107 protein-coding genes (2 of these 107 cut by a window edge) are annotated in these 115343 nt (G+C 45.6%); 49 read left to right on the plus strand and 58 right to left on the minus strand.

Annotation, left to right across the window (positions count from 1 at the left end; all coding sequences use genetic code 11):
• The 5 genes in view from K339_RS0112815 to frr are tightly spaced (at most 46 nt apart) and all read left to right on the plus strand, a layout consistent with a single transcriptional unit that may run on beyond the window.
• Window positions 1-1249 carry the 3' portion of an alpha/beta hydrolase family protein gene (locus tag K339_RS0112815; protein WP_028523937.1) on the plus strand. 20 nt of this gene lie to the left of the window's left edge, so only the last 1249 of its 1269 coding nucleotides appear in the window; its start codon lies off the left edge, out of view; its stop codon occupies window positions 1247-1249.
• Between the two features lie 46 nt (window positions 1250-1295).
• Complete coding sequence (locus K339_RS0112820; RefSeq protein WP_028523938.1) at window positions 1296-2198, plus strand: DMT family transporter; 903 nt, start codon at window positions 1296-1298, stop codon at window positions 2196-2198.
• Between the two features lie 37 nt (window positions 2199-2235).
• Window positions 2236-2736 carry an acyl-CoA carboxylase biotin carboxyl carrier protein subunit gene (locus tag K339_RS0112825; protein ID WP_028523939.1) on the plus strand — a complete coding sequence of 167 codons (501 nt, stop codon included), beginning with the start codon at window positions 2236-2238 and terminating at the stop codon, window positions 2734-2736.
• Window positions 2737-2753: 17 nt separating this feature from the next.
• Window positions 2754-3473, plus strand: a complete 720-nt coding sequence (gene pyrH / locus K339_RS0112830; RefSeq protein WP_028523940.1) for a UMP kinase — start codon at window positions 2754-2756, stop codon at window positions 3471-3473.
• A gap of 41 nt (window positions 3474-3514) precedes the next feature.
• Window positions 3515-4075: a ribosome recycling factor gene (frr, locus tag K339_RS0112835; protein ID WP_028523941.1), complete on the plus strand. Its 561-nt coding sequence runs from the start codon at window positions 3515-3517 to the stop codon at window positions 4073-4075.
• Window positions 4076-4129: 54 nt separating this feature from the next.
• Here the strand turns inward: frr and K339_RS0112840 are convergent, their stop codons facing one another.
• The 3 genes from K339_RS0112840 to K339_RS0112850 form a co-directional block, all read right to left on the minus strand.
• Complete coding sequence (locus tag K339_RS0112840; RefSeq protein WP_028523942.1) at window positions 4130-4426, minus strand: rhodanese-like domain-containing protein; 297 nt, start codon at window positions 4424-4426, stop codon at window positions 4130-4132.
• A 13-nt stretch (window positions 4427-4439) separates the two neighbouring features.
• Window positions 4440-6269, minus strand: coding sequence for a T9SS type A sorting domain-containing protein (locus tag K339_RS0112845; protein ID WP_037300273.1), 1830 nt, complete (start codon window positions 6267-6269; stop codon window positions 4440-4442).
• Between the two features lie 70 nt (window positions 6270-6339).
• The gene (locus tag K339_RS0112850; RefSeq protein ID WP_028523944.1) at window positions 6340-7134 is read right to left on the minus strand and encodes a PASTA domain-containing protein; all 795 of its coding nucleotides are present in this window, start codon (window positions 7132-7134) and stop codon (window positions 6340-6342) included.
• A gap of 199 nt (window positions 7135-7333) precedes the next feature.
• Between K339_RS0112850 and K339_RS0112855 the strand changes: the two genes are divergently transcribed.
• The 3 genes from K339_RS0112855 (at window position 7334) to K339_RS33575 (ending at window position 10107) form a co-directional block, all read left to right on the plus strand.
• Window positions 7334-8581, plus strand: a complete 1248-nt coding sequence (locus K339_RS0112855) for an ABC transporter permease (RefSeq protein WP_028523945.1) — start codon at window positions 7334-7336, stop codon at window positions 8579-8581.
• A 63-nt stretch (window positions 8582-8644) separates the two neighbouring features.
• Entirely contained in the window at window positions 8645-9091 is a 447-nt protein-coding gene (locus tag K339_RS0112860) for a DMT family transporter (RefSeq protein ID WP_028523946.1), read from the plus strand.
• 2 nt (window positions 9092-9093) lie between these two features.
• Window positions 9094-10107, plus strand: coding sequence for a DNA cytosine methyltransferase (locus K339_RS33575; protein WP_084332201.1), 1014 nt, complete (start codon window positions 9094-9096; stop codon window positions 10105-10107).
• Here the strand turns inward: K339_RS33575 and K339_RS0112870 are convergent.
• Window positions 10104-11633 (minus strand): hypothetical protein, encoded by a 1530-nt coding sequence (locus K339_RS0112870; protein WP_037300276.1) that lies wholly within the window; start codon window positions 11631-11633, stop codon window positions 10104-10106. The two genes, K339_RS33575 and K339_RS0112870, sit on opposite strands and share 4 nt — an antisense overlap.
• A gap of 147 nt (window positions 11634-11780) precedes the next feature.
• Here K339_RS0112870 and argS point away from each other — a divergent pair, with 147 nt between their 5' ends.
• Window positions 11781-13559, plus strand: a complete 1779-nt coding sequence (gene argS, locus K339_RS0112875) for an arginine--tRNA ligase (protein ID WP_028523948.1) — start codon at window positions 11781-11783, stop codon at window positions 13557-13559.
• Window positions 13560-13613: 54 nt separating this feature from the next.
• Here argS and K339_RS33580 read toward each other — a convergent pair whose 3' ends face one another.
• From K339_RS33580 to K339_RS0112895, 4 genes are all read right to left on the minus strand, one after another.
• Window positions 13614-14189: a Uma2 family endonuclease gene (locus K339_RS33580; protein ID WP_064750980.1), complete on the minus strand. Its 576-nt coding sequence runs from the start codon at window positions 14187-14189 to the stop codon at window positions 13614-13616.
• A gap of 388 nt (window positions 14190-14577) precedes the next feature.
• Window positions 14578-15714, minus strand: a complete 1137-nt coding sequence (locus tag K339_RS0112885) for an aspartate aminotransferase family protein (protein ID WP_028523950.1) — start codon at window positions 15712-15714, stop codon at window positions 14578-14580.
• A gap of 199 nt (window positions 15715-15913) precedes the next feature.
• Entirely contained in the window at window positions 15914-16984 is a 1071-nt protein-coding gene (locus K339_RS0112890; protein ID WP_037300279.1) for a PDDEXK nuclease domain-containing protein, read from the minus strand.
• Window positions 16985-17041: 57 nt separating this feature from the next.
• On the minus strand, window positions 17042-17560 hold the full coding sequence (locus K339_RS0112895) for a Riean_0653 family protein (protein ID WP_157607579.1): 519 nt from the start codon (window positions 17558-17560) through the stop codon (window positions 17042-17044).
• Between the two features lie 188 nt (window positions 17561-17748).
• Here K339_RS0112895 and K339_RS0112900 point away from each other — a divergent pair, with 188 nt between their 5' ends.
• Together K339_RS0112900 and K339_RS0112905 are read left to right on the plus strand one after the other, a co-directional pair.
• Entirely contained in the window at window positions 17749-18102 is a 354-nt protein-coding gene (locus K339_RS0112900; RefSeq protein WP_028523953.1) for a hypothetical protein, read from the plus strand.
• Window positions 18103-18105: 3 nt separating this feature from the next.
• The gene (locus tag K339_RS0112905) at window positions 18106-18426 is read left to right on the plus strand and encodes a hypothetical protein (RefSeq protein WP_157607580.1); all 321 of its coding nucleotides are present in this window, start codon (window positions 18106-18108) and stop codon (window positions 18424-18426) included.
• Window positions 18427-18456: 30 nt separating this feature from the next.
• Here the strand turns inward: K339_RS0112905 and K339_RS0112910 are convergent, their stop codons facing one another.
• The 6 genes from K339_RS0112910 to K339_RS0112935 form a co-directional block, all read right to left on the minus strand.
• Window positions 18457-19830, minus strand: a complete 1374-nt coding sequence (locus K339_RS0112910; RefSeq protein WP_028523955.1) for an alkaline phosphatase family protein — start codon at window positions 19828-19830, stop codon at window positions 18457-18459.
• A complete protein-coding gene (gene eboE, locus K339_RS0112915; RefSeq protein ID WP_028523956.1) occupies window positions 19827-21023 on the minus strand; it encodes a metabolite traffic protein EboE in 1197 nt (398 codons plus the stop codon). Before eboE ends, K339_RS0112910 begins: the two co-directional genes overlap by 4 nt.
• Before the next feature lie 99 nt (window positions 21024-21122).
• The gene (locus K339_RS0112920) at window positions 21123-22289 is read right to left on the minus strand and encodes a 3-dehydroquinate synthase (protein ID WP_028523957.1); all 1167 of its coding nucleotides are present in this window, start codon (window positions 22287-22289) and stop codon (window positions 21123-21125) included.
• 15 nt (window positions 22290-22304) lie between these two features.
• Window positions 22305-23252, minus strand: a complete 948-nt coding sequence (gene eboC, locus K339_RS0112925) for a UbiA-like protein EboC (RefSeq protein ID WP_374754628.1) — start codon at window positions 23250-23252, stop codon at window positions 22305-22307.
• A complete protein-coding gene (locus K339_RS0112930) occupies window positions 23182-24204 on the minus strand; it encodes a TatD family hydrolase (RefSeq protein ID WP_028523959.1) in 1023 nt (340 codons plus the stop codon). Before K339_RS0112930 ends, eboC begins: the two co-directional genes overlap by 71 nt.
• On the minus strand, window positions 24188-25066 hold the full coding sequence (locus tag K339_RS0112935) for an EboA domain-containing protein (RefSeq protein ID WP_051397990.1): 879 nt from the start codon (window positions 25064-25066) through the stop codon (window positions 24188-24190). The genes K339_RS0112930 and K339_RS0112935 overlap by 17 nt, the downstream gene beginning before the upstream one ends.
• Before the next feature lie 256 nt (window positions 25067-25322).
• Here K339_RS0112935 and moaC point away from each other — a divergent pair, with 256 nt between their 5' ends.
• Together moaC and K339_RS0112945 are read left to right on the plus strand one after the other, a co-directional pair.
• Window positions 25323-25793 (plus strand): cyclic pyranopterin monophosphate synthase MoaC, encoded by a 471-nt coding sequence (gene moaC / locus K339_RS0112940; protein WP_028523961.1) that lies wholly within the window; start codon window positions 25323-25325, stop codon window positions 25791-25793.
• A gap of 44 nt (window positions 25794-25837) precedes the next feature.
• The gene (locus K339_RS0112945) at window positions 25838-26029 is read left to right on the plus strand and encodes a DUF433 domain-containing protein (protein WP_028523962.1); all 192 of its coding nucleotides are present in this window, start codon (window positions 25838-25840) and stop codon (window positions 26027-26029) included.
• 42 nt (window positions 26030-26071) lie between these two features.
• Here the strand turns inward: K339_RS0112945 and K339_RS0112950 are convergent, their stop codons facing one another.
• From K339_RS0112950 to K339_RS0112980, 7 genes are all read right to left on the minus strand, one after another.
• Complete coding sequence (locus K339_RS0112950) at window positions 26072-27271, minus strand: redoxin domain-containing protein (protein ID WP_028523963.1); 1200 nt, start codon at window positions 27269-27271, stop codon at window positions 26072-26074.
• Window positions 27272-27356: 85 nt separating this feature from the next.
• On the minus strand, window positions 27357-28370 hold the full coding sequence (locus K339_RS0112955; protein ID WP_157607581.1) for a hypothetical protein: 1014 nt from the start codon (window positions 28368-28370) through the stop codon (window positions 27357-27359).
• 55 nt (window positions 28371-28425) lie between these two features.
• Complete coding sequence (locus K339_RS0112960; RefSeq protein WP_028523965.1) at window positions 28426-29328, minus strand: HEAT repeat domain-containing protein; 903 nt, start codon at window positions 29326-29328, stop codon at window positions 28426-28428.
• A 234-nt stretch (window positions 29329-29562) separates the two neighbouring features.
• Window positions 29563-30081: an RNA polymerase sigma factor gene (locus K339_RS0112965; protein WP_028523966.1), complete on the minus strand. Its 519-nt coding sequence runs from the start codon at window positions 30079-30081 to the stop codon at window positions 29563-29565.
• Between the two features lie 159 nt (window positions 30082-30240).
• Window positions 30241-31188, minus strand: coding sequence for an N-acetylornithine carbamoyltransferase (locus K339_RS0112970; RefSeq protein ID WP_028523967.1), 948 nt, complete (start codon window positions 31186-31188; stop codon window positions 30241-30243).
• 354 nt (window positions 31189-31542) lie between these two features.
• On the minus strand, window positions 31543-32097 hold the full coding sequence (locus tag K339_RS0112975) for a glutathione peroxidase (RefSeq protein WP_229598737.1): 555 nt from the start codon (window positions 32095-32097) through the stop codon (window positions 31543-31545).
• Window positions 32098-32222: 125 nt separating this feature from the next.
• Window positions 32223-33125, minus strand: a complete 903-nt coding sequence (locus K339_RS0112980; protein ID WP_028523969.1) for a hypothetical protein — start codon at window positions 33123-33125, stop codon at window positions 32223-32225.
• Window positions 33126-33239: 114 nt separating this feature from the next.
• Here K339_RS0112980 and K339_RS0112985 point away from each other — a divergent pair, with 114 nt between their 5' ends.
• The 3 genes from K339_RS0112985 (at window position 33240) to K339_RS0112995 (ending at window position 36179) form a co-directional block, all read left to right on the plus strand.
• Window positions 33240-34511 carry a M16 family metallopeptidase gene (locus K339_RS0112985; RefSeq protein ID WP_028523970.1) on the plus strand — a complete coding sequence of 424 codons (1272 nt, stop codon included), beginning with the start codon at window positions 33240-33242 and terminating at the stop codon, window positions 34509-34511.
• A gap of 36 nt (window positions 34512-34547) precedes the next feature.
• A complete protein-coding gene (locus tag K339_RS33585; protein WP_084332202.1) occupies window positions 34548-35402 on the plus strand; it encodes an FKBP-type peptidyl-prolyl cis-trans isomerase in 855 nt (284 codons plus the stop codon).
• A 159-nt stretch (window positions 35403-35561) separates the two neighbouring features.
• The gene (locus K339_RS0112995) at window positions 35562-36179 is read left to right on the plus strand and encodes a hypothetical protein (RefSeq protein WP_157607584.1); all 618 of its coding nucleotides are present in this window, start codon (window positions 35562-35564) and stop codon (window positions 36177-36179) included.
• A 62-nt stretch (window positions 36180-36241) separates the two neighbouring features.
• Here K339_RS0112995 and lhgD read toward each other — a convergent pair whose 3' ends face one another.
• On the minus strand, window positions 36242-37438 hold the full coding sequence (gene lhgD / locus K339_RS0113000; RefSeq protein WP_028523972.1) for an L-2-hydroxyglutarate dehydrogenase: 1197 nt from the start codon (window positions 37436-37438) through the stop codon (window positions 36242-36244).
• Between the two features lie 64 nt (window positions 37439-37502).
• Here lhgD and K339_RS0113005 point away from each other — a divergent pair, with 64 nt between their 5' ends.
• Both K339_RS0113005 and K339_RS0113010 read left to right on the plus strand, forming a co-directional pair.
• On the plus strand, window positions 37503-38057 hold the full coding sequence (locus tag K339_RS0113005) for an acyltransferase (protein ID WP_028523973.1): 555 nt from the start codon (window positions 37503-37505) through the stop codon (window positions 38055-38057).
• Between the two features lie 123 nt (window positions 38058-38180).
• Window positions 38181-40523 (plus strand): glycosyl hydrolase family 28 protein, encoded by a 2343-nt coding sequence (locus tag K339_RS0113010; protein ID WP_037300282.1) that lies wholly within the window; start codon window positions 38181-38183, stop codon window positions 40521-40523.
• A gap of 108 nt (window positions 40524-40631) precedes the next feature.
• Here K339_RS0113010 and K339_RS0113015 read toward each other — a convergent pair whose 3' ends face one another.
• From K339_RS0113015 to K339_RS0113030, 4 genes are all read right to left on the minus strand, one after another.
• The gene (locus tag K339_RS0113015) at window positions 40632-42158 is read right to left on the minus strand and encodes a M20/M25/M40 family metallo-hydrolase (protein WP_028523975.1); all 1527 of its coding nucleotides are present in this window, start codon (window positions 42156-42158) and stop codon (window positions 40632-40634) included.
• Between the two features lie 44 nt (window positions 42159-42202).
• A complete protein-coding gene (locus tag K339_RS0113020) occupies window positions 42203-44176 on the minus strand; it encodes a S9 family peptidase (protein ID WP_028523976.1) in 1974 nt (657 codons plus the stop codon).
• Between the two features lie 104 nt (window positions 44177-44280).
• Window positions 44281-45510 carry a carboxypeptidase-like regulatory domain-containing protein gene (locus K339_RS0113025; protein ID WP_028523977.1) on the minus strand — a complete coding sequence of 410 codons (1230 nt, stop codon included), beginning with the start codon at window positions 45508-45510 and terminating at the stop codon, window positions 44281-44283.
• Window positions 45511-45549: 39 nt separating this feature from the next.
• Window positions 45550-46137 (minus strand): thymidine kinase, encoded by a 588-nt coding sequence (locus tag K339_RS0113030; protein WP_028523978.1) that lies wholly within the window; start codon window positions 46135-46137, stop codon window positions 45550-45552.
• A gap of 93 nt (window positions 46138-46230) precedes the next feature.
• Between K339_RS0113030 and K339_RS0113035 the strand changes: the two genes are divergently transcribed.
• Both K339_RS0113035 and K339_RS0113040 read left to right on the plus strand, forming a co-directional pair.
• Window positions 46231-47421 carry a DUF8457 domain-containing protein gene (locus K339_RS0113035; RefSeq protein ID WP_028523979.1) on the plus strand — a complete coding sequence of 397 codons (1191 nt, stop codon included), beginning with the start codon at window positions 46231-46233 and terminating at the stop codon, window positions 47419-47421.
• 64 nt (window positions 47422-47485) lie between these two features.
• Window positions 47486-48112 (plus strand): ABC transporter ATP-binding protein, encoded by a 627-nt coding sequence (locus K339_RS0113040; protein WP_028523980.1) that lies wholly within the window; start codon window positions 47486-47488, stop codon window positions 48110-48112.
• Window positions 48113-48413: 301 nt separating this feature from the next.
• On the opposite strand, the gene K339_RS0113045 is transcribed toward K339_RS0113040, so the two are convergent.
• A complete protein-coding gene (locus K339_RS0113045) occupies window positions 48414-49460 on the minus strand; it encodes a PorP/SprF family type IX secretion system membrane protein (protein ID WP_028523981.1) in 1047 nt (348 codons plus the stop codon).
• 191 nt (window positions 49461-49651) lie between these two features.
• Between K339_RS0113045 and K339_RS0113050 the strand changes: the two genes are divergently transcribed.
• From K339_RS0113050 to K339_RS0113070, 5 genes are all read left to right on the plus strand, one after another.
• Window positions 49652-51754 carry an outer membrane protein assembly factor BamB family protein gene (locus K339_RS0113050; protein ID WP_028523982.1) on the plus strand — a complete coding sequence of 701 codons (2103 nt, stop codon included), beginning with the start codon at window positions 49652-49654 and terminating at the stop codon, window positions 51752-51754.
• 34 nt (window positions 51755-51788) lie between these two features.
• Entirely contained in the window at window positions 51789-53216 is a 1428-nt protein-coding gene (rpoN, locus tag K339_RS0113055; protein ID WP_028523983.1) for an RNA polymerase factor sigma-54, read from the plus strand.
• A 75-nt stretch (window positions 53217-53291) separates the two neighbouring features.
• Complete coding sequence (locus K339_RS0113060) at window positions 53292-53594, plus strand: Dabb family protein (protein WP_028523984.1); 303 nt, start codon at window positions 53292-53294, stop codon at window positions 53592-53594.
• Complete coding sequence (locus tag K339_RS35945) at window positions 53575-54465, plus strand: AraC family transcriptional regulator (protein ID WP_084332203.1); 891 nt, start codon at window positions 53575-53577, stop codon at window positions 54463-54465. The genes K339_RS0113060 and K339_RS35945 overlap by 20 nt, the downstream gene beginning before the upstream one ends.
• A 114-nt stretch (window positions 54466-54579) precedes the next feature.
• A complete protein-coding gene (locus K339_RS0113070) occupies window positions 54580-55533 on the plus strand; it encodes a VOC family protein (protein ID WP_028523985.1) in 954 nt (317 codons plus the stop codon).
• 4 nt (window positions 55534-55537) lie between these two features.
• Here the strand turns inward: K339_RS0113070 and K339_RS0113075 are convergent, their stop codons facing one another.
• Entirely contained in the window at window positions 55538-56668 is a 1131-nt protein-coding gene (locus tag K339_RS0113075) for a trypsin-like peptidase domain-containing protein (RefSeq protein WP_028523986.1), read from the minus strand.
• Window positions 56669-56935: 267 nt separating this feature from the next.
• On the opposite strand from K339_RS0113075, the gene K339_RS0113080 reads away from it, so the two are divergent.
• A complete protein-coding gene (locus K339_RS0113080) occupies window positions 56936-57796 on the plus strand; it encodes an inositol oxygenase family protein (protein ID WP_028523987.1) in 861 nt (286 codons plus the stop codon).
• Between the two features lie 50 nt (window positions 57797-57846).
• Here the strand turns inward: K339_RS0113080 and K339_RS0113085 are convergent, their stop codons facing one another.
• Window positions 57847-59595 carry a hypothetical protein gene (locus K339_RS0113085; RefSeq protein WP_028523988.1) on the minus strand — a complete coding sequence of 583 codons (1749 nt, stop codon included), beginning with the start codon at window positions 59593-59595 and terminating at the stop codon, window positions 57847-57849.
• Between the two features lie 57 nt (window positions 59596-59652).
• Complete coding sequence (locus tag K339_RS0113090; protein WP_028523989.1) at window positions 59653-60609, minus strand: bifunctional helix-turn-helix transcriptional regulator/GNAT family N-acetyltransferase; 957 nt, start codon at window positions 60607-60609, stop codon at window positions 59653-59655.
• Between the two features lie 210 nt (window positions 60610-60819).
• On the opposite strand from K339_RS0113090, the gene K339_RS0113100 reads away from it, so the two are divergent.
• From K339_RS0113100 to K339_RS0113110, 3 genes are all read left to right on the plus strand, one after another.
• On the plus strand, window positions 60820-61797 hold the full coding sequence (locus K339_RS0113100) for a VOC family protein (protein ID WP_028523991.1): 978 nt from the start codon (window positions 60820-60822) through the stop codon (window positions 61795-61797).
• Between the two features lie 94 nt (window positions 61798-61891).
• Window positions 61892-62518, plus strand: coding sequence for an alpha/beta hydrolase (locus tag K339_RS0113105; protein ID WP_028523992.1), 627 nt, complete (start codon window positions 61892-61894; stop codon window positions 62516-62518).
• Complete coding sequence (locus tag K339_RS0113110) at window positions 62515-63393, plus strand: pirin family protein (protein ID WP_037300290.1); 879 nt, start codon at window positions 62515-62517, stop codon at window positions 63391-63393. Before K339_RS0113105 ends, K339_RS0113110 begins: the two co-directional genes overlap by 4 nt.
• Window positions 63394-63496: 103 nt before the next feature.
• Here the strand turns inward: K339_RS0113110 and K339_RS0113115 are convergent, their stop codons facing one another.
• The gene (locus tag K339_RS0113115) at window positions 63497-64744 is read right to left on the minus strand and encodes an RNA polymerase sigma factor (protein ID WP_028523994.1); all 1248 of its coding nucleotides are present in this window, start codon (window positions 64742-64744) and stop codon (window positions 63497-63499) included.
• A gap of 7 nt (window positions 64745-64751) precedes the next feature.
• Entirely contained in the window at window positions 64752-65105 is a 354-nt protein-coding gene (locus K339_RS0113120) for a YciI family protein (RefSeq protein ID WP_028523995.1), read from the minus strand.
• Between the two features lie 192 nt (window positions 65106-65297).
• Here K339_RS0113120 and K339_RS0113125 point away from each other — a divergent pair, with 192 nt between their 5' ends.
• From K339_RS0113125 to K339_RS0113145, 5 genes are all read left to right on the plus strand, one after another.
• Window positions 65298-65816 (plus strand): YdeI/OmpD-associated family protein, encoded by a 519-nt coding sequence (locus K339_RS0113125; RefSeq protein ID WP_028523996.1) that lies wholly within the window; start codon window positions 65298-65300, stop codon window positions 65814-65816.
• Window positions 65817-65890: 74 nt separating this feature from the next.
• Entirely contained in the window at window positions 65891-66232 is a 342-nt protein-coding gene (locus K339_RS0113130) for an MmcQ/YjbR family DNA-binding protein (RefSeq protein WP_028523997.1), read from the plus strand.
• Window positions 66233-66253: 21 nt separating this feature from the next.
• Window positions 66254-66778 (plus strand): dihydrofolate reductase family protein, encoded by a 525-nt coding sequence (locus K339_RS0113135; RefSeq protein ID WP_028523998.1) that lies wholly within the window; start codon window positions 66254-66256, stop codon window positions 66776-66778.
• A 65-nt stretch (window positions 66779-66843) separates the two neighbouring features.
• Window positions 66844-68034, plus strand: coding sequence for a cytochrome-c peroxidase (locus tag K339_RS0113140; protein WP_028523999.1), 1191 nt, complete (start codon window positions 66844-66846; stop codon window positions 68032-68034).
• A 43-nt stretch (window positions 68035-68077) separates the two neighbouring features.
• On the plus strand, window positions 68078-69169 hold the full coding sequence (locus tag K339_RS0113145; RefSeq protein ID WP_028524000.1) for an acyltransferase family protein: 1092 nt from the start codon (window positions 68078-68080) through the stop codon (window positions 69167-69169).
• Window positions 69170-69214: 45 nt separating this feature from the next.
• On the opposite strand, the gene K339_RS0113150 is transcribed toward K339_RS0113145, so the two are convergent.
• The 4 genes from K339_RS0113150 to K339_RS0113170 form a co-directional block, all read right to left on the minus strand.
• Window positions 69215-69868, minus strand: coding sequence for a hypothetical protein (locus tag K339_RS0113150; protein WP_157607586.1), 654 nt, complete (start codon window positions 69866-69868; stop codon window positions 69215-69217).
• Window positions 69869-69990: 122 nt separating this feature from the next.
• The gene (locus tag K339_RS0113155; protein WP_028524002.1) at window positions 69991-73746 is read right to left on the minus strand and encodes a PVC-type heme-binding CxxCH protein; all 3756 of its coding nucleotides are present in this window, start codon (window positions 73744-73746) and stop codon (window positions 69991-69993) included.
• A gap of 413 nt (window positions 73747-74159) precedes the next feature.
• Window positions 74160-75281: a Gfo/Idh/MocA family protein gene (locus tag K339_RS0113165; protein ID WP_028524004.1), complete on the minus strand. Its 1122-nt coding sequence runs from the start codon at window positions 75279-75281 to the stop codon at window positions 74160-74162.
• 59 nt (window positions 75282-75340) lie between these two features.
• A complete protein-coding gene (locus tag K339_RS0113170; RefSeq protein ID WP_028524005.1) occupies window positions 75341-76171 on the minus strand; it encodes a sugar phosphate isomerase/epimerase family protein in 831 nt (276 codons plus the stop codon).
• A 187-nt stretch (window positions 76172-76358) separates the two neighbouring features.
• Between K339_RS0113170 and K339_RS0113180 the strand changes: the two genes are divergently transcribed.
• The 3 genes from K339_RS0113180 (at window position 76359) to K339_RS0113190 (ending at window position 79593) form a co-directional block, all read left to right on the plus strand.
• Complete coding sequence (locus tag K339_RS0113180) at window positions 76359-78269, plus strand: AAA domain-containing protein (RefSeq protein ID WP_028524006.1); 1911 nt, start codon at window positions 76359-76361, stop codon at window positions 78267-78269.
• Window positions 78270-78352: 83 nt separating this feature from the next.
• Window positions 78353-79228, plus strand: a complete 876-nt coding sequence (locus K339_RS0113185) for an AraC family transcriptional regulator (RefSeq protein ID WP_028524007.1) — start codon at window positions 78353-78355, stop codon at window positions 79226-79228.
• 11 nt (window positions 79229-79239) lie between these two features.
• Entirely contained in the window at window positions 79240-79593 is a 354-nt protein-coding gene (locus tag K339_RS0113190; RefSeq protein WP_028524008.1) for a YraN family protein, read from the plus strand.
• Here the strand turns inward: K339_RS0113190 and K339_RS0113195 are convergent.
• Genes K339_RS0113195 through K339_RS0113210 form a run of 4 tightly spaced genes read right to left on the minus strand, consistent with a single transcriptional unit; the run spans window position 79587 to window position 83647 of the window.
• On the minus strand, window positions 79587-80009 hold the full coding sequence (locus tag K339_RS0113195; protein WP_028524009.1) for a barstar family protein: 423 nt from the start codon (window positions 80007-80009) through the stop codon (window positions 79587-79589). The genes K339_RS0113190 and K339_RS0113195 overlap by 7 nt on opposite strands.
• A 2-nt stretch (window positions 80010-80011) precedes the next feature.
• The gene (locus K339_RS33595) at window positions 80012-80923 is read right to left on the minus strand and encodes a hypothetical protein (protein WP_037300295.1); all 912 of its coding nucleotides are present in this window, start codon (window positions 80921-80923) and stop codon (window positions 80012-80014) included.
• A gap of 55 nt (window positions 80924-80978) precedes the next feature.
• A complete protein-coding gene (locus tag K339_RS0113205; protein ID WP_028524010.1) occupies window positions 80979-82196 on the minus strand; it encodes an NADP-dependent isocitrate dehydrogenase in 1218 nt (405 codons plus the stop codon).
• A 56-nt stretch (window positions 82197-82252) separates the two neighbouring features.
• Window positions 82253-83647, minus strand: coding sequence for a hypothetical protein (locus tag K339_RS0113210; protein ID WP_157607587.1), 1395 nt, complete (start codon window positions 83645-83647; stop codon window positions 82253-82255).
• Window positions 83648-83756: 109 nt separating this feature from the next.
• Here K339_RS0113210 and K339_RS33600 point away from each other — a divergent pair, with 109 nt between their 5' ends.
• Window positions 83757-83966 carry a hypothetical protein gene (locus K339_RS33600; RefSeq protein WP_037300299.1) on the plus strand — a complete coding sequence of 70 codons (210 nt, stop codon included), beginning with the start codon at window positions 83757-83759 and terminating at the stop codon, window positions 83964-83966.
• 44 nt (window positions 83967-84010) lie between these two features.
• Entirely contained in the window at window positions 84011-84790 is a 780-nt protein-coding gene (locus K339_RS0113220; RefSeq protein WP_028524012.1) for a TIGR00266 family protein, read from the plus strand.
• Between the two features lie 52 nt (window positions 84791-84842).
• On the opposite strand, the gene K339_RS0113225 is transcribed toward K339_RS0113220, so the two are convergent.
• Window positions 84843-87020: a M28 family peptidase gene (locus K339_RS0113225; protein WP_028524013.1), complete on the minus strand. Its 2178-nt coding sequence runs from the start codon at window positions 87018-87020 to the stop codon at window positions 84843-84845.
• 166 nt (window positions 87021-87186) lie between these two features.
• Between K339_RS0113225 and K339_RS0113230 the strand changes: the two genes are divergently transcribed.
• From K339_RS0113230 to K339_RS0113240, 3 genes are all read left to right on the plus strand, one after another.
• Complete coding sequence (locus K339_RS0113230) at window positions 87187-87636, plus strand: hypothetical protein (RefSeq protein ID WP_028524014.1); 450 nt, start codon at window positions 87187-87189, stop codon at window positions 87634-87636.
• 227 nt (window positions 87637-87863) lie between these two features.
• On the plus strand, window positions 87864-90728 hold the full coding sequence (locus K339_RS0113235; protein WP_028524015.1) for an outer membrane beta-barrel protein: 2865 nt from the start codon (window positions 87864-87866) through the stop codon (window positions 90726-90728).
• Window positions 90729-90770: 42 nt separating this feature from the next.
• Entirely contained in the window at window positions 90771-91523 is a 753-nt protein-coding gene (locus K339_RS0113240; protein WP_028524016.1) for a GLPGLI family protein, read from the plus strand.
• Window positions 91524-91809: 286 nt separating this feature from the next.
• On the opposite strand, the gene K339_RS0113245 is transcribed toward K339_RS0113240, so the two are convergent.
• The 6 genes from K339_RS0113245 to K339_RS0113270 form a co-directional block, all read right to left on the minus strand.
• Complete coding sequence (locus K339_RS0113245) at window positions 91810-92493, minus strand: OmpH/Skp family outer membrane protein (protein ID WP_028524017.1); 684 nt, start codon at window positions 92491-92493, stop codon at window positions 91810-91812.
• Between the two features lie 6 nt (window positions 92494-92499).
• On the minus strand, window positions 92500-93126 hold the full coding sequence (locus tag K339_RS0113250) for an OmpH/Skp family outer membrane protein (protein WP_028524018.1): 627 nt from the start codon (window positions 93124-93126) through the stop codon (window positions 92500-92502).
• 68 nt (window positions 93127-93194) lie between these two features.
• Window positions 93195-95837, minus strand: a complete 2643-nt coding sequence (bamA, locus tag K339_RS0113255) for an outer membrane protein assembly factor BamA (protein ID WP_051397993.1) — start codon at window positions 95835-95837, stop codon at window positions 93195-93197.
• Between the two features lie 47 nt (window positions 95838-95884).
• On the minus strand, window positions 95885-96634 hold the full coding sequence (gene uppS / locus K339_RS0113260; RefSeq protein WP_028524020.1) for an undecaprenyl pyrophosphate synthase: 750 nt from the start codon (window positions 96632-96634) through the stop codon (window positions 95885-95887).
• Between the two features lie 67 nt (window positions 96635-96701).
• Window positions 96702-98087, minus strand: a complete 1386-nt coding sequence (locus K339_RS0113265) for an MATE family efflux transporter (RefSeq protein WP_028524021.1) — start codon at window positions 98085-98087, stop codon at window positions 96702-96704.
• A gap of 6 nt (window positions 98088-98093) precedes the next feature.
• The gene (locus K339_RS0113270; protein ID WP_028524022.1) at window positions 98094-99002 is read right to left on the minus strand and encodes a WD40 repeat domain-containing protein; all 909 of its coding nucleotides are present in this window, start codon (window positions 99000-99002) and stop codon (window positions 98094-98096) included.
• Window positions 99003-99075: 73 nt separating this feature from the next.
• On the opposite strand from K339_RS0113270, the gene K339_RS33605 reads away from it, so the two are divergent.
• A complete protein-coding gene (locus K339_RS33605) occupies window positions 99076-99717 on the plus strand; it encodes a 4'-phosphopantetheinyl transferase family protein (RefSeq protein ID WP_051397994.1) in 642 nt (213 codons plus the stop codon).
• A 12-nt stretch (window positions 99718-99729) separates the two neighbouring features.
• On the opposite strand, the gene K339_RS0113280 is transcribed toward K339_RS33605, so the two are convergent.
• Window positions 99730-100578 carry a transglutaminase-like domain-containing protein gene (locus K339_RS0113280; protein WP_028524023.1) on the minus strand — a complete coding sequence of 283 codons (849 nt, stop codon included), beginning with the start codon at window positions 100576-100578 and terminating at the stop codon, window positions 99730-99732.
• Between the two features lie 93 nt (window positions 100579-100671).
• Between K339_RS0113280 and galE the strand changes: the two genes are divergently transcribed.
• A complete protein-coding gene (gene galE, locus K339_RS0113285; RefSeq protein ID WP_028524024.1) occupies window positions 100672-101688 on the plus strand; it encodes a UDP-glucose 4-epimerase GalE in 1017 nt (338 codons plus the stop codon).
• Between the two features lie 36 nt (window positions 101689-101724).
• Window positions 101725-102816, plus strand: a complete 1092-nt coding sequence (gene rfbB / locus K339_RS0113290; protein ID WP_051397995.1) for a dTDP-glucose 4,6-dehydratase — start codon at window positions 101725-101727, stop codon at window positions 102814-102816.
• Between the two features lie 41 nt (window positions 102817-102857).
• Here the strand turns inward: rfbB and K339_RS0113295 are convergent, their stop codons facing one another.
• Window positions 102858-103727 carry a YitT family protein gene (locus tag K339_RS0113295; RefSeq protein ID WP_051397996.1) on the minus strand — a complete coding sequence of 290 codons (870 nt, stop codon included), beginning with the start codon at window positions 103725-103727 and terminating at the stop codon, window positions 102858-102860.
• Between the two features lie 145 nt (window positions 103728-103872).
• On the opposite strand from K339_RS0113295, the gene K339_RS0113300 reads away from it, so the two are divergent.
• Window positions 103873-104457 carry a 1-acyl-sn-glycerol-3-phosphate acyltransferase gene (locus K339_RS0113300; protein WP_028524027.1) on the plus strand — a complete coding sequence of 195 codons (585 nt, stop codon included), beginning with the start codon at window positions 103873-103875 and terminating at the stop codon, window positions 104455-104457.
• A 74-nt stretch (window positions 104458-104531) separates the two neighbouring features.
• Here the strand turns inward: K339_RS0113300 and wecB are convergent, their stop codons facing one another.
• Window positions 104532-105650, minus strand: coding sequence for a non-hydrolyzing UDP-N-acetylglucosamine 2-epimerase (gene wecB, locus K339_RS0113305; RefSeq protein WP_037300304.1), 1119 nt, complete (start codon window positions 105648-105650; stop codon window positions 104532-104534).
• Window positions 105647-105982: an arsenate reductase gene (locus K339_RS0113310; RefSeq protein ID WP_028524029.1), complete on the minus strand. Its 336-nt coding sequence runs from the start codon at window positions 105980-105982 to the stop codon at window positions 105647-105649. Before K339_RS0113310 ends, wecB begins: the two co-directional genes overlap by 4 nt.
• 66 nt (window positions 105983-106048) lie before the next feature.
• On the opposite strand from K339_RS0113310, the gene K339_RS0113315 reads away from it, so the two are divergent.
• Window positions 106049-106504 (plus strand): SRPBCC family protein, encoded by a 456-nt coding sequence (locus tag K339_RS0113315; RefSeq protein ID WP_028524030.1) that lies wholly within the window; start codon window positions 106049-106051, stop codon window positions 106502-106504.
• On the opposite strand, the gene K339_RS0113320 is transcribed toward K339_RS0113315, so the two are convergent.
• A complete protein-coding gene (locus tag K339_RS0113320; protein WP_028524031.1) occupies window positions 106484-107230 on the minus strand; it encodes an ABC transporter ATP-binding protein in 747 nt (248 codons plus the stop codon). The genes K339_RS0113315 and K339_RS0113320 overlap by 21 nt on opposite strands.
• Before the next feature lie 17 nt (window positions 107231-107247).
• Window positions 107248-108150, minus strand: coding sequence for a twin-arginine translocase subunit TatC (gene tatC / locus K339_RS0113325; protein ID WP_028524032.1), 903 nt, complete (start codon window positions 108148-108150; stop codon window positions 107248-107250).
• Between the two features lie 191 nt (window positions 108151-108341).
• Here tatC and K339_RS0113330 point away from each other — a divergent pair, with 191 nt between their 5' ends.
• Window positions 108342-108767, plus strand: a complete 426-nt coding sequence (locus tag K339_RS0113330) for a hypothetical protein (protein ID WP_028524033.1) — start codon at window positions 108342-108344, stop codon at window positions 108765-108767.
• A complete protein-coding gene (locus K339_RS0113335; protein ID WP_028524034.1) occupies window positions 108733-109494 on the plus strand; it encodes a phosphoglycerol geranylgeranyltransferase in 762 nt (253 codons plus the stop codon). The genes K339_RS0113330 and K339_RS0113335 overlap by 35 nt, the downstream gene beginning before the upstream one ends.
• A 79-nt stretch (window positions 109495-109573) precedes the next feature.
• Here K339_RS0113335 and K339_RS0113340 read toward each other — a convergent pair whose 3' ends face one another.
• The 5 genes from K339_RS0113340 to K339_RS0113360 form a co-directional block, all read right to left on the minus strand.
• Complete coding sequence (locus K339_RS0113340; protein ID WP_028524035.1) at window positions 109574-110737, minus strand: aldose epimerase family protein; 1164 nt, start codon at window positions 110735-110737, stop codon at window positions 109574-109576.
• 156 nt (window positions 110738-110893) lie between these two features.
• The gene (locus tag K339_RS0113345; protein WP_037300308.1) at window positions 110894-111598 is read right to left on the minus strand and encodes an L-ribulose-5-phosphate 4-epimerase; all 705 of its coding nucleotides are present in this window, start codon (window positions 111596-111598) and stop codon (window positions 110894-110896) included.
• Window positions 111599-111630: 32 nt separating this feature from the next.
• A complete protein-coding gene (gene araA, locus K339_RS0113350) occupies window positions 111631-113115 on the minus strand; it encodes an L-arabinose isomerase (protein ID WP_028524037.1) in 1485 nt (494 codons plus the stop codon).
• Between the two features lies 1 nt (window position 113116).
• Window positions 113117-114295: an ATP-binding protein gene (locus tag K339_RS0113355; protein ID WP_028524038.1), complete on the minus strand. Its 1179-nt coding sequence runs from the start codon at window positions 114293-114295 to the stop codon at window positions 113117-113119.
• Between the two features lie 54 nt (window positions 114296-114349).
• Window positions 114350-115343, minus strand: partial view of a ribulokinase gene (locus K339_RS0113360; protein ID WP_028524039.1) — the 3' portion only. The gene runs 653 nt beyond the window's last position; 994 of the gene's 1647 nt are visible here — the last part of the coding sequence; its start codon lies off the right edge, out of view; it ends in the stop codon at window positions 114350-114352.

Here is a 115343-nt window from a genome sequence, read left to right on the forward strand (position 1 = left end):
CTTGGTGCTTGGGTTGGCAGTGGGGAAGGTAGTTGCGCAAAAAATCCCCGTCAATTACGACGAAAGTCAAATGCCAACTTACACGTTACCCAATCCATTGAAACTTTCCAATGGGAAACCCGTGACGTCCGTTTCGGTATGGGAAAAAACACGTCGCCCCGAATTGCTCAAGCTGTTTGCGGAAGAAGTCTATGGAGTGAATCCTTTCCCAAATACAATCAAAAGTACGGTGGAGGTCAAAACCATAAACGAAAATGCGTTGGGCGGAAAAGCTATTTCCAAACAAATTACCCTACGTTTTCCAACCATTTCGCCTACTGCGGCGCTGAATGTTTTGTTGTATTTGCCCAAAAATGTAAAGAAAGCACCAGCGTTTGTCAGCCTCAATTTTACGGGGAATCACAGCACTACCCACGAAAAAGATATTTTAGTCACCGAAAATTGGGTAAACGCAGGGTTTGATAAAAGCTTTGTCAATAACCGTGCGACCGACGCCTCACGCGGCATTGCCGAGCGGCGTTGGCCCTACGAAGCGATTATTGCCCGTGGTTATGCGGTGGCTACGGCCTATTATGGTGACTTAGAACCTGACCACGCCGAAGGGTGGAAAACAGGAATTCGAGCGGTGTTGACGCCTGAGCAGCGCGAAAAATGGAGCGCGCTGGGTGTATGGGCGTGGAGTATGAGCCGCATGGTCGATTACTTGATTGAAAACGAGGGGCAAATAGATGCCAAAAAAATCATTGGCGTTGGGCATTCGCGCATCGGAAAAGCGACTTTGTGGGCGGGAGCGGAAGACCCACGTTTTGCGGTGGTGATTTCCAACGATTCGGGCGAAGGGGGAGCGGCATTGTCTCGTCGATGGATAGGCGAGACCGTCGAACATCTTAACACGCAATTTCCCCATTGGTTTTGCGCCAATTACAGAAAATACAACAAAGCGGTGCAGGAAATGCCCGTTGACCAACACGAATTGTTGAGTTTGATTGCTCCCCGACCGCTCTACGTCGCAAGTGCGTCAAAAGATGCCTGGGCCGACCCGAAAGGAGAGTTTTTGAGCGCCGTAGAAGCAGGAAAAGTGTATCAATTGTACAAAAAAACGGGTACGGGCACGTCCGAAATGCCTGCGGTAAATACGCCTGTTGGTCAAACAATCGGTTATCATTTGCGCGACGGAGGCCACGATATTTTGTTGTACGACTGGGAACAATACATGAACTTTATCGACAAGCACATTAAAATCCAATAAACCCACTATTTTTGCAAAATAAAAAATCAACTAAGCTAAGTTTGTCGTGGACGATTCTTCTAAAAATCCTTTGCAAGCGTGGATTTTACTGATTCTGGTAGCCCTCACGTGGGGGACGTCCTTCATTTTAATTAAAAAGAGCTTAGGAACGTTTAGTGTTACGGAAGTGGCAGCGGGGCGATTGTTTTTAGCTTCGCTTTTTTTTGTGCCTATCATGCTCAAAACCCGTAACCAAATTCCACTCGACCGTTTTCCGTTTCTATTGGTATCAGCATTGATGGGTTACGTGATTCCTGCGTTTTTGTTTGCCAAAGCAGGAACGCGCCTCAATAGCTCGTTGTCGGGAATGCTCAATTCACTCAGCCCACTTTGTACGCTGGTGTTAGGCGTCTTATTTTTTGCCCAACCGCGCCGCCCCATGCAAATCGCGGGAATTGTGCTGGGGCTAATGGGGTCATTGTTGCTAATTTTATCCAATCTGACGGGCACTATCAACATCGCAGACCCTTACGCGTTCCTGATTTTGAGTGCTACGCTGATGTATGGCGTCAATATCAACACCATTGCGTTTCGGTTGAGCCACTTACCTGCTTTGACCATGACGGCTTGGACGTTTGTGTTTATCGGCCCTATTTCATTGATTGCACTGTTTACCACTGATTTTTTTACCAAAGTAACAGCGCCCGAAAACCTGCAGCCTTCGTTGTATTTGCTGGCGTTGGGGGTAATAGGTTCAGGATTGGCGTCAGTGTTGTTTAATCGGGTGGTTCAATTGGCTTCGGGACTGTTTGCATCGTCGGTGACGTACTTGATTCCGATTGTAGCGATTGGCTGGGGAATTATGGATGGCGAGCGAATTAGCTTTCAACAATACCTGGGAATGGGGGTAATTTTAACGGGTATTTATTTAGTAAATCGCCGAGTGAAATCCTCGGCAGTAGAGTCGTAGGCACATTCATCTCACAATTTATAAACTACCTAGTACCATGTTAAAAGTTATCATCAACGAACAACAAGCTTTTGAAGTAGAAACAAAAAACGAAACCACAACGCTAAATGGGCAACCGTTTGCGTGGGATTTGGTGGCGTTAGACAATGGTCATTTTCATATCATCAAAGACGACCGCTCGTTTAATGCCGAAGTAGTAGAAGCCAACTACGCCGATAAGAGTTTTAAAATAAAGGTAAACGAAACCATTTATAACGTAGCTGCCAAAGACCGTTTTGATCTTTTGCTGGAACAAATGGGGATAAACAACAGCACCAAAAACAAAGTAAATAACCTCAAAGCGCCGATGCCAGGGCTGATTTGGGACATCAAAGTGCAGGTAGGAGATGTCGTAAAAGCAGGCGATGTGGTGTTGGTATTGGTCGCAATGAAAATGGAAAACGCCCTCAAATCCTCAGGCGATGGCGTGGTAAAAAACATTAAAGTCAACAAAGGCGATAGCGTTGACAAAAACCAAGTACTTATAGAGTTTGAATAAACCGATTTCATCATATTATGCAACAACCTAAATACAAACGTATTCTCCTAAAACTCAGTGGTGAAGCCCTCAGTGGCCCCGATAAAAAACAAGTCATCGACTTTGACGTTCTACAGCAGTTTGCCCAAGAAGTAAAAACAGTGGTTGATGCAGGCGTTCAAGTTGCGATTGTGATTGGAGGAGGAAATATTTTTCGCGGTGCTTCGGTCGAAAAATCGGGCATTGACCGTGTGCAAGGAGATTACATGGGGATGCTTGCAACCGTCATCAATAGCATGGCGATTCAGAGTTCGCTCGAAAAACATGGCATGTACACCCGTTTGATGTCGGCCATTAAAATGGAACAAGTGGCCGAGCCGATGATTCGCCGCCGGGCAGTACGTCACCTTGAGAAAGGACGGGTGGTGATTTTTGGTGCAGGAACGGGTAACCCTTACTTTACAACTGACTCGGCAGGGGCGCTTCGGGCGATTGAAATCAACGCTGATGCCGTATTGAAGGGAACTCGGGTAGATGGTATTTACACGGCAGATCCTGAAAAAGATCCAACAGCGACGCGCTACGAAAAAATTACGTACGATCAAGCCTTGACAGAAAACCTAAAAATTATGGATTTGACGGCTTTTGCGCTTTGTAAAGAAAACAACTTGCCAATCATTGTTTTTGACATGAATAAGCCTGGAAATCTCTTGAGATTGGTCAATGGTGATTCTGTCGGGACGCTGGTATCGAATTAACTTTAGAGCATAATTATCAATAGAATAACGTAAATCAACCAATGGAAGAAATCGAATTGTATCTCGACGATGCGAAAGATACGATGGACAGAGCCATCAAGCACTTGACGATCGAGTTGTCGAAAATTCGTGCGGGGAAAGCTTCCCCTAACATGCTAGACGGAATCCAAGTAGAATACTACGGAGTGATGTCGCCTATCCAAAACGTGGCTTCGATAACCACCCCCGACGCACGTACGATTGCGATAAAGCCTTTCGAGAAAAAGATAATTGGAGAAATTGAGAAAGCGATTCGTAATAGTTCGCTTGGGTTGTCGCCCAACAACGACGGCGAAAACATTCGTTTGAGCATCCCGATGCTTACCGAAGAACGTCGCCGCGATTTGATGAAGCGAGTGAAGCAAGAAATCGAAACGGCTAAAGTGAACGTTCGTAACATTCGCCAAAGCACCAATAACGAGCTTCGCAAATTGACAAAAGAGGGAGTGTCGGAAGACGAAGTAAAACGCGCCGAAGAACGCGTACAGAAACTGACCGATGGTTTCGTGGCTAAAATCGAAACGATTTATACCGCCAAAGAACAAGACGTAATGTCGGTATAAAACAAAAATGGGGAGCTTAACGCTCCCCATTTTTTGTATGGCGTACGGCGAAGCTTAGTCAAGTTCGTTGTAGGCAAGAATACCACCAATTACGTTACGAACATTCGTAAAACCTTGGCTTTGCATAAAACGCTGGGCGGTTTCGCTTCGCTTGCCCGAGCGGCAATGTACCAATACCTCCGCCTCTTTGAGGTGGTCGATTTCAGAGAGGCGATGCGGAAGATCGCCCAATGGAATCAACAAGCCTCCAATGTTATCGGCTTCGTATTCGTAATCTTCGCGGACATCAATGAGGTTGATTTCTTCGCCGCTTTCGATGCGTTGTTTTAGTTCTTCTACTGTAATATCCATCGTTGTTCTTAATTTATTTGCTCAACAAAATTTTCTTCACGACAGTTTTCTTTTCGTTGGAAAGCCGTAAAAAATAAATTCCATCTCCTAATGGAGTCAAGTCAATGCTGCGTTCGGCGGGCTGAACTGGCTGCGAACGCAATCGTGTACCGTTGAGTTGATATACTTCAATGTATTTTACATCTCCCGAATTCCAACTTACGGTGCCTCGGGTAGGATTTGGATAAACCTCCCATTCGGCTTCTTCGGTAGGTTCGATTGAGGTCACTGGGTCGGTGGGCTTTAGGGTTCCTAATACGGGGCGTAGCATCAAACTTCCTTGAAAATATGCCAAACTCGCGTCGTTTTTGAAACTCGTATAAGGTACCCACTCTTGTCCAGAATTGATAAATATCTTGTCTTCGTTAGCATTGTTGCGGTCGAGGCCAACGGGGATTCCATCTTGCCCAATTTGAAGCCAGCCGACGTAAAATGTATCACGAACGGCCACACCATAATCGAACGGAAATTCAATAAACTGGTTAAATTGGGCAGGATATGATACTTTATAGGCTTTTTGGTATAAAATACTTTTAGGACGACCTCTTTCACTGCTCCACACTTGAATTGTGATGGATTGGCCCGAAACATCTTTTACAATTGGCACGATATTCATCCGAACTCCCGAAAGATTATCAGGAGTATTGACCGTAAACCGAACCGCAGTACGCCCCAGCGAACGGTTGAAATAAACCGCACTTTCGGCACTGCCGTCGTCGTAGGCATAGTAGTCAGAAAGCTCCGTTATGCCCGAAATCGTATCGTTGCGGCGCAAATCAATGCCTGGAATGGACGAGCCTTGGTTGTCTGTTGTAAGTACTTTAAACTGAGTTTTCAAGACCACTCTTTTAAGGGTATCGGAAAAAGAGATAGGGGTAGGTTTGAAAATAACGGGTCTTTGTGACAAAGCTGAAATGTTTCCAGGTAATTGGGCGAGGTCTATGTAAGGTTGATTATTAAAGATATCACGAACTGTATATGAGAGTGTAATGGGGTTGAAGTTGTCGTTGAGGTTGTTAATCTCACTTTTCAGCGAGTCAGTGGTTTCTGCTATGGGGCGGGCCAAGTATTGTTTGATTGGCATGGCAGTATAGCGCTTCAGGAATGAATTGACTGGAAGGCGATATGCAACGTCTCTGGTAAATTGATCAGGACTCCGACGATTGCTGTTGAGATAAACATAATCCAAGTGCCACATATCAAATTGTCCCGACAAACGGCCATAGGAAATAAAGCGAAACTGGAAGTTGGGGTGAAAATATTCTGGCTCAACGGCCAGTTTTGTGTAATTAAAATTGTTATCAGGTTTTAGACCTTCTTTGTCCCATACCTTTTTCCATTCTCCTTGCTGATTCAAAAAGTATAAACGGAGAAAATCAGTAGTGTCAGGAAGTTCGCCCAAACCGCGCAATTGTACATAAAAACTTAAATAAGTTGAAGTATCTTTAACCGAAGATAAATCAATGGGTTGGGAAGTAAGCGTATCACCGTTTCCTTGGGCGTAGGGACTAGCAAAGTTATAGGGGCGGCCTGTGGCGTCTGCGCCATCGAAGGTAACGACATTGAGGGTAGGCTGGCCTATTGTCAATGTGTTGTTTACGTAGGTACCACCGTTTTGCCACAATTTGGGGTCGGGGCGGCCATTGGTTGACAATGAAAAATCGTCAAAAAAAGGCAAGGTAAGCGCTTGGGTGCGCGCTGCTTTTTGGGGGCTTGTAGAAGCCGATGGCCCAACGGGGACAACGACCCACTGAGCAGCTACGGATTGGAGTATCCCAAAGAAAAAGAGAAGAGATAGGGACATGTTTAATGCCCTATCTCTCGTAATAAATGACTTGCCGCGATGGCTACCTTTCTGCACTGTTACGTTACTTCTAAAGTTGTTCATTCTGTGGTTGCTGTTGCGTATCTGGCGACCCGACTATCCACAAGTCGATAATTTCACCGACGTGAATTTTGTTGCCTGCTCCTGCCTCAGGGTTTTGCCGAACGACAGTTCCTGGCGGTTGACTTGGGTCATCCACGTATGTAATTAGTGGTTTACCTAAGTTAGAGCCTTTTAAAACAAAAAGGGCATCTTCGAGTGTTTTACCTACAACGTCAGGAACATCAAATTCAGTATTTCCGATGCCATCTCCTAGGTTAAGATCTATTTTAGACCCCTGTGGAATCAGTGTCCCTGGCAAAATGGGCTTGCCGTTGTACAATTGTTCTAGTACGGCATCGTGGGCGGGGTCAGGTATGTAATTGATACGGCCTAACATTAACCCAAGACGTTTTAGCTCGGCAATGGCGCTGTTTTTGGTGCGATCCACTAGCTGCGACATTTTTACATTAGGCGCATTGAGGGTCGTGATATACAAATACAACTTCCGCCCTTCTTTTACCCGCATTCCTGCTTTGGGATGTTGTCGAATGACACTGAGCGGTTTCTGCCCAACGACAAACGTACAATCGGCTACCTCATAACGAAGGTTACGGTCGTCGAGGTAGTCTTCAATTTGGTCTAAGGTCATGCCTTTGAGGTCAGGCACCGTGATACTTTGTCCGTGATTGGTTGTAAAAGGTAAATACACGAAAAAGAACCCCAAAAATAATGCCACAACCAGAGCTACTACCAGAGCAATATGTACATAAAGGTCTGTGCGCGAATTGGTACTGATTTTCATACAATAGACTGTGCTAACTATGAGTTTCCTGCAAAGAAAATCTAAATTTCTGAATTGGTACTACATACAACGCCACTTTTATCGTCACCAATTAAACTACGGGATTGCCACTTGTGTAAAATGTTTGCGAAAAAAGCGTCATAAATCGAATTTTGTTTTCAATACCGAAAATTCCGTAACAACTTAACTATTAGCGGCCATGAAGTTTTTTCGACAAACCTTTGAGAGTTTGCGTTTTGCTTGGCAAGCACTTCGCTCAAATATTCTTCGTACTACCCTTTCTTTGTTGGGCGTAACCGTCGGGATTTTTGCGATTGTGGGCGTATTTACCATTGTGGATTCGTTGGAAAAAAATATCCGTCAGAGCTTGGCCGAAATCGGTACCGACGTACTTTATGTCCAAAAATGGCCTTGGGGTTTTGGGGGTGAATACCAGTGGTGGAAATATTTTCAATGGCCAGAGACGTCCTACAGCGATTATAAGTTTTTGGCCGAACGCATCGAAGGGGCAGAAGCTACCGTTGTGATGGATTTTAAAGGTGGACTAACGGCAAAAAATGGCAATAATAGCATGGATGCGCTCCTTCAAGGGGTGTCGTACGAATACAACAAAGTTTCGGAAGTAACCGTAGAAAAAGGCCGCTACTTTACCCCACAAGAAGTGGATGCAGGCCGTAGTGTGGCTATTATCGGGGCAGAAATTGCCGAAAATCTCTTCCCAAGCGACCCTGACCCGACGGGAAAAAGCTTTAAAATCAAAGGTTTAAAGTACATGATTGTGGGGATTCAGAAGAAAAAAGGAAAAAGTCTGTTTGATATTGCGGGAAATCCCGACACCAAGGTGTTGTTGCCATACTTAACTTTTGCTAAATCTTTTCAAAATCGGGTTGAAAACAGCGTCGATATTGTGGTCAAAGGAAAACCTGAAGATGAAGGGCAAGTGGAGCTAGAAGCGGAGATTATAGGATTGTTGCGTACCAAAAGAGGGCTTAAACCGACCCAAACTACCAACTTCTCCATCAACCGCCCCGAGGCAGCGACCAAAGCCGTGTCGGGGGTATTTGGCGTGATTACCATTGCTGGGTGGGTCATTGGTAGTTTTTCGATTCTGGTAGGTGGTTTTGGCATTGCTAATATCATGTTTGTATCGGTCAAAGAACGTACCAACCTCATCGGGATTCAGAAATCATTGGGAGCGAAAAACTATTTTATTTTATTCCAATTTTTGTTTGAAGCCATTTTCTTGAGCTTGATTGGTGGCTTGGTGGGTATTGGGCTGGTGTATCTGCTGTCTTTCATTTCGTTAGGAAGTTTAGATATTATTCTTTCGCCCCAAAATATCATTCTTGGGCTCAGTGTGTCGAGCATCATTGGGGTAGTAGCAGGTATCGTTCCTGCCCTAGGAGCTGCTCGAATGGATCCCGTAGAGGCCATCCGTTCAAAATAGCCGCGCTTTTTATTCCAACATATTTTTGGGAAGTTTGTACGTGAGATTCAACGACAGCTTCCCATGTATTACTTTTTTCTGCTTTTAGCTTTTTTGATTGGCGTGACCAACACCTTTCAGTCGGGCGTGAACGCTCAGCTTCGGTTGGCGACTCAAAATCCTATTCTTTCATCCATTATCTCGTTTGTGACGGGGCTGGTTGGCTTGTTGGTTTGCTATGCCTTGTTCAACAAAGCCCCGATGCCTTCGTGGGATACCCTGCGCATTATTGCTTGGTGGAAGTGGCTGGGAGGGGCGTGTGGGGCGTTTTATGTACTCACAGTTATTTTTATTGTCAAAGACATTGGCCCTGCCAATTTGCTGTGCTTGATCATTGCGGGGCAGCTCGTGGCGGGTGTGCTTATCGACCACTTTGGGTGGGTGGGCTTTGCGGTTCATCCCATCAATGCGTGGCGAGTACTGGGCATTGCGCTGATTATGGGCGGCGTGTGGCTGGTGCTCAAAAATTAATCATGTCTATGCTATTGGATCCTTCCAAAACACCTTGGTTTACTTTTATCGACTTATTTGCGGGAATTGGTGGTTTTCGTATTGCCCTACAACGTTTGGGTGGGCGCTGTGTATTTAGCAGTGAATGGGATGCACAAGCGCAAAAAACGTACGAAGCTAATTTTGGTGAACGCCCCCACGGCGACATCACACTCGAATCGACCAAAGCACACATCCCCGACGGCTTTGATGTGTTGTGTGCTGGCTTCCCGTGTCAGGCATTTTCGATTGCGGGGCGGCGTGGAGGTTTTGAAGATACGCGCGGGACGCTTTTTTTTGACGTTGCCGATGTCATCCAACGAAAACGACCCAAAGCGTTTTTTTTGGAAAATGTCAAAGGGTTACGAACGCACGATAAAGGAAAGACCCTTGCCACAATTCTTGCGACCCTGCGCGATGACTTAGGCTATTTTGTGCCCGAACCTCGCGTGCTCAATGCGCGTGATTTTGGCGTGCCTCAAAATCGGGAACGTATCTTCATCGTGGGATTTCGTGGCGACTTGGGCGTGGATTCGTTTGAGTATCCCGCGCCTGCTAATTCAGGAGCCGTGTTTGGAGACGTAAAAGAGCCACAGCCTGTTTCGGCAAAATATTATTTATCGACTCAGTATTTACAAACGTTGATTAACCATAAAAAACGCCATGAAAGCAAGGGGAACGGTTTTGGATACGAAATTATCTCGGACGAGGGCGTGGCCAATGCCATCGTGGTTGGGGGTATGGGGCGGGAGCGAAACCTCGTGTACGACCATCGGCTCACGGATTTTACGCCCCAAACGCGCATCAAAAGCGAAATAAATCGGGAGGGAATCCGCAAAATGACCCCGCGTGAATGGGCGCGTTTACAGGGTTTCCCTGAGGATTTTAAGATTGTAGTGGCCGATATTTCGGCTTATAAACAGTTTGGAAACTCAGTGGCTATTCCTGCCATTCAGGCAACGGCCGAAAAAGTACTGGAAAAGTTGATGTTACGTTAATTTTCTTTCTTCGCTTCTGCTTTGGCATCTGGGCGAGGAGCGTTGGGGTCGTATGAGAGTTTGTTGACATAAAAAACGTCGCGAGAACCGCTTGCCCACTTTTCTCCACCCACTTTCTGGTATCCGTACGCCACAAAAAAACGGTCGTACCAAGCCGCTAATACGCCCTGCTCACTGTCAACAATTTTTTCACCTTCAACGGCCGTCTTTAGTTCGTGAATCTCTTTCTCCCGTACTACGCGGCTGCGTTCGATGACCTCCGTATGAATTTTTTCTTCTTTGGGATACGCCAAGACCAGCAATCCGTCGCGGCGGGTGACTTGCACCATTGGCAAAAGCTCAATGTTCTCGACGTTTTCGAGGGCAAAGCAGTTGTCCCACAGAAGCTTCCCCGATTTGTCGAACCCACAAACGATGGCGTGGGTGTATCGAAAAGCATCGTATTCGCGGTGAATGTTTGATCTCCCACCACCGTAGTACATATTGCCACTTTTATACACAGGATAATAAACTTCGGCCACTAGGATAAACTCCTCTCCATTTTTAATGATGTCATGTACCAGCATTCGGTAACGAAACTTGGGCTCTTTTCCTTCTTCTTTTTGTTTAGAAATTTTTTCAACTACGCGTTGTTTTCGCTTGGGTTTGAGATAGTTGAAGAAATTTTCTAGCTTAGAAAAATCAACCCATTGAAAACCTTCGGGTTCGGCATCTTTGATTTTAGCAAAATACAATCCTTGCGAATATTGCGTGCAACCTTGGGCATAATTGCCAACAATAAGCGACGACGATTCGTCGAGCGATAAGATTTTTCCCGTAATCAGCCCGTTATCGTTTTCAAAAGGCATGGCAGTGGTTTTGACGAGTTTGCCTTCGTACGAGTAGGTTTTGATGGAAAAATGGCAATCGCCGCGCTTGGTAGTGTAAAGCAACACATGGAGCTGATTTTGCTGTTCGTCAAGTTCGAGGTTGCTGATTTCGGTATTGGCGGTGTACAAAAACGGCAGCGCTTTTACGCTTTTGTCAAAAAATGAAAAAGCCATCACCATGGGACGGCTGTTGTGATAACCGCCGATAAAAGCCACATTGCCAAGTACTTTGAAGTGAACGATGTCAGCGCGGGTATGCAAATCTCCTTTAAAAGTTTCAGTTTCGCCATTTTGAAGGTCAAGACGCAATACCATTACTTTGTCGGTATCGGTTTCTTGAAGTAGCCAATACAAAAAGTGCTGATTGTGGTACGACTTAATCGGGTGAAGCTGGTCTTCTAGGGTAAATTCTGACATCCACCGCTGTTTCAGCAAATTGTCGAAGCGGTAAAATGTCCATTTTTCTTTTTTAAAATATTCTTCTTTACGCTGGGTCACTAGCAGCCCATCTTCGTCCAAAGGAGTGACATCGAAGTACTCTTCGAGGCTTTGGTTTACTTTAAATTCTAAACGTACTGACTGTTCCAACTGCGCCGATGCAGGGAGTGTTAGCCAACTGATGACCAATAACAGGAGCGTAACTACCTTATTTTTCATTTCATGGCAAAGCTAAATGTGGAGAATGATACGAAAATAGAACCAATTTTTGGGAATACAAGTATTTGCTTGTCGAATTTGCCGTACTTTTGCGGCTTATTTAGCTGTCTCCGCTTACTAGGAGGAGCAACCAACGAACCACGTCTTATGCAAATCGAAGCCATTATCAAAACTTCTCTCCAAAGTGCATTAAAGGAGATTTATAATGTTGAAGAGCCAACAATCGCACTTCAACCTACCAAAAAAGATTTTGAAGGTTTTTATACATTCGTAACGTTCCCGTACACCAAAAGCCTCCGCAAACCTCCTATTGAAATAGGAAACGCACTGGGAGCGTACGTGTTGGAGAAGTCGGGAGTAGTGAGCAATTTCAACGTCGTACAAGGGTTTTTGAACCTAAGTATTGACGAATCAGCTTGGGTTGGAGCACTCAACGCCTTGGCGCTTGACGAAAACTTCGGCTTTGCCGCTCCCAATGGGCAGTCGGTGATGGTGGAATTTTCGTCTCCCAATACCAACAAACCGCTTCACTTGGGACACTTACGGAATAACTTTTTGGGGGATTCGGTAGCCCGTATTTTGAAAGCCAACGGCTACGACGTCACTAAAACTTGCCTTGTCAACGACCGTGGGATTCACATTTGCAAGTCGATGCTGGCTTACGCCAAACTGGGCAATGGTGAAACGCCTGAGTCGGCAGAGATGAAAGGGGATCACTTGATTGGAAAATATTATGTGTTGTTTGACAAAGAATACAAACAGCAAATCCAAACCCTTGTAGCTGAGGGAATGACCAAAGAAGAAGCGGAGAAAAAAGCGCCGTGGATGCTCGAAGCGCAAGAATTGCTCCGCAAGTGGGAGCAAGGCGACGAAGAGACCGTAACGCTTTGGAAAACCATGAACGAGTGGGTGTATGCTGGTTTTAGTGATACCTACCAAAAAATTGGCGTAAGTTTTGATAAGACGTATTACGAATCAAATACGTATTTGCTTGGAAAAGACGCCGTCGAGGAAGGTTTGGCGAAAGGGGTATTCTTCAAAAAGGCGGATAATTCGGTATGGATTGATTTGACCGAAGAAGGGCTAGACGAAAAGCTGGTTTTGCGCGGCGACGGTACGTCGGTTTATATTACCCAAGACTTGGGTACAACGGATTTGAAGTTTACCGATTTCTCTACCAATAAGTCGATTTGGGTCGTAGGAAATGAGCAAGATTACCACTTTCAAGTGCTTTTTGCTATCCTAAAACGCCTTGGTCGTACCTACGCCGACGGCTGTTATCACCTTAGCTACGGCATGGTGGATTTGCCATCGGGAAAAATGAAGTCGCGGGAAGGAACGGTGGTGGACGCCGACGAACTCGTAGCAGAAGTAACCGCCGCCGCAGCCGAAGAAGGAAATGCCAAAGGCAAAATCGACGATTTTACGGAGGCCGAAAAGCAAAAGCTCTTCTCGATGCTTGGACTAGGGGCGTTGAAATATTATTTGCTGAAAGTTGACCCACAAAAACGGATGTTATTCAACCCTGCTGAATCAGTGGAGTTGCACGGACACACGGGGCCGTTTATTCAATACACCCATGCCCGTACGCGTTCGGTATTGCGTAAGGCAACTCAGTTGGGAATCGACTGGGCCAAACCTGCCTCGACGGTAGCGTTGGCGGCCTCTGAACAGGAAGTGATTTTTGCCCTTACGCAATTCCCTGACCGCGTGTCGGATGCAGGTCGTAACTACTCGCCCGCGTTGATTTCGCAGTATGCGTACGAATTGGCGAAGGTATATAATACGTTTTACGCTGAAGTTTCGATTTTGCAAGAACCAAATGCGGCAGCACAGCACGTTCGTTTATTGCTGACTCAAGCCATTGCCGATTCGATTCGTAAAGCGATGGAACTCTTGGGGATTGAAGTACCCGATAGAATGTAGGAGAATGTCGAATTCCTCTCAAAACCGCAAGGCCGTATGTGCTTTGCGGTTTTTTTATGGATTTGCGATTTCTAGTCCTCTATAAAGCCGTTTGAGAGAAAGCGGACATTGCTGAATAGCGTACAAAATAGCCGTGGCATCGTCGCCGTCGTAGTCGCGGACAATCCAGGTGGCATCGGGTTGTTTGGTATAGACCGATACGTGTTTTCGGTCTTGATGCACCAATACGTACTCTTTGAAACTTGGAATGGTGCGGTAATACTCGTATTTGAGGGTTCGGTCGTACTCTTTGGTGGAATCGGACAGCACTTCTACGACAACTAGAGGGTTGGTAATTGTATCTTTTCGGTTTTGGTAAAATGATGGTTTTTCACAAATTACCACCGCATCGGGATACACAAACTTGTTGTACTGCTCAATTCGGATTTTAGTGTCGCTACCATTGACCAAATATAGCAAATCGTTTTCTTCTAAAAAAAAGGTAACTAGTGTGGTGATTTTTGTTGATAAATGGCCGCTTATGAAAGTTCGAGTTTTTATTTTCTTGATAATTCCGTCGTGGTATTCATGTTTGTAAACGGATTTTTCTTCGGACTTAAAATAATCTTCAATGGAGGTTTTTGTTAACATATCCAGTTTTTTTAAAAGCTTTTCTCTAGTAAAATAACAGGTTGAACGCATTAAAAAAAGTAGCCTCAGCGAGGCTAAATCTTAGTAGAAAAAAAGGGCAAAGGCCATCCAAAAGCCCCATCGGGGTGACATCTTTCACCGAACGTCGGCCGCCCCGATGGGGCTTTGGGGTAGATTTGATTCATTTTTCTACTAAGAGGTAGCTCCTCTAACCATTCGATATTTTATGTACGTTCGGCCTAGTAAAAATAAATAAAAAAAAACCCTGAAAAAGGTAGATTACTCTTTCAGGGTTTTTATGGTGGGTAAAAACGTCGGAGACGTTATACCGTTGGAGTCCCGAATTGTATTTCGGGACTAACTTCGCTGTATTTTGGGACTAGCTGAATTAAGCTAAAACGCGAACTTCTTTGCTCAACGCTTCTAAGAATAAATCAGCTTCTTCTTTTTTGAGCGCAAGCGACGGCAACAAACGAATGGTGTTTTTGCCTGCTACGCCCGTGAATAATTTATAGTCGAACAATAGCTTATTGCGGAGGTCTTCGATGGCGAAATCGTATTCGATTCCAATCATTAACCCACGTCCGCGAAGCTCTTTGTAACCTCCGATTTCCGCAATACCTTTCATCAAATAGTCGCCAATTTCGACGGCGTTGTCCATGAGGTTTTCGTCTTTCATGATGTCGAGCACGGCAATACCCGCCGCACAAGCCAAATGGTTTCCACCGAAAGTCGTACCCAACATGCCGTATTTAGCTTGGAATTTAGGTGAAATCAATACACCCGCGATTGGGAAGCCGTTGCCCATGCCTTTGGCGGTGGTGTATAGGTCGGCGTGAAGGTCGGTGTAGTGTTGGTTTGAGAAAAATTTCCCCGAACGTCCATAACCGCACTGTACGCTGTCCAAGATAAAGGTAGCGTTGCTCTCGTCGCATTTCTGACGAATGGCCCGCAAAAACTCTTCCGATGCCACTTGAATGCCACCCACGCCTTGGATACCTTCTACAATGATGGCACATACGTCAGTCATGTCGTGTTGACGCACGGCTTCAGCATCGTTGAACGGCAAAAACGTGACGTGTTTGTTGTAGTTGACAGGAGCAACAATCGACGGGTTGTCGGTCATCGCAACTGCCCCTGCCGTACGGCCGTGGAATGACTTGGTAAAGGCAACTATTTTGCTGCCGCCGTTGTAGAAAGAGGCCAATTTAATGGCGTTTTCGTTGGCTTCGGCACCCGAGTTACACAAAAAGAGCGTGTAATCTGGATAGCCAGCCAAATCGCCTAATTTTTGCGCCAATTCATCCTGTAACGGTATCCTGACAGAGTTGGAGTAGAAATTAATTCGTCGCAACTGTTCCGTCATTTTTTCGACGTAATGGGGGTGACAATGACCCACCGAAATCACGGCGTGACCGCCGTAAAGGTCGAGGTACTTCTCGCCTTTGCTGTCCCAGAGCCAAGAGCCTTGCGCTTGGACGGGTTCGATGTCGTAAATCGGATAAACGTTAAACAGGTTCATGATACTTAGTGGCAAGCCACCGTTAATTGTTATTAGTTAGTCGTACAACAAACACGTTATCAAACTAACTTGAAATAAAAAAACTCCGCAAAGATACCGAATCTGGGGGAGAATGTGGCGGAATGGGGGAGTTGATTTGTGTATTGTTCAAATAGAAACTAAGTAGTCAAACGGCTACCCGTCCAAGTTTTAATAGATTGAGTCAGCTATGTTTGGCGATTATTTTCTTGATTTCTTCTTCGTTGGGTAGATTGATGAGGTATTTACTGACAAAAATCTGTTGAGGTAAGTTTCCAGTGGCATATCGTACAAGTGTGTCATTTTTGGTTGAACATAGAATGATACCAATGGGAGGATTATCTCCTTCAGTCATTTCTTCTTCTTTATAGTAGTTAAGGTAAACATTCATTTGTCCAGCGTCGGCGTGAGTAAACTCGCCAATTTTTAGATCGATGAGTACATGGCATTTTAGAATTCGGTGATAAAATACTAAGTCAATTTTATAATGTGTGTTATCGAATGTTATCCGTTTTTGACGAGCTTCAAAACAGAACCCTCGTCCAGCTTCAATAAGAAAGGTTTGCAGGTTATTTATAATGCTAGTTTCGAGCTTAACTTCAGAAAATTGAGTGAGTTCAGGGAGTTCTAAAAACTCAAGAATGTAGGGGTCTCGAACCAATTGGGCGGGCGAAGGAATGGTTGCGCCTCCATGCGCTTCTACTATTTCTTTCTTATCTAAACTGAGCCCTGTCCGTTCATATAAAAGACTATCCATAGCCCGCTGCAAATCTCGGACTGACCAATTGTTTTTCAAGCATTCTACTTCATAAAAAGCCCTCTTTAGGGCAGAATCGGCTTTGAGTAGTTCGATAAAATGAGAAAAAGTAAGTTTTGAAAGTAATGTTTCTATATCAGGTGATAGTGAACTGGGCTGAACGTCTTTTTTTGAAATAGTTATTCTAATTTTAAATTGTTCAGACACTGCCTGAACAATTTGAGGGTAAGTGAGGTAAAACTGTTTAAAGAGATGTAAGTTGGTAAAAGACATCCCAACTAGGCCTTTTTCTCTAAGGGATTTAGATACCGAACGGTAAAGTTTTTCTCCATAACTAGCACGGTCAGCTCCTTGTTGCTCGTATTCCACCAAGTAATAGCCTAAAAGCCAGTTGCGGAGGCTCAAAGTTGTATTCACTTGTCTAACAACCTGTTTTTGAAAGAAGTAGTGCGCTTCGGCAATTTTGTGGGTAAGAGATTCGAAATTTAAGTTACTCATGTGTATTCAATTGTAGCGATTCATGGCTAGAGCATTGCCAAAAATATAAAATTTCACTCACTCATACTTAACATCAAATCGACCCTCGGTAATTTTTACGGTTTCTTTGGAAACAACAAATTCAGCATCAAAAGCAAATCTGCCCGAGACGATTCGGTTCACGGTGTCCAATCGGGAGATGACGACTTGTCCAGGATTGGATGATTTTGTCTTAAAAATCTTAAAGTTGTTGTCGTAATAAATCCCGAAAGGTTTGTCATACAAATCTTCCAATAGATTAGTACCCACGACCCCTTTGGGTAGCGTTAGCTGAACGCGGTCTTTGGTGCTGGCATTGGTATGGATAAACAAATAAAAAGTAGTAGCGCTCAATCGCTTAAACTCAACTTCGATGGCCTTGGCGGCAGGCCCTTGGTCATTCCGAATGCCGTTCGCAATCCATACTTTTCCGTCTATTTTGCAGCCGAAGGTATTTAGCCCTTCGGTGGTGGGAGCGGGCAAAGCGTCTTCTTTGGGTTGGCAGCTGTTGAGGATGAATAGCCCCAAGATTAGTAGTGTTAGTGAAAAATTCTTCATAATAAAGGTGTGGGAAATAGTAGATATATGCCTTGAGTGTCATAAAAATCAACCCTAGGGTGGATTTTTTATCATTTGAAGTAAATAGTTTTGTGCGTCTTCTGATGTGAGTCTAATGTTATGATTACAGAGATAAAGCGTTTTTGATATTTATCTAACCTTGAAAGGGCGTAATTTCCTGAATAATAATGAAAAAGAAGTTTTTTGTGTTCGCTATTTTAGTGGTGTTTATTGGCCTTTGCAATACCGGTATAGGCAGCTGGATTATGGGAATGCTTACTTATACAGACACTTTTATGGGAGATGCGAGGAAGTATAAATTTGTGAGTGGCAACAGTGGCTTTAAACACTCTTTATCTGGTGGATTTAAGTATAAAGACATAAAAATGTCATTTGAAGACTATAAAAAAACGCACCCAAACGATACTATTCTCTACAGGACATTTCATAAAAACCCCATTTTTTTTTGGAAATGGAGGGTGTATTTATTTGAGGAGATGTATCAATTACCGTACAAAGACCACCCTACGGCGAGGAATTAACCAATGAAAAAACGCATCTTCATTTATCTTTTTTGCTTTTTGTGCAGTAGCGCAAATGCCCAAGAAAAACTCTTTGGAGAAAGAGGGTATGAAGCAAAGTTTACTCCCACGGAAAAGGATAGTCTCGTCGTGTATGTAAAAGATGCTCAGGATAATAGGCCAATGCCGAGTGCGTTTATTTGGTTAAACAAACATAAAGCTGGAGAGGCTAAGGGAAGGTATGTTACGGATTCGTTGGGAATGGTCAAAATCAGCTTGGCTGAAAGATTAAGGGTAATATCAATCAAAAATAATGAGATTTTTTATCCGAGAAAAAAGAAATAATAGCCCATTTTTCTCGGATAAAAAACCAACTTATGCTTTCTCAAACAAATGCTCCCAAATTACGTCATAGACATCCGTAGCTTGGAGTTCGGCTTGGGTGAGGGGAGTGTCTGTAATGCAAATGGGATAAAACTCGCGGGGTGCGCTGATGCCTCCGTGAGAACCTTTAATGAGCGTAGCATCCAGCGGAATAACGTCCATTAAATAACGGAAACCGAGCAACTTACGCGCTAATTTATACCCCGCTCTGAGTTTGATAAACGGATTTTTGGGGTCCATAAACATCTCGACGGGGTCGTAGCCTGGTTTGCGGTGAATGTCCACCAAATGCGCGTAATCGGGTGCTTTGGCGTCGTCGAACCAATAGTAGTACGTAAACCAGCTATCGGGCTTGGCTACGGCAACCAAGTCGCCTGCCCGCTCGTGGTCGATGTGGTGCACTTTTTTACCTTCATCGTCCAGTACAAGTTCGATACCTTCGGTTTGTTCGAGGCGTTTTTTCACCTGCGCTTTTACGGCGGGGTCATTGATATAAATGTGGGCAATTTGGTGGTCGGCAGCGGCAAAAGCTTTAGAAGCTCCCGCGTCCAAAAGCTCATACCAACGCTCCGTACGTACCGAAATCAACCCTTCTTCCCGCAAAATACGATTGATATGAACGGGACGGTGAACGGGGTTAATGCCGTATTCAGAAAGTAAAATAATGCGGGTGTTTTTGGATTCGTAGTATTTTACCAAATCGGCTACCACTTGGTCGATTTCGTTTAATTCTTTGCTGATTTTAGAGAAATCAGGGCCGAATTTTTGTAAACAATAATCCAAATGTGGTAAATAAATGAGCGTCAGCGTAGGGTTATTTTTACGGTCAACCCATACGGAAGCATCCGCAATCCACCTCGTCGATTTGATATTGGCATTGGGTCCCCAAAAGCTAAAAAGGGGAAATTGTCCCAGCTCTTTTTGAAGCTCGTCGCGCAGCGAAGCAGGATAAGCGTAACAGTCGGGGGCTTTTACTCCGTCGGCGTGGTATTGGGGGCGGGGAGTGACCGAAAAATCGGCGGTGGAGTACATGTTGTACCACCAAAACATCTTTGAACACGTAAACGACGAGTCCTGACGTTTGGCGGCATCCCAAATTTTATCGGCCTTCACGAGTTTATTGGATTGCTTCCAAAACTTCATTTCGGCGTCGTCGCGGTCGTACCAGCCATTGGCCACAATCCCGTGTTCCGAAGGCCATTTACCAGTGACGTAACAACTCTGCGAAGTAGTGGTTACGGCAGGCAAAACGGGTTTAATGAGCGTGATGTGGCGGGATTTAACGTACTCGCTCAAAAAGGGAGTATGTTCCCCAATCAAATTGGCACTTAGGCCAACAATATCTATGACAACGGTTTTGTTCATTTTAATTGTTCATTCACCCATTGCATTTCGCGGACAATAGACTCGCCAATGGGTTTTTGCATATCGGTGGGCAACACGCCCCACGTATAAGTTTCTACTTCAAGGTGTTGGGTAAACGGCGTAGCCTTATGTACATTGAGCGTCTTCACAATTTCAGCCTGTGTCGATTCAAGCAAGCCGTATGAATTAATAAACAACGGTACGTGAAAGTGAATCCGCCATTCGTTGTGAGTATCCGAATCGCTTTGAATGGCTTCTGCCAAATCGGGGAATTTTTGGAAAGTACCTTCGTTGGTTTTGGCTACAACTTGGTGTAAATATACAGGTTCGTCAAAAGCGCGAATGGCCGCCAGTTTTTCGGCGCGTTCGGTCGCTAAATTCATCTTAACTGCCGAACTGATTTGGATTTTTCCTACGCGAATTCCCAGCTCATTGAGTTGATTGATAATGGCTTGAGGCTCTTCGTAGCTCACCGCAAAATGGCACACATCGTAGCAGAGTTGGACGTGAGTAAGGAGTGTTTCTTGGCCTTCTTCGGGCGTCATGCCGTATTTTTCTACCAAGAAAGCGGTACCTTTTGGTAAAAAATAATCGCTGTACCACTCGATAAACTCCTGTCCATTTTCTAAAATTCCGTCGGGTTCGGGCTCGATGTCAAGGTGCATGAGTTTGCCCGTTGTGCGACGTAACTCTATCAAGGTTTCAACTACCTGTAAGATATTTTCAGTGGCCGTTTTGATGGTTTGTTGTTTGTCTTCATCCGTTTCCCACCAGTAGCGATACGACAGCGGTGAGGTCGAAATCCCACCTTCCATTCCGTCGGGAAGCAGTTGAACCAAAATATGGAACAAACGCTGCGTGTAGGCGGTGCGGTCGTCGGTGGTCCAGTCGGGGGTATGAACGTCGTCTTTGACGCGCGTGGCATGAAAACCTCCGTAGGGGAAACCGTTCATGGTAAAAACGTAGATACCGTTGGCGGTCAACCATTCTTTAAACTCCGCCAACTTTTCAGGCTCCGATAGTTCAATAGAAGCATCATTGGCGAGCCGAAGCCCTAAGGCAAAAGGCTCGTTGGGCGAGAGTTTTGATTTTATGTAAGGAAGGTTGTCCTGCAAGGTTTGAAAATGATTCTCCCATTGTTCGCCAGGGTGAATATTGCTACAATAAGTGAGGTGTCCGTAGGGAGTTTTCATTAGAATAAAATTTATTACCACTATTAAAGAGGCGTTAATGCCTAAAAAATACCCGAAGAGTCGAGGCTTTTTAGGCATTAAAAAATGCAAGTCATGAAGTTAGCCTACTTCCAGATTGGCATAATTTCCTTCTAAATAATCTACGGATTCGGCAATGAGGTCAGCGTCCATTTCGTGGACTTCCACGCCCTTTCCAATGCGATCGAGGAGCATGATAGTAAGGCGGCCACCCAAGTGCTCTCTAAATTCTTGAAGCCCGTTGCGAAGGTTTATTTTATCGTTTTCGGCGAGTTTGGGATGGTAAAGTTCAAAGCCTAATTTTTGGATAACGGTCAAAATTCGTTGGAGCTCGGCATCGCTGAGTTTACCTACTTTTGTCGAATACACGCAGTCGAGGGCAATGCCAATGGCAACTGCTTCGCCGTGGCGCACTTGAAAATCGGTGAGGTATTCGAGTTTGTGAGCCGCCCAGTGCCCAAAATCCAACGGTCGTGAAGAACCAAATTCGAAGGGGTCGCCGCTGCGGATGTGTTCAACGTGCATTTCAGCACAGCGGTGAATCAAGTAGGCCATGACCTCTTCGTTGCGTTGGGCAAGGGCTTCCGCGTTGGCTTCAATCCATTCAAAAAAAGCTTGGTCTTTGATAAGCGCTACTTTGATGGCCTCGGCAATGCCTCCGCGCCAATCACGGTCGTCGAGGGTTTGAAGGAAGGTAAGGTCATTGAAAACCGCCACGGGCGGAGCAAATGTGCCCAAAAAGTTTTTCTTTCCTCGGTAGTTAATGCCATTTTTTACGCCTACACCTGAATCGTTTTGTGAAAGAACCGTCGTTGGAATGCGAATGTGCTTCACGCCTCGATGCGATACGGCAGCCGCATAACCTACCAAGTCAAGAATAGCGCCTCCGCCAATGCCGATGACAAATGAGTGGCGGTCAATGCCGTAATTATCAATGGCTTCAACAATGTCGTCAAATAACGTAGTATCATTTTTAGCCGCTTCTCCACCTGGCAAAACGAGCAACTGAGGCACGAGTTTAACGAGGGGCTCAAGCGCAGCAAAATAAGCCACCATCTCGTTTTGGAGCGTTGGATGGTGCGCAAGAAAACCACCGTCGATGGCTAGTAAGACTTTGCGCTGAAAACCAGCCTGTCCAAACGATTCAAAGAAAGAACGTAGGGTGGCATTGGCGGGGTCGAAAAGCCGTTTGGTGAAAAAAATGGAATAGGTATATGGAACCTGAAAAGTTTGTTGTAAGGTATTCATAAGTGTAAAAACTCGCTAAGTCACCGCAAAAACACGGGCCAATAGTATGGATAGTGGCAGTAGTAATAGAACACCAAGCGCTACTGGCCAGTTCCCAAAAGCTACGCACCAAGACGCATCCATAACTATAAGCGACAAAACCCCCGATTTTACCGCTTTGCCAATGTTGGGACCAATGGGATGTTGAATGGCTGTCCACAAAGGGCGCCCGACCAACCACGCGTGCAGCGCAATTAACAGAAAAGCTAACGGCGCATTTCCCTGCTGAAAGGCGACCAAAAATTGAATAGCATGAACCGTGGTGTACAACGAAGCCGCAATGTATAACGAACGACGTTTGCCACCGTGTACCTCGTCTTGACTAATGAGGGTAATCGCTCCAATGTACGCAATAGGGACGAGGGCTACCCAGCCCCACTCGTTCAAAGAAGGCGCTACAGCACTCATGCCTAACAACAGATTTCCCCCTCGGCACGCCCCCATAGTGAGCGGCCCCCAGAAAGCGCTGTGTTTAGCAAAACGGTCGTAAACGACGGCCAAAATGGCTACCGTAAAGGCAATTTCAGCACTCAGTAGGCTAAACTGTGCAGCGGCCAGTACACCTAGAAGCAATAGGCTGATGCCCAATATAGCGGCAGATTTTACCGTAACTTTGCCACTGGGAATGGGGCGTTCAGGGCGTTCAACCGCATCGAGCTTGGCATCGAAAACGTCGTTCATGACTACCCCACCTCCGTACAAGCCTATCGTGGCAGGAATGAGCCAATAGGCACTGTTGGGAGAAGGCTCAAAGATAAATTGAGCAATGGTCATCCCTGCCAAAATATCGGCGATTGCTGTCACAATGTTGGCAGGACGCGCCAGTTGAAAATAGGGTTTGAGGTTGCTCACGTTACTTGATGATAAGCGTATTCGTCTTTTTTGCGTCGGGTTCTTGGCCGCCGCGCAAAATCGTATTGCCATTAAATTTTTGGCTTTGGTCAATGGTAAGCCCGTTTTCAAAATCACTCACGTCGATTTGGCCACTTTTGGCAAACGCATCAATGGCGTTTTGGTACGTTACCAGTCGAATGGTTTCGTCAGAAATGCCGTTAAGTTTCATCAAAACAGCAGTTTTCGGAATTGCCAACGGGTCAGAAATTCCCCAGTCTGCCGCCGAGTTGACCATGATACGTTCGGGGCCGTATTGTTCAACGATTTTCACCATACGCTCGTTGCTCATTTTGGTGAATGGATAAATCGTGAACGCCGCCCAAAAGCCTTGGTCGAGTACACTTTTGACGGTTTCTTCGTTGTTGTGGTCCACAATCACCCACGACGGGTCAATCCCGTGTTCGAGGGCAATCGCCATGCTGCGCTCGGTTCCTCGTTTTTTGTCGCGGTGCGGGGTGTGAATTTGGACGGGAAGTTTGGCTTTTTTTGCCATTTCTAACTGCATACGATAGTATTTTTCTTCCGCCGCCGTTTGGTCATCAAACCCAATTTCTCCCACACCTACTACCCCTTCTTTGTACAAATACAAAGGCAAGATTTCCATCACCTGCTCTGCAAGCGGCTCGTTGTTGGCTTCGCGTGAGTTGAGTCCAATCGTGCAGTAATGTTTTATTCCAAACTGAGATGAGCGAAAACGCTCCCAACCCACAAGGCTACTAAAGTAATCTTTGAACGTTGAAAGACCTGTTCGAGGTTGACCCACCCAAAAGGCAGGCTCAATAAGGGCGACAATACCCGCGTCGCGCATGGCTTCGTAATCGTCGGTTGTCCGCGACACCATGTGGATGTGGGGGTCAAAAAAACGCATTCCTTGAATAAGTGAACGGTGCGACTCCCAACTCAAATCGGTTTGGGCAACTACCTCCTCCGATTCTTCGAAGTGAGAAGGATTTTGTTCAAATTCTTTATGGTTTAGACACATAGGTATTCAGGTCAGAAAATTCAAGATTAGTCCACGTAATGTGGTGGGTGTTGACAACTTTTTCTAAATGTGGATAACTCGCTAATAATTGCAAAGCGGGCTCGTAGTTGGAATGATAACAAGCCAAAGCAGCGGCTTGTTGGTCGTACTCAACGTCTGACTGAAACAAATGTTTCATGTCTTCCAATAACGTTTCGTTCAAAAACTTAGAGGTCAGTCGCCACACTTGAGGCGCAACCCATCGGCCTGCGGCCCAGCGCTCGTGGGCAAAATCGGAAAGCGTAAGCACGAGTTTTTCATTGCTTCGCTCTTCGAGCCCGTAAATGAGGTGAAGAGGCTTGTCGTTGAAAATCCCTTTCAATACCAACTGATTCCACGCCAATTCGGAAAAATGATGATACGGGTACGGATTGCGCAGCGCAATCGCTTCATAGACCACACCCATGTTAGAACGAACGGCGTCGGTAGCGCGGAAAAGCCATTGTTCAGGATAGGCCAATAGCGGCAATGCTGAATACAACGCCACCAACTCATTCATTTCGGCGGTGTCAAACAGCGTCTCAATGTGTCGGCAGTATTCTTCTTTGTTGGAAGCATCCAAACAACTCAAAAGCCAGACGCGGCTAAGTCGTACAAAACTCCAACCGTCCACCGAAAAACCTTCAATTAGGTTGTCAAGCTCGGCGGCTTGTTCGGGACTGGGCTGGACGAAACGTTTGGACAAAACTCGTGGTGCGGCCACAAAAGCGGTCATCAACTCAAGCGGGTGAGCTACGCCCTGCTGTTCGAGCCATTCTGATTCGGCCGAAGTAAGGTGGGTCGTTAAAATTTCCCACAACAAGCTCTTTATTGGTTCATACATAGCATTCAATCGTTCTTCGTTCAAAGACCTATCACAAAGGTACAATGGTAGTCAATGAGCGGAGATAATACAATGATAAAAATTAGGAATTTCTTATGTTCTTCTTGAAATAACCACATAGAACGCATAGAGTTTTTCACAGTAGAAACCATAGATATTAAGAAAACTAATGTGATCTATGTGTTAAAAACTATCTGAGCTATGTGGTAAAAAGAAGCATAAACCCCTTTATTTTGCATATAAAAACACAAAGGGAATGTCTCTTACTCATTTGAACGCCGACGGAAATCCCAGTATGGTCGATGTGTCGGAAAAAGCGGTGACCAAGCGCGTAGCCAAAGCAAGAAGTATTGTGGTATTGGGCGATGAAATCATGGATTTGCTCCAAAACGACGAAATTAACACCAAGAAAGGCCCCGTGTTTCAAACGGCGATTATTGCAGGCGTGATGGCGGCCAAGCGTACGGGCGAGCTAATTCCCCTTTGCCATCCGTTGGGACTCGAAAATTGCCAAGTAGAAATCAAGGTCAACGAAGCCCGCGAGGTCGTGATTGAATGTACCGCCAGCGTGACGGGAAAAACGGGAATTGAGATGGAAGCGTTGACTGGAGCAAGCGTAGCTGCGCTGACTATTTACGACATGTGTAAAGCGATGAGTCAACATATTGTCATCAAAGAAACGCGCCTTATTGCCAAAACAGGCGGGAAGAAAGATTTTATTTTATAGCGTAAAAAATGTATTTTTGAGTTAATAGAATAACGTACATTACCATGACTCTGGAAGAAGCTATTGTGTCAGACCCTGAAATTTTTGGGGGGACACCCGTTTTTAGAGGCACTCGGGTTCCTGTTAAAAACTTATTTGATTATTTGAACAACGGAGATTCGTATCATGCTTTTTTGTCTGACTTTGATTATATCTCTGAAGAGCAAATACAGGCAGTTTTAGAAGTCGATTTATAAACAATGGACTAGTAAAAAACCAGTCCATTGTTGCCAGCGAGGTTATTTGTCTTTGATAACAAGTACTTGAATTTTTCTTTCGGTCTCAACAATTTGAAGACCAATTTTCTTCAATTCTTCATGAATCTGTTTGGGGTTTTCATTGTACCAAGGAATGTCCAAGTCGTACAAGCTGCTCAGACCTGTTTCGTCGATGACGGGTTTATTAATCTGACTTTCCAAAAAATCGGCGAGGGTAGAAATGCCCGAAGCCCGCATGGATAATCCTTTTCCACTGTAACTTGAGGAGGGCTGGGTTCCCGCTTTCGACTCAATGAGTTGAGCACCAGTATCTTTGATTTTTTGAAGAACTTTAACTGGACGAACCCTTTCCTCAATAGACGCTTGATACCCAAAATAGATTTCCAGTTGTTGCTTCATTAGCTCAAACCGTTTGTCACCAAGCTTTTCGGGTACGATTAAATCAAAGCAGACAATGTTTTGCTTATTGTTCCACGAAAACTTTGAAGGGTCAGTTACTTCCAGCGCCGTTCGGATGCCTGGCGGAAACTGGTGAGCGATTTCAAACAACGTTTTTGCCGAAACGTTGACTGCCACAATTCGACGACCTTCATAGGGGCTTCCCCCCAGTGAATTAGAGAAGGAGGGAAAACCTTCTTTGAATGGCGTCATGGTGAGCTGATACGTAAAGTCGCCATTGCCAGAAAGTGGCAAAGAAGGATCAAAATCAATGACATCTTTTTTCTCCTTTACACTTACTGCGTTTCCTGCAAGAATGTTTTTAATCAATTCCTCTGATACTTCAGAGGAGGTCGTGATGGCTCGTACAGTCCCCGACTTATCAATGATTACCGTGTGGGGAATGGTGCGATGGGGGAAAAGCTGCGCCAGCGCTCTTTTTTCATCAATGACAACGGGAAGGGTTGTTTTCCGCTTTTCTAAAAAACGCTTTATTCGTGCTTCTGGGTCATCGGTAATGGTAATCACCTGAAGATCATTGCGGAATTTGGCTTGTAGCTTTTCTAATTCTGGAAAAGATTGAATGCAAGGCCCGCACCAAGTTGCCCAAAAATCAAGGATGATAAGTTTGCCACTGAAGTCGTTGAGGGTAGCTTTGGTTTTCTCAAAATTGACGATAGTTTCAAATGTCAGTTCGGGGGATTTTTTGCCCAGTAAGGATTCCGTTTGAGCAACTACGTTTAAAGAAACGGCCAGAAATACGAAGAGGACTAAATGCTTCACGCGGTTTTATGGTGTTATGTTAACAAGGTGGGATGGCTGTTTTAGCATTGAGGCTGGCCTTTTCGACCAGCCTCAGAAGTGTGTGCTATTTTTTCTTTCTCAAATAGACATTGCCCTGTGTAGTGCGAAGCATGATTTTGGTTTGTGGTTCGTTCAATACGTATTTGGGAAACGACTTGTCGGAGTCAAGCCACGCATAGGACAAGCCATTGGTCGAGATGATATTATTAGCATTCCATTCTTTGCCGTCCCATACATAGACGCTACTTGGCGCGGAAGCAGTCGCTCCTGAGCCAGTAAAAGTCCTAGACTGTCCCCAGCCCGAAGAAGATGAATACCCGTTTACGGTCACGGTGCGGTCAGCATCTCGCTGGGCAATCACTTCTTCCACGGCGCGTCTTTCGTTTACAGAACCTTCTGTTTTCTCAGTAGCGCTGTAAGATTTCAAATCGAGGTCAGTAAACATGTTACCGTTGGCCGACGAAATACTGAATAAAACTTTGGCTTTATCAGGAACGGTTACGTCCACATCGTTGCCATACGTAACAATCGAGGAAGGCTTATCGGGCATTTTATCGTTGAAAATTACCTTGATTTTGCCTTGCTGCGAATTGGCCACAATAGGGCCTGACACATCGGTGAGCTTGATGGCTTCGTAGTTGGTATTGATTTCGAGCGGGCCTTCCATGCCAGAGATACTCATCCCGTCCTCGTTGCAAGAGCACGAATGGCGTTTTTTGACCGTAATGCCTAGCTCTTTTGGCACCCGAATTTTGTACATCGTTTTGCCTTTCATCACGGTGGTGATGGTTAGGGTGTTGCCGTTGGCATTGACCGATAGGCCAATGTTGGTATTGTCAACGCCCGTGGTCGATAAAGGGCGGAGTCCTTCAGCGTCTTTGGGTACGGAAGGGACATCCTTGGCTTCGATGATGACTTCGTCGCCGTTGTAGCCCTCCATATCGAGTTGTTTGGCATCGATGTTCATGACGAGGCTTTTGCCTGCGCCGCTAAATTTGGTCTTAAATACTTTGGCATCTTGCGCTACTACGGTGGTTGCAATGACGAAAAGGGCTATGAAAAAAGAGGCTGTTTTCATGGGATTGTACATAAATGTGTTAATGAAAAGAGTTGATAATGTGTTAATTGTCGGTTTACTCGGTAAGCATGGTAAGCTCATTCATGCTGCTTTTGGCTAGTGCCCTTACCGACTCGTCCACGTTGGTGTCTTTTTGTAATTTATCAAAGACAGGCAAACTTTCACGAACCCTCATGCGCACTAAGGTTTCGATTAAGGTTGTTTGTTCGGTAGGCTCACTGGTTTGGGTAAGTTGGCTAACCAGTACTTTTTTGACCTCGTCGGTAGGTCTAAATCTTTCCAACGTTTCGATGGTCGATAAGCGAACATTCAGACTTTCGTCGTCGCGCAAGGTATTGATAAGCGCTTGAATAACGGCGGGTTTGGGGTCGTTGAGGGCGGCGGCGTAGTTGATGCCTTTGAGGCGCTCAGAGGCCGAATGGTCTTTTAGCAACCCCAAAATGACCAACTCCTGCGTCATTTTCATCTCTTTTCGAAGCGACGCAATTTCTTGCATCATGTTTGGATTAGATGATTTTGAAACGTTGGCCAACTCCATCGGAAGCTCGGTAGAAGTTTGAGGTTCTGCTTTTGTTTTTTGTGGAACATCCGACGGCGTTTGTACGGCCACAGTACGGTACTGAATTTCGACGGGGGCGGTTTGGCGACCTACCCAAAACGTAAGTCCTAGACCTGCAACTGCTGCCGCGTACCGTAGATAATTTCGCCACGGAGTAGGTTTGAAAGCTACGACGGTGGTTTCGAGCATTTTTTCTCCTTCTAACGCTCTATAAAAAGCGTCATCCATGCTTTTGTCAGGGTTGCTTTCGGTGCGTTGCAGTGCTTGCCATACCCCTTGTAGCTCCTCTACTTCTTTTCGCAAAAGCGGATCAACTGCCAAGCGTTGCTCAAATACAACCCGCTCGGCTTCTGATAAAAGCCCTAGCAAATAGTCGGTTATGATTTGTTCGTTTAGCATATCGTATTGCTGGATTCTCCAGTTTGGCGTTTTTATTTACAATTTTTTGTTGCTTTTCAGGGTTTTGAGAAACCCTTTCTCAGGATTTGAGAATCCTGAGTCACCTGTGTTGCTGGATTCTCAAATCCAGCATTTTTGCATTTTTCACTGTTTTTCGGGGTTTTGAGAAACCCTTTCTCAGGATTTGAGAATCCTGAGTCACCTGTGGTGCTGGATTCTCAAATCCAGCGTTTTTTACTGATTACTGACATTCATGTATAAGTCTCGGAGCTTTTGCATGGCTCGGAAGACCCTCACTTTCACGTTTGGCACTGATAACCCCAGACTTTGGCCGATTTCTTCGTAACTCATGTTTTGGAACCGACTCAGCAACAGCACTTCGCGGTATTGATCAGGCAATTGGGCCAGTGCACGGTGCAAAAACTGATGTTGTTCCTCGGTTTCGTCGTAGCTATCGCCGATGTCTGCAATTTCATTTAGGTCTGTATGGGTTGGATTTTTTTTGAGGTAATCAAAGAACACATTGCGCGCAATTTCCAAAATCCAAGTCCTAAACGACGCCCCTTCGCGGTAGGTATGCCGATAGCGTAGCATCCGTAAAAATACCTGTTGGGTAAGATCACGGGCGTTTTCGCGGTCGTTTTGGCGGTAGAGAAAGAAATTAAGGAGCGATTTTTTGTAGCGTTCGTACAAAATGGCCGCTTTGTCCAAATCTCCTTGACTCACCGCGTACATAGCCTGTTCGTCGGTCATGCGCTGTTTGGGTTTTCATGAAGAGATTACTAGAGGAGGGGGTAAAGGTTACACTGAGGTCGGAAAAAATCTTGGAAATTTTTTAAGTATAATGAAAAAAGCCTCCTGATGAAGCTATTTCACCAAAAGGCTTTTGTTGTAATTTATTGATAGTTAACGCTACAGCGTTTCTAAAATCTGTTTCAACACTGCCTGCGCTGACCAGAGGCGATTGCCTGCTTGCTCCACTACAATAGACTGCGGGCCGTCGATTACTTCGTCGGTTACTTTGACGTTGCGACGAACGGGCAGGCAGTGCATAAACTTACCATTGTTGGTCAAGTCCATTTTCTGTTGGGTAATCATCCATGACGGGTCTTTGGTAAGCACCTTGCCGTATTGTTCGTACGACGACCAGTTTTTGGCATAAATGAAATCGGCTCCCGCAAAAGCTTCATCTTGGTTGTAGATGACCTTGGCTTTGTTTAAGTAGTCAGGATTTAGTTCGTAACCTTCGGGGTGGGTTACCACAAACTCCACGTCGCGGCGGGTCATCCATTCGCAAAACGAGTTGGCTACGGCTTGCGGAAGTGACTTAAAATGAGGTGCCCACGTAAGCACCACTTTGGGGCGTGCGGTGGTTTTGTATTCTTCTATGGTAATGCAATCGGCCAAAGATTGAAGCGGGTGGCGCGTCGCCGACTCAAGGTTGACGATAGGAACACCTGCGTATTTTTTGAACTGCGTCATTACCAACTCTGCATAATCTTTCTCGCGGTCTTGCAGCCCTGCAAACGCCCGAACGGCCAAAATATCGCAGTATTTACCCATGACGGCCGCAGCTTCTTTCACGTGTTCGGCATTTCCTCCGTCCATGATCACGCCCTCTTCCAATTCCAAGCCCCAGCTATCTTGGCCTACGGTCATCACCATGGTATTCATGCCAAGGTTTTGAGCGGCGCGTTGCGTACTCAGGCGGGTGCGAAGACTTTGGTTAAAAAAAAGCAAACCAATGGTCTTGTTTTCGCCGAGGTGTTTGTGGGCAAAAGGTGATTTTTTAAGTTGAAGCCCTTCATTTACAAGGGTATCAATGTTGGTAGCGTCGTGTACAGAAAGAAAGTGTTGCATTGTTAAAGAAATCGAATCGTCGATGCGGTGGAGTTATAAAGAAACAAAATTTGAAAAATTGTTTTAATACCGCCTCATTTTAAAATATAATTATAAAATAATGTCTTTTTAAAGTTAAATTGACTTTATTTTTGATATAAAAAGTATATTATAACATTTGTATCGGTGCATGGGCTATTCACATCGGTGACGTGGGTTATTCACATCAGTGACGTGGGTTACTCCTAACCCACGCCGAGGTTTCTCAAAACCTCGTTAACAAAAAACGGTTGAGCGCAACCACCAAAAGTAAGTTGCACTCAACCGTTGTAAAAAAAAACGCGTAATTCGTTTATTCGTTCTTCGACATTCTTATTAGATGCCTACTGCTTTTTTGAATTCTTCGTCAGTTGGTTTAATTTTTGAGGCAAAGAAATGCGTCAACTTTCCATTTTCATCGACTACGTATTTGCAGAAATTCCACGTAGGAACTTTGTCGTTCCAGCCGTTGAGCGATTTATCCGAAAGCCACTTGTAGAGCGGATGTTGGTTTTCGCCCACCACGTCGATTTTAGAGAACATTTGGAAAGTAACGCCGTAGTTTTTCTTACAAAAAGTAGCGATTTCGTCGTTACTGCCTGATTCTTGCGAACCAAAGTTGTTGGCAGGGAAGCCCAACACAACCACCTTGTCACCGTATTGCTCATGAAACTTTTGCCAGTCGGCATACTGCGGAGTATAACCACAGGCGGAAGCTACGTTAAGAAGGACAATTTTTTTGCCTTTGTACTTGCTCAACGAAATTTCGTCGTTGCCCATGAGGGCCTTCATTTTGTAATCGTACACAGAAGAAGTAGGTTTAACGTTAGCAGTGTTGGTCTGGATTTCTTTTTTGTTGGCAAAAATGCCCGATAAAAGCGATAATAGCATGAGAAACAAAGATTTAATCGTGGCCATTTGTGAGTTTATGTTAATGGTTGCGCTTTAAAAACGAACTTCAAAGCTAGATTGTTCGTGGAACGAAATTAAAATGGATATTTTTTAAAAATTGCGTGTTAGAAAACACTCATAATCTCTTGGTACGAAATCAAAAATATAGCGGCCACGGCAAGAGCAAGTCCCACTTTGTTGAGTGGTTCGAGGGTTTCTTTGAAGAGAATCCACGCCATAAAAGCTGACGTTAGCATACTTAAAACGTTGTAAATCGGAAAAACAAAGGCCGCACTGTTGCCAAAGTCGCTCAACGCACCGAGTAAAAAATAAAAAGACAGGAAGTTGGGGAAGCCCAAAATCAACCCTCCGACAACGCTTTGCCACTGCACCTTTTCCCCAAAAAACAACACCCGAACGAGCAAATAACTATTCCCAATCAGAATAGCGCCTGTGCAGGCAATGGCCGTAAAAAGCGACGATTCGCTAGGCTGGTAAAAAGTAGAGCTGGTGTAGTTGATAAGGGTATTGTTAGTCCCACTCGCAAAAAAAAGTATTACGGGTAAAAACAGCACGGCTCCTGTTTTGACAGATTCGGCGTTGCCATTTTTTTTCAACGTACTCAAGGCCAACGCCACAAGCGCGAGCAGCAAACCAAGGTAGTTTAAAAAGGTAAAATCTTTGTTGTTGTTTTTAAATACAAATAGCCCGAATAGTACAGGAATCACCAACGACATGTTTCCTGCCAATGAAGCCGCCGTGACGCCCACTTTGGTGGTGGTGATGCCAATAAGGGCAAAAACTACTACAAACATCGCCCCCAGTGCCAGCGTAAGTAGGGTTGGCGTAGCGCCCCAGTCGGTAGAAAAGTACTGCTGACGGTTAGGCATAAGCATCAGCCCCATCAATACGCACGAATAATAATTGAAAAATACCGCGTGAAAAGGTTGAACTTTGTACTTGGGAAACGCTCGCATGATGAGATACAAAGACACCGTAAAGACAACAGCCAGTAGAAAGTTTAACATAATCGAATGGGGTTGAACAGGGAACAAATTGTGGCGCGCTGCGATTTACTTAAAAATACCTATCAAACCAAAACAGTCCGTAATTTTACAATCCTCATTTGAACTCCAACCAATATGCAATTAGATAGAACGATACCGCCCGCTTTCCGCACCATTCAAACCGTACAGTTTCCATCTCATCAGAGCGTTATGCTCGACAACGGTCAGCCGCTATTTGTGGCCAACGTGGGCGAGCAACCCGTCGTGAGAGTAGAAGTGCTGTTTGAGGCAGGAACGTGGCACGAAGACGTCGATGGGGCGTCGTTTTTTGGAGTAAAAATGTTAACAGAAGGTACCCAAAAACGGACTTCGGCGCAGATTAGCGGGCATTTTGACCAAATCGGGGCGTTTGTAGATTTGAGCCACACGCCCGACCGTGCCAATATCATGGTGTATGGCCTCACCAAACACCTCGGGGCGATTCTCGAAATGGTGTCGGAACTTATCCACGAGGCCACGTATCCCGAAAAGGAGTTCAATGATTTGCGCAATATCAGCCTTCAAAACCTGCGTATCAATCTCGAAAAAAATGCCTACGTAGCCACAACTACCTTCAAAGAACGCTTGTTTGGCGCGACGCACCCGTACGGAAAAAGCCAAAACGAAAAATCAATAACAGCCCTTTCGGTAGCTGATTTACAAAATTTTTATACGAATCGCATCAAAGCGCGCCCTTTTCGCGTATTCCTTTCTGGACAGGTGGGCGACGCTGAGGTGGCTTTGGTTAACCAGTATTTGGGACAGCACTTGGTGGTGCCTTCGCCCGAAGTGAATAAGTCGCTAGAAATCGTTTCGCAAACCGAACCTTTGTGGGTCGAGAAAGCAGATGCCGTGCAGTCGTCGGTAAGGGTAGGGCGGATGTTGTTCAAACGTCAACACCCTGATTTTTACCGAATGATTGTCGCCAACGAAATTTTGGGCGGTTATTTTGGTTCGCGATTGATGCGTAACATTCGCGAGGAAAAAGGCTTTACCTATGGCATTTCGTCGAGTATTGTCCCGATGCGCCAAGCGGGTTATTGGGCGATTGGGACGGATGTCAAAAAAGAATTTGCCCAAGCGACTTTGGACGAAATCCAAAAAGAAATTCACCGATTGCAGACCGAACTTGTCCCAGAAAATGAGCTTGAAACCGTCAAAAACTACCTAGCAGGAGAATTTGCGGGGTCGCTCAATACCCCTTTTGAAATAGCTGATCGCGTTCGATTGATGGTACTGGAAGGACTAGATGTTGAATTTTATTCCAACTATATCCAGCGATTGCGCGTCGTTACGGCAGAGGATATTCAAAAAATGGCAAATCAGTACTGGCAATGGGAAGATTTGCAACAAGTAATTGTAGGATAAAAAATAGAGTTGATACCAATCACTCTCAACAAACAAATGAAGAAGATTCACTTAGTAATCGCGGTAGTAGCCGCTCTGAGCATCGTTTCTTGTCAAACCATGCTCGAAAATGACGCACAAAAACAGTACGAACAGAACGAGCTAGACATTCAAAACTACATCTCGTCGAAGCAACTTACGATGCAAAAAAGTACATCTGGGTTGTACTATAACATTCTAAAAACCAATCCTACGGGCCAGAAGCCAAACGTAGGGGATGAGGTGTCGATTCACTATACATTGTTCAAAATGTCGGGGGTGAAATTTGACAGTACCGAGCGTGTTAAAAACGTTCCTTTTTCGTACATCTACGGCATCAATCGCCTCATTCTTGGTATGGATGAAGGCATTGCGATGATGCGCCAAGGCGAGCAAGGACTGTTTTTGATGAACCATACGCTTGCTTTTGGGAGCCAATCGGATGCACAGTTGCCTGCTTATTCGGCAGTGGGGGCAGACGTAGAATTGGTAAAAGTGCGCAATGAAGAGCAACAAATGGAGGATTATATCTCATCTAAAAACCTGACGATTACTGAAAAAACATCTTCTGGTTTACGGTTTTTCTTAACTACCACTACCACCAATGCCCAAGTAAAAGCAGGAGATGTGGTTTCGGTAAAATACACGGGAAAACTATTGACTGACAAACAGTTTGATACGGGAGAAATATCGGTAAAAATAGGGGCAGGCGGTGTAATCAAAGGTTTTGAGGAAGGAATTAGCAAGATGCGTCTCGGCGAAAAAGCCACGCTTATCTTTCCGTCATCATTAGGGTATGGCACTTCGGGCTCGGGTAACGTAATTCGTCCTTATGCTCCACTTTTATTTGAAGTAGAGATTGTGAATAAATAAGTTAGCAGCAGCAGCTGAGTCGAAAAAAGGGATTGGAAGTGATGTTAGTCACGCCAATCCCTTTTTTTATACTAAATAACCACAATATTCGTTGAATTAATTGAATAGTTTTTTTGCGGTTAGGTAACAGTAATTAGGCTTAAAAAACGCAGTAGTGTTATGAAAAATAGGATGATCAGTACGTTTGCTAAGTTAATTGTGATATTAACAACGACAGCTTGCCAAAAAGACGAAGAAGAAGCTGTCCCCGAGCCAGTTATACCTCGCAACAGTGCTGCTGTAACGATGAATGGAAAACCTTGGAACGCTACCTTGGCCAACGGGACTACTACGTACACGATGACGTCTTGCTTTTCATGCTGGGCAGAGCGCTTAGACGAATCATACAAGAATTATCTTGAGATAAGTTTCAATAGGTACTTTAATTTTGACAAAACCAATAGGTACTATTTTGAGGGTCTATCTTTTAATGCCATTCCGCTAAAAGTAGGTACGTATGAATTGAAAGGAAGCCCGATTAATTCTTGTCGCCCTGATACTATTCCTTCAAGTGCATTTTATACAAGTGAACATGATGTTGGAAAAGATAGGTATTATGTGTTACAAACAGAAAAAAACTACCTCAAAGTAGCCAATATTAACAAAGAGACAGGTTTGGTCGAAGGTGAATTTATGGCTACGTACATCCGAGTAAGTAAAGCATACGATTCTACTTATCCAGATACGGTGCGGTTTCAGTCCTCCAAATTCTCTGCGTTTATTGGAGTAAGAGAGTAGAGATTGTGAATAAATAAGAAAACCGTGAGTGCGGTTGCTCACAACCGCACTCACTTACAAAACTAAAACCGCTTCAAGGCTAGTTCTGCCACGGTTTGACCAATCGAAAGCGACGAAGTCGCAGCGGGAGAAGGGGCATTGCAGACGTTGATGGCATTGGGGCGTTCGATGATGCTGAAGTCGTCGAGTAAGCCACCTTCGCGGTCGCAGGCTTGGGCACGTACTCCCGCTTCGCCAGCTATCAAATCACTCTCCTTAATTTCGGGAATCAGTTCTTGCAAGGCTTTGGTAAAGGCCGCTTTAGAAAACGAGCGGTACATTTCTCCTAGGCCCGTCTGCCAATATTTAGCAGCCACTTTTTGGAAACCTGGCCACGTAAGCGTTTGCCAAAGTTCTTTGGCGTGAATGTCTAGTTTTTTATACCCTTCGCGGCGGAAAGCCAACACCGCATTCGGTCCAGCTTCGACGCCACCGCCAATCATCCGCGTAAAGTGAACGCCCAAAAACGGAAAATTCGGGTCAGGTACAGGGTAAATGAGGTTTTTAACCAAATACTGTTTTTCGGGTTTGATTTCGTAGTACTCTCCCCTAAACGGAATAATGCGCAAATGAATTGGGTCTTGCTGGGTAAACTGCGCTACTTTATCGGAATACAATCCCGCGCAGTTGATCACGAGTTTAGTTTGGTGATAACTTTGTTCCGTAATCACATTAGAGAATTTTTCCCCTTGCTGAATCCCCGTAACGCGTTGGCCAAAAATAATTTCTCCGCCTAATTCGAGTACCTTTTCGGCATACTTTTCACAAACGGCTTTATAATTGATAATTCCCGTTTGAGGAACAAAAAAACCTTTAATGCCTTGTACGTGAGGTTCATACTCGCGCATTCCTGCGAGGTCAAGCATTTTGAAGTCTGTCAAACCATTTTGTTGACCACGTTCGTAAAGCCCGTCCAGAATCGGTACTTGCTCGGGGCGGGTAGCGACCACAATTTTCCCACAAAGGTCGTACGGAATGCCCTCTTGCTCGGCGAAATCAATAAGCATCTGATACCCCCGAATACAGTTGGTGGCTTTGAGGCTCCCAGGTTTATAGTACAAGCCTGAGTGAATCACCCCGCTGTTGTGACCCGTTTGGTGTACGGCCACTTCGTCTTCCTTTTCAATCACCAACAACCGAGTTTTGGGACGCTGTTGCTTGAGTTTAAGCGCCGTTGCCAATCCAACGATACCGCTTCCTACTACAATGATGTCGTATATTTTTTCCAAGTGAGTATGCGTTTTGTGTGCTACAAAGTTAGGCTAAACTCCTTACATTTGACACATGAAGAAAACCATCATTACTCTTTATTCGGCTTTGTTGGCCTTCAAAGATTATCTTTTCAGAGAGTGGGTCATGTCGATTCCCTTTCATGCCGTTCGGCGCTTTTTCATTCACCAAACCGTACGTAAATTAGGGAAAAAAGGCTTTGTGATGATGAAAGTGGAGTTTAGAAACGGCAAAAATATCGAAATCGGCGACGGCTGCTTTATCAATAAACATACGTTGTTGGATGGTCGAGGCGGACGATTGGTGATTGGAAACAACGTGGACATTGCCCAAGAAGTCAATATTTGGACGCTCTCGCACGACCCGCACGACGATTTTCATCGGGTGTGGGGCAAAGATGTAGTCATTGAGGACTACGTCTGGATTGCCTCGCGTGCCACCATTATGCCAGGCGTGCGGATTGGGCGCGGCGCGGTAGTGGCTGCGGGGAGTATTGTGACCAAAGATGTGCCACCGATGGCGATGGTGGCGGGTGTACCTGCTAAAGTAGTGGGTGAACGAAAAAGCGGTTTGAAATACAGATTAGATTGGGAACCGTGGTTTAAGTAAAGAAATCAGGGCTTTTGGCAACGTTACCGATAACGATTGCATAAAAAAATCCAATAAATAGGTTGTTTTGTACTACTCTATGGGCTAATCTCGTAGATAATTATTGCTATTCAAACCAACCCAATGAAACTACTGCTTCGCTTTTTTCTCCTACTTTCTCTGACGGCTTTTCACCCTGCCGACGATAAATTGACAATTTTTTTGTGCGGCGATTCAACCTTAGCCGACAAACTTCCTGCCGATGCACCCGAAACGGGCTGGGGCATGGTGCTGCCGTCGTATTTTAATGAGGCGGTAAAAGTGCAAAACCACGCCGTCAACGGTCGTAGTACCAAAAGCTTTATCACGGAAGGTCGTTGGCAAAAAGTGGTGTCGCAAGTGAAAAAAGGTGACTGGGTGTTTATTCAGTTTGGGCACAACGATCAGAAGGTTGCAGACACTACCCGCTCGGCTCCTGCTCAAACCTTGTACCGCCAAAATTTGATTCGTTTTGTGAACGAAACGCGCGCCAAAGGTGGTAATCCGTTGCTTATTACGCCCGTGATGCGTCGGAAATTTGACGAAAATGGGGCTTTTGTTGACCAACACGGCGACTATCCGCAAGTGGTGAAAGAAGTTGCTAAAGAATTGAAAGTTCCAATCATAGACTTACACGCCAAAAGCCAGAAAGTGATTGAACAACACGGGGTGGAGGCATCAAAACTATTGTTTCTCCACTACGGAGCGAATGTTTTTCCAAAGAATCCCAAAGGGCTGACCGACGATACGCATTTCTCAAAATACGGGGCGGCTGTCATGGCAAGCTTGGTGATGGAAGGGATCATGGAATTGCCGATTGACCTCAAAAGCTTTGTCAGAAAATCGGAATTTACCAATAAATACACCTACGAACTTCCTAAATACGCGACACCTGCCTTTCGAAAAGATACGTTCAACATTGTCCGCTACGGTGCCAAAGCCGATGGTTACACGGTAAATACCAAAGCAATTCAGCAAGCAATTGACCTGTGCCACGCGGCAGGTGGAGGTACGGTGTTGATTCCTGCGGGACTGTGGGTGACGGGGCCGATTGTCATGAAAAGCAACGTAAACCTGCACCTAGCCAAAAATTCGTTGTTGCAGTACAGCCGCAACCACGACGATTACCCCATTGTGGTTACGACCTGGGAAGGCCAAGAATCGTACCGTTGCCAAGCGCCGATTTGGGGCGTGGACTTAACCAATATCGGTATCACGGGCGAAGGAGTGCTTGATGGCGGTGGCGACGTGTGGCGGGCTATCAAACGCGAAAAGCAAACGACTTCGCAGTGGGCGGCTTTACTAAAATCGGGAGGGGTAGTGAGCGAAAAAGGCGATATGTGGTACCCGTCGGAGCAGTCGAAAAAAGGGAATAATACGCCAAACGCAGGACGTATTTTGAACGGAGTACATCCGACCCAAGCAGAATTGGCGTCGTACAAAGACTTTTTACGTCCCAATATGGTGAGTCTCACGCGTTGTAAAAGTGTTTTAATTGAGGGAGTTACGTTTCAAAACTCTCCCGCGTGGACACTTCACCCGTTGTTGTGTGACCACATTAGCGTTCGTAATGTAAATGTGCGCAATTATTGGTACGCTCAAAACAGCGATGCCATCGACTTGGAGTCTTGCCGTAACGGAATTTTGGAAGGCTGTACCTTTGATACGGGCGACGACGGGATTACCATCAAGTCGGGGCGCGATGAGCAAGGACGCAAACGTGGCGTGCCAACCGAAAACTTCATCGTAAAAGATTGTAAAGTATACCACGCTCACGGAGGGTTTGTGATTGGCTCCGAAATGTCGGGCGGGGTGCGCAATATGTTTGTTTCCAACTGTACGTTCATGGGCTCAGACGTGGGGCTTCGTTTCAAAACGGCGCGCGGCCGCGGCGGAGTAGTTGAAGACATTTACGTCACCGACATCAACATGACCGAAATCCCAGGCGAGGCCGTCATTTTTGACATGTATTATGCGGCGAAAGACCCTGTGGCGTTAGTGGGAGAATCCAACGAACTGCCCGCGATTAAGGCCGAGCCATTGAACGAGGGAACGCCTCAGTTCAAAAATTTTTACATCAAAAACATCGTGTGTAAAGGTGCAGAAACGGCCATCATGGTGCGCGGCTTACCCGAGATGAGCATCAAAAATATTAGCATTGAGAATGCTTACATTGAAGCTAATAAAGGACTGGTATGCGTAGAAGGGGAAAATATCAATCTGAAAAACGTGACGATGTTGACCAACGACGCGACCGTCATGCAAGTTCAAAACAGTAAAAACATCACGCTCGACGGAATCACGTACGGCAAAAATAAAGACGTGTTACTCAAAATAATGGGCGACCGCTCTGACGCCATCAAGCTTCTTCGCACCGATGCTTCTAATGCCAAAAAAGAAATAGAATTAGGAGTAGGCGTGAAGAGTAAAGTTATAAGTAAAAAGTAATGTCGAGTGCAAAGTGCAGAGTGTCGAATTTTTAGTGTCGAGTGTAGAGTGCAGAGTGTCGAATAAGCCCATTCGATACTCTGCATTCTACACTCGACATTTCAAAAATTATTTTACTTCTGGTTGGGTCAAAATAGCCATCCACGTTTTAATACCTTCTACATAATTGCCGAGACGGAGGTTTTCGTTGGCGGCGTGCTGATTGTTGTCCGAGTTGACCATCGGCACATGAATAGCGGGCAAGCTTAATTCCCGCAAAAAGGGTACAATCGGTACTGAGCCACCCGTCATCCGAATTTTAATCGGGTCTTTCCCAAACGTACGTACAATGGCGGCTGTGAGCCAACGGTCGGGGTAAATTCCAAAATCGGTACGGAAAGGAAGCATTCGGGCTTCGCGTTCCAGCAGTGTTACTATTTTGGGGTATTTCAATCGTTCGGCATCGGTAGGTTTACGGTCAAGAATGACGTATCCTTTGCTTTCGATATGCTTTCGTACTAACCCAATCAGGCGTTCGGGGCTGCTTTCGGGTACCAGTCGAATGTCAATTTCGGCGGTTGCCTCGTCAGGGACAATCGTGTTGGCTTTTTCTCCAATGTTGGCAGAAACTAGCCCGCGTACGTTGAGCGAAGGGTACTGCAAAGATTCTTGATAGTTTGCTCCCACTTTGTCGGGCTGGGTAAATACCAATTTTTGACGAATCATTTCAGGGTCATCGGGTACCGCCGCGAGAATTTTGCGCGCGCTGGCATCAATCGTAATCCCGTCGTAGTAACCTGGAATGGTCACGCGCCCGTCTTCATCTTTCATTGAAGCCAATAATTGAGCCATCCGAAGCGCAGGATTAGGGGCATAATTGCCGTAGTGGCCACTATGTTGCGGTATTTTTGGGCCATAAGTAGTTAATGTAATGGACGCAATTCCTCGGCAACCGTAGGTAAGGGTTGGTTCGTTTGATAAATGTCGCCCTCCATCCATGACCATCAAAAAATCAGCCCCCAGTTTATTTTTGTGCGTTTTCACCATTTCGGCCAAATGCGGCGCGCCAATTTCTTCTTCGCTGTCCAAAATCACTTTGAGGTGATACGGCGATTTTACGTTTTCTTTTTGCATGATATCTAAGGCCGCCAACAGCATCAAAATCGGTCCTTTATCGTCCGAAACGGCCCTAGCAAAAATCCGCCACTCAGGGTCGTAGCCTGTTTGAAGGTTATCCCACGCGATTGCCTCCCATTGTCCGTTGGCATTTTTCTTTTTGAGGACAGGCTTGTACGGCGACTCCTGTTGCCATTTCTCGGGTTCGACGGGTTGCCCATCAAAGTGCATGTAGAAGAGTAAGGTCTTGAGCGGCCCTGCGGCGGGAGCAGCCGATTTTTTTTCGGCAAAAAACACAGGATGCCCTGCCGTTGGTAGAAATTCAGTAGAAAAACCTTGTTGCGAAAAAGCTTTTTTGAGCCAATCGAGGTTGGGCTGAATTTGCTCTTTGATGTGCGCATTGCTGGGCAAGCTCATAAAATCGTAGAGGTTGCCGTAGTAATTTTTAACGTGTTTTTGGACGACATTGTCTAGTTGAAGCGGAGCTTGTGCAAAAACCGAAAAAGACAAAAAGGTAAAGGCAAAAAGATATTTTTTCATGGGTTAATTGATTGATACCGTACTTGTAAAGATTTGTTGGTGAGTTATTTAGTGGTATTTTCTCCGAAAACCCATTTGCCAAACCAAGCTAGGTTTTCTTCCATTACCTGTCGCATTTGTTTGGGCTTGGTGATTCCGTGGCCAAAACCTTTATAAACGACCATTTTAACGGGGACGCTGAAGTCTTCCAACGCCAAACGAAGCTCATAGGCATTGGCAATTGGAACGCGCCTATCTAGCTCGCCGTGCTGGATGAGCGTCGGTGTTTTGGCGGTTTTGATGTACGAAATAGGAGAGGTTTTGCGGTAAATTTCAGGATCGGTCCAAGGTGTTCCTTTGAGGTATTGGCGGGTAAAAGGCGTAATGTCGGTGTTTTGATAGTAAGTGGCCCAGTTAGAAATCCCAGCTCCGACCGACGTTGCTTTAAAACGGTCGCTAAACGTAGTGATGAAGGCAGAAATATAGCCGCCTTGGCTCCAACCCATAGCGCCCACTTTCTCTTTGTCCACCATTCCTTTGCCAATCAAAAAATCAACGCCTGAGATAACATCATCGTAGTCACCGACGCCCAAGTTGCGGACATTAAGTGCCCGAAACGCCTTGCCGTAGCCCGCCGAGCCACGGTAGTTGGGGCGGAGAATAAGTGCTCCTTTGGCCGCAAACAACTCGATAGGGTAGTAGCGGTCGGCAGAAATGCTTGGGAGGTCGATGCCCGTAGGCCCGCCGTGAATCACCACCAACAACGGGTATTTTTTGGTAGGGTCAAAGTTGGCAGGTTTTATCAACACGCCTTCGATGGTGGTTCCATCTTTTGATTTCCAACTGACTACCTCCCGAACGGCCGTAGCAAATGGTTTTAATTGTTCGCCTAGTTGGGTAAGCGTTTTGGGGGCAAAGGTGCTAGTGGATGAGACGACGACTTCCGCGAGGCGATTGGGCGAAGTCAAAACGCAGGCAAGTTGTTGGAAGTCGTTGGAAAACGAAAACTGAGTGGCCAACGCATCCGCGGGTTGGGTGATTCTGGTGAATTTCTTTGTGCTGGGGTTGAGCAAAAACAAATGAGCGGTTGTTTTTTGAAGTCCGCTGAACCAAATCCCATTGGCAGACCATTTTAAAAGGCTGGCGTTTTCGTCAAAACTTTGGCTAACTACGACAGGAGTACCTCCTTTTTCGGGTACGATGGCAATGTAGCGGTTGGCGTAGAAAAAGAACTCGTCCTCGTTGGTGGTGCTAAACGCGATTTGGTTTCCGTCGGGCGACCAAACGGGGTTGGAATCGGGGCCTTTGAGGGAAACAATTTTAACCAATGAGCTATCCGCCAACGTCAACACGTAAATATCTGAAGTGTGAGAATTGATTAAATCGGGATTTTTGGCGGCATCAAAAGCGATTTTTTTGCCATCGGGAGAAAATGAAAAACCACCTACTGAAAAGTCAGTGCCTTTGGTCAACGCTTTGGGCGTAGGAAGTTTGCTGAGGGTATCGGCAAACGGGAGCGTGTACAAATGTGTCATTTTGTAGTCCTCGTGGACCACTTCGTAATCGCTGTATTTATCGACGCGTTCTTTGAAGGCTTTGGTATCGGGTGTCGTGGCTGAAAAAACGATGCTTTTGCCATCAGGAGCGAAGTCAAACGAAGAAACACCCGTTTCAAACTTCGTTAGGGCTTTGGCTTCGCCTCCTTGCGGTCGAATCCAGTAAATCTGACTTTTATCGTCGCGGGTAGAAAGAAACGCCAGCACTTTTCCGTCGGGCGACCATGCGGGGTTGCTGTTGGATTTTTTGGAGTTAGTCAACTGAAATTTTTCGCCTGAGGAAACGTTGGCAAGCCAAATTTCGGTTTCGTAGGCATTTTCATCCCAGTTGGTCTCCGTTAAAACGTAGGCTACCCATTTGCCGTCGGGAGAAAGTTGCGGACTTCCGACGCTTTTCATCGAAAGAGACTGGGTAATGGTGGGCGCTTGGGCAAAGGCCCCGACGCAGAAAAGTACAAATAACGGTTGAAGAAGTGTTTTCATTGAAGTAAATGAAGGATTGCCCTTAAAGTTAGAAAATTTACTTTCAGGAACAATACACTGCGGAGCACTTGACTCAAAACACTTTTCTGTAACTGCGATTTGTGCTATTTCCCCAAGCCGTTTACGATTTGTCGCATGGCTTCGGAGGGAATGACAAAGTTGAAGTTACCCCAAATCAGCTCGTCGTATTTGGGAACGGTTTGTTGGGTGAAGCTTTCGGTGTCTATCAAAACATCCGTTTCAGGAATCCGCATACCGTTGCTTTTTTGGATGTCAGTCGCAACAAATTGTAGCTTAATGGTACCTAATGTTTGGGTATTTTTTTGTTCAAATTGGGTATCCAATAACATTCGATAATCTTGCAAATACCATTTTCCACCAAAAGGTTTGTAGCTAATGCAGGTATAAAGGCGCTTGGCGTCGCGTTTGGTTTTGCCAAACATTTTGTCGGATGCACTGGTTTTCAGAACGTCTTTGACGCCTTCGGGGGTAAAATCATATTCGATGCGAACGATGGCCGTATCCGAAGAATTGATGTACATAATTCCGTTGCGCGCCGCTTTGATCCCCGCGCTTACGGGGCGAAACAAAATCCGATACACTTGTTTGTCGAGGTACGTGGTAATGGTATCGTCGAGCTCATAGGCGTAATCGTACAAATTTTTGCCATCAAGGTATTCGGGGATAGAAATGTCAATGGAGTTGGTGACGATGCTGGCACCGTTCGGGAAAGCGTATCCTTCCATTACTTTCGAGCGATTTTGGCTGGCAAAGTTGCGCCCGCGAAGGGCTTTTACCTTTTGCGGTACCAAAATTTTGGGGCGAGGGTCTTTTTCAGCTTGCAGTACCGCTTCTCGAATGTCCACGTATTCGCCGTTTTGTTGGAGCGATTCTCGGTAAAAACCCGTCAACAAATACGGATTAGGCGAACTGTTTTTTTTGATTTTACGCAAAGCTTCCGACACCCAGTTTCGTGCTTCAAACGACTTGATGTACGAGCTGTCCACCACGCGTAGTTGGGCAGGCTGAAGCTCAATGACAACGTCTTTTTGGTTGGGCTGAAACGCCGAAGCTTTTTGTTGGAAAGGCTGGTAGCCAAAGACTGAAACCACCAAAAGCGAGTCGGATGCGATACGCGGGAAGCGGTAGAAAAACTGCCCGTCTTCGTTGGTGAGTGTTCCTGTGCCTTTGCTCATTATGCCAATGTACGCATGAGGGATAGGCTTTTGGGATATTTTATCAATGATTTTACCCGAAAGCAGTAAGTAACCTCCCTGGGCATAAAGCGCACACGACACCAGAAAAAAGCATAACGTTGAAAGCAGACCTCGCATAAGTAGCGTTTTTTATTCGATATAAATTGCTAACAAGAATCAGGCCAAATCGCCCAAATTGTAGCATCTTCGGCAACGCGCCTCGTAAGAGTCGGTTTCACCCAATAAAATTTTATCTTGAGACGTTACCTTTCGGTAGGAATATTGGGCCACCGAGCCACAGGTGACGCAAATGGCATGAACTTTTGTAACGTATTCTGCCACAGCCATTAAGAGTGGCATGGGGCCAAAAGGCTTGCCCGAAAAATCCATATCAAGGCCCGCGACGATGACGCGCTTTCCGCTGCTGGCAAGTTTATTACAAACTTCGACTAGATTTTGGTCTAAAAATTGCGCTTCATCAATGCCGACCACGTCACAATCACCTGCGAAAAGTACTATTTCTTCGGAGGTATTGACGGGCGTAGAGCGAATCGAATTTTCGTTGTGTGAGACAATGTCCTCGTCATGATAACGTTTATCAATGGCGGGTTTAAAAATTTCAACTTTTTGACGCGCGATTTTAGCACGATTGAGACGGCGAATAAGCTCTTCGGTTTTGCCAGAGAACATCGAACCACAGACGACTTCTATCCAGCCAAGGCTTGTTTGTTTGGGTTGGGAATGATGATTGGGTTCAATAAACATACGGTAGGGTTGATGTTCTAGTAACTTATGAACTAAAATAATTCGGATAACTGATTTTCGCCGATTACCTTTACAAAACAAACAAATTTTAGGATGCTCCACAAGTTTAATCTCAGCGCACTCAACGACTATAGTCAGCGGTTTGCGCGGAAAGTATGCGATGATTTCTTTGCTCAGAATACCACGGCGTCGGGTCAGCAAATTCTGAATTTGACAGCGATTCCACAGATAAATCTGTTTGTTATCAGTAGTTTATACGAAAAATGGCGGGCCGATGCGGAGACCTTTCGTAGTCCTTATTTTGACTTTGAGCAGGGTGAGGTTAAAGAAGCGTTGAAGCAATTTATGAATGTTGTCTCGCGCAATATTTCGGTCAAGCGAGAAGCACTAGAACCCATTTTATTGGAAGCAACCAAAAATACGTTGGTATTATTGATTGATCCCAACTCATATTTTAATGAGCTTTTTCGCGATCAGGCCAACTTTGCGGTGACGGCCGATTTGGTGCAGCAGCTTTGTAAATATGTTCGGTTTAATAAATTTATTCCGCAAGAGTTGGCTAAAGGAATGAAAGACCGTAGTTTCGTTTATGTGAATCAGGCGATTGAATGGTCGGAGCAAGCCTTGCAAAAACACGCTGACGAACTGGATAATATTGAACAATGGGTAGGGCATTTTTCGGCAAAAGTACCATTAGACCTCACCCATATTGTCAAAAAGATAACGCGTGTAGAACCGCCCAAGGTTGTCGATGAACCCAACCGCTCTTTTTTTGATACGCTTGTTCCTGAACCTGAGCCAGAAGAAGAACCCGAGCCTGAATATACTCCTGTGGCTATTTCTACGCCCGAGCCTATACCCGTAAAGCCAAGTGAGCCTGTGCAGAGACAAGCGCCTGTGAGCTATACGCCGCCTGCTCCTGCGAACCCTACCCCTGCCACACTCAATCAAATTTTGGGAGGAAGTGAAAATGGGGTAAAAGAATCACTCAATGACCGTTTGAGGGTAGAGCAGTCGAGTATTTCGGATGTCTATCAAAAACAGGCGATTACCAGCATTACGCAGAGCATTCCGCTGAACCAAAAGCTTATGTTTATTCATCATTTGTTCAACGGAAGCAACAGTGCCTACGAAACGGCCATTTCGGAATTGGAACAAGCCCCTGATTACGATGCAGCTCGTTCGTTGATTACGTATAAATTTGCGTCGCAGTACCTTTGGGACATGACAGGGGATGTCGTTGGCGATTTGCTTGAAATCGTGAAACGCCGTTTTCGACAATAAAAGTGATACGAAAGATTTGATTCGGGAGAATAACCCTCCCGAATTTTCTAACTCATAAACATCAATGATTTCTTGCCAGAACCTTACGTTTTCGTACAGTCCTCAAAAACGATTTACGTTTCCAGACATAACTTGCGCCGACCGTGAAGCCCTGTTGATTTTGGGGCAGTCGGGTCGAGGAAAAACTACTTTGCTGCACCTAATGGCACTTTTGCTTCGTCCTGAAGGTGGGAGCGTTATGATTGGCGACAAAGATATTACTCCTTTGTCGGTAGCAGAAGCGGCAGCGGTTCGGGCGAGTCAAATTGGGATTATTTATCAGAAACCCCACTTTGTGAGTTCGTTGAGCGTGTTGGAAAACGTGCTTTTGCCCAATTACTTAGCTCAAAAATTTCAAGATAAAAACCGTGCTCGTGCGCTGGCGGAAGAATTGGGTTTTGCCGAACATTTATCCAAAAAAACGCATCAATTGAGCCAAGGTGAGCAGCAACGCGTGAGCATTGCCCGTGCTTTGATGAACAATCCTGCGGTGATTTTGGCCGACGAGCCTACTTCCAGCTTGGACGATGACAACTGTGACAAAGTAATTACGCTTCTCAAAAATCAATCGGAGCAAATTGGGGCAAGCCTCGTCGTTGTAACCCACGACCAACGCCTTAAAGATGCGTTTACCAATCAAGTAAAATTGTAAGAAGTAAAAGGGGCTATTTAAATGCGGTTGGAGAGCAATTGCTGGCGCAAAATTATCTTCACGTGCGCTTGCGCTAGTCTCGTAAAAGTAGCCTCAGCGAGGCTAAATCTTAGTAGAAAAAGAGGAGAAATCACAATCCCAAAGCCCCATCGGGGCGGCCGACGCTCGGTGACATCTTTTACCGAGCGTTGGCTGCCCCGAGGGGGCTTTGTGGTGAATTTTGATTTAATATATAAAACTGTGTGAGCGGTTGCTCACAACCGTGTTCTCCGCGCAAGCAATTGCAACAAAGAAAATTTGCCTAGAATTTAGGACAAGAAAGCTGCTTGTCTTTCTTCACGCGACGTTTGCGGGGCGAAGGCTCGTAGTCGAAAGTGTAAGCGAGTGAAATCTCGTGCGAACCACCGCTAGGCAGCCCCAACGAAGACACCGTGATGTCGTAGCTATACCCAAACGAAAAACGCTCGTGGCGATAGCCTACCAAAGCAATGAGCGATTCGCGGTTAGAAATGTTGGCGACGTATTTTTTGATGGGTAATCCACGGTACCAAAGCCCAAGCACAATGGGTGAATAGGTGACATATACCCCCAAATCGAGCTGGTCGTATTTTCCTTGAAACTTATAATTGATGGCGGGCGAAATGCTCATTTCGCGGTCTAATTCATCGCCTAAGCCCGTGTACCCCCCAAACGGAATGCGCAAACCCGCGTGTAAACTTCCTTTGATTGGAAGGCGATTGTCGAGTGTGTCGGAGCTTAAATTAAAAAAGCCTTGCTCAGGGCGGTTGAGATGGTGCGCTGCTACTCCTACCCAATACTTGTCAGAATAAAGTAAAACCCCTGTCGAAACACTAAGATAGTGGATAGAAGGTGAGCCATTTAAGGCAACTTGGTCAATTGTAGGCTTACCCGTAAAACCTTTATTGGTATATTGATCTCCAAAAGTTAAATCCGATAGATTGGCGCGGCGATTTCCGTACGTACCTTGTAAGCCCATACGCAAGGCCGTGCTTTCATTGAAACGTAACTGATACGAATATTGTCCCGAGACTTCAGAGCTGCGAAGGCTTCCCGTTCCTTGAGAATCATTGACAAACATCAACCCAACCCCGCTATTGACATTGGAAAAATAATGATCAACGGCAAAAGAAGTAGTGACATAGTTGGCCGATAATCCTGGCCATTGATTACGGTAGTTCATCATAATACGAGGCGCCAAGTCTCCTCCTGCAAAAGCAGGGTTCAGGTACAAGGGGTTCGCATAAAATTGCGAAAACTGCGGGTCTTGGGCGTAGCCCACTCGCAAACAAAGTCCCAACAGGAAGGTGAAAGCTAATCGTCTCATCATAATACCAAACGCTACCGCAAACATTTTGCCAAAATAATCACTAAATCGTCGAGAATGTAACGGTTTTTTCTATTAAATGTTATTCAAGGATTCAAATCAACACATTTTTATTTGATTTTAAAGCAAAATAGGAGGAAAGAACAAAATACTGCGTCTTTAAAAGAAAAGGTTAACTCTCATTTTTGTATCGCATGAAACGTTTACTTCCCGTTGCGCTTATTGCCCTCGTGGCCGCTCAGTTTCCTTGGGGAAATAAAATCCAAACTTCTTCGGAAGAATGGCCAGAATACCTCGGCGGCCCTGAGCGTAATCACTATTCTACCCTTACGCAGATTACGCCCGAAAACGTGCAAAATTTGAAAGTCGCGTGGACGTACGCTACACCTGATTCGGGACAAATGCAGGTAAATCCGATTGTGGTCAACGGCGTTTTGTACGGCGTAACGGCCTCCGTGCAGGCGTTTGCCTTGGATGCGGCTACGGGCAAAGAAATCTGGCGGTTTGGCGATCCGCTCAAAAACTGGGCGAGTACCAGCCGTGGCGTGGCGTATTGGCGCGAAGGAAATGACGAACGAATTTTGCACACGATGGGTCCCTATTTGTACGCCATCGACGCAAAAACGGGCAAAACAATTCCTTCTTTTGGTGATAACGGGCGGGTGGACTTGCACACGGGATTACCCGAATCGGCCAAAGATAAATTCATGGTGTCGAACACACCTGGGACAATTTTTGAAGACCTGATTGTGATGCCCGTTCGGTTGTCGGAAGGAGCGGATGCTGCCCCAGGCGATATTCGGGCGTTTAATGTCAAAACGGGGAAATTGGCGTGGACTTTCCACACCATTCCCTATCCAGGAGAATATGGCTACGAAACTTTTCCCAAAAATGCCTATAAAAACACCGACGTAGGGGCGGCCAACAACTGGTCGGGAATGTCGGTCGATCGCAAGCGAGGCATTTTGTTCGTGCCGACGGGTTCAGCGGCCTACGACTTTTACGCAGGAAATCGCAAAGGGAAAAACTTGTTTTCCAACTGCTTACTCGCCTTGGATGCGCGTACAGGCAAGCGGTTGTGGCATTTTCAAACCATGCACCACGACGTCTGGGACCGCGATTTGCCTGCTCCGCCCAATTTGGTAACGGTGAAGCAGAATGGCAAAAACATCGACGCCGTAGCCCAAGTGACAAAGCAAGGATATGTGTTTGTGTTTGACCGCGTAACGGGAAAGCCGCTTTTCCCGATAAAAGAAGTACCTGCGCACAAATCGAATTTGGTGGGTGAACAAACGTGGCCAACCCAGCCCGTCCCGACCAAACCTGCACCATTTGCGCGTCAGTCGCCTACGGTGACGGAAAAGGAAATCAGTCCTTATGCCGAAAACCGCGAAGAGCTAATTGCAAACGTGAAAAAATACAAGAATGCGCTCTTTGCCGCGCCCTCAAAAGAAGGAACGGTGATTTTTCCTGGCTTTGATGGCGGGGCCGAGTGGGGCGGTGCTGCCGTGGATCCTGACGGCGTCATGTACGTCAACAGCAACGAAATGGCGTGGATTTTGACCATGAAAGACACCCCTAAGCAAGACGCGCTGGCGCATTTGCCACTGGGCGAACGTACCTATGCCACGCTTTGTACCTCTTGCCACGGGCCAGAGCGGAAAGGAAATGCCAAGAGCGGTTATCCGTCGTTGGTGGATATTTCAACCAAACGCGACAAAGCCTTTGTGTCCAACATCATCACGTCGGGCAAAGGCATGATGCCAGGTTTTACGACTCTCAGCGCGGCCGATAAGCAGGCATTGGTGGCATTTTTGTTTGGTGAAGAGAAAAAAGAAGCCAGCGGTGGAGGTTCCTCCAAAATGCCGTACTTGCCTTATACAAGCACGGGTTACAATAAGTTTTTGGACAGCAAAGGGCTCCCTGCCATCACGCCGCCTTGGGGAACGCTCAATGCCATTGATTTGAATACGGGGGAATACCGTTGGAAAATTCCTTTTGGATATGAACCTTCATTACTGGAAAAAGGGATAAAAAATACGGGGGTAGAAAACTACGGTGGTCCCGTGATTACCGCCAGTGGGCTGCTGTTTATTGCCGCCACGAAAGATGGAATGTTTAGGGCATTTGACAAAAAAACAGGTAAATTGCTCTGGGAAACCAAACTCCCTGCGGCGGCTTTTGCAACCCCTGCAACCTATCAGGTCAATGGCAAACAGTACATTGTGATGGCCTGTGGAGGAACGAAACTTGGAACAAAAAAAGGTAATCAATACGTTGCTTTTACGTTACCATAATGTATAAGAATGTTTTGGTCACCAACAGCCAGCTATGTTAAATTTAGTTCAGACACAGAAACAATCACTAAAAATATCTCCAGCGCAGATACAGTTGCTCAATTTTTTGCAACTCAATACCCTTGAGTTGGAGCAACATATCAAAAATGAGCTGGAGGAAAATCCTTTTTTAGACGAAGGGAATGAAGACTCGGCAGACGACGATTGGGACAATGCCGCCGAGGGTGGTGTCAGTGACCGTGGCGATGACCGTACCCAAGATTACATGGACTGGGATGAGTTTAGAGACGATGATGTGCCTGATTACAAAACACGGGTCAATAATTATTCCGACGACGATACCACTTATACCCCTGCGATAGTTGAAAATGTTTCTTGGCGACAAGAGTTAAAGGAACAGTTTCACTTGCTTTTGCTGACGGAGCGGCAACAGATTTTATCCGATTTTTTGGTAGATTCCCTGACCGACGAAGGATATTTGACTTATACCGCAGAGGCGCTGGCAGATGATGTTTCGTTTACGAGCGGAATTTACGTGGAAGTCGCCGAAATGATGGAGTTGATTGACCTGCTACGCCACATGGAGCCTGCGGGGTTAGGTGCCAAAAACCTACAAGATTGTTTGTTGTTGCAGCTGGAGCGTCGGGAAGAACCAGATGCCATCTTGGCGCGCGAATTGGTCAAGAAACACTTTGATGACTTGGCGGGACGGAGCTACGAAAAGCTCATGAAGGGGCTCGGAATCAATGCCAACCAACTAAAAGAAGTCCTAGGACTGATTGCCACCCTAAATCCGCAACCCGTAACGACCAACAACCAAGCGGAGGTTTTGGGCGTCAAAGACAACATTGTGCCCGATTATGTGGTGATTGTCGATGGGGATTTGATTGAAGTAGAACTGAACAATCGACGCATTCCGCCGCTGAAAATCAACAAATCATACACCCATGACTTGGGAAAATCAAGGGCGGCCAATACGTACGTTAATTCCAAAATAAACGCCGCCAACTGGCTCATTGATGCGATCCAGCAGCGTCAAAATACGATGTTGAAGTCGATGCGTACGATTGTGAAATTGCAGGAAGACTATTTCCGAACGGGAGATGTACGGATGCTCAAACCGATGGTGCTTCGCGACGTGGCCGAACGGATTCAGATGGATGTATCGACGATTTCGAGGGTGACCAGCGGTAAATACGCCCAAACGCCTTTTGGCGTCATTCACCTCAAAGATTTGTTTACGGAGGGTGTTAAAACCGACTCGGGTGAGGAAGTATCGAATCGGCAGATTCAATTGGCTTTGGCTGAGTTGGTAGCACAAGAAGACAAACAAAGCCCACTAAACGATTTTCAACTGGCCGAACTGTTAGCGGAAAAAGGGTATCCCGTGGCCCGCCGAACCGTGGCCAAATACCGCGAACAACTTGACATTCCGACGGCTTCGTTACGCCGAACTTTATAGAAAAAAGGTAAAAAAACGTATTTTTAGCCTTCTATTGCCAATTGTGTAATAACCCAACTAATAACTCCTAAACGCATGTTTGTTCATCACGTATTCTTTTTCTTAAACAACCCTGATAGTGCCGCTGACCGCGAGGCGCTTGTGGCAGGTTTGCAAACCTTGACGTCGATTGAAGGCGTAAAATTAGCCCACATTGGCAAAGTTGCCGACACGCACCGTGGGGTTATCGACCGTTCGTATTCGGTGTCGTGGTTGATGCTTTTTGATACCAAAGAAGCGCAAGACGTTTATCAAGACCACCCCGTTCACCACAAATTTGTGGAAAACTGCGCGCATTTGTGGGAAAAGGTCATCGTGTATGATTCAGATGATGTCTGAGAAAGAACCCGTCCACATTCGGCAAGCGCACCTTTCGGTTCCGTTTGTGTATCGGACGATGCAGGAGGTCGAAGAACGGCGCAACCAAACGCCCGATTTGCCCCACCGCCACGATTACTTTACGGTATTGGTGGTAGAAGAAGCCGAAGGAACGCACCAAATTGATTTTACGAATTATCCGCTACGGCCCAACACCGTCTATTTTGTGTCGCCTGAGCAAATTCACCACGTGACCCTGACGCAACCCGCGCCGCGCGGTCACGTGGTGTTGTTTCGTCCCGATTTTCTTCAAAATTATAGCATTGCTCCCGCGCAGTTGTACGACATGGATTTGTTTTTCAACTGCGACGAATCGCGTCCCATCGAACTGACAACCGCCGAAATGCGTCAACTTCAACCGTTTCTGTCGGCCATTGCCAACGAAGTGGCGGAGTCAAATCTGCAAAAATGGGAGGCCGTGGGAGCGTGGTTAAAACTGTTTTTAGTGCAGTGCAAACGTTTCAAAGCGGCCAACTATTTGCCCAATAAACCCCTCGACAAGCGTAAATCGGAAATTGTGAAGCAGTTTAAAAACGATGTGGAGCAGTTTTTTAAGCAGTTTCACAAAGTGGGTGATTATGCCGACCGACAACTGCTAACGGCCAATCACCTCAACGACGTTATCAAAGCTGAAACGGGGACGTCGGCCAAGGACTTTATCCAAAATCGTTTGGTACTAGAAGCAAAGCGCTTGGCGCGTTATTCCGAATTAAGTGCCAAAGAGATAGCATATCGGCTTGGGTACGAAGATGTTGCTCATTTTAGCAAGGTTTTTAAAAAAGCTGAAAATGTGGCCTTTACTGAGTTTAGAACTAATATCTCGAAATTTTAGAACAAACTAACCTCCCGAAAGTTTTGAACTTTCGGGAGGTTTTGCCCGAAATTTTAGAACAAATCAACCTTCCAAAAATCCTGAAACTTTCGGGAGGTTTTGCCCCAATCTCTTATGAAAACGCAAGAATTACTCAAAGGACTTCACCACGTCACGGCTACCGTAAACGATGCGCAGGAAGACTATGATTTTTATACCAAAATCCTTGGACTTCGTTTGGTCAAAAAGACCGTCAATTTTGATAATAATTCGGTGTATCACTTTTACTACGCCGACCAAGTAGGTACGCCTGGTACCGTTTTCACCACTTTTCCGTACAAAGGTCAAGGCGTGCGGGTAGGTGAAGAAGGAACGGGTTTGATTATTGCCACCGCTTTTTCGGTGCCAAGTACAGCATTGGCATTTTGGTCGGAACGGTTGACCGAAAATGGCTTTGTCGTTACCGCTTCGCAGCGGTTTGGGCAGGAAGTTCGTTGGTTTCGCGACCCGTCGGGCTTGCAGTTGGAATTGATTGCGGATGACACTGACACCCGTGCGCCCTACGTGACGAAAGAAGTTTCGGCAGAAGTAGGGATTCGAGGGATTCACCACGTGACGTTATGGGTGGCAGCGAGCGATTGGGACGTACTTCGCACGTTTTTGACTTCCGAAATGAACATGGCCGAAATTGGGCAGGAAGGCGAGCGTATTCGCTTGAAAGTCAACGAAGGAGGAGCGGGGAGTTGCCTTGAGATTGTTCGGGCAGCGGCGGATGCACCACGCGGCAAAAACGGCTTGGGCACAGTTCACCACGTCGCTTGGAAAGTCGAAACGTTTGAAGCGTTATTGGCTTTGCGTCATCGGTTGGTGGAGGAATTGGGAATGCAAGTAACCGAAGTGCGCGACCGCAAATATTTTCGTTCGATTTACTTCCGAGTGCCTTCGCATCAGCTCTTTGAGGTGGCCACCATCCCGCCAGGATTTGCGGTGGATGAGTCGGAAGAAGAACTAGGTACGCACCTCATGCTGCCCGACGACAAAGAAGCAAACCGCGCGGCGATTGAAGCGGTATTGCCTGTGTTGCATTAGATTCTCATAGTTTTTGAAGTGCTTCTTTTGCAGTTTTATTGGTAGGGTTTAATTGAAGTGATTGCTCAAAAGCTTGGCGTGCTTGTGCTTTTTTGCCCGATTTCTCGTACGCCATACCCAATAAGTTGTAGGTATTAAAACTCCACGGAAATACTTCTAAACTGAGTTGATAAATACGAACAGCTTCGTTGGGTTTCTGAGAATTTACCAATTCATTACCTAGCTTATTCAATTGTTCTGAGCTGAAATCATAGCTAAAGTGATCTTGGTCGTTGCGATACAAACGGTAGAAATGATTGACAGTAGCTTCAAGACCTTCCTTGGCCAGAAGAGGACGCAGATGCTCGTCAATGGGAAGCAAAGGTTGATTCAGATTGGGTGATTTTTCAATTACTTTTTGCAAATAACGAGTTGATAAACCATAAAAAGCAGGTTGTCCCGTTAAGCGATTTGCTGAAGAACCACCCAAAATCCCGATTAGTTGACCATTTTTATCAATAATAGGTGAGCCGCTCGCGCCGCCTACTTGTTGAGTAGTATCTGTGCTAATAAGAATTCTATTACCCATGGTTTCAATTACGTGGCCTTCGTATATAACGCATCCTTTTTCTTTATAAGGGCAAGCAAAAATGTAAGTGGGTTCCCCTTTGATCACGGGGCTGTACCTTGGCTTGAGGGGTTGGAGGTTGGGCGATACATACTTAGTCGAAAATACCAGCCAGTCTCGTTGGGTAATAGACGAATGTTTACCTTCTAATATCTCGGTGGTGTCAGTATTCAGTAGTGACTCAATCACGACCGAATCAGCTGGGTTATTTTTAGGGTGCATAAGCCACTTTTGAAGATTATTCTTCAAAGCGACAGTGTGCATGTTTTTCATTTTGGCAATCCACAATACATGTTTCGCCGTCACAGCCAACGTGTCTTTACCTGTATCAATCAGGAAACCAGTAGCGGCGTATTGAAAGGACGGATGGACGTATTGTTCTCCGTTTTTGTACCAAACTTCGTTGATTAAAGCGATGGCTGGCCATTGATTTTTGGGGCGATTCATCCAAGGTGCTTTGGATTGAGCCAACAGATAGTTGCACTGACAACAAAGCACAAAGAACATGAGATAGCGAGGAATATTCATCGTTTTTTTTATTGAATTTTACAGATGCAAAGGAAACCCCTTCGCTAAAACGAAGCGCCAAATGTTTGTAAAACTATGTTAAGGAGTTGTAAAAGTTTGAATGTGGGAAGTAAAACCTGAAATCGTGCGTTATTTTAAATAATTACAAACGTTTGCATTGAAAAATAACTCAGTGCCATTATTTTGTAGAAAAATTATATTTTATACTTGCAATGGAAAGAACCCATCGGGGTGTAGTGTGCATCAAATATTCTTAACAACATAAAAATGGAAAATGTAAATCCAACACCGCTTCAAAGCCTGGAAGATTGGGAAGACGACGTACTCGAACGCTACCCAGAACCTGGCACAAAAGCCAAGGATGATTATCGCAACTATGAGGATTCTGAACGGGTAAATACCGTTAGAGAGTTCTATCGTTTGAACCACACCTATCAAACTTACGATTTTGTGGTAGAAAAAGAGCGCGAATTTTTGGCGTTCAACAAACGCGAAATGTCCATTTGGGATGCCGTTGCGTTTTTGAACACCTTGGTGGACGACTCGGACCCAGACACTGATTTGGATCAGCTTCAACACTTACTCCAAACGTCAGAAGCAATTCGCCAAGATGGGCACCCTGATTGGTTTGTTTTGACGGGTTTTATGCACGATTTGGGTAAAGTTCTTTGCCTTTTTGGTGAGCCACAATGGGCGGTGGTTGGTGATACTTTCCCTGTGGGTTGCAAACACTCGGATCGCATCGTTTATCCTGAGTTTTTTGATTTGAATCCCGATAGCAGAGACGCACGTTTTAATACAAAATATGGTATTTATGAGCCAAACTGCGGTTTGGACAACGTAAAATTGAGCTGGGGACATGATGAGTATATCTACCAAATCATGAAAAACTACATTCCTGAAGAAGGATTGTACATGCTCCGTTATCACTCATTTTATTCGCAGCACCGCGAAGGTGCTTACGACCACTTGATGAGTAAGCACGACCACAAAATGTTTGAGTGGGTAAACAAATTTAATCCGTACGATTTGTACTCAAAAGTGCCTTATCCGCCAAACGTACAAGAGTTGAAACCATACTACGAAGACTTGGTAGCCAAATATTTGCCAAGTACTTTGAAGTTCTAATACAGGTATTTGAGGGCTGCTTTCCAACGAAAGCAGCCTCTCTTTTTTTATCAGTAAATTTCTAGTGTGTGTTGAAACGGGCAGAGGGCCGTTAGAAATACATAGCGTCCATTGGTGCGGAGTGTTCCAAAATGGGTACTGTACAACTCTCCTTCTAAGCCTCGGATAGATTCGTGTTTTTTGACGCCAGGGCCAAACGTGATGGTGTCATTTCCTGCTTTAAATTGGCCATAACCTTCGGGTAAAAAATGGTCGGCAGGGTTGGTAGATGAAGGAATGCAGTGGGCTAATTCTCCTTGTTCGTGAAAACACAGTTCCACCACTACCCGCACGCCTTCTGGCCCGTTTACGGTCAAGTGGAGGAGTTGTTTTTGGTCTTTTTCTTCGTAAATAATCTCCGTCTGTAAGGTTTGGACGTTGCTAACGGGGCGGTGTTCAAAATCCATTTTGTTCCAAAAACGACCATCGGTACTTTGGGATAACTGGTAATCGCCGTCGGCTTTTTTGTAGGCATCGGGCAAAGGCTGGTAATAAGGAGCCTCAATCGTTTGCCCAATTCGGTACCCTTTCGCCGTTTTTTCAATTCCTTTTCCCCGAAAATAGCCTGTACTAAAAAAAGACGTGGAAAGCCGAACGTGTTTTAGGATGGCTTGGCCTTTGCGATACGCAAAAAAGTTGGGGTTGGTCGAGCGTCCCGAAGCCACTTGAATCGGCCAATCGGCACCCGCAAAAAGGTAAAGGCTTTCGTTGTTTTTTCGTTTGCGTACAAGGGAAATTTCGTCAAATTTTTTCTCGTAAACCAAAGGCAAAGTACCGCTGGTAGGGGTTTTCTTCAACAGCGGATTTTCAAGCACATAGTAGAGCAAATCTTTCTCCACCGTTTCTTGAAAATTGGGCATGGTTTCAATAAACTGCACCATACCGCCAAAAAGCGGGTCGTTTTGCTGAATCGCCATGTACCGATAGTGTACATAAAACTCGGTGATGAGGCGTAGCATAAAAGCATCTTGGCGGCGCGACTGCACCGTTACCATGTCGCCGTTGGGTTCCATGCAATAGTAGAGCCATGTGAGGTTTTTCTTCACTTTTTCGAGCAGCTCGGTTTTGCCGCCGTATTGCGCCATAAAAATTAGCGAGCGGTTGACTACCTCCGCGTACGTAACGCTTCGTTCAAGATAAACCCCATCTTTGTCCTGAAACACCACTTCCGAAAGCCATTCGTTCATCCGATTGGCATACGAAGGGTTGGGAAACAAACTGTTGGCTTTGGCGAGGGCGGCACTTACTACCCAGCGGTGGTTGGGCGTATGAACTCCACCGACAACCAATTGAGCACACGCTTTTTGAATAAACGCTTGCAGGCGTCCAAAAATCGACTGGAGCGAGGGTTCATTTTTGATAATACGGGCTGCCGCACAAAGTGGATCAATGATAAAAGCGGTGTCTGGTGGAGAGGAAAGATTACCGAAGTCGAGCGTACCGTCGGCTTTTTGTTCTTTCTCCAAAAAGGACACGATTTTTTCCATCATTCCCCCCACTTCTGATTGACGAAAATAACGTGAAGTAGGCTCGACGTACCCCGCCGATAAATTGGCCAAGTCAAACCCTAAACTCCGCCGAAGTTGCTTGATGGGTTGGTTTAAAACAAGCGCTAGTCGGGCTATTTCTTTGGCATTGGCTTCCACGATTTTTTTGTAAAAATCGCCTTCTGCATCATACTTCAAAAAGGCTATCTCTTGCAAAAGTGGGGCACTGCATCCCACCACGGAAAGTTGCTTGATAAAGGTCTTGCGGTTCATGGAGCTTGTACGAGAATCTTGTATTGATTAAGTACAAAAGTGCCAAACGCAAAAATCTTACCCCAGCCACAATTCCATCGCGACGTCGGCGCGGGAGTAGGGTGAGCTGAAGTCTTTGACGGTTTTGAATCCTAATTTTTGGTACAGGTTGAGGGCGGGAAGCAGGCGCGAATTGGTTTCCAAGTACAAACGCTTCAAGCCCATCTGCTGTGCGTGTTCGATTATGGATTGGCCTAATAATTCACCAATTCCTAGTCCTTTGGCATTGGTATCCACACCCATTTTTGAGAGCTCCATGCAGTCGTCGGTCATGGGTTTTAGCGCCGAAGTACCCACAATTTGCCCTTGGTATTCGGCTAGGAGTACAATACCACCTTTTTTGATGTAAAACTTTTCGGGGTCTTCGAGTGATTCCATGTCCAAGGGCTCGACCTTAAAATAGCGCTCAATCCATTCGTAATTAATGCGTTTAAATGCTTCGCGGTGCGTAGCATTGGCAGGGTCAAAAGAGACAATGGTGACTTTGTTGCGTTCCCGTTGTTTTAGCCGCGATTTGATGCGCTCAGGAAGTGATTTTTTCAGAATAACTTGCTCGTATTCCATCAACGCCCGTAGTACGTCGGTTTCGCATTCGCTACGAACCTCATTCATGGTATCCTGTAAGTCGGCCAATAGCTCGTGCATCCGCTGGTTCATTTCATGCCCTTTTTCGGTCAACAAAACCACGGTTTCTCGTTTGTCGGTGGCTCCTTTTTGAGTTTCAAACAGCCCTGCTTTGGTCATTTCTTTTACCATCAAACTCACCCCCACGTGCGACTGACCGATGTATTCGGCGATTTTTGAGACGGTTTCGGCTTCGTTGTTTGCCACTGACAAAAAAACGGGAAACCATTTTACTTCCATTTCCATGCCGTACATCTGATACACTTGGGCCGATGCTTGTAGGCTCACTTCTCCGAGGCGGCGCATATAACTCCCAAGCGCCACGTAGCCTAAGGTACGATAAAAATCCATGCGACTATTATGTTTAAATATTTACGTAATTAATTACGTAAATAAAATAAATTGTCAGAATAAACGCAAGCAGCGGGAAGAATTTTGAGAAAAAAATAGCTTCCTTGATTTTGACAACGTATTCCTGTGTTTCGCCATTGAACGGCGTAGGGTTTTGCCTGACCTTTGTAGCATCAAAAACAACCCGAATAACAATAAACAAACAAGAACATGGAAACGACACAATTAATAAAAGGAATACACCACGTAACAGCCATCGCCGCTGACCCTCAACAAAACGTTGATTTTTACGTAGGTCTTTTGGGATTACGGTTGGTGAAAAAAACGGTCAATTTTGACGCGCCCGACGTATATCACTTTTACTACGGCGACGAAACAGGCAACGCAGGTAGCATTTTGACCTTCTTCCCGTTCGGAGCGGGGTCGCAAAAAGGCCGCCACGGTAAAGGACAAGCCGCTACCACCGCGTTTTCGATTCCGACTGCTGCCCTCGATTATTGGTTAAAACGTTTTGATCAATATGGCATTCTTTATAAAGCACCTCAACAACGTTTCAACGAAGTGGTGGTGTATTTTGAAGACCCCGATGGCTTAGGTTTGGAGTTGATTGCCAACGATACAGATTTTCGCCAAGGATTTACCTACGGTCACATTCCGCTTGAGTATTCGATTCGTGGATTTTGGGGCGTAGAACTTTGGGAAACGAGTTACGAACGCACCGAGGCTTTGTTAGCCAACTCGCTCAATTACGAGTTTATTGCGGAAACAGGCCCAAGACGTCGTTATGCGGCCAAAGGCAATGCAGGTGCGGGTCAGTACGTGGACATCGTTTGGGATAGCAATAATCGTTGGGGACTTGGAGGGGCAGGAACCGTTCACCACATCGCGTTCGATACGCCGACCGACGCTTCGCAGTTGGAAGTGAGAGAGGCCGTGATGTCGGCAGGGTTTATGCCTACCAATGTGCTTGACCGTCAGTATTTTCATTCGATTTACTTCCGCGAACCTGGTGGGGTATTGTTTGAAGTAGCTACCACGCCTCCAGGCTTTTTGTTGGACGAAGAAAAAGCTAATTTGGGGCAAGCCTTGAAATTACCTCCTTGGCAAGAACGTAACCGTGAGAAAATTGAGCAGTTGTTGCAACCTATTTCTCTCGAAGCGGTTTATAAAAAATACGGGATTGAGTAACCTCACGGCATCGGCCGTCCGACCTAAATCCCTCTCCTTTCTGGAGAGGGACTTTTCTTCCCTTGTGGAAAATAACTATTAACTGACAACAAAAATGCACAATATAAAAAATACGGTTTGGGCGGGTGTACCCCTTGACCAAGCCAAACGCGTACTCATTATGACCCACGGTCGCGGGGCAAGTGCTCAAAGTATTTTAAGCCTTGCCGCCGAATTGGCGGTCGATGGTTTTGCACTGGCTGCGCCCCAAGCGACGGGCAGTACGTGGTATCCGTACAGCTTTTTGGCGCCCGAAGCCCAAAACGAACCTGGGCTGTCTTCAGGATTAGCTGTCTTGAAAGAGCTGCTTGATACGGTAAAAGCAGCGGGAATACCGTCCGAAAATGTGTATTTTCTAGGGTTTTCGCAGGGAGCTTGTTTGACGTCCGAGTTTGTGGCACGCAACGCTCAACCGTTGGGAGGCGTCTTTATTTTGAGCGGTGGCGTTATTGGTGACAGTGTAAAAACGGAGCGATATACGGGTAATTTTGCGGGAACGCCCATCTTTTTGGGCTGTTCGGATGTGGATGCCCACGTACCTAAAGACCGTGTGCAAGCGAGTAGTGAGGTGTTTAGAACATTAGGTGCGACAGTGGTGGAAAAAATCTACCCGAATGCTCCGCACAGTATTTTTCAGGACGAAATTGACCACATCAATCAAATTTTAAATCTACAAAAATGAAAGCATTCAAAAGTATCGACTATACGTGGGTAGGCCGTCCGCAGCAAGTGGGCGACGGTTTTGTGGGACAAAGCATGATTCCGTCGCAGCGTTTCAGCGATTTTAGCCCTTTTTTGATGCTCGACCACCATGGGCCGATGCAGGTGAAACCGTCACCTGTACCCAAAGGAGTGGACGAACACCCCCACCGTGGCATTGAAACGGTGACGGTGGTATTCGACGGGGCATTGCAGCACCGCGATTCGGCAGGAAATAAAGGCGTTATTTTTGCGGGAGATGTGCAGTGGATGTCGGCGGCGTCGGGATTGGTTCACGAAGAAAAGCACGAAATTAATTTCTCGCGTCAAGGCGGAGTGCTTGATTTTGTGCAGTTGTGGGTCAATCTGCCGCGCGCTCACAAAATGGAAAAGCCACGTTACCAAGAACTCACTTCGGCGCAAATCCCGACCGTTCAACTCAATGACCAAACACAGTTGAGGGTGATTTCGGGGGAAATAGCGGGGGTAAAAGGCCCCGCACTGACCTACTCGCCCGTTCTTTTGGTAGAGGTAATTGTGAAAGGAAATACCGAATTTGACCTGCAATTGCCCGAAGGCTTCAACGTGGCCGTACACGTAGCGCGGGGAAGTGCGAGTTTCAATAACGAAAAACAACTTCCTGCGAAAAACATTGCCAAATTGAGCCAAAAAGGGGAGTGGGTAACCGTCACGGCACAGGGCGATGAAACTCGTTTGTTGATTTTAGGAGGCGAACCCATCAACGAACCGATTGTAAGCTATGGCCCGTTTGTGATGAACACCGAAGCCGAAATCAGGCAGACCTTGCAAGATTACCAATCGGGAAAAATGGGCTTTTTAGAGCCTGTGGACTACTAACGTGCGCCTGTGCGTCGGAGGTACTCACGTGTGTTGGGGCACTCATGCGCGTCGGGGTACTCATACCCCGACGACGCGTGTGAGAGAGGTTGCTCACAGCAACTCACAGCGCTTCTATTTTCTTCCAAATCAACTGCCATTCAGCTTTCGAAGTCGTGAGTTGGATGGCGGCTTCGTAATGGGCTTTGGCGGTGGCTTTTTGGGAAAGTTGGGCGTAAAAATCACCCAAAGCTACTTGGTAATACTGGTTTTTGGCCAAACTTGTCAGAGGCAATAAGGCATCAATGCCGCGCTGCGGGCCATCGGCAAAACCAATGGCGATGGCCTTGTTAAACTGCACCGTACTGCTGGGATTGATTTGCTCCAGCAACCGATACAGGTACGTGATGGCTTGCCAGTTGGTTTTTTCAAACGTCTCGGCGCGGGCGTGGTAGCTGGCAATGGCCGCTTCTAAGTGATACGAACTGATTTCGTCGCCGCGCGAGGCTTCATCGAGGTAGTAGATGCCCTGTTTAATAAGCTGAGGATGCCATTTTTGGCGGTTTTGGTGTGCCAGCAGCACAATATTTCCTTCTTCATCTTGGCGTGCTTCAAAGCGGGAGGCTTGAAAATACATCAGTGACAACAAAGCTGCTGTTTTGGGCAAAGCCGTGTAACGATGTTGGTATAACAAGGTTCCCAAACGAAGCGCTTCTTCACACAGGTCTTTTCTAATGAGCAGGTCGGGCGATTGAGAAGTATAACCTTCGTTGAAAAGCAAATAAATGGCCTTTAAAATAGCGTCCAAACGTGGTAGAAGTTCGTTGCCAGTAGGTACTTCCAGCTCGATGGGCGTACTACGGATTTTGTCTTTTACCCGATAAAGCCGTTTGTTGATGGTTTCGTCGTTCGACAAAAAAGCTTTGGCGATTTCGGGAATGCTCAGGCCACACAATGTCCTTAAAATAAGCGTGATTTGCGCTTCAGGAGGTAAACTAGGGTGACAACAAGCAAACATGATTCGAAGCTGACTGTCTTCGATTTCGTGCCCCAAAAAAAGCTGGTCGATGTGCTGCTGCATGGCTTGTTCCGATTGAAGTTGATGAGATAAATGTACACTGAGTTCGTCGTGCAGGCGTTCGCGACGAAGGCGGTCAAGCACCTTGTTTTTGGCCGTTGCGTACAACCAGCCCGTTGGGTTGTCGGGAATGCCGTGGACTTTCCAGTGTTGCATGGCTGCCAATAGGGTATCTTGTACGACATCGCGGGCGGTGTCGTAATTGGGAAAACCAAACAAACGGGTCAAGACGGCGAGCATCTTCCCCGACTCGTGCCGAAAAAGATGCTCCGCCAGTTGGTGAACCTCTGTCATTCAAAAATTACTCAAAGCTTTGGATTTGACGAACTTCCACACGCCCTTCTGATTCATAAATAGGGCAGCCTTTCGACAACTCGACGGCCTCGTCGATGCTGTCGGCCGTAAGGAGCATAAAGCCCCCAATGATTTCTTTGCCTTCTGTAAATGGCCCGTCGGTAATGACGTGGCTTGAGCCCGAAACCGTTTTGCCCGTTGGATAAAGCGCTTCCGTAGCAATCAACTTTCCTTGGGCCGCAATGCCCCCAATCCAATTGTTCCACTTTTGGATTTCGGCTTGGATGTCTTCAGGAGAAAGGTTGGCAAAAGCATCTTCCGCAGGGATAGCGTTCCAGAATGAAAACATGTACTTGTTCATGGTCGTAAATGTGTTTTAGTGATACGAAATAATTGAATTTGTACGAATGACGAACGGTCAGATGGAAACTGGACACAAGTGACAAAAAATTTTTATATATTTTTGAAAGTTGATTCACAATACTGACATAGGGTTGTCAGTAGAGGGTACTAAATTTGTATAGACTTAGCAAGTTTTGAAATACGGAAAACAATGATTGCATTTACTGTAGAACTACGCAAGTTTGACAAAAAAGGAGAAAAAACGGGCTGGACGTATATAGAAATTTTGCCCGAAATAGCCCATGAGTTAAACCCAAACGTAAAAGCATCGTACCGAGTGAAGGGAAAGCTGGACGATTTTGCCATCAAACTCGTAGCTATGCTACCGATGGGCGATGGAGGGTTTATTATTCCAATCAACGCAGAAATGCGTCGTGGCTTGCGTAAAAAAGAAGGAGCAGTGGTGAGCGTGCAACTGGAGATTGATACGGATGAATTGCCGCAATCGGCTGATTTACTGGCTTGTTTGGAGGATGAGCCCAAGGCGTTGGCGTATTTTAACAAATTGCCGCTTGGTCACCAAAACTATTACACAAAGTGGATAGAATCGGCAAAAACCATTGAGACAAAAACAAAACGAATTACGATGGCCGTCAGAGGAATGGCGATGGGTTTGGATTATGGGCAAACCCTGCGTTATTTTCGCGACCACGAATTTTCGGGAAGTTAATAACCGCGAAAGTAAACTTTCCGAAAGTTGGGAGCGCCCAAATTAACTTTCGGGAAGTGAAGTAAGTTGATAAAATGATAGACCTAGAAAAAGCGCATGAGGTATTGGTCAACATGCCAAATGCAAAAGAAGAAGCGCACTTTGACAAACCTGCGTATAAAATCAAAGGGAAGATTTTTGCGACTTTCAATATCGAAAACAAATGGGTGACGTTGAAGTTTACTCCTGAACAGCAAACAATTTTTTGCGAAGACGATGCCTTTTATCCCGTGCCTAATAAATGGGGACAGCTTGGATGGACACACGTGAGTTTGGATAAAGTAAGACTGACCGCTTTTGTGGAAGGTGTGAATACTTCCTATGAAAACATAGTAGCAATGAAAACAAAGAAACGAGTGGAAAAGCCCACTCAGTAAAGCAGAAAAAACCCTAACGATATGAGAAAAGTTATTTTAGGTCTTGCCATGAGTTTGGACGGGTATATCGAAGGCCCCAACGGAGAGTACGACTGGTGCTTTACGGACCAGGACTATGGACTGAATGAATTTTTTAAACGGATTGATGCGGTGTTTGTGGGTCGTAAAACTTACCAAATGGCGTTGACCAACGAAGGCGAAACCGCTTGGATGCCTAAAGTAACCGAATACGTGTTCTCGAATACGTTGCCTGACTTTAAACTCGAACGCAAAAAACTTATCAAAGGCGACATCGAACGGCAAGTGCGTACCATCAAATCGTTGCCTGGAAAAGATATATGGCTTTTTGGCGGCGCAGAACTGGCCAGTAGCCTCATGAATTTGGGGTTGGTGGACGAGGTTTGGCTTTCTATTCACCCCATAGTATTGGGCGCTGGAAAACCGCTATTTAAAGAGTTGAAAGAACGTAAATGGTTGACCCTCGTCGATTCTAAAGTATATGAAAGTGGCTTAGTGTCGCTTCGTTATAAAATGAGTTGGGACTAATTTCAATCCATTAGGTTTGACGTAGGTCATACCTTTCTAAAGATAGAAATAGTAGTTTTGCTCACATGATACTACGACAACTTTGGAAAGGCTTGCTGCTGGGGCTTTGGGTAGTAACCCTAAGCTGTGCAACGCATGAACAAACGCAAACTGATACTCAAAAAAAGGAAGTACCTGACGATAGTACGCGGCTGGCGGCTTTGCCTACGGGTGTGCCTACCCCCGCCGACAATTCCATCACACCCGAAAAAGTTGCTTTGGGGCGATTGCTGTTTTTTGACCCCATTTTGTCGGGTCACAAAGACGTGGCTTGTGCGACCTGTCATCAGCCAGAATTTGGCTTTGCCGAAAGTTTGGAAATTTCGATTGGGGTCAATGGTCACGGAATGGGAAGCAAACGTGCTTTTCGGACGCCCAACGATATTCCTTTTGTCAAGCGAAATTCACAAACGGTTCTTAACGCCGCTTTCAATGGCATTCGCGAAAATGGCCGCGTTGAGGCGAGTATCGCGCCCATGTTTTGGGACTTGCGGGCAAAAGGTTTGGAAGCGCAAGCGCTCGAACCTATCAAATCGTTGGAAGAAATGCGGGGACATCGTTATCCCAAAGAAGCGGCGTTGGATAGTGTAATTAAACGCCTCCTCGCCAATGCTGAATACCGTTTGTTGTTCCAAAAAGCGTTTGGTTCTAAAGATTCCATCACAAACCGTACCCTCGGGCAAGCGATTGCGGCTTACGAACGAACGCTCGTTGGGGGCAATTCTCGTTTTGACCAATACATGCGCGGCGACAATACCGCACTTTCTATCAACGAACGCGACGGGATGCAAGCGTTCCTTAAATCGGGCTGTGCAAAATGCCACAATGGCCCGATGTTATCGGATTACCAACTTCACACATTAGGCGTTCCTGACAACGAAAAACTTCCTGAAACGGATGCAGGCGTGGACAATCGTTACCGTTTTAGAACGCCCACTTTAAGAAACTTACGCTACACCGCTCCCTACATGCACAGCGGAAAACTCCGTACGCTCGAACACGTTTTGGAGTTTTATGAGGACTTGTCGGGAGACAAAATTCGTAACCCCAAAGTGAGCAAAGCACAGCTTGACCCGTTGCTAAATTCATTGAAAGTCAGCTTTAAAGATATTTCAAACATCGTAGAATTTTTGAATACTCTTAATGACGAAGGGTTTGACCGTAGCACTCCCAAGCGCGTACCAAGCGGGCTAAAAGTGGCTGGAAATCTCAACTGAAACGGCTATCTTGCGTAGGTAAAATCCTTCATTGACCAACCCTATGCAAAACCGATTACTCTCGTTAGACGTGTTTCGCGGCCTGACCGTGGCTGCCATGATTTTGGTAAATAATCCAGGCGATTGGGGGCACGTCTATCCTCCTTTGCTCCATGCCCACTGGAACGGCTGCACGCCCACCGACCTTGTGTTTCCTTTCTTTTTGTTCATTGTTGGCGTTTCTATTGCGTTTGCAATGGGGAAAAACCCGCCTACGGTACTGAAAATTGCAAGACGAAGCGCGACGCTGTTTGGGTTGGGACTTTTTTTGAGCTTGTATCCAAAGTTTAATTTTGAAACGGTTCGAATTCCTGGGGTGCTCCAACGCATCGCTATTGTGTATTTTGTCTGTTCACTTCTTTACATTAAAACAACCCGTAAGACCCAAATCGGGCTGCTGGCGCTGGTGCTGCTGGCTTATTATGTGCTGATGACGTTTGTGCCTGTCCCTGGAGTTGGCTATGCGAATTTAGAACCTGAAACCAACTTGGGCGCTTGGGTGGATCGGACTATTTTGGGTACCAATCACTTGTGGAAAGCCGCCAAAGTATGGGATCCAGAAGGTATTTTTAGTACGATTCCTGCCGTAGGAACGGGGCTGCTGGGGGTATTGACAGGGCAATGGCTGCGAGTCGATAAGCCTGTGGCGGAGCGAATTGCGTGGTTGTTTGCTGCGGGGAATGGATTGGTTGTTGCAGGACTTATAGCAGACTTGTTTTTCCCAATCAACAAATCGTTGTGGACGAGTTCGTACGTGTTGTACGCGGGAGGCTGGGCCATGGTGGGGTTAGCACTTTGCTATTGGCTCATCGACGTCCAAGGGTATCGTAAGTGGACGACGCCTGTAGTCGCTTTTGGCGTGAATGCAATTACAGTTTTTTTCTTATCGGGCATTATTCCTCGGACGTTGGCACTGATAAAAATTGACACTCCCGAGGGGCCGGTAAGTTCGCAGTTGTGGATGCAGAAAAACTTGATAGGGGTGTGGTTTGTCAACGAATACAACGCTTCCTTAGCAGGGGCACTTACCTTCTTGGCGATTTGGTTTGTGATTTTGTACGTGATGTACAAGAAGGGGATTATTATAAAAGTGTAATAAAAAGCCCTTCCAAGTTTTCAAAACTTGGAAGGGTTAATAAAATCATTCTTTATGCCTAAGGTCATACTGTACTCCGAAGCCTACATTTATGTTTCTAACTTGTGTAGGCTGGGTAGATCTAAAGTTAACCATTCCTGCGGCTTTCAATCTTTCAGTTAGTTTAAATTGCAAACCAATACTTGCTGAATAACTGATACGAGGGAAAGAGTGCCTAATGAATTCTCTTATTTTTCTGTGCTTAGGTGGCAATGTTGGATTATTATTGTTTGCAACGATATAATAATAATGACCATCAAATGCTTGTAGTTTTAGGAAGGGGATAATTTTTTTATTGGAAAAATTAATTTGAATCTCTGGGATGAATGTACAACTAAAAGATCTAATCTTATAATAATTAATGGCTTTTGGAGTAGTAAAATATGCGTCAGCAATAAAGATTCCGCCAATTGCCACGTAATTACCTAAATTATAATGGATGGATGCCGCAACTCCAAATTGTGGTATAGCTAAAGATACTTTGCGCACAAAAATCTGTGGGGATAAGGTAATATTCCCTTTTTGGGCTTGTACGATAGATATGAAAGAAAATAAAATGACAAAGCAATAGGCTGTTTTGCGATACATATCGAATGTTTTTTGATAGGGTAGATAGTCACTTTCCTTTGTAAAAATCACTTTTATTTTTTTAATTAACAAATTGCTAGTTTTAAGTTGGTCGAATTAGAATATTTTGATTCTACCCATAGATAAAAATAAAAAGACCTTCCAAGTTTCAAAAACTTGGAAGGTCTAGACTACTATTTAAAGATAACAGCGCTTTACTTCGTAGCAGGCTTTGCTTCTTCTTTCACTACTTTCATTACGCCGTTCATGATGCGCCAGTGACCTGGGAACGTACAGATATACGGATAATTTCCTGGTTCAGTAGGGGCTGTAAACGTGAGGCGATACGACTGGTCAGGGTTGACCAAAGGCGTAAAGGCTACCACTTGAGGCAAGCTAGGAACGTAGTTTTTCTCAACCGCATCTTTTTGCGTAATCATCTTATCGGCGGCATTTCCGACAATATCCATCGCTTTAGGCTTCACAATCACGAGGTTGTGCTGCATCGCGTCAGGGTTGTCGAATACCAATTCCACGGGTTTTCCTGCAATGACCGTAAATTCTTTTAAGTCAAACTTCATCGCCTCTTTCACCGACTTGATTTTGATAACTTGTAAATTAGGGTCAACAGGTACAAGCGCATTAGCTCCAAACGATTCGACGATACCCGTAAATTTACCTTTCAAATCTTCAGGAATTCCGTCTTTGGCGCTGACAAGCAATAGTTTGTTGGCATCGCTGGTGGTTACTTTACGACGTGGATTCCAGCCGTTGACAATTCCCTTCAATACCGCATAACGAGCGTCATCGTCCAAGGTATTTGCTTTGGTAATCAACTCTAGGAGCGACTCTGGACTCAACGAGGTAGAAGAAGCGTAGCTGCGAGCAGCGCGCTCAAGGGCAAAGTCTGAAAGCTTGGCAGGGCGTTTTATGTCGAAAGTTTTGCTCAATGAGTTGTTCTTAACATCATCTTCTTCAGGAATGACATTGTCGCCATCGATGGTGGCGCTGATGCGCAATTTACCCGCTTGCTCGGCCGTAAAGCCCATGCGGCCTACCCACGGACCGTTGTTACTTTCCACCAACTGAATGGTTTCGCCCGCACCGATGCCATTTTTAAGTTGGTAACTTACGTAGTTGATTTTAAGCCCCAAACCTTCGATGCCTATTTTTACGACAGGAACCGTTGCTTTTGGAATGGCTACGCCTTTGTTGGTAATCTCAATTGTAATGCTTGCCGACTCGCGCACCGATGGCACCGCAGGATTGATGGTGATGTTGGTAATGGCCAAATCAGGCTTCGTAGCTCCAGCAGATGCTTGATTGCCAGCGCCGTGATTCATCGCGTGGTGGTCGTGGTTCATCGCGGCTTTGGGCTCGCTGCTCTTGGTTTCGGTACGTTGACCAACGGTGCGTTTAGCAAGGTAAGTTTGCATCAATTTTCCACCGTGGGCATTCAAAATAACCGAGAAAGCATCGGGCAACCAACGGTCATCGGCTTCGGTTGAGCTTTCAAAACGAGCTAATACCGCTTTCTCAACGTCAGACGTTAGGGGTGTTTCGGTAAATTTCAACAACGTGTTCAATACTACCAACGGCTCTGAATCATTGAGGGTGTTGTTATTGAGCAACGCTTGTGCAGTTGCATTTGTTGAAGGCAATACTTGTACGGCATTTTTACGCACGGCTGCACTTGGGTGCTTGAGTGCGCCTACTACAGCTTTGAGAACGTTATCGTCCGAGATAGCTCCTAATCCTTGCAATGCCCACAAAGCGTGAATTGCGGCTGGATTTAAACCAACTTCGTCCACCGAAGTGTCATTGATTAAAGCAATTAGCTGAGAAACAACGTCTTTGTTGCCACGTTCTACCAACATACGTTGAGCGTGGTTACGCCAAAACATATTGGTATTTTTAAGCGCTGCCACCAATTCTTGCGGGCGGTCTTTGCTGAGTGCCATTGGCGTATAAGCAGGAGCTTCTTTGTAGCCCACGCGGTAGATACGTCCGTGGGTGTAGTCGCGCAGGTCGGTTTCGTAGGCATTTCCTTTTCCGTTACCAAATCCCTGTGGAGTAGGGTTGTGCTGAATGATAAAGCTGTACCAGTCGGCTACCCAAACGGCACCGTCGGGCCCTACTTCGGCAAATACGGGTGAAAACCATTCGTCGGCACCCGCCATGAGGTTGAATGCTTCTTTGTCTTCGTAGTCCGTTCCACGTTTAACGAGCTGGTTTTGGTGCAATACGTGCCCCGTTGGCTCGGCTACAAACGCAATTTGATTCCAGTATTTTTTAGGGAAAGCACGTGCGGTGTAGAAATTGTGCCCAGCAGCGGCTGTAAATCCACCGAATACGTCCACCTGACGAATCCGTGGCGTGATAGGCTTCATGTCTTTGTGCGTGTCGGTACCACGGCTACCGTTGTCGCGGCCCATACCGAGGCTTCCCGTAAAGTAGCGGTGAGGAATGGCCATGTACCAGCCGTGCGAGTTGTTGGCAGTTGACCCAAACACGTCACCTGCCTCGTTGAAGCCCATACCCCACGTATTGTTAGAAGTACTGGTAATCCACTCCATTTTTGAACCATCGGGTTTGAAACGGAAAAGTGCTTGGCCAAACTTCAAGCTATCCGTATTTTCTTTCAACTTTCCTTCAAAACCTGAATAACCTACGCATCCCCAAATCCAGTTGTCGAAGCCATAGTGCAAGTTGCTAGGGCCTGCGTGCGTATCGCCCGTTCCGAAGCCTGAGAATAGGATTTTTCTTTCGTCTGCTTTATCGTCGCCATCGTTATCTTTCAAAAACAACATGTGAGGCGCTTGACTTACGATAAGTCCTCCGTTGGCAAACACCATCCCCGTTGGAATGCTTAGTCCTTCAGCAAAACGCGTGAACTTATCTGCTTTTCCGTCTTTGTCGGTGTCTTCACAAATCAAGATATAGTCTGTTCCGCCCGTGTCTTTACGTTCGTTGGGGTAATCTTTGGTAATAAGCACGTACAAACGGCCGCGCTCGTCCCAACTCATCGCGATGGGGTGCATCACATTGGGCTCTGAGGCAAATAAATCCAACGTAAAGTCAGCAGGAACTTGAATGTGCTTCATCGACTCCTGTGGCGACACAGGGTTTTGCTGGAGTTGTGGGCCAGGGCGTTTTTCGTAGTTAGGAAGTTTTGATTCTTTGTACGTAAACGGAAGTGGGTCGAGGGCGGCCAAATCTTTGACTGCTTGGTCTCCTACGGCCCAGCGGATTCCTTTTTCCAACAAAGTCATAAATTCGGGCTGACTCCACGTACGGTCGTCGTGCCCGTACGCCGTGTAGAAAATGCGGCCTTTGCCGTGCGTACGAACCCACGTGTAAGGCTCGGTTTTGGTGTTGGGCTTGTCTTTGTATTGGTCGGGCTGAATTTCACGCTCAGTCAACACGAGGTTGTCGGGCTGTAACTTGGTGTGAAGGTAGGTTTCGTCCAACGTTTTGAACATTTTAGATCCCATGATGGCAGGGTGGTTGGGATTGGTCCAAACGGGGCGAATCGTATCCCACGTATGGCGCCAAAATTGCCCTCCCATGATTTTTACCAACTCGTCCGAATTGCGGAAGCAATACGAGGCGCAGTGAACAGGGATAAAGCCTTTTCCGCTGGCGATGTAGTCCACCAACGCGCGTTCTTGGGGTTTGTTGATGGTATCCCAGTTGGCGTACAAAAGTACCCCGTCGTACTTGGCTAAGTTGGTCGCATTAAGGTCGTTGAGGTCATCAGAATAGGTAAAGTTGATGCCTTTTGCCCCCAGCGCTCCCATGATAGACGGCACGCGCTCGATGGGGCGGTGGTGGCCGTTGTCGCCCAGAAACAAGATTTCGATGCGGCGAGGCTTGGTCGCTTGTTGGGTTTGGGTCGTTTGTGTTGTCTTTTGCGTAGCACATTGCCACAACAAAATTGCCGACAAAACAATGGTTAGGAAACGTTTCATTGTATGGTTAAATGATTATTTGTTACTGAATAGTCTACAAATGTTTCGCCTCTCCGAGGCTTTTTGGATGTTTTTGTAATTGTTTTTTTCTACAAATGTTTCGCCTACAAACGTTTTGCCTCTCCGAGGCTTTTTTGATGTTTTTGTGGTTGTTTTTTTCTACAAATGTTTGGCCTACAAACGTTTTGCCTCTCCGAGGCTATTTTGATGTTTTTGTGGTTGTTATTTTCTACAAATGTTTGGCCTACAAACGTTTTGCCTCTCCGAGGCTTTTTGGATGTTTTTGTAATTGTTTTTTTCTACAAACGTTTTGCCTCTCCGAGGCTTTTTTGTTATTACTTTTTGTTTTTATAAATGTTTCGCCGCGCCTTGGCTTTGTGGCGCGGCGAAATAGTTTTTGCACTTAATATAATTTACGCATTAAAGAAATCAGGCAATTGTAGGAGTTTACCACCTTCCATGGCCGATTCGTGCGCAAGAATACCTACCGATGTCCAGTTGGCCGACTGTGCCGCATTCGGGAACGGATCGCGGTCGTCCACCAAAGCCATCAAAAACTCGTGCACCAAGTGCGGGTGAGAGCCACCGTGTCCTGCGCCCTGGGTAAACGAAAGGTGCGTATTTTCGGCAATGTCATACACTCCTTTGGTGGTAAAATCTTGGATTTCGGCGGGCAAAAGGTGCGCGTAATCTGGGGTAGCTACTCGCTCGGGGATTTCGTGCTCTTCTTTTTTCGCCGTGTGAATCACCGCCTCTTCGCCTTCGATGAGTGGCCATTCAAACGATTTTTTAGAGCCATACACCTCGAAACTTTCGCGGTACTGACGCGCTACGTCAAACAACGAACGATAGACGTACGCGCTCAAGTCGCTGTCTTTAAACTTGATGTGTGCCGACTCAACCGCGAAGGGAGAGTTGTGAATCTTGGCTAATTCTTCGCGGATAGTCCCCGAACCAAAACACGACACGTACTCGGCTTCTAATTTGAGCAAACCTGCCACAGGCCCTACGCAGTGCGTCGCGTAGTGCATCGGAGGCAATCCTGGCCAGTAGTCAGGCCAGCCGTCCATGTCTTGCTGGTGCGATGCCTTCAAGAACTGAACTTTCCCTAGTTCGCCTTTTTCGTACAATTCTTTGACAAACAAAAACTCGCGGGCATACACCACGGTCTCCATCATCATGTATTTTTTGCCCGTTTCTTTGACGGCTTTTACGATTTCCATGCACTCTTCTACGCTGGTAGCCATTGGAACCGTACAAGCGACGTGTTTTCCTGCGCGAAGCGCTTTTAAACTTTGTTCGGCGTGGTTAGGAATGGGCGAGTTGATGTGAACCGCGTCGATATTTGGGTCCTTGAGTAGCTCGTCGTAATCAGAATAGCGTACGTCAATGCCAAAAGCATCGCCGATGGCGTTGAGTTTTTCGACGTTACGTTGGCAAATGGCGTACATATTGGCGTTTGGGTGGCGCTGATAAATCGGAATAAATTCGGCACCAAAGCCCAGACCTACAATGGCAATGTTAATTTTTTTCATGGAAAAAACGTGTTGATTGGGTGTTTTTTGGAATCAAATAAAGAGGTGAATATGAGTCGTTAAGCTAGAACAGAGTTTTTGATAAAGGACAAGCCGTCGCGCATGAGTTGTTCTTCCGAATCAAACATTTTACGCCAAATATTAGCGGCAGGGAGTTTCGGACTGAAAGCTTCGATGCTCAACCAACCATCGTAATTGATGTCTTTGATGGCTTGGAACGTGCCTTTCCAGTCCACGTTTCCTTTTCCTGGGGTACTGCGGTCGTTTTCTGAAAGTTGAATAAACGCAATGCGGTCGCCCATGCTGCGGATACAATCCCCAATGTTTTTCTCTTCGATGTTGGCATGGAAGGTATCAAACATGATTTTGCAGTTGGGGTGGTTGACGTCATCGACAAAGCGCGTAAGTTCGTCGCCGCAACTGGTGAGGTATAATTCAAAGCGATTGAGGTATTCTAATCCCAATAAAATACCCTGCTGTTGGGCGTAGTCGGCCAATTGGTAAATTCCTTCTACTCCCCATTTCCACTCATCGGCGGTGGCAGGTTGTCCCGTAAAAACGCCCAAAGCTGAGTGGTAGGGCCCCATAAGCTTGGTCGCTCCAAGCACAGCCCCACAGTCAACAACCCGCTTGAGGTTTTCGAGCGCGTAGGCACGAATGGCAGGGTCGGAGCTGATGAGATTTTCGGCGGGGCCGCAGAAAGTGTCGCATTCACGGTGCAGACCCAATTCGTCCAATTTTTTACGCCACTGATGCCAAGCGTCAGGGTTGGTATTGAAAATGGGTACTTCTACCCCTTCAAACCCGATTTCCCGAATCAGTTCTAAAGTCGGGAAGAGGCTCTCGTCGATTTGAGTGCCCCAAAGCAACAAATTCATACTGTATTTCATAATGCAATTTTATGGAGAAATAGTGCTAAAAACCTATTGTTTGTTTGCAGGTTTTGACTGTATTTTGATTGAAAAGTTTTATTTTGAATAAATTTTGGTTAAAAAAATGTTATTACAAACAACATTAAGCAAAATGTAAGCTGTTTCTAAAAGGCAAGGTTTTGGAGAATATAGCCTACTTTTGTGTATGAATTATTTCAAAAATTTACAGGAATTACTGAAAGTAGAGCGTGAAGAGGATTTACGCCAATACCAACGATTGACCGAACAAGCTTCGGTGGCCGAGCGCCGCGCCAACGGCCTTACGTGGTATCCCGTGGCGATACGTGGTTCGGAAATGAGTAGAGGCGATTATTTGTCGGTCGAACTCGAACGCACGACGCACCAAGATATTCCACACCAATTTCGTTTTGGGATTCCAGCGGTTTTCTTTGGCAACCACGACCCTAAAAACGACCGTGTAGAAGGCACGATTGCGCACCAAAGCGGAAATCGACTACGAATTACCCTCCGCACCGACGAACTGCCCGACTGGACCCGCGACGGAAAGCTGGGCGTGGAAGTGCTTTTTGATGATAATAGTTACGAAGAAATGCAATCGGCGCTCAAGCAAGCAATGGCCGTAGCAGAAGGGGCAGCCACTCCCACCAGAGAACTTGTACAGGTTTTAGCGGGAAATAAAACCCCGACATTTAAAGAAAATGAGCCCGAAATAGCACTTCCACGCCTCAACGAATCGCAGCAACGCGCCGTACACACTATTCTGAAAGCCAACGAATTAGCGATTGTCCACGGGCCGCCAGGTACGGGAAAAACGACTACGTTGGTGCAAGCAATCAAAGCGTTGGTTCGCCGTGATAATCAGAAAATATTGGTGGTAGCTCCCAGCAATACGGCGGTGGATTTGTTGAGTGAAAAGCTTCATTTAGAGGGTGTTAATGTGTTGCGCGTTGGAAACCCTGCCCGCGTTACCGAACGCCTCATGTCGTTGACATTAGATGGAAAAATGTCGGAGCACCCCCAACTAAAAGAAGTGAAGCGCCTCAAAAAGCAAGCGCAGGAGTTTAAAAACATGGCGCACAAATACAAGCGGAGTTTTGGTAAGTCGGAACGTGATCAACGTAAGTTACTCTTTGAAGAAGCCCACAAAATCATGAAAGAAGTGGGGAATATAGAGCAATACATCATTGATGATTTGATGACCAAAACGCAAGTCGTGACGGCTACGTTGGTAGGTTCTAATCATTATACGGTACGGTCGGGGCGGTATCAGACGGTGGTGATTGATGAAGCGGGGCAAGCCCTTGAACCTGCCTGCTGGATTCCGTTGTTGAAAGCTGAAAAAGTGGTGTTGGCAGGTGACCATTGTCAGCTTCCTCCTACCATTAAATCGGAATCGGCGGCAAAAAGTGGTTTAAGTAAGACATTGCTCGAAAAATGCGTAGAGCTGCATCCGCAAGCTGTGACGTTGCTCGAAGAACAATACCGCATGAACGAGCAAATTATGGGTTATTCGTCGCAAGTGTTTTATAAAAATCTGTTAAAAGCCCACGCATCGGTGGCCAAACGGCGCCTTTTTGCGGAAGATAACCCCTTGCTTTTTATTGATACCGCTGGTTGTGGTTTCGACGAAAAGATAGAAGGCACGAGCGCGACTAACCCCGAAGAAGCGGGTCTTTTGCTCAAGCACCTCAGCCAGTTTATGGCCGAGTGGGCTTCCAAAACCAAAACACCCAACGAAGTACCAAGTGTGGCCATTATTTCGCCTTACAAACAACAAATCCAAGTTCTCAGCGGCCAACTGACGCAGGTTGCTGATTTGCAATCTTTTTTGCCTGCTATTGCCGTAAATACCGTGGATAGTTTTCAAGGGCAAGAACGGGATATTGTCTATATCAGCATGACCAGAAGTAATGCCGAAGGAGTAATCGGTTTCTTGGCCGACATTCGACGCATGAACGTAGCAATGACCCGAGCTCGCAAAAAATTGGTCATTGTGGGGGATAGCGCTACCTTGGCGCAGTTTCCGTTTTATGCCGATTTTATCGCTTATGCCGAGTCGATAGACGCCTATCAAAGTGCTTGGGAATGGATGTAGTAAGAGGCTTTTAACTGTATTTTGACTGAGATAGGAACATATTTCTTCTATTTTTGTTAAATAATAGCTAACCCACACGCAAGATGAGAATACCCTTACGTAAAGAGCTGAGTGCGCCTACGTCTTCGTTTATGGCGCTTGAGCTGGTCGAAGCTCATTTTGATCCTAATTGGCATTTTCACCCACACTACCAGATTTTTACCGTAGTAGAAGGGTCAGGGACACGGTTTATTGGGGACGATATTCGACATTTTGAAGCAGGAGATACGGTTTTTTTGGGACCCAATGTTCCGCACCTTTGGCGTAGCGACCGAGCGTATTTTGAAGGAAACTCAGGGCTGAAAACACACGGTGTTGTGGTGTATTTTACGGAAGATTTTTTGGGAGAATCGTTTTTTCAAAAACCAGAAATGCACTTGCTCCGACAATTATTACAAAAGAGTTATCGAGGACTTGATATTGTAGGAGGTGCGCGTGAATACGTACGAAAAAGTTTGGAGGGGCTTTCTAAAACCGATGGTTTTGAGGCAATTCTCCAGCTTTTGACCATGCTGAATTACTTGTCGCATTCTACCGAAACTACCTACATCACGAGCGTGGGGTACGTCAATACCCACAAAGTTTCGGAAACGGAGCGAATGCAGAAGGTGCACGAATACGTGATGAAACACTTCAAAGAAGAACTCCGCCTCAATGAAGTAGCAGCACTCACCAACATGACCGAAGCGGCTTTTTGTCGGTACTTTAAAAGCCGTACCAATAAGACCTTTTCTGACTTTGTGAGCGAGATTCGGGTGGGCTATGCGTGCAAGTTGTTGATAGAAGAAAAATTTTCAGTGACCCAAATCTGTTACGAAAGCGGCTTTAACACCGTCTCAAACTTCAACAGACAATTTAAAAACCTCACTGGAAAATCGCCCTTGCAGTACCAAAAAGAGTACACACGCGCGGGCGGCTAACGCACACGCTCATGGCAGAACATTTGGATACTGGAAAACAAGGCGAAGACAAAGCCGCTGAATTTTTGGCCGACAAAGGCTACGAAATCATTGTCAGAAACCACCGCTACCGCCACGCGGAAATCGACATTATCGCCAAAAAGAACAAAATTTTGGTGTTTGTAGAAGTTAAAACCCGTACCAATCTCAGCTACGGAATGCCCGAAGAGTTTGTGGACGCCACCAAGCGCCGACTCATTATGAAGGCCGCCGAAAACTACATTTTTGACCGCGATTGGCACGGCGACATTCGCTTTGATGTTGTTTCGGTCATTATTAATTCAGGTACTGTTCAGATTCACCACATCGAAGACGCGTTTTATTGAGCCACGTAAGCGATGCCTTCTTCGTCGAGCAATGAAGCAATGCGTTCGTTGGTTTGAAAAACGATTTTGACGTTTTTAGGCTCCATGTCATCGTCCACCCATTTCCAGTCTTCGGCGGTGGCATCGAGCATATTGAGGAGTTCAAATATTTTCTTGGGTTTTTCTTGCGCTAAAAAGCCGTCTGAGTTTTTGACAAAAATGGCTACGTCCGAAGCCGAAATCCATTCCAAATCGTTCAAAAATTCGTCGAGCGATTCCAAATCATGTTCAAAATCTTCAGGAAAGCCAAGGCCCTTTTCGATGGCTTGGTAAAAAGCAGCGAGGGTTGGGATTTTTGCCCCGTCAATAATAGCTACGCGATAGGCTGAAAAAGCACTGCCCAAAGTGGGTGTGGATAGAAGAATAAAATTGGCCATGATTAAGATTGTTTGGCTTTAGTTCGTCCTTTTTGAAGGAGTTCAATGCGTTTGTTACGATAGGTTTGGTCGGCAATATCCCGCAAAATATTGAGTGAATCCGCCGTGTTTCTCGACGATACCCCGCCATAAATCACCCCGTCAATCGACCGCAGGGCTTCGGCCAATTGTTCGTCGGGCAGGTTGTCCATAATCTCCTTGGTGGTGTAAGTCACGTAAGGTTTACGTTCGAGCCGTTGCAAGTAAATTTTCCAAAGTACCACCACTTTTTCGGCATTTTCGATGCCTTTGGGGCCGTTGATGTCGCGGGTGAGGCGGGTAAAGCTTCGCTTAAATTCCCGATTTCTCAAAAACATTTGATACAACTCCCATTGGCGGGTCAAGGCTTCGCCAAAGAGCAAATAAACGCCCGTTCCAATCAAACTAATGAGTAATCCTATGAGCACCAAATACGGGTAGTTGGTTTGGCTTTTTAACGATACAACCAATGTATCAGCCTGTAAGTGAAGCGAATCGGGGATATTTCCTTTGATGAGTTCACGCAATTTAATAGCGTCCACATCAGAATAAATGGCTGTACAATCGCGGCCTTCTTTTACCCAAACTGGCACCGAAAGCGATTGGTTTTCGGCGAGTTCAAACGAAAGAAGCGTATAGACGGCGCTGTCCAAGCTTCCTTTGGCGTTGGTTTCGGTCGGGAAATAGTCGAGCTTGATGACCTCAAAGGGGCGGAAAGCAGTGCTGGTATCGGGAAAAAAAACCTCAACCCGAGGCGAATGTCGAAAACTTAGTGCGTACTTAAAAGGCTTTCCTACCTCAATGCTATCGGTCAAAAAGTGGCCGTTGGGGCGTTGTTGAGGATAAACGGTAGAAAGCGAGCAAAAGAAGGAAAGAAGTAAAACTAGGCGACGCACTGGTAGAAAAAGAAATTCCCCTCTCCCAGTACTGAGAGAGGGGAAGAAGAACAATTTATTTTGCTATTTTAGCCTGTAAGTTGGCGTCAATAGCATCCAAAAACTCTTCAGTGTAGAGGTAGTGCTCTCCGTGGCTTACTTTGTTACCATAGATACACACTGCCAAATCTTTTGTCATTTTTCCGCTTTCAACCGTTTCGATACATACGGCTTCGAGTGCGTTACAGAAATCAACGAGTGGTTGGTTGCCGTCCAATTTACCACGGAAAGCCAAGCCACGCGTCCATGCAAAGATAGAAGCGATTGGGTTGGTTGAAGTACGGTTTCCTTTTTGGTGCTCGCGGTAGTGGCGAGTTACTGTTCCGTGGGCAGCTTCAGCTTCCATTACTTGACCATCTGGTGTCAAAAGAACTGAAGTCATCAAGCCCAATGAACCGAAACCTTGTGCTACTGTATCCGATTGAACGTCGCCGTCGTAGTTTTTACATGCCCACACGAAGTTACCGTTCCATTTCAAAGCTGACGCCACCATGTCGTCGATAAGGCGGTGCTCATAATGAACGCCTTTGTCTTTGAATTCGGTTTCGTAGATTTCTTGGAAAATATCTTTGAAACGGCCGTCGTATTTCTTCAAAATGGTGTTTTTTGTAGAAAGATACACAGGCCATCCTTTTTGCAAACCTACTTGGAGACAAGCACGGGCAAAGCCACGGATTGACTCGTCGGTGTTGTACATGGCCATGGCTACGCCATCGCTCTTGAAGTTGTAAACTTCGTGTTCGATAACCGTTCCGTCTTCGCCTTCAAACTTGATAGTCAATTTTCCTTTGCCTTTGGTAACAAAGTCAGTAGCGCGGTATTGGTCACCAAACGCGTGACGTCCAACGATGATTGGCGCATCCCAGTTGGTTACTAAACGAGGTACATTTTGGCAAACGATTGGCTCACGGAATACAGTACCATCCAAGATGTTACGGATAGTTCCGTTAGGTGATTTCCACATTTGCTTCAATCCAAACTCTTCTACGCGTTGCTCGTCAGGAGTGATAGTAGCACATTTGATACCAACACCGTATTGACGAATGGCATTTGCGGCGTCAACCGTTACTTGGTCATTTGTTTCGTCACGGTATTCGATGCCAAGGTCGTAGTATTTAATATCAACGTCTAAGTATGGCAGGATAAGTTTATCTTTGATAAAACGCCAGATGATTCGGGTCATTTCATCGCCGTCAAGTTCGACGACAGGGTTAGCCACTTTTATTTTTTCCATGTGCGCAACTTAAAATTGGGGGATGATGAGTTAAACAAAGATGCAAATATAACCAACTATGTTGAGTAACCCTTACGCATTTGCCACCAATTTATGGTGATTATCAATAATGCAGGAGCGGCGTTGAACAAAACAAACTGCGACAGCACCGTCAGACTAAGCAGCAAAGTGGCTGCAAAAAGCGTAGAAAGGTAAAAATAAGCCGCCGCAAGGGGAGGATTAGTGAAACGATACTTTTGAAAAAGGCGGTCGAGCCAGCGATAAATAATTCCAATTAGAAAATGTCCGATGGCTACCAGTAGCATCCCACCGTTGAGGTACAGCTCGCCTGCCACGGGAATCACTTTGTCTTGGGCCTGAAGGTTGTTTATCAGTGAATTGTATAAAAAAGGGCCACTTTCTTCGCGAAATGCTTTGCCCAGTACGGGAACGGGTTCGAGCAAAGAAGCTACAAGCGTAAAAGGCGGATTTTCGACCGATAACAGGGGAGATAGCTGATAAGGGCTGCCAAGGTAAAGCTGAGAGGCGTATTCGAGGTAGTTGTTGTCGGCGTCGGTGTAATGGTCAAATAACAGCGCGACTTGTTCGGTGTCGAGCGACGGTTGCACCCGTAAATGTCCGTAAAACAGTACCAAAAAGATAAGACCAATGCCCAAAACCTTAAATATCCATTTGCGTTTGGGCTGAAAATAAACCAGAATAACGCCCAGAAAGGCAAGAATAGGAAAGGCCATATTGGCCCGATTGCTACTAAAGATGAGGGTAAAAGCCAGCAACAAAAAAACGAGGTGTTCAAACCATTTTAAACGCCGTGACTGGCGAACGTTGTAGCTGTACCAAAGCAATACAATTCCCCAAAAACCAAATCGCTGACCAATATTAGCCAGTACACCAATAAAATTTCCTTTGAGGTTTTCGATGGCTTCGTGGGTGGTGTAGGTAAACAATGCCCCCGTCCAGTAGCTAGAAAACGAACCATAAAATAAGACGATAGAAGTAAAGCCAATGGCAAGGTAAAGCCAACCATAACGCGCTGGATGAGGAAAAGAATGCCATAAGGCTTGGGAAGGCAAAAGTGGACTATGGTGCCAGCCTAAAGCAAAAAATATGAAAGAAGTCAGGATAATGCTGCATTCGAGCGCGATGGATGAAACAGTTTCGCTGAACGAAATGTGGTTGCCTACCCACAGAATTTCAGCGGGAATGATGACCAATTTGCACAGCCAAATAAAAAGAACGCCATTTTTTGGGGTCATTAATGGGGCATCATCATCGAGGCTGGGAAATGTTACAAGCGTACATTTCCAACCCAAAATCAACAAGAAAAGAAGAGCAGAGGTGCAAGGATTAAAGATAGGGTTGTGTAAACACGCAATACCTATCAGAACTATCACAAACAGTGCCCACCAGCCTGCTGCGAGTAACGGACGACGCACAAATAGCATAAGCAAACCATTGAGCCTGCGTTTTTGACCATAAATCGGAAAAAAGTCACCGTTTAGTCAAAGCCTATTGCGAATAGGATAATCGGTTTCTAACTTCGTGAAAAATTCAACCACAATGAGCAAGAAAAAAGCAACCCCGCCCGAAGGAACCGAGAAACCTCGGGTTCATAAAGACCTCGATGGCTTCGACATTCGTATCAATTCATTTGGGGAAATTACGTCAACAATTGACATTGATAAAATCAATCAGTTTTTGAATAAACACGTGGATGATAAAAAATTACGTCACCGCGACGACCTCAATGAAGGGGGAGAAGATGAGTAATTGGCGACACAAACATTCCAAATAACCTTAACAAACAGAAAACCATGTATTCTCACGAAATTGACTACAAAATCATTGGCGAAGACATCCAAATCGTCGAAATTGAGTTAGACCCTAACGAAACAGTGATTGCAGAAGCAGGCTCAATGCTTTTTATGGAAGACGGCATTCAGTTTGAAACCAAGATGGGCGACGGTACAAATCCCAACCAAAGCATTATGGGTAAAATCTTCCAAGCAGGTTCTCGCTTACTTACTGGGGAGTCGTTGTTTATGACGCACTTTACCAACCGTGGTTATGGCAAGCGGAAAGTGGCTTTTGCAGCACCCTACCCTGGAACTGTCATGCCTATCGACTTGAGAAATACCTACGGCAATACGTTGATTGTTCAAAAAGATGGCTTCTTGTGTGCTGCCATGGGTACAAAATTGAGCATTCACTTCAACCAGCGTTTGGGAAGTGGTTTGTTTGGGGGAGAAGGTTTTATTCTTCAAAAATTACAAGGAGATGGCTTGGCGTTTGTTCATGCTGGGGGAGTGGTGATTGAGCGCCAACTCAACAACGAAACCCTTCGCGTGGATACGGGCTGTGTCGTGGCATTTGAGCCTTCGGTGAATTTCAGCGTACAGCGCGCAGGTAGCCTCAAATCAATGGTGTTTGGGGGAGAAGGTATTTTCTTGGCAACCCTTCAAGGAACGGGCAAATGCTGGATTCAGTCGATGCCAATCTCAAAATTAGTCGATCGTCTTTCTATCTATGGCCCGCAATCGCGTAAAGAAAGTGGTTCGGTTTTGGGAGGATTGGGCAATTTGTTTGAAGATTAATATTCTTAGGGGTATAAAAATGTGGAGGTTGCTCACAACCTCCACACATCTTCTAATTTTTTCCTCCACCCAAAGAGCCACTTGCACCGCCTAATTGTTGGTTGATGGCCACAATTTTGGTGTTAAGCGTATCAATTGCTTTCGCGTGGCGGGCTTCCAAATCAGGCAAATTTGCCGTTGACTTCAACGATGCTTCGTACTGGAAAGCGGGCAACATCCAAGACGCATACCCACTGTATGGGTCAGACGACGCATACAACGAACGGTACCATGAACCGTATGCCATGCCTTTGGGGTCGATAAAGGCTTTTTCCAAATCCCGTAATTCTTTGTTGATAGCTACAACTTTGGCTTTGTCGATTTGGTCGGCGGCCAAAAGCGTTTTGATGCGGCTTTCGTAGTTTTGAGCGTTTTGCTTGAGCGTTTCCACTTGCGCCAACAACTTATCTATTGAATAAGTGGGAGCGTAAGCTTTGATGGCTTTTTCGGCGGTTTTGAGGTGCGTCGCCAAGTCGGTGGCATAACGTGAAACGTCGTAAGGCAAAATGTCGGCATTGGCCAAACGCAACGACATCGTTCCTACTACTTGTTCTACCATTGGCCCCATTTTATAGGTAGAGTCCACAAATTTGTTGTAGAAAAATAAGTCATCGTATTGAGAATGGTACAAAGTTGGCCCGCCTACGCCCGCGCTCAACGACGGGATACCTGCGTGCATATAAAACGCAATGTGGTCGGACCCGCCGCCTAGGTTGCCAATGCTTGGCTCGCTATCGGCCAATACAGGTGCCGAACCACCCACGTTGGCGGTGCTACCACGGCGTCCGCCTTTTTGGGCCATCCAATGTTCGTAAACCGTTTTGTTAGAATCGGGGTATTCTACGGCCTGAGAAGCCTCAATAAGTAGTTTTTTGAGCGAAGGAGAAGCACTTCCACCGAAAATTTTGCCCGATACCGCCGCGTCGTAGTTCATGTATGCCACTGCTTTGGCGCTCAATTCGTCGCGCATTTGCTCTACCCATTCTGCCGAGCCAATGACGCCGTGTTCTTCGGCATCCCAGTGACAAATCTTAATGGTACGTTTTGGCTTTTGGGGCATTTTACCCAACGACTCGGCCAGGGTCAAAAGCATGGCAGTACCGCTGTTGGGGTCGGTGGAGCCAAAAGACCAAGCATCGTAGTGACAACCCGCAATAATCCACTCGTCGGGAAACTCGCTACCTGTGAGCGTACCCACTACTTCATAAATTCTGACAAACTCTTTGTCTTGTTTTACCTTGAGTCGCACTTTGAGTTCTGGGCCACCTTCTAAGCGATACGCCAGCGGCAAACCACCCTGCCAGCCCGCAGGGACACCTTTGCCCGTCATTCTTTTGAGAATTTCAACGGCCGAGCCCCAAGGCAATGGCGTCACGGGGATTTTATGGAAAGCGGCGTCTTTGGGGTCAAGGCGTTTTACTTTCTTAGGCCCATCGAGTGGGAGGGCGGGTTCAAAAGGAGTAAGTGGGTCGCCTGTATAATCGACGGTCAATAACGACCCCCGTTGGATGGTGTTGTCGTTCGATTGTGAACCTTCAGGAAACGTAATGCCTTTGGTGTAGCCATTATCGGCTGGATCGGTATAAATAATGACGCCCGCTGCCCCCGCTGCTTCGGCGTGCTTGGCTTTGTAGCCACGGAAGTTGCCACCGTAACGTGCTAGTACAATCTTTCCTTTGACCGAAATGCCCATGGCTTTCAGCTGTTCAAAATCTTCTTTGCGGCCATAGTTGGCATACACAACCTCGGTTGTTACGTCGCCAGAGCCAGAATACGAGTTCCAGCCAGGCGTCAGGCGAGGATCACTCGAATACTTGTCTTCCTTTACAATATACTCGCGATTGTTGAGCGGAAGGCGTACGGGTTCTACCACTTCAACGAGGCTTTCACCTGGGCTTTTTGATAAATAAATATCGTGCGGAAAAATTTCCACTTGTAAGCCAGCCTTGCGCATGATGTCGGCGATGTAGTCGCGTACTTTTTCATTTTCAGGCGTACCTGCTAAGTGTGGTACACTTGTCAGTTTTTGTAAGTGGGTTTTAAAACGTTCTGCCGACTGCTTGGTGCGGTACTCCTGTTCGATTTTTTCTTGTTTCGACTGGTTAGAAGCCGAAAAACCCGAGATGTTTTTTTGCGCAAAGGAGAGTGTGGAGGCACAGAGTAGCCCGCCAATGAGGAAAGTTTTTCGCATGGAAATGTTTGGTTGATGATGGTAAAAAAAGCCCGTAGCAAGTTACTAAAATCTTTTAAAAATGCTGTTAACAATCATTAACCAAGGCATTATAAACCTTTGCCCTTTTTAGCGTTCTAAGAGTAAAATAACGAAAAATAACCGTTCACATAAACCAATAAAAGCCATGAAAAAGTTAGTGTTTGCCGCAGCCATGATTTTAGTTTCTATCGGTGCCAATGCACAATGGGGAAACAACAACAACCGCGACCGTCGTTATGACGACCGCTACGACAATCGCCGCGATGACCGTGGATATGACAATCGGGGAGGAAGAGGAAATATGGGCGACCGTATTGATGATTTTCAACGCGAAGCCCGCCGCCGAATTGCGGATGGAATTGCCCAAGGCTCTATCTCGTCACGCGAAGCGAAAGGATTGTTAAGAGATGTAGAACGTATCGAACGTAAAGAGCAAATTTTCTGGCGCGACCGCGTGCTTGACCCACGCGAGCGCCGCGAACTTCAAGAAGACTTATACGCACTTAATCGTGAGATTACCCACGAAAAGCGAGACAATGAACGCTCAACCTACGACGACTACGGTCGGAACGGGCAGCGTAACAGAGGATGGTGATTACATAACAGCGGGTCGAAATTTCGACCCGCTGTTTTTTTTTGCCTTAGGTGTAACCTTTTCGATAACCCCAAGTACACTTCCACGGAGGCTTCTTTACTAGATTTAACAAACTTTAATATAAAATTTTCTTTGTATTGTTAGGTAATAAACTAACCGAATAGTACGTTTGTAGTGTAATAGCCATTTTCTAACCATTTTAAAACACTTTTATAACCTAAACAGCCATGAAGAAACTTCTCCTCGGGGCACTTATGTGCCTTAGTGCGTTGTTTGCGTGCGCCCAAGCTCCCACACGTTTCCAAATCCAAGGTATCACTGCTGATACATCCTCAGGACCACTAGGTTCGGCAACAGTCATGTTGTTGCAGCGAAAAGACTCGTCTTTGGTCAATTTTACACGCTCTAATGATAAAGGTGTGTTTGTGCTTCGTAACGTCAAAAAAGGCGATTATTTGCTCAAAATTTCATTCGTAGGGTATATCCCTTTTCAAAAAGACATTGTGTTTGGTGACAAAGAGCTCATTGACCTTGGTACTTTAGAAATGAAAGCAATTACCAAAGAATTGTTTGAAGTAGTAGTCAAAACCGCCCGTGCGCCACTCAGTATCAAAGGGGATACGATTGAGTACAACGCCGCTTCGTTTAAAGTCCCGCCTGGGTCAACGGTAGAAGACTTACTTCGAAAGCTACCAGGGGTTCAGATTGACCAAGACGGAAACATCGTAGCCCAAGGCCAGCAAGTACGGAAAGTAACCGTCGATGGCAAGCGTTTCTTCGGAGATGACCCTAAAATGGCTACCAAGAACCTTCCTGCGGAAGCGATTACAAAAGTTCAGATTTTTAACGATAAATCAGAACAAGCAAAAGTGACGGGCGTTGACGACGGTAAAAAAGAAAAAACGGTTAACCTTGAATTAAAAGATGGATTCAAAAAAGGTGGCTTTGGAAAGGTTACCGCTGGCTTAGGTGCCGACGGAAACAATTCGAGAGGTGCGCGGGGGGAAATCAAAGGAAACTACAATAAGTTTGACGATAAAAACCAGTTTTCGCTTATTGGTCTCACCAACAACACGAACCAAACGGGGATGTCTTGGGACGACTACCAAGATTTTAGAGGAAGTGGTTCGTTTAATAGCTGGAACGACAACGGCGACTTTGGCTTTGGTGGCGGCGGTGGACGCTTCTTTATGATTGGTGGGGAGGACGACGGCGGACTCAATATCCCCGTTGGTGGAGGTAGAGGACAGGGTTATTCCAACAACGTTGCCGCTGGTATTAACTACAATTACAACGGCAAAAAAACCAAAGTAAATTCGAGTTACTATTATAATTCTACGCGTCAAGTATTGGACGCGCTTCGTAGTCGTGAAAATTTCTTGACCAACGGTTCGTTCAAGTCACAAGAAGAAAGTAGTCAAATCAACTTCATCGGAAACCACCGTTTGTCTTTCCGTTATGAACAAATGATTGACTCAACCAACACGATTATTTTTACCAATAACAGCCGCCTCAATGGCGGAAACACCAGCCTCAATAGCCTTCAGCAGTATTTTCAAGCAGGTAACTTTAAGTCGAACGAAACGACCATTAAAAACGCTACGGACGTTGACAAAATGGAAACTTCCAATACTCTTATTTACCGCTGGAAGGCCAAGAGTAAAAAAGGGCGTAACTTTGCAGCCAGTGGTTCGTACGGGTACGTTCAAAATGATGGAATTGCAGACCAAAATTCATTGAATTTGTTTTATTCCGCCACCTCCGCCAATGATGTAATTCGTAGAGCACTTGATTTGACCAACAATACCAATAGTCAAGTAAATGAGCTAAAATCAAGTTTGTTGTTTGTGGAACCAGTGTCGAAACGGGTATTTTGGGAAACATTCTTAAACCTAAGCCGCCGTGGAAATTTTGTTGACCGTGACGCCTTTGATTTGGCCCAAGAAAGTGGACGAAGAATCCCCGTTGACACTTTGAGTAGTTACTTTAAAAATGACATTACATACGCGCGTATCGGGTCATCTTTGCGTTATACCTACAAAGGATTTAACATTTCGGGAGGACTAGCCGTACAGCGCTTTGGATTGGATGGTAAATTTGCATTGGGGCAAAATCCAAGCTCTTTCATCAACGTCAATCGCACGTTTGTGGCATGGTTGCCCAACGCTTCTCTTAACTATGACCTCAAAAACAACCGTTATCTCTGGTCGGGATACGATGTGAGTGTCAATCAGCCAAACGTACGTGACTTGCAACCCGTCATTGACAACAGCAACCCATTGTATATCCGTCAAGGAAATCCAGATTTGCTTCCTTCGGTGAATCACAGCCTTAATTTTGGCTACAACATGTTTAACCCTGCAAGCTTTACAAATTTGGGTTTAAACTTGTTTTATTCATACAATGTCAATCAAATTATTTACAATCAGCAAGTTGACCCAAGAACGTTGGTGACAGTTACTACCCCTACCAATATTTCAGGTGGACAGAGTGTGGGTGCTTGGATGAACTTTGGTTTCCCGTTGAAGAAAACAAAAAGTAATCTTAGTGTAAATGCGAACCCTAATTTTAGCCGTAACTTGACTTATATCAACGGAGTACTTAACCAAACCAACAACGACAGCTATCGTTTTGGAATGCGTTTGGACTTAACGCCTAGCGACAACTTTACGTTTTTTGCCAATGCCAACTGGGGCGTTACCAACTCTCGTTTCTCGGTAAATACGTCGCAAAACATGAAAATCATCAACCATACTTACGGTGGTACGATGAACATTAAGTTGCCAAAAGATTTCTTCATTAACTCGAACCTTGATTACCGTATTTATGTCAACAACCGTTTCAACCTTGACCAACGTTTGCCGATTATGAATGCGTCGATTTACAAGATTTTGGGTAAAGCCAAAAAGGCGGAGATTCGTTTGTCGGTGTATGACGTGTTTAACAAAAACTTGGGTATTAGCCAGTTTGCCAACCAAAACTTTGTTTCGCAAGAAAAAGTACAGACCTTGGCGCGCTACGGAATGCTTACCTTTACCTACAACATGCGCGGGATGAATACCACCCTCAAACGCCGTGGAGGTTTCTTTTAATCAATCGTTAATCCAACCAAACAAGATAATCGCTATAAAGACATGAAAAATAGATTGAACTTTTTAGTAGTGGGTCTGTTGTGGATAGCCAACAGTGTGTATGCCCAATCGACCGAAGGGATGGTCACGTACGAACACAAGAGCTACTGGACAAAAATCAATGCCCGACTGACGTTCTTGAGCAAAGAGGAAAAAGACCGTATGAAACTTACGTGGGGAAATGAAGACGGGTATGGCGTAAAAATGAAGTTGTATTTTGACGAAAAGCAAAGTCTTTATACGTATTTCAGTGACCAAGGCCAAAGCGAAGATGGGCAATGGTCGTGGCGGCAAGATGATTACCTGGTTCACCGTAATTTTGATGCCAACAAGCTCATTGAACACCACGAAATGTTGGGCAAAACTTACTTGATGGAAGATTCGCTGGTAACGTACAATTGGCGGGTGCAAAACCAAATCAAGGATGTGGCGGGCTATATTTGTATGAAAGCGGAGACGTTTGACCCCGTTAAAAATCAAAAGATTACGGCTTGGTTTGCGCAGGATATTCCAGTAGCGGCGGGACCTGAGCGTTATTTTGGTTTACCAGGCTTGATTTTGGAACTAGATATTAACGACGGAGACGTAGTGGTTTCGGCCCAGAAAGTGGAGCTTAAAAACGTGCAAAAAGAGCTTGCTTTACCCAAAATGAAAGGAAAGAAAATCAAAGTAGCTGACTACAATCAAATGATTCAAAAGCACATTGCCGAAAGCATGAAAGCGCAACGTAATCCATTTTGGTCGATGAGGTATTGAGTGAGGTTTTACTGCTAAAAAGAAAATAAAAAACGAATCGAAAAGCGGGAGAGTATTCTCTCGCTTTTTGATTTTAGAGGAGTTTCCCTAGTTATTAGCCGAAAAGACTTTCCAAGTTTATCAATTGATAGGGCATTAAAATATAAAGCCGTTATTCATTGCTCCAGAGGAGCTACATCTTATAGAAATCAAATCTATGCTGAGGTATTCACCTCTTAGAAAGTCTTTTAAACACAAAAAGGGAACCGCACGATGCGGTTCCCTTTTTGTGTCAGACAGAAATGTCTTAGTTTTTCTTTACTGGATTGGCAGGAGTTTGAGTCGCTGGCTTGGTTGCAGGCTGCGTAGCAGGGGTAGTTGCGCCACCTGTTTTTTGCTGCAATTGCTGAACAGCTGCTTCTGCTGCGGCTTTTTGTTGTTTTTCAACTTCCGCAGGGTCAACACCCAATTTTTTCAAAATCAAGTTGCTAACGTTTAATTCTTCAGAACCTGCAAACAAGATGATAGGAGTTGTGTTAGCCCCTGCATCCATGTTGAAGATATACGTGTAGCCGTTTTCTTTACCAACAGCGTCGATAGCTCCTTGGATTTTCACCATCACAGGCTGAAGCAATTGTTGTTGCTTTTTCTGTAATGACTCTTGAGAATTGCGTTGGAAATCTTGGAAGTCCGTTTGAAGGCGGTTCAATTCTTTTTCTTTATCTGCACGAATGATTTCAGACCACTTGGCAGCGTTTTGTTGATAAGCCTTGTATTTGTCTTCGAACTCTTTCGATTTCTCTTGCATAGCTTTTTCAATTTGCTGTTGCTGAATCGTAAGCTCGTTCTCAATTTTCTTATAGTCAGGTAACAACGTCATCACGTAGTCCACGTTGGTCCAACCGATTTTGTTCGTAGCCTGTTGTGCTTTGCTTTCAAAACTCACTAAAGCAATAATCGCAAGGAAGGCTACAGTCAATGTACGTTTCATTTTTATCTACTGTTTTGGTTTGGTTACTTTATTAGCTGGGGTATTTGTTGCTGGGGTATTTGTTGTTGGCGTATTAACGCTATTAGTTGCTGGTTTAGTATTTTTTTCTTTTTCTTCGGTACCTAAACCAAGCTCTTCGATAACATAATCGGTATAGTCATGTACTGGATTGGAATAGATAATGACAAAATCGCTTGATTTGTCAAGTAGTATATCCAACCTCCGCTGACGACATACGCGTTCTACTGCTTTATAAACCTGATCGGTGATGGGTTTGATGATTTCTTTTTTCTTTTGAAACAACATCCCTTCAAATCCAAAAATTTTGTTGTTATAATCTTTGGCTTCGCGCTCTTTATCAGCGATTTCCTGCTGACGTTTGCGTTTCATTTCGTCGGTCAAAAGTACTTCTTCTGCCTGATAAAGCCGCTGTAGGCGGTCTATTTCGGTATATTTATCTTGAATTTCTTTTGCCCAACGTTCCGAAAACTTATCAAGCTCAGTTTGTGCTTTTTGGTATTCAGGCATTTTGCTAGTCACATACTCCATATCCATATATCCCCATTTTTGGGCTGATAATGAGTAGGTTACCAAGACGAATTGCAAAATTAGTAAAAGCCCACGGGTTTTCATTGTAGATGCTTGGATTTTGTTGGTGGAGTAGGCTATAATTTACCTACTCCATTCAGTCTATGTCTTTTCTAGCGAATTTGTTGTCCAATCGTGAAGTGGAATTGAGGGCCACTGCGATTCGTTTGTCCTGGTAGTGGGTCAAATCCATACGCCCAGTCAATACCAATCAAACCGAAGGCTGGCATGAAAATACGCGCCCCAACCCCCGCCGAACGTTTCAAATCAAACGGGTTGTAGTCTTTGTATTTCTTTTGAGGTTGATCGGTTCCCCAGTTATTTCCAGCCTCCGCAAACACCAAACCAAAGATGGTCGCCGATGGGTTAAGCGAAAGTGGGTAACGTAATTCCATCACGTACTTGCTATAGGCAACCCCTCCAAGACTACTTACACTGCTTGTAGCGGTGCTGGTACTTTGTGAGGCATCAACTGTACTAAGTCGGTTGTAGATAGGTACAAGCGAGCGGTCGGTGTATCCTCTCAAACCGATGATGTCTTGGGCCAAAGCAAACATACCATAACCCGCTAATCCCGAGCCTCCGAGTACAAAGCGTTCAAATGGACTGATGGATAAGTTTTGGTTGTATCTACCCAAGAAACCAAGGTGGGCGCGGGTACTCAATACCAGCTTGCCTGCTATGGTTTGGTACCATGTCGCATCAAACATCCACTTGTGGTATTCTACCCATTTGTACTGTGCTTCTTTGGTCGAGAAAGACGTGTTTCCTGTGATGGCAGAATAAGGCGGAGTAAAAGTGCCACTCAACGAGAACGACGAACCTCCACGTGGGAACTGAGGGTTATCAATCGTATTGCGCGACAATGTTAAGTTCAAGGTTACGTTGTTTGAAACCCCGTTTGGATAGCCAATACCAAACAAGTCAAGGCTGTCCATTCTGTAACGCTGATATGAAAGTGCTGAACTTAATACAAAGTAACGGTCGGGTATTTTAAGGCGCTTGCCAAGTGATATGGTAACCCCTGTGTTTTTATAAGAGCCCAAAAACTTCAAACCACTTGTTGAACGAGTATAAAGGTTAGAATAGTCAACCGTACGATACACCGTGTGGCTCAAGTTGATACCGAAGTTAACAGGTTTTTTACCACCCAACCACGGTTCTGAGAAACTAAGGGTATATGTCTGAAACTGACGACCACTTGCTTGGAAACGTATAGAAAGCTTTTGTCCATCGCCCGATGGAAGTGGTTTCCATGCTTTGAGGTTTGTGATGTTTTTGGTAGAGAAGTTGTTGAATACAAGCCCCAAAGTACCCACAAAACCGATGTATCCACCCCAACCACCAGAAAGCTCAATTTGGTCACTTGGCTTTTCTTCTACGGTATATTCAATGTCCACCGTTCCATCTTCTGGGTGGGGAACAGGGTTGATGCCAATTTTTTCAGCATCAAAATACCCTAACTGCGACAACTGACGTTGGGTGTTGATGATTTCTGTTTTGCTAAATTTCTGGCCTGGCAATGTAAACAATTCACGCAGCACCACGTGGTCGCTGGTCTTGGTGTTACCATTCAAAATAATCTTGTTGATGGTCGCTTGTTTCCCTTCAAAAATGCGCATCTCAAGGTCGATAGAATCCCCTTCAACGGCTTTTTCGATGGCGCGGCAGTTGTAGTACAAATAACCATCATCCATGTACAGCGAGCTCACGTCTTGGCCTGGGTTGGCTTCAAGGCGTTTCTGAATTTCTTCAGGGTTATAAACATCGCCTTTTTTAAGGCCAAATACCTTGCTGAGTTGTTCGGTCGTACGAAGGTAGTTGCCTTGCCAAGTAATATCACGAATGTAGTAGCGAGGGCCTTCTTCAATGTTCAACACCACGTCAATGGTTTTTTCCCCTGGGTTGTGAATAATGGAATCAGAGATAATGGTCGCATCACGGAACCCATTTTTGTTATAGAGTTCGATGATTTTCTCTTTGTCTTCTTCGTATTTCTTAGGAATGAATTTTGAAGGCGTAAAAAGGCGGCCAAAACGCATTTGTTTTGTTCCCTTCAGTTTATTGCGGAGTTTTCCTTCCAATATCTCTTGACGACCATTAAACACAATTTGACGAATCTTCACTTTTGCGCCTTTGGTGACGAGAATTTTGAGGGTTGCATTTCCGCGAGTAGAATCCGAAATCTGGGTGATTCTGACCTTCACGTTCATGAAGCCTTTGTCGATAAAATAGCGTTTTACGGCCAATTGGGTGTTTTTAATCATCGTGTTAGAGATGATACGCCCTTTGGGAAGCTTGATTTTATCATTAAGAGACTCTTTTTCTCCCTTCCGAATGCCGTCAAATTCGACTTTGAAAAGACGCGATTGCTCCTTAATGCGAATCTCTAACCAGATTTGTTCGCCTTCGATTTTACGAGCTAAGATTTCGACATCTTCCAAAATCTTTTGATCCATCAATTTTTTAATCGCTCCATTGATGGCATCGCCAGGAACTTTGATTTTGTCGCCTACTCTCAATCCCGACATTGAAATCATGGAGTTAGGGTCCAAAAATTGGTTGCCAGTTACAATAATTTCGGCAACGACATAGTCTTTAGGTTCCGCATAGTTGATAGCTTCGTCTTTCGGGGCAGACGTAGTCGCAGGGGTGTTTCGCCCTAGGCCCAGCTGCTGCGCATGAAGGCACACGGTCGTCATGACGAAAACACCAAAAAAGCTAACGAGACGGATAAGTTGGTTGAATTTTTTCATAGATACACTGTTCTTTCCCATTTTCTAATAACGGCAAAAGAAGGGGTTTATTTCGCTTCGGTCACAATCTGTTCACTGGTTTTACCAAAACGTCTTTCTCGTTGTTGAAACGACAAAATGGCCTCATGTAAATGCTCTCGGCGGAAGTCTGGCCAAAAGACCTCGTCGTAGAAGTAAAGCTCGGCATAGGCCAACTGCCACAACAAGAAATTACTGATGCGGTGGTCGCCTCCTGTGCGTAGCATCAGGTCAACATCGGGGCGGGGATAGGTCGAGAGCGTTTGGTTAAATAAGTCTTCGGTAATGTCTTCTGACTTCAACGAACCGTCTCTCACTTGTTGCGCTAAACGTTGGGTGGCTTGGATAATATCCCATTTGCCACTATATCCTAAGGCCAAAATCAGATTAAGACCTTTGTTATGCTTCGTTTTTTCTATGGCTTGCGATAGCTCTTTTTGGCAAGATTTAGGCAAACTAGCGGTGTCGCCAATGGTGTCAAGCCTGACATCGTTTTTTTGCAATGTTGGCAATTCATCAGCAATTGTATGTACCAATAGTTCCATCAACGCCCTTACTTCGGCTTCAGGTCGCCCCCAGTTTTCGGTCGAAAACGCATACAATGTCAGGTACTTAACGCCCAGTTCGGCGCAGCCTTCGGTAGCTTCGCGGACTGCTTTAATAGCGTTTCTGTGCCCAAACACCCGCATGGCGCCGCGCTGCTTGGCCCAGCGGCCGTTGCCATCCATCACGATGGCTATATGTTGAGGAAGTCTAGTACGGTCTATCTGTTCTTTCATTCGCACTTAAAAATGGCCTGCAAAGTTAGAGGAAATTATCAGGTAATCAAAAGGATAAACCTTGAGGCTATACCTTCTTGGTTTTCCACTTTCCGCGCCTAAAAAGGAGAATCCCTACCACAGCAAGCATTGACTCGCTGAATGCGACGGAAATATATACGCCGTTGGGGCCTAAATCGAGGTATTTTGCTAAGAAATAAGCAAGGGGTATTTCGATAGCCCAAAAGCAAACCAAGTTCATGAGCGTAGGGGTTAGGGTATCGCCTGCGCCGTTGAATGACTGGCTGATAACCATCCCATAAGCAAAAAATAAATACCCAAAACAAATGATCCGTAGGCAGTTGACGCCCGTGGCTACTGTGGTGGGGTCGTCGTTGAACCAGCTAATAATGTTTGCCGAAAAGACAAAAAATATGACAGCAACAACGGCCAAAAACACAAAGTTGAAGAAGGCTGCTCGCCAAACCGAGGTTTCGGCGCGTTCGGGTTTGTTTGCGCCAAGGTTTTGCCCTACCAAAGTGGCGGCGGCATTGGCCATGCCCCACGAAGGTAAAATGGTAAACACAATAACGCGAATGGCGATGGTATAACCTGCCACAATCTGAGGGCCGAAGTCTGACAAAATACGCGTCAGAAACACCCAACTGGCAGAAGCAATAAGAAATTGTCCCGTACCGCCCGCCGAAACACTGATAAGGTTACGAATAATGGTAAAATCGGCTTTGAGTTGCGATGAAAGTACTTTGATAACCCCATTGCCCTTGGTTAAAGCATATAACTGGTAAAGCACCCCAAGACTGCGACCTATGGTGGTGGCCATGGCCGAACCCGCTACTCCAAATGCAGGAACAGGCCCCCAACCAAAGATAAAAAGTGGGCAAAGCAGCATATTGACGCCGTTGGCAATCCAGAGCGAGCGCATGGCCACGGCAGCATCGCCGCCACCCCGTAAAACCCCACTGAGGGTGTACAATAAAATAATAGCGGGGCTACTGGCAAAAATAATTCGGGTGAAGTTAGCGCCTGAGGCTATGAGGTTTTCGCTGCCGCCCATGGCGCGTAGGATGGTTTCTGCCCCAAAAAAGCCACCAAGCCCAATCACGATGCCTAATACCACGGATACTAAAATAACCTGCGCTGCGGCATGGCCTGCTTCGGCGTGCTGTTTTTCTCCGATGCGCCGCGACACGATGGCGGTCGCAGCTGTACTAAGGCCAATGGCCACGGAGTAAACAAGCGTTAAAACAGATTCGGTAAGTCCTACCGTCGCAACGGCGTCGGTGTTGACTTTAGATACAAAGAAAATATCAACAACCGCAAAAAGAGATTCCATGACCATTTCTAAAATCATGGGTACTGATAGTAGAAAAATGGCGCGATTGATACTGCCCGAAGTATATTCGTGCTCTTCCCCTTTGAGAGCTTGTAAAAATAAATCAAAAAATTTACGCATGGCTGTTTAGTTGGTCTTTATGTCCCAGACCGAAATTCGACGGTCGTCGCTGGCTGAAATGAGTTGATTGTTAAAAGAAGTCCAAAGAAGTTTATTGATGGAAGTACCGTGGCCTGCATGACGGGCGCGGTCAATCACTTTGAGGAGTCGAAAGGTGGTTGCGTCCCAAATCTTAATTGATTTATCCATGCTACACGAGGCAAACAGCCGTTGGTCGGGGCTGTAAGTGAGGTGATTGATGGCGAAAAGGTGAGCAACAATGTCTTGATGAAGTACGTAGCCATTGGTTACATCCCAGATTTTCAAGTGCGCGTCGCGGCTTCCCGATAACAAATAGCGACCGTCGGGTGAGAAACTAACCGAAAAAACAGAATTAGTATGGGCTTCCCAAGTGTGCCGCAAGTCTAGCTCGTCGATACCAAACACGCGGATGCAGTTATCGCTATAACCAATGGCTACTTCGCGGGTGAGGGCATTGATGGCGATACACCGAGCCGATTGTTGACTGGCTTTTATATGTTTACGAACGGCAAATGCCTGACGGTCCATGACAATAACAACGCCGTCTGAAAGGGCCAAAAACGCTTGGTTTTCAAAAAAAATAATGTCAAAAATAGCGGCTGTGGTCAGTTGTGCCGAAGCGACAACCCGTTTTTCGAGCGGGTCAATGACCTGAATCCCTTCGTAGTTTTGTCCTACCCACAGTTGATTTTGGTTTGTGTCAAATGCCAAAGCATAGACAGACGCAGGCACTTGGGCCACCACATCTCCCCAGTCGGGACGGGTTAGGTCCCACTTGACAACGAGTCCATCGCCACCTGCCGAATAAAAATGCTTGTCTTCTGCCGAAGGTTGAACAGCATATACGCAGTCGCGGTGTCCAGAAAATGTGTCTATTTTATGTACTTTAAGCATAATTTATTGTTCAAACGCATAAAATTCCAAACGCGCGTATTTTTGTGCAAAGTTACACCAAAAGATTGCATCTATGCCTATCGTTCGCCAGTGGACTGTTTTTGATGAATGTTTGCTCCTGATTTGGGAGATTTTTGAGCCTATCGAAGAATTGCAAGAAGGACTTGCGGCCACTGCCGAAGAATGGGCTGAGTACGAGACCATCTCGCATCCCCAAAAACGATTGGAATGGCTCACAGGCAGGCGGGCAATGCAGTCGATTGTCGAAGCCAGTGGGCGTATTTATACAGGAATGCGGAAAGACAATTTTGGAAAACCGTTTTTGAACAATGCCGTAGCAGAAATTTCGCTTACCCACACGGCGCGGTTTGTGGTGGTGGCCTTGCACCCCTTGGTATCGATTGGCGTGGACTTAGAACGAGTAGCGCCTAAGCTCGCCCGCGTGGCGCCCAAATTCCTTTCGGATTCAGAAACGACCCATGCGGGCGAGCAACTAGAGCGCCTTTGTACGTACTGGTGTGCCAAAGAAGCATTGTATAAATTGCACGGTACTCGAAATTTGAGTTTTAAAGAGGAAATTTTAATTCACTCTTTTACCGACGAAAACGACTTTTTTACGGGCGAAACTTTCCCCATTCATACCCCACTGCCACGCCAACAATACCGCCTATACCGTTTTCGGGTGGACGATTTTTTGGGGGTGTTGGCGGTGTAATAGGCCGTTCCTTTATTCATCAATCGGTTCCTGCAATACTGCCGACATTCGCTCAATTTCTTTTACTTTATCGCTATCGCCCGTTTTTTCAAATGCAAGCGTGAGGTTCCTAAGAACCCGACGCAGGATGTCGAGGTTAGAACAAGGCTGATAAAACGAATCGTTGGTCTTGATATTGAGCTGTGCAATGTAATGGTCGATGTCGGAGCGCATAAACACCAAGCCTTTGTTAAAGACATTGATGTAAAACTGCACTGCGTCCTTTTTGTAAGTAAGCACAAAAAGGTTGGGTAAATTAACCCCATAAACGGGCATGTTGAGGCGTTGGGCCACAATCATGTAAATACAACACAGGGTAATGGGATTTCCCTTGCGGGACTCTAGCACGACGTTGATCATCGAGTTACTTGCTGCGTGGAAATTTTTGGTGTTTGAACCAAATTTTAGCTTTGAAAAAAAGACGTGATTCAAGGCGCGTATTTGGTCGATCGGGTGCATGTCTTCTTTAAATTCAAGCCATGTTTCGTAGTAAAACTGTTCGAAGTCGCTTCGGAGGCTTTCCAGCGACAAATCAGGATATTGGTAAGTAGCAATAATCCAGAGTCCTTCCAGTAAGTCGATAGCTCCACCATGGTGCCAATCGGACAGGCGTTCTACCAAGACTTCATACTGAAGATCGTGTACTAATTCTTCGATGCGGCGCTGAATTTTTGGATTAAAGCCCGCGCCTTCCCACTCATTCTCTAAATAGGGAATGATAATCTCTCTTTGCTGTCTAATTTCTTTTTCAACCAACTGCAACACCTCTTTGTCGTCGTCGTCGAGAAGCGAAACCAGCGCTTTGATTTCTTGTTCTGTCATGGAGCAATGTCAGTGAAGTTTGCGTTAAAGAAAAACATTTTTTTTTCAGTGCCCAAATTTTATAGTTTTGTCATTCAATTTTCTACACTTTACATGAAAATATTGGTCACAGGAGGAGCTGGTTTTATTGGCTCTCATACGGTTGTTGAACTGCATCAGTCAGGTTTTGAGCCAGTTATCATTGATGACTTCAGTAACTCAGAAGAAAAAGTACTTAGCAGGCTAGAATCTATTATTGGGAAGGCTGTTGTGTCATACAGCGCCGATTGCAATGATGAGACAGCGCTGCGGCAAATATTTGCAAAAGAAAAATTTGATGGCGTGATTCATTTTGCGGCAAGTAAAGCCGTCGGAGAGTCGGTGGAAAAGCCATTGATGTATTACCAAAACAACCTAGGCTCTACGCTTGTGATGTTGAAAGTAATGCAGGAATTTGGCGTAAAAAGCTTTGTATTTTCTTCGTCGTGTACAGTGTATGGACAACCTGACGTGCTACCTGTGACGGAAGAAACACCTCGCCAAGAAGCGGCTTCTCCGTACGGAAATACCAAGCGTATTTGTGAAGACATTATTCGTGATGTGGTGATCTCAAAAACGGGTCTTAAAGCCATTTCGTTGCGCTATTTTAATCCAGTGGGTGCGCACGAATCGGCACAAATTGGGGAGTTGCCGCGCGGCGTACCAAGCAATTTGGTACCTTATTTGACGCAAGCCGCGGCAGGTTTACGCGAAAAATTAACGGTATTTGGAGACGACTACAACACGCCCGACGGTACTTGTATCCGTGACTTTATCCACGTGGTGGACTTGGCGAAGGCACACGTAAAAGCGCTTGAGCTATTGGCCAAAACCGAAGAAGATAACTTTTACGATGTGTTCAACGTAGGAACGGGCGAAGGCGTAACGGTGCTTCGTTTGATTCAGACGTTTGAGCAAGTAAATAACATTAAGCTAAATTATGCAATCGGGCCTCGTCGTGCGGGCGACATTGAGCAAATTTACGCTCAGGTAGATAAGTCGCACAATGTGATGGGCTGGAAAGCCGAAAAAACACTCGAAGAATCACTTCGGGATGCTTGGCGCTGGCAACAAAAATTAGCTACCCCCTAAAACTTAATTTTGAAATAAAGTTTTTTCTAAAACACTATGAATCAATTACCTAAAGATACCCCCATTGGGGGAGCGGGGGCTATACTTATTACAGGCGGAGCAGGTTTTATTGGGTCGCACGTGGTGCGCCGTTTTGTGACCGAATACCCAGCGTATCAGATTGTGAATCTCGATGCACTGACGTACGCAGGAAACCTCGCCAATCTTACAGACATTGAAAATGCCCCTAATTACCGTTTTGTCAAAGGCGACATTACCGATGCGGCATTTATTGATAAATTATTTAAAGACAATGATTTCACAGGGGTTATTCACTTGGCGGCAGAGTCGCACGTGGACAGGTCAATTTCTGATCCGATGGCTTTTGTGATAACCAACGTCATCGGAACGGTCAACTTGCTAAACGCGGCCCGTCAGAGCTGGAAAGGAAAAGAAGAAGGACGCCGCTTTTATCATGTTTCGACTGATGAGGTTTATGGAGAACTTCATGACCCCAACGAGTTTTTTGTGGAAACGACCAAGTACGACCCACGGTCGCCCTATTCGGCTTCAAAAGCCTCGTCTGACCACTTTGTGAGAGCCTACCAGAATACGTACAAACTTCCAGTAGTAATTTCAAACTGCTCAAACAACTACGGCCCTAATCACTTTCCAGAGAAGTTGATTCCGTTGATGATTAATAACATTCGCCACCATAAGCCGCTTCCAGTGTATGGAAAAGGCGAAAACGTGCGTGATTGGTTGTACGTAGAAGACCACGCGCGGGCAATTGATGCCATTTTTCACCATGGTGTCAACGGCGAAACGTATAACATTGGTGGTTGCAACGAGTGGAAAAACATTGATTTGGTGCATTTGCTGTGCAATATCATGGACCAAAAACTAGGCCGCGAAGAAGGCACGTCGGCACAATTGATTACGTACGTGACTGACCGTGCTGGCCACGATTTGAGATACGCCATTGACCCTGCAAAGTTAATGAACGAGCTGGGCTGGAAGCCTTCGGTGACGTTTGAGCAAGGGCTTGAAAAAACGGTGCAGTGGTACTTAGATAACCAAGAATGGCTCGACAATGTAACGTCGGGTAATTATCAAAAATACTACGAAGGGATGTACGAAGACCGCTAAGAAAGAGTGGTTTAGAGAATAATTTTAAAGGGCGTTGCGCATTAGTGCAAGGCCCTTTCTTTTACAATTCCTCCACGAGCATCGTCAATGCCGTGTTGTACTACAAAAGCCTGCGGGTCGATTTCTGAAATGGCATCCCGTAAACGGCTGACTTCTAGTCGAGTAACGACCGAGTAGAGTACTTTAGTCTCTTGGTTTTGAAGTCCACGTTTTCCAAAACCTTTTTCACTGTTTAAGACCGTGACACCTTTGTGGAGTTTGTCCGTAATCATTTCGCGGATGGCTTCGTGGTGGTCAGAAACAATCCAGACAGCTGTATATTCTTCGATACCATGTATCAAATAATCGACGGTTTTGGAGGCGGTGAAGTAAGTTAGCATCGAATAAAGGGCAATGTCAACCCCCAAAAAGTAAGCAGCCGTGGCAAAAATGAGAATGTTCATGCCCAAAATCACGTCGCCAACGCGAATCGTAGAATTTCTGCGGCTAACAAGCAATGCCGCTACTTCTGTACCGTCCAAAACAGCACCTCCTCGCATTGCTAATCCAATACCAGCCCCAATAAAAAAACCACCAAATACGGATGTTAATAACAAGTCGGGAGTCACATCGGGGAACTGAACAAAGGCCAAACATAGGGACAGACCTGTAATGGCAAAGGTGCTTTTGATGGCAAACGCTAAACCGATTTGACGGTAGCCCATTAAAATAAATGGTAGGTTGATGATAGGAATAAGTACAGCCAAGGGGACTTTCAAGATGGAGGAAAGAAGCATAGAAATGCCCGTGACACCGCCATCAATAAAGTGGCTCGAAAGTAAAAAACCTTTCAGGCCAAGTCCCGCGCTAAAAATACCCGCTGTAATTAAAATAGCATCTTTTAGTAAAGAACGTTTGGTAATTCCTTGCATATTCATCGAAATAGAAAAGAGTGGTTCATTACTTATTGTAACGCATAAAATACAATATCGTTTCCTTTTTTCAAAAAAGTGAAGAAATGTTGCTGAAAACGCAAGTGGTCGTTACATTTGAGAAAAACCTAACCTTTTACGCTTCATGAATTGGCTTTTTGGACTACTTTATCGGCTAGTTGGCTGGCGCACAATAGGACATGCACCCACCGAACTAAAAAAAGGGATATGGCTTGTAAGCCCTCATTGGTACAATTGGGATTTTTTTGTGGGAATAGGCGTGAGAGCGTACATAAATCTTAAAATAGGCTACCTCGGAAAAAGTGCATTGTTTAAGTGGTACTCTGGCTGGCTATTTCGCGGGCTTGGCGGGTATCCTGTGGATCGTACAAAAAACAATAACTTGGTGGAGGCGGTAGCGGCTACGTTTCAAGAAAACGAAGCAATTCACATTGCGGTTGCTCCCGAAGGGACACGCAGCAATGTGTCAAAACTAAAAACGGGCTTTTATTACATGGCCCTAAAAGCCAACGTGCCCATTATTTTGGTAGGGTTTGATTATCCACGAAAAGCAGTGGTTTTTGGCGATGTTATTTATCCCACGGGCGATTTTGTGAAGGATATGAAGCCTATCTACGATTTTTTCCTCACGATTCAAGGCCCTAAAAAAGAATGGTTGGTCAACTACGCTCAAACAGGAGAAATCCCTTTGCCCAAAGAAGGGCGTTAGTAGTGCAGTCGGTTACTTATTAATCGTGCCGTCGGTTACTTATAACCGACGAGATCATTTGCGAGCATTTAACTCTAACCGACAATACTTTCCAAAAAATCAATAATTCGTTGACTCGCCAAACCATCGCCGTAGGGGTTGTTGGCTTCTGACATTGCTTGATAGACAGATGCTTGTGTCCAAAGCTCAGTAACGGCTTGGGTGATAGTAGCGCGATTGGCTCCCACGAGCCGAACTGTTCCTGCTTCTACGGCCTCAGGGCGCTCGGTGGTGTCGCGCATCACCAGTACGGGTTTGCCCAAACTCGGTGCTTCTTCTTGTACGCCGCCTGAATCGGTCAGGATGACCCAGCTTTTTTTCATGGCATACACAAAATCGGCGTAATCCATGGGAGCAGGTAGGTGTACATTTGGCAAGTCGCCCAAGCGTTTGTACACAGGTTTCTGAACATTGGGATTGAGGTGCACTGGGTAAACAATTTCTAAATTGGGATACCGCTGCGCAAGTTCACGCAAAGCATCGCATATTTGAATAAAACCTTCGCCGAAGTTTTCGCGACGATGCCCTGTGACCAATAAAATCTGGCGATTGGTAGAAAAAAGCTGCTTCAAATCACTAGATACGCGTTCCGAAAAACCTTCCACTTGTTTGCTTACGTGCAGGAGCGCGTCTATGACAGTATTTCCTGTTTTGATAATTACGTTTGGGGCAACACCTTCACGTAACAAAGCTGCTACATTGCGGTCGGTAGGAGCAAAATAATAGTTGGCGAGGCGGTCGGTGATGAGTCGATTGGCTTCTTCAGGAAAAGGCGATTGCAAGTTTCCCGTGCGTAGTCCTGCCTCAACGTGGCCTATTTTAATGCCAGCGTAAAAAGCCGCCAACGACGTAGCCATGCAAGTAGTGGTATCGCCATGGACCAGCACGAGGTCGGGGCGATACGACTGGAAAAGGGTACGCAACCCCGTGAGGATTCGACACGTGACATCGGTCAAATCCTGCCCCGTTTGCATGATGTTGAGGTCAAAATCAGGCGTTAGCTCAAACAATTCGAGCACTTGGTCGAGCATGTGACGATGCTGACCCGTTACGCATAATTTATGCTCAAAATGCGGGTGGTGGCGGAGCTGACGAACCAGCATGGCCATTTTGATGGCCTCGGGGCGGGTGCCAAAAACAGTGAGGATTCTCATAATCCTTCGGGTTTCCAGCCAATTTTTACGATTTTTCCACTGTTTTCAATCACGGGACGCTTAATCAACGAAGGTTTTTCAAGCATCAATTCAAGGGCACTTTGCGAATCGACAATAGCTGCTTTTTGCTCATCAGAAAGGGCTTTAAAGGTAGTCCCTGCTTTATTTACCAACTTTGCCCAATCGGTTTGAGAGAGCCAATCTTCAATCGTTTCGCGCGAAATTCCTTGCTTTTTATAATCATGGAATAAGAATTCCATTTGGTTGGATTTGAGCCAAGTAAGCGTTTTTTTGATGGTGTCGCAATTAGAAATACCGTAAACAGTAAGCATAGTGTAAGTAATGGTCGAAAAGTCCAAAAGTAGAAAACTTTTTGCAGAGCAGGAAGTTTACACTGTATGAAATTACGTATTCAAACGCATGTAAGCCAGCCCTACCAAGTGGTTTGGCAAGGGTTTAATGAGGAGCTGTTTCGCAAGCTTAGTCCGCCGTTTCCTCCCGTGCGGGTTGTGCGGTTTGATGGTTGCCTAGCGGGCGATATGGTGGTATTAGAACTGAATTTCCTCCTTTTTAAACAGCAATGGATTAGTCGGATTACGGAGCAACAGTCGTCCGAATCGGAGATTTATTTTGTTGATGAGGGAACAAAATTGCCTTTTTTCTTGCGCTTTTGGCGCCACCGCCACCGAATCATCCATCAAGAAGCAGGCGGTACAATCATTTCGGACGAAATTGAATTTAAAACACCTCTTTGGATAACCGACTATTTGATGTACCCGTTGTTGTGGGCGCAGTTTGCCTATCGAAAACCCATTTATAAGAAAGCGTTTGCGTTATCGCCCCATTTCTCGTAAGCGCTTGCTGGCAAAGACAAATTCGTTGAGCTCTTTAACATCAGCTTGGAGAATGGTGTTGTTGTCGCCTTCCCAAAGTTTATAGCCTTTGTAGAGAAACATTACTTTTTCTCCAATTTCGAGCACCGAATTCATGTCGTGCGTAATGACGACCGTGGTGATGTTGTATTCGTCCGTAATTTCCTTGATTAACTCGTCGATTTTAATCGAAGTGAGCGGGTCAAGGCCCGAGTTGGGTTCGTCGCAAAACAAATACTTGGGGTTCATCACAATCGCCCGCGCAATACCGACGCGTTTTTTCATCCCACCACTAATTTCGGAAGGCATCCGATTGACGGCATGGTCAAGCCCCACCCGCGTGAGACAAACCATGACACGGTCATTTTTTTCGCTCTCGCTCATGTCGGTAAGCATATCGAGTGGGAAGCGTACGTTTTGTGCTACTGTTTTAGAATCAAACAGCGCTCCACCTTGAAACAAAACCCCCATTTCGCGGCGAACTTGTTTTCGTACTTCTTCGTCGCTGTTCCAAAAATCGCGGTCGTTGTAGAGCACTTGGCCGTTGTCGGGGCGAATAAGACCAATCAAGCATTTGAGCAAAACGCTTTTTCCCGTACCACTACCGCCAATGATAAGGCTGGTGTCGCCAGGCTTAAATGTGCCTGAGACACCTCCCAATACCATTCGTCCTTCAAACGATTTTTGTATATCAATAAACTGAATCATTTATGCTATGATTTTCATTAGACGTCGGCGTCGGGTGTCCAAGGGTTGTTAAAAGCATCGTCTTCCTCTTGTTTGGCTTCCAGTTCAGCGTCGGCTTTCTTGTTACGCTCTACCCAGGCCGATACAAAAATACTGATTTCGTAAAGCAACGAAAGCGGTAAGGCCACCAATACTTGGCTAAGAACATCGGGAGAAGGCGTGATGATTGCGGCTAAGATAAGAATGACCACGAAGGCGTGGCGACGGTATTCACGCATGAAGCGCGGATTGAGAAAACCAATTTTAGAAAGTACAAAAGCCACTACAGGCAATTGGAAAGTAAGTCCGCAGGCGAGGGTCAAAATAGAAATTAAACCAACGTATGAGGTAATATCAAATTGGTTTTTGATGCGAGGGTCAAGCTTAAAATTAGCAAGGAAGTTGATGGCCAATGGAGCAACAATGTAATAACCAAAAAGCACCCCTGACATGAACAAAAACGTAACGTAAAATACCGCCCCGCGCGACATTTTGCGCTCAGAAGATTTTAGACCTGGTTTAATGAAGCGCCAAACTTCCCAAAACGCATACGGAAACGCAAAGAGAAGGCCAATGATAAGCGCCGACATCAAAGCCATCGTAAATTGTCCTGCCATTTCGCGGCTTTGAAGCTCAAAATCAAGTTGGTTGATGCAAAGCCCTTGGGCGCCTGTGAAATCTGCGATTTTACACAACATTCGGTAGGTCCAGAAATCCGAACGAGAAGGGGCCAAAATAATTTTATCGTATATCTCCTCAATAAAAATGAATGCCCCAATGGTAAAAACAATAATTGCACCTGCGGCGCGGATGACGTGCCAGCGTAGTTCTTCGAGGTGCTCAATGAACGTCATTTCTGATTCTTCGTGGGTGGGGTTGTCAAATTCTTGATCGAGTGGCATTTTGTTTCAAATAAGGAATGATTGGTAATGTATAGGAACTACAAAGGTACGCGCTTCGACGTGTTTGCATTACAATTTCTTTAAAAATAAGGTTCTGTTTTGGGCATCTAAGAGGTTTTTACGACTTTTGAGAAAGAATTAGCTGATTTTTTTAAGCAGATTTTAATGCTTAACGATAAAATAACCACCCAATGGCATCACTTCCTAAAAATATCCTTTCGTTTGAAGAGCCTTTCGGAGATACCAACAGCCGCAAAACGGAGCTGAAGGAGGTATCGGAAGGGTACCGTAAACTCTTGGAAGAAAAAATGACGGATTTGAAAGATGACGCGGCGCGTGTCGGTAAGCAGGCTTTGGTGATAGGCGGGGCAATTGCGGCGGTTTATTTAGTGCTAGAGCTACTGTTACCAGACGATGAGCCCGAAGTCAAAACCAAACAACAAGCATCTTTTGCATTGCCCGAACGAACCAACAGCCAACCGTCGTGGTTAGTAAAAACAGCGACTTCGTTGGCGATGACGTGGGCGTTGGATATAGCACGTCAAAAATTAATGGATTTTTTGGCTACACAGCAACAAACGAATGAGGTCAAGAATACGAACGATACTCCAGGATAATCTTCAAGAAAGACGTAAGGCGTTTGCCGTTTTGCTCGATCCCGATAAGGTCGAGTTCTCGTCGTTTCCTTTTTTATTGGCCGAGAGTGTACGTCACGGGGTTGATTTCTTCTTTGTCGGAGGAAGCCTCATTACACGCTATGCCGCCGACGACATCATCAAGGCCATTCACGAGCATACGTCCATCCCTGCCATTTTATTTCCTGGGAATAGCCTTCACATTGAGCCTTCGGCCGATGCCATTTTGTTGTTGTCGCTGATTTCGGGACGTAATCCTGAACTCCTCATCGGCCAACACGTGGTGGCAGCTCCTTTGTTGAAACGTAGTCAGCTGGAAATATTACCTACGGGGTATATGTTGGTGGAAAGTGGCCGTGCGACGACGGTTTCTTACATTAGCAACACCACGCCTATTCCGCACGATAAACCTAGCGTAGCCGCTTGTACGGCCATGGCAGGCGAATTGCTCGGGCTTCAAGTGATGTACTTAGATGCAGGTAGTGGGGCTCAAAAACCTGTTTCGCCCGAGATGATTGCGGCTGTTCGAAAAGCAGTAGATACGCCTATCATTGTGGGAGGAGGAATCAATTCTCCGTCCAAAGCACAAGCCGCCCTCGAAGCGGGTGCCGACGTGATTGTGGTAGGAAATGGCATCGAACAAAATCCCGATTTACTTCCCGAAATTGCCCAACTTGTCAGGGCTTTTAATGATAAAGTAACTGTCTGAAAGTGTCCTCAGCCTACGGATAAAAATAAAAAGTCGGGTTGGTTACAACCCGACTCACTACTATTTGCCTTTCGTTTTTTTACTTCTTCGCCGAAAACGTATAAATCGTTGTTGTTTGGTACGTTTCACCTGGTTTAAGCACTACTGTTGGGAATGCTGATTGGTTAGGCGAATCAGGATAGTGCTCAGTTTCGAGGCAGAGCGCAAAGCGCTTTGGATAATTTGTTCCTTTCTTTCCAGTGATGCTGCCGTCCAAGAAATTGCCTGTGTAAAACTGAATCGCAGGTTCGGTCGTCTGAACCTCCATGATACGGCCCGTTGTAGGCTCATACACCGTAGCAGCTAGACTAAGCTCCTTGTCTTTTTTGTTCAACACCCAGCAGTGGTCGTAACCACCACCGTACTTGATTTGTTGGTCTTTAGGATCATTGATACGTGCCCCGACGGCTGTCGCTTTGGTAAAATCAAATACATTTCCCGCCACAGGTTTTAATTCTCCCGTTGGAATCAATGTTTCATTAACGGGTAAGAAACGGTCGGCGTTCAGGGTCAACTGGTGATCGAGAATGTCACGTTTTGCGCCCGTTAAGTTGAAATACGTGTGGTTGGTCAAGTTCACAACCGTCGCTTTGTCGGTAGTGGCAGTGTAATCAATTTTAAGCGAGTTGTTTTTTTTAAGCGTGTAGGTTACCGTCACATTCAGGTTGCCTGGGTAGCCTTCTTCGCCGTCTTTACTTACGTACGAAAGTTTAAGTGCAGGCTCTTCGCCTTCAATCGGTTCGGCTTTCCAAAGAACTTTATCGAAGCCTACTGTACCACCATGAAGGTGATTGACCATGTTGTTGACCGCCAAAGTGTAGGTTTTACCATCAAGGGCAAATTTTCCTTTGGCGATGCGGTTTCCGTAACGACCTACAATTGCGCCAAAATATGGACTTGATTTAAGGTAACCTGCTAATGAATCATAGCCTAAAACCACATCGTCGAACACACCGCTAGAATCAGGGGCGGTAAGATGGGTAATGATGCCGCCATAATTGGTGATTTTTGCTTCCATCCCATTGGCATTTTTGAGGGTATAAAGCTCGGCAGTTTGTCCGTCAGGAAGTTTACCAAAATCGGTTTTTTCAATTTTGAGTGCTTGCGTTTCGGTGGTTGACTCGCTGCTTTCTGAAGATTTGTTGGAGCAACTTTGGAAGATAACTAGCCCTGCCAAAAGGAGGGGCAAAAAGGTAGATTTCATGGAATAATTGGTTGGGTTGAATGTTTAAATAAACTAAACGATTCTTTTGGAAAAATATACTTAGGCTTTAAAGGATTTGTGTGAAAGGGCGGGGTTGAAATCGGTACCTTCCCGAAAGTTTAAAAACTTTCGGGAAGGTTTTACCCTCGACGTTACCTAACATCCTTGTCCGTAATAGGCGTTTTTGCCGTGTTTACGTTCATAGTGTTTCATGCGGAGCGTATCTTTGATACGCGGAGTGCTAGGGTTGATTTGGAGCGTGAGGTAGGCCATTCGCGCTACTTCTTCTAAGACTGCGGCATTATATACTGACTTCTCTGCATTTTTTCCCCACGTAAATGGCCCATGATTTTGTAGCAAAACCATTTCAACTTCCTTGTGTGAAATCCCTTTGGCCGTGAATACGTCAAAAATCTGGTTGCCCGTTTCGTGTTCGTAGTCACCTTCAATCATCGCGTCGGTAAGTACGGGAGCACAGGGGATGTCTTGGTGCGTATGGTCGGCGTGGGTGGTTCCAAAAATGGGAATATCAAGCCCCGCCTGCGCCCAAGCCACGGCATAGGTACTGTGTGTATGGGTGATTCCGCCAATGTCTTCCCACGTTTTATAGAGCAACGCGTGCGTTTTAGTATCCGACGAAGGGCGCATGGTACCTTCGACGACCTTGGCATCGTAGTCCATAATGACGATGTCTTCTGGGCGTAAGTTTTCGTACGGAACTCCGCTTGGTTTGATGGCAAAAACTCCCTTCGAGCGGTCAACGGCGCTTACATTACCAAAGGTAAAAAGCACAAGCCCGAGCTTCGGAAGTTGCATATTGGCTTCAAAACACTCTTCTTTCAGCGATTGATAAATACTCATACTTGGTGGTGGCTAAAATTCTAACACAAGAACTATTTGTACGCTACTTCACTGAAACGCAGGTCGTTTTTGAGCCCACGGATGGTCGTATTTTTGTCAATGACAACGAGCTCTACCCCTAACATTTCAGCAAAGTCTTCGATGTATTCCGTGGTCAAGTTTTGACTGTAAACTGTGTGGTGAGCACCGCCCGCCAAAATCCAGGCTTGAAGGCCAACTTCCATACTTGGTTGTGGTTTCCAAAGAGCGCGAGCCGTTGGAAGTTTTGGGAAAGTTTCGGTCACTTCTACAGCTTCTACTTCGTTGACTAACAGACGAAAACGGTTGCCTAAGTCAATCAATGAAACGTTGAGGGCAGGTCCTGCGGCCGCGTTGAATACCAAACGAACGGGGTCTTCTTTACCCCCAATTCCTAGTGGATGGACTTCGCATTTTACTTTATTGGCGGCAATACTTGGGCAGATTTCGAGCATGTGCGAGCCGAGTACCATCGGGTTAGCAGGGTCGAAATGGTAGGTATAATCTTCCATAAATGAGTTACCACCCTTCAAGCCACTCGCCATTACTTTCATGACGCGTACCATGGCCGAGGTTTTCCAGTCGCCTTCGCCACCGTAGCCGTAGCCTGCGGCCATCATGCGCTGCGAGCCAATGCCTGGAAGTTGGCGCATTCCGTGCAGGTCTTCAAAGGTGTTAGTATAAGCGGAAAAACCACCTTCTTCCAAAAATGCTTTGATACCGAGCTCGATACGTGCTGCTTCAAAGACCGACTGACGCATCAAGCCGCCGTTGAGCAACGAAGGCATCATCTCGTAGGTGTCTTCGTATTCTTGAAGAAGGGTAAAAATATCGGCTTCCGAAATCTGATTAATGTACTTCACCAAATCGCCTACTCCGTGGGTATTAACCGAAAATCCAAACTTCATTTCGGCTGCTACTTTGTCGCCGTCTGTTACGGCTACTTGGCGCATGTTGTCCCCAAAACGCACCACTTTCATTGTTTGCATGGTATATTTGGCGGCGGCAACGCGGCTCCAAATATTGATTTTTTCGAGAACATTCTCCGACTGCCAGTGTCCTACCACCACTTTGCGGTTGAGGCGCATCCGGGTCATAATAAACCCAAACTCACGGTCGCCGTGCGCCGATTGGTTGAGGTTCATGAAATCCATGTCAATGTCGTTGAATGGAATGTCACGGTTAAACTGCGTATGCAAATGGAGCAACGGAAGTTGAAGCGCATTGAGGCCATTTATCCACATTTTAGCGGGCGAAAATGTGTGCATCCACGTGATAATACCCACACAGTTGGGAGTGCTATTGGCTTCTTTGCAAATGGTCAAAATCTCGTCGGGCGTTTTGACAACGGGTTTAAAAACCACCCGCACTGGAATCGTAGGGGAGTCGTTGAAAAAATCGGTAATGATTTGAGAATGCTCGTCAACTTGACGTAGCGTTTCTTCTCCATATAAATGCTGGCTTCCTGTGACAAACCAGACTTCAAACTGTTTGAGCATATTAGGTAATTAAATTTAATGTTGTTAAATGTTCGATGATTTCGAGGACACTACATACCCTCCATTCTGGTCGATAGAGGTAATTACCCCCTTCGGTGGTGATGATAAAATTGTGCTTGGTTTTTAAATCATTCACAGCTTCTGTCGAGCCACGGGTAAGCGCAGTTGCCGTTGATAATTTAATTTCAATAGAAACCAGCGGCTCGATGCCTTTGACGAGTACCAAATCTATTTCAGCACCACTGACCGTTCGATAAAAGTACGGTTTGACAGAAGCATTGAGGCGGCAACAAATCTGCTCAATGACGTAACCTTCCCACGAATTACCTACAGATAAGTGGTGAGTTAGTGATTGAAAGTCAGATATATCTGCTAGAAAATGGAAGTTGCCACTATCTCTAAAATAAAATTTAGGAGACTTCACTAGCCGTTTACTGATATTTACAAACCACGGTTGGAGACGCCGAACAATGAACGCTTGTTCCAAAATATTGAGATACCGAGCAATGGTTCTTTGGTCTAACTGCATTGAATTAGCCAAGTTTGCATAGTTCAGTAATGATCCTTGGATACTCGTTAACATTTTCAACAGTGTGAATAGAACGATTGGATTAGAACTCATTCCTAAGCGTTCTAAGTCACGCTCAACGTATGTTTTGATAAAATTTTGCTGCCAAATTTGCCAAATCATATCGTTAGGGGATAATAAGGCATCTGGGTATCCTCCTCTAAACCAATGTTTTTTTAAGTCAATATGGCTACTATTTACTTCTTGTGCATGAATGGGACTAAGCTCGGCGTAAGCAATTCTTCCTGCAAGTGTTTCTGAGCTTTGGGCTAGAAAATCAGGCGAGGCTGACCCCAATAAAATAAACCTCGCTGCTACTCGGTGTCTATCAATAAGTGACCGTAGCACGGGAAATAAAGGGAGTAACATTTGAACCTCATCTATAATGATGGTTTGATTCTGGTATTGTGATAAAAACCATTCAGGGTCGGTGCTAATCTGTCGAAAAGAGTTAGGCGACTCTAAGTCAAAATAAATAGAGGGTTTTGGAAATGATTCCACCAAATGTTTGACCAATGTTGTTTTCCCAACTTGCCTCGGCCCTACGATTCCCACGGCAGGAAAGTAGCTTAACAGTGTCGAAATATACGCTTCTTGAGTTCTCGCAATCATTTATTTAATTAATTAACCTTGTAAATATTACATTTCAATGTAAGATTTGCAAGGTTAATTTGCCATAGTGCCCTTTTCAACAAACTCACCAAGTTGGATGTATTTCTGATAAAGCCGTTGATAAACAGAGGATTTGTCGGCATTTGGTTCGTAAAGCGCGTCAAAACCCGAGCCCATTGCTTTTTGGGCGTCCAGTAGTGTTGGGTGTACTCCTGCAGCAACTGCGGCATTCATGGCTGCACCTAAGGCACAGGCTTGGTCCGAACTAGCCACTTTGATGGGCATGTTTAAAACGTCAGAGAGCGTTTGCATTACAAAGGGGGATTTTTTTGCCACACCTCCGATTGCAATTACTTGTTTGATGGGAACGCCTTCGTTGATGAAGCGGTCCACAATGGCTTTGGAACCAAATGCCGTAGCTTCTACAATCGCTTTGAAAAATTTGATGGCGTCCGTACCGAGGTTAAGTCCAGAAATGGCGGCCTTGAGCGAGTGGTTGGCGTCGGGTGTGCGTCGGCCATTGACCCAATCGAGCGCAACGGGGTCTTTGTCCGTCACGGGCAGTTTTGCCGCTTCTTCCGAAAGAAATGGAATCAGTTTTTGGGCAAGCTCTTCGGCAGCAGTTTCGCCTAACAACGTGCGTACAGGTTCGGTAATGACTTTCTGAAACCACGCGTAATAATCGCCGTAAGCCGACTGACCTGCCTCCATTCCGAGCATTCCTGGGATAATCGAACCATCGACTTGCCCACAAATACCGCGAATCAACAAGTGACCGATTTCTTCGTTGGGAGCGATAAGCATATCACAGGTAGAAGTCCCCATTACCCGTACAAAATCGTAGGGTTGAATTTCGGCTCCAACGGCTCCCATGTGGCAGTCGAACGCTCCAACGCCAATCATGACATCGTTGGGTAAGCCAAGACGAGCGGCCCATTCTTCCGAAATTACGCCCATGGCTTGGTCGGAAGTATGAGAGTTTTGGAACAAACGAGCACGTAATCCTTCTAACAGTGGGTCGATGGCTACCAAAAAGTCTTCGGCAGGT

Origin of the sequence: Runella limosa DSM 17973 (assembly GCF_000482465.1) — a bacterium.
GTDB classification, from domain to species: domain Bacteria; phylum Bacteroidota; class Bacteroidia; order Cytophagales; family Spirosomataceae; genus Runella; species Runella limosa.

What these genes read in the sequence shown, in the direction of transcription:
- K339_RS33580 (WP_064750980.1), bottom strand. Translation starts at nt 14,189, where the DNA reads ATGTTAACAAAAACCTCCATTGAAGATTATTTTAAGTCCGAAGAAAAA.
- K339_RS0113020 (WP_028523976.1), bottom strand. Translation starts at nt 44,176, where the DNA reads ATGAAAACACTTCTTCAACCGTTATTTGTACTTTTCTGCGTCGGGGCC.
- K339_RS0113120 (WP_028523995.1), bottom strand. Translation starts at nt 65,105, where the DNA reads ATGAACAAGTACATGTTTTCATTCTGGAACGCTATCCCTGCGGAAGAT.
- K339_RS0112930 (WP_028523959.1), bottom strand. Translation starts at nt 24,204, where the DNA reads ATGTGTCTAAACCATAAAGAATTTGAACAAAATCCTTCTCACTTCGAA.
- K339_RS0113050 (WP_028523982.1), top strand. Translation starts at nt 49,652, where the DNA reads ATGAAACGTTTACTTCCCGTTGCGCTTATTGCCCTCGTGGCCGCTCAG.
- K339_RS0112945 (WP_028523962.1), top strand. Translation starts at nt 25,838, where the DNA reads ATGACTCTGGAAGAAGCTATTGTGTCAGACCCTGAAATTTTTGGGGGG.
- K339_RS0113340 (WP_028524035.1), bottom strand. Translation starts at nt 110,737, where the DNA reads ATGAAATCTACCTTTTTGCCCCTCCTTTTGGCAGGGCTAGTTATCTTC.
- K339_RS0113220 (WP_028524012.1), top strand. Translation starts at nt 84,011, where the DNA reads ATGTATTCTCACGAAATTGACTACAAAATCATTGGCGAAGACATCCAA.
- K339_RS0113245 (WP_028524017.1), bottom strand. Translation starts at nt 92,493, where the DNA reads ATGAAACGTACATTGACTGTAGCCTTCCTTGCGATTATTGCTTTAGTG.
- K339_RS0113300 (WP_028524027.1), top strand. Translation starts at nt 103,873, where the DNA reads ATGAATTGGCTTTTTGGACTACTTTATCGGCTAGTTGGCTGGCGCACA.
- K339_RS0113090 (WP_028523989.1), bottom strand. Translation starts at nt 60,609, where the DNA reads ATGGATTTTTATCGTACCTTAGGCTACGTGGCGCTTGGGAGTTATATG.
- K339_RS0112920 (WP_028523957.1), bottom strand. Translation starts at nt 22,289, where the DNA reads ATGAATACCTTACAACAAACTTTTCAGGTTCCATATACCTATTCCATT.
- K339_RS0113080 (WP_028523987.1), top strand. Translation starts at nt 56,936, where the DNA reads ATGGAAAATGTAAATCCAACACCGCTTCAAAGCCTGGAAGATTGGGAA.
- K339_RS0113105 (WP_028523992.1), top strand. Translation starts at nt 61,892, where the DNA reads ATGCACAATATAAAAAATACGGTTTGGGCGGGTGTACCCCTTGACCAA.
- K339_RS0113190 (WP_028524008.1), top strand. Translation starts at nt 79,240, where the DNA reads ATGGCAGAACATTTGGATACTGGAAAACAAGGCGAAGACAAAGCCGCT.
- K339_RS33575 (WP_084332201.1), top strand. Translation starts at nt 9,094, where the DNA reads ATGTCTATGCTATTGGATCCTTCCAAAACACCTTGGTTTACTTTTATC.
- K339_RS0113040 (WP_028523980.1), top strand. Translation starts at nt 47,486, where the DNA reads ATGATTTCTTGCCAGAACCTTACGTTTTCGTACAGTCCTCAAAAACGA.
- K339_RS0113045 (WP_028523981.1), bottom strand. Translation starts at nt 49,460, where the DNA reads ATGATGAGACGATTAGCTTTCACCTTCCTGTTGGGACTTTGTTTGCGA.
- K339_RS0113235 (WP_028524015.1), top strand. Translation starts at nt 87,864, where the DNA reads ATGAAGAAACTTCTCCTCGGGGCACTTATGTGCCTTAGTGCGTTGTTT.
- K339_RS33600 (WP_037300299.1), top strand. Translation starts at nt 83,757, where the DNA reads ATGAGCAAGAAAAAAGCAACCCCGCCCGAAGGAACCGAGAAACCTCGG.
- K339_RS0113010 (WP_037300282.1), top strand. Translation starts at nt 38,181, where the DNA reads ATGAAACTACTGCTTCGCTTTTTTCTCCTACTTTCTCTGACGGCTTTT.
- K339_RS0112895 (WP_157607579.1), bottom strand. Translation starts at nt 17,560, where the DNA reads ATGAAGAATTTTTCACTAACACTACTAATCTTGGGGCTATTCATCCTC.
- K339_RS0113100 (WP_028523991.1), top strand. Translation starts at nt 60,820, where the DNA reads ATGGAAACGACACAATTAATAAAAGGAATACACCACGTAACAGCCATC.
- K339_RS0113335 (WP_028524034.1), top strand. Translation starts at nt 108,733, where the DNA reads ATGAGGTCAAGAATACGAACGATACTCCAGGATAATCTTCAAGAAAGA.
- K339_RS0113165 (WP_028524004.1), bottom strand. Translation starts at nt 75,281, where the DNA reads ATGAAAAAAATTAACATTGCCATTGTAGGTCTGGGCTTTGGTGCCGAA.
- K339_RS0112870 (WP_037300276.1), bottom strand. Translation starts at nt 11,633, where the DNA reads ATGAAAAATAAGGTAGTTACGCTCCTGTTATTGGTCATCAGTTGGCTA.
- K339_RS0113265 (WP_028524021.1), bottom strand. Translation starts at nt 98,087, where the DNA reads ATGCGTAAATTTTTTGATTTATTTTTACAAGCTCTCAAAGGGGAAGAG.
- K339_RS0113130 (WP_028523997.1), top strand. Translation starts at nt 65,891, where the DNA reads ATGATAGACCTAGAAAAAGCGCATGAGGTATTGGTCAACATGCCAAAT.
- frr (WP_028523941.1), top strand. Translation starts at nt 3,515, where the DNA reads ATGGAAGAAATCGAATTGTATCTCGACGATGCGAAAGATACGATGGAC.
- K339_RS0113330 (WP_028524033.1), top strand. Translation starts at nt 108,342, where the DNA reads ATGGCATCACTTCCTAAAAATATCCTTTCGTTTGAAGAGCCTTTCGGA.
- K339_RS0113110 (WP_037300290.1), top strand. Translation starts at nt 62,515, where the DNA reads ATGAAAGCATTCAAAAGTATCGACTATACGTGGGTAGGCCGTCCGCAG.
- K339_RS0113315 (WP_028524030.1), top strand. Translation starts at nt 106,049, where the DNA reads ATGAAATTACGTATTCAAACGCATGTAAGCCAGCCCTACCAAGTGGTT.
- K339_RS0113310 (WP_028524029.1), bottom strand. Translation starts at nt 105,982, where the DNA reads ATGCTTACTGTTTACGGTATTTCTAATTGCGACACCATCAAAAAAACG.
- K339_RS33605 (WP_051397994.1), top strand. Translation starts at nt 99,076, where the DNA reads ATGCCTATCGTTCGCCAGTGGACTGTTTTTGATGAATGTTTGCTCCTG.
- K339_RS0113070 (WP_028523985.1), top strand. Translation starts at nt 54,580, where the DNA reads ATGAAAACGCAAGAATTACTCAAAGGACTTCACCACGTCACGGCTACC.
- K339_RS0113170 (WP_028524005.1), bottom strand. Translation starts at nt 76,171, where the DNA reads ATGAAATACAGTATGAATTTGTTGCTTTGGGGCACTCAAATCGACGAG.
- K339_RS0113060 (WP_028523984.1), top strand. Translation starts at nt 53,292, where the DNA reads ATGTTTGTTCATCACGTATTCTTTTTCTTAAACAACCCTGATAGTGCC.
- K339_RS0113025 (WP_028523977.1), bottom strand. Translation starts at nt 45,510, where the DNA reads ATGCGAGGTCTGCTTTCAACGTTATGCTTTTTTCTGGTGTCGTGTGCG.
- K339_RS0113075 (WP_028523986.1), bottom strand. Translation starts at nt 56,668, where the DNA reads ATGAATATTCCTCGCTATCTCATGTTCTTTGTGCTTTGTTGTCAGTGC.
- rfbB (WP_051397995.1), top strand. Translation starts at nt 101,725, where the DNA reads ATGAATCAATTACCTAAAGATACCCCCATTGGGGGAGCGGGGGCTATA.
- K339_RS0113355 (WP_028524038.1), bottom strand. Translation starts at nt 114,295, where the DNA reads ATGATTGCGAGAACTCAAGAAGCGTATATTTCGACACTGTTAAGCTAC.
- K339_RS0112855 (WP_028523945.1), top strand. Translation starts at nt 7,334, where the DNA reads ATGAAGTTTTTTCGACAAACCTTTGAGAGTTTGCGTTTTGCTTGGCAA.
- wecB (WP_037300304.1), bottom strand. Translation starts at nt 105,650, where the DNA reads ATGAGAATCCTCACTGTTTTTGGCACCCGCCCCGAGGCCATCAAAATG.
- K339_RS0112825 (WP_028523939.1), top strand. Translation starts at nt 2,236, where the DNA reads ATGTTAAAAGTTATCATCAACGAACAACAAGCTTTTGAAGTAGAAACA.
- K339_RS0113180 (WP_028524006.1), top strand. Translation starts at nt 76,359, where the DNA reads ATGAATTATTTCAAAAATTTACAGGAATTACTGAAAGTAGAGCGTGAA.
- K339_RS0113125 (WP_028523996.1), top strand. Translation starts at nt 65,298, where the DNA reads ATGATTGCATTTACTGTAGAACTACGCAAGTTTGACAAAAAAGGAGAA.
- K339_RS0113015 (WP_028523975.1), bottom strand. Translation starts at nt 42,158, where the DNA reads ATGAAAAAATATCTTTTTGCCTTTACCTTTTTGTCTTTTTCGGTTTTT.
- K339_RS0113030 (WP_028523978.1), bottom strand. Translation starts at nt 46,137, where the DNA reads ATGTTTATTGAACCCAATCATCATTCCCAACCCAAACAAACAAGCCTT.
- araA (WP_028524037.1), bottom strand. Translation starts at nt 113,115, where the DNA reads ATGCTCAAACAGTTTGAAGTCTGGTTTGTCACAGGAAGCCAGCATTTA.
- K339_RS0113115 (WP_028523994.1), bottom strand. Translation starts at nt 64,744, where the DNA reads ATGACAGAGGTTCACCAACTGGCGGAGCATCTTTTTCGGCACGAGTCG.
- rpoN (WP_028523983.1), top strand. Translation starts at nt 51,789, where the DNA reads ATGTTAAATTTAGTTCAGACACAGAAACAATCACTAAAAATATCTCCA.
- K339_RS0112845 (WP_037300273.1), bottom strand. Translation starts at nt 6,269, where the DNA reads ATGTCCCTATCTCTTCTCTTTTTCTTTGGGATACTCCAATCCGTAGCT.
- eboE (WP_028523956.1), bottom strand. Translation starts at nt 21,023, where the DNA reads ATGAAAACTCCCTACGGACACCTCACTTATTGTAGCAATATTCACCCT.
- K339_RS0113005 (WP_028523973.1), top strand. Translation starts at nt 37,503, where the DNA reads ATGAAGAAAACCATCATTACTCTTTATTCGGCTTTGTTGGCCTTCAAA.
- pyrH (WP_028523940.1), top strand. Translation starts at nt 2,754, where the DNA reads ATGCAACAACCTAAATACAAACGTATTCTCCTAAAACTCAGTGGTGAA.
- K339_RS0113230 (WP_028524014.1), top strand. Translation starts at nt 87,187, where the DNA reads ATGAAAAAGTTAGTGTTTGCCGCAGCCATGATTTTAGTTTCTATCGGT.
- galE (WP_028524024.1), top strand. Translation starts at nt 100,672, where the DNA reads ATGAAAATATTGGTCACAGGAGGAGCTGGTTTTATTGGCTCTCATACG.
- K339_RS0113145 (WP_028524000.1), top strand. Translation starts at nt 68,078, where the DNA reads ATGCAAAACCGATTACTCTCGTTAGACGTGTTTCGCGGCCTGACCGTG.
- K339_RS0113140 (WP_028523999.1), top strand. Translation starts at nt 66,844, where the DNA reads ATGATACTACGACAACTTTGGAAAGGCTTGCTGCTGGGGCTTTGGGTA.
- K339_RS35945 (WP_084332203.1), top strand. Translation starts at nt 53,575, where the DNA reads ATGATTCAGATGATGTCTGAGAAAGAACCCGTCCACATTCGGCAAGCG.
- K339_RS0113240 (WP_028524016.1), top strand. Translation starts at nt 90,771, where the DNA reads ATGAAAAATAGATTGAACTTTTTAGTAGTGGGTCTGTTGTGGATAGCC.
- K339_RS0113135 (WP_028523998.1), top strand. Translation starts at nt 66,254, where the DNA reads ATGAGAAAAGTTATTTTAGGTCTTGCCATGAGTTTGGACGGGTATATC.
- K339_RS0113345 (WP_037300308.1), bottom strand. Translation starts at nt 111,598, where the DNA reads ATGAGTATTTATCAATCGCTGAAAGAAGAGTGTTTTGAAGCCAATATG.
- K339_RS0112980 (WP_028523969.1), bottom strand. Translation starts at nt 33,125, where the DNA reads ATGTTAAACTTTCTACTGGCTGTTGTCTTTACGGTGTCTTTGTATCTC.
- tatC (WP_028524032.1), bottom strand. Translation starts at nt 108,150, where the DNA reads ATGCCACTCGATCAAGAATTTGACAACCCCACCCACGAAGAATCAGAA.
- uppS (WP_028524020.1), bottom strand. Translation starts at nt 96,634, where the DNA reads ATGAAAGAACAGATAGACCGTACTAGACTTCCTCAACATATAGCCATC.
- K339_RS0112935 (WP_051397990.1), bottom strand. Translation starts at nt 25,066, where the DNA reads ATGTATGAACCAATAAAGAGCTTGTTGTGGGAAATTTTAACGACCCAC.
- K339_RS0112905 (WP_157607580.1), top strand. Translation starts at nt 18,106, where the DNA reads ATGAAAAAACGCATCTTCATTTATCTTTTTTGCTTTTTGTGCAGTAGC.
- K339_RS0113085 (WP_028523988.1), bottom strand. Translation starts at nt 59,595, where the DNA reads ATGAACCGCAAGACCTTTATCAAGCAACTTTCCGTGGTGGGATGCAGT.
- K339_RS0113205 (WP_028524010.1), bottom strand. Translation starts at nt 82,196, where the DNA reads ATGGAAAAAATAAAAGTGGCTAACCCTGTCGTCGAACTTGACGGCGAT.
- K339_RS0112965 (WP_028523966.1), bottom strand. Translation starts at nt 30,081, where the DNA reads ATGACCGACGAACAGGCTATGTACGCGGTGAGTCAAGGAGATTTGGAC.
- K339_RS0112975 (WP_229598737.1), bottom strand. Translation starts at nt 32,097, where the DNA reads ATGCTATTATCGCTTTTATCGGGCATTTTTGCCAACAAAAAAGAAATC.
- K339_RS0113035 (WP_028523979.1), top strand. Translation starts at nt 46,231, where the DNA reads ATGCTCCACAAGTTTAATCTCAGCGCACTCAACGACTATAGTCAGCGG.
- K339_RS0112860 (WP_028523946.1), top strand. Translation starts at nt 8,645, where the DNA reads ATGTATTACTTTTTTCTGCTTTTAGCTTTTTTGATTGGCGTGACCAAC.
- K339_RS0113270 (WP_028524022.1), bottom strand. Translation starts at nt 99,002, where the DNA reads ATGCTTAAAGTACATAAAATAGACACATTTTCTGGACACCGCGACTGC.
- K339_RS0113320 (WP_028524031.1), bottom strand. Translation starts at nt 107,230, where the DNA reads ATGATTCAGTTTATTGATATACAAAAATCGTTTGAAGGACGAATGGTA.
- K339_RS0112900 (WP_028523953.1), top strand. Translation starts at nt 17,749, where the DNA reads ATGAAAAAGAAGTTTTTTGTGTTCGCTATTTTAGTGGTGTTTATTGGC.
- argS (WP_028523948.1), top strand. Translation starts at nt 11,781, where the DNA reads ATGCAAATCGAAGCCATTATCAAAACTTCTCTCCAAAGTGCATTAAAG.
- eboC (WP_374754628.1), bottom strand. Translation starts at nt 23,252, where the DNA reads ATGGCAATACGATTTTGCGCGGCGGCCAAGAACCCGACGCAAAAAAGA.
- moaC (WP_028523961.1), top strand. Translation starts at nt 25,323, where the DNA reads ATGTCTCTTACTCATTTGAACGCCGACGGAAATCCCAGTATGGTCGAT.
- K339_RS0112985 (WP_028523970.1), top strand. Translation starts at nt 33,240, where the DNA reads ATGCAATTAGATAGAACGATACCGCCCGCTTTCCGCACCATTCAAACC.
- K339_RS0113280 (WP_028524023.1), bottom strand. Translation starts at nt 100,578, where the DNA reads ATGACAGAACAAGAAATCAAAGCGCTGGTTTCGCTTCTCGACGACGAC.
- K339_RS0112910 (WP_028523955.1), bottom strand. Translation starts at nt 19,830, where the DNA reads ATGAACAAAACCGTTGTCATAGATATTGTTGGCCTAAGTGCCAATTTG.
- K339_RS0112890 (WP_037300279.1), bottom strand. Translation starts at nt 16,984, where the DNA reads ATGAGTAACTTAAATTTCGAATCTCTTACCCACAAAATTGCCGAAGCG.
- K339_RS0113185 (WP_028524007.1), top strand. Translation starts at nt 78,353, where the DNA reads ATGAGAATACCCTTACGTAAAGAGCTGAGTGCGCCTACGTCTTCGTTT.
- K339_RS0113195 (WP_028524009.1), bottom strand. Translation starts at nt 80,009, where the DNA reads ATGGCCAATTTTATTCTTCTATCCACACCCACTTTGGGCAGTGCTTTT.
- K339_RS0113250 (WP_028524018.1), bottom strand. Translation starts at nt 93,126, where the DNA reads ATGAAAACCCGTGGGCTTTTACTAATTTTGCAATTCGTCTTGGTAACC.
- K339_RS0113155 (WP_028524002.1), bottom strand. Translation starts at nt 73,746, where the DNA reads ATGAAACGTTTCCTAACCATTGTTTTGTCGGCAATTTTGTTGTGGCAA.
- K339_RS0112970 (WP_028523967.1), bottom strand. Translation starts at nt 31,188, where the DNA reads ATGCAACACTTTCTTTCTGTACACGACGCTACCAACATTGATACCCTT.
- K339_RS0112850 (WP_028523944.1), bottom strand. Translation starts at nt 7,134, where the DNA reads ATGAAAATCAGTACCAATTCGCGCACAGACCTTTATGTACATATTGCT.
- K339_RS0112840 (WP_028523942.1), bottom strand. Translation starts at nt 4,426, where the DNA reads ATGGATATTACAGTAGAAGAACTAAAACAACGCATCGAAAGCGGCGAA.
- K339_RS0113295 (WP_051397996.1), bottom strand. Translation starts at nt 103,727, where the DNA reads ATGCAAGGAATTACCAAACGTTCTTTACTAAAAGATGCTATTTTAATT.
- K339_RS0113225 (WP_028524013.1), bottom strand. Translation starts at nt 87,020, where the DNA reads ATGCGAAAAACTTTCCTCATTGGCGGGCTACTCTGTGCCTCCACACTC.
- K339_RS0112995 (WP_157607584.1), top strand. Translation starts at nt 35,562, where the DNA reads ATGAAAAATAGGATGATCAGTACGTTTGCTAAGTTAATTGTGATATTA.
- bamA (WP_051397993.1), bottom strand. Translation starts at nt 95,837, where the DNA reads ATGAAAAAATTCAACCAACTTATCCGTCTCGTTAGCTTTTTTGGTGTT.
- K339_RS0112955 (WP_157607581.1), bottom strand. Translation starts at nt 28,370, where the DNA reads ATGAAAACAGCCTCTTTTTTCATAGCCCTTTTCGTCATTGCAACCACC.
- K339_RS0112960 (WP_028523965.1), bottom strand. Translation starts at nt 29,328, where the DNA reads ATGCTAAACGAACAAATCATAACCGACTATTTGCTAGGGCTTTTATCA.
- K339_RS33585 (WP_084332202.1), top strand. Translation starts at nt 34,548, where the DNA reads ATGAAGAAGATTCACTTAGTAATCGCGGTAGTAGCCGCTCTGAGCATC.